This window comes from Lysinibacillus sp. UBA6686, from assembly GCF_002455205.1.
GTDB lineage: Bacteria > Bacillota > Bacilli > Bacillales_A > Planococcaceae > Lysinibacillus > Lysinibacillus pakistanensis.
The window spans coordinates 499-104123 of the sequence record NZ_DKJS01000073.1 but is presented as its reverse complement, the minus strand read 5'-3'; the positions used below and the strand labels follow the sequence as shown (position 1 = coordinate 104123).

The 103625-nt window shown below is 36.3% G+C and carries 106 protein-coding genes, 4 pseudogenes and 1 riboswitch; of the genes and pseudogenes, 80 read left to right on the top strand and 30 right to left on the bottom strand.

Features of this window, described 5'->3' with window-relative positions:
- Positions 1-116: 116 nt before the first annotated feature.
- The 3 genes from B2R82_RS19480 to B2R82_RS19470 all read left to right on the top strand — a co-directional run bounded on the left by B2R82_RS19480 (position 117) and on the right by B2R82_RS19470 (position 2167).
- Positions 117-635, top strand: coding sequence for an RNA polymerase sigma factor (locus B2R82_RS19480; RefSeq protein WP_286926521.1), 519 nt, complete (start codon positions 117-119; stop codon positions 633-635).
- Positions 628-1548 carry a hypothetical protein gene (locus B2R82_RS19475; protein ID WP_286926520.1) on the top strand — a complete coding sequence of 307 codons (921 nt, stop codon included), beginning with the start codon at positions 628-630 and terminating at the stop codon, positions 1546-1548. The genes B2R82_RS19480 and B2R82_RS19475 overlap by 8 nt, the downstream gene beginning before the upstream one ends.
- Before the next feature lie 85 nt (positions 1549-1633).
- The gene (locus B2R82_RS19470) at positions 1634-2167 is read left to right on the top strand and encodes a DUF1572 family protein (RefSeq protein WP_286926519.1); all 534 of its coding nucleotides are present in this window, start codon (positions 1634-1636) and stop codon (positions 2165-2167) included.
- A 39-nt stretch (positions 2168-2206) separates the two neighbouring features.
- Here B2R82_RS19470 and B2R82_RS19465 read toward each other — a convergent pair whose 3' ends face one another.
- Positions 2207-2761: a delta-aminolevulinic acid dehydratase gene (locus B2R82_RS19465; RefSeq protein ID WP_286926518.1), complete on the bottom strand. Its 555-nt coding sequence runs from the start codon at positions 2759-2761 to the stop codon at positions 2207-2209.
- 371 nt (positions 2762-3132) lie between these two features.
- Here B2R82_RS19465 and B2R82_RS19460 point away from each other — a divergent pair, with 371 nt between their 5' ends.
- Positions 3133-4812, top strand: coding sequence for a methyl-accepting chemotaxis protein (locus B2R82_RS19460; protein WP_286926517.1), 1680 nt, complete (start codon positions 3133-3135; stop codon positions 4810-4812).
- A gap of 350 nt (positions 4813-5162) precedes the next feature.
- Positions 5163-7124: a methyl-accepting chemotaxis protein gene (locus tag B2R82_RS19455; protein WP_286926516.1), complete on the top strand. Its 1962-nt coding sequence runs from the start codon at positions 5163-5165 to the stop codon at positions 7122-7124.
- Between the two features lie 132 nt (positions 7125-7256).
- On the opposite strand, the gene B2R82_RS19450 is transcribed toward B2R82_RS19455, so the two are convergent.
- Complete coding sequence (locus tag B2R82_RS19450; protein WP_286926515.1) at positions 7257-8651, bottom strand: alanine/glycine:cation symporter family protein; 1395 nt, start codon at positions 8649-8651, stop codon at positions 7257-7259.
- 238 nt (positions 8652-8889) lie between these two features.
- Between B2R82_RS19450 and B2R82_RS19445 the strand changes: the two genes are divergently transcribed.
- The 14 genes from B2R82_RS19445 to B2R82_RS19380 all read left to right on the top strand — a co-directional run bounded on the left by B2R82_RS19445 (position 8890) and on the right by B2R82_RS19380 (position 22070).
- Entirely contained in the window at positions 8890-9033 is a 144-nt protein-coding gene (locus B2R82_RS19445; protein WP_286926514.1) for a hypothetical protein, read from the top strand.
- Between the two features lie 208 nt (positions 9034-9241).
- Positions 9242-9940, top strand: coding sequence for an aspartate/glutamate racemase family protein (locus B2R82_RS19440; RefSeq protein WP_286926513.1), 699 nt, complete (start codon positions 9242-9244; stop codon positions 9938-9940).
- A 2-nt stretch (positions 9941-9942) separates the two neighbouring features.
- Entirely contained in the window at positions 9943-10995 is a 1053-nt protein-coding gene (locus tag B2R82_RS19435; protein ID WP_286926512.1) for a P1 family peptidase, read from the top strand.
- Positions 10996-11262: 267 nt separating this feature from the next.
- Positions 11263-12006 (top strand): M15 family metallopeptidase, encoded by a 744-nt coding sequence (locus tag B2R82_RS19430; RefSeq protein WP_286926511.1) that lies wholly within the window; start codon positions 11263-11265, stop codon positions 12004-12006.
- A complete protein-coding gene (locus B2R82_RS19425; protein ID WP_286926510.1) occupies positions 12003-12797 on the top strand; it encodes a M55 family metallopeptidase in 795 nt (264 codons plus the stop codon). Before B2R82_RS19430 ends, B2R82_RS19425 begins: the two co-directional genes overlap by 4 nt.
- A 278-nt stretch (positions 12798-13075) precedes the next feature.
- Entirely contained in the window at positions 13076-14899 is a 1824-nt protein-coding gene (locus B2R82_RS19420) for a peptide ABC transporter substrate-binding protein (protein WP_313373177.1), read from the top strand.
- Between the two features lie 90 nt (positions 14900-14989).
- Positions 14990-15934: an ABC transporter permease gene (locus tag B2R82_RS19415; RefSeq protein ID WP_286926508.1), complete on the top strand. Its 945-nt coding sequence runs from the start codon at positions 14990-14992 to the stop codon at positions 15932-15934.
- Positions 15934-16908 (top strand): ABC transporter permease, encoded by a 975-nt coding sequence (locus B2R82_RS19410; RefSeq protein WP_286926507.1) that lies wholly within the window; start codon positions 15934-15936, stop codon positions 16906-16908. Before B2R82_RS19415 ends, B2R82_RS19410 begins: the two co-directional genes overlap by 1 nt.
- Positions 16909-16920: 12 nt before the next feature.
- Positions 16921-17976 (top strand): ABC transporter ATP-binding protein, encoded by a 1056-nt coding sequence (locus B2R82_RS19405; RefSeq protein WP_376781226.1) that lies wholly within the window; start codon positions 16921-16923, stop codon positions 17974-17976.
- Complete coding sequence (locus tag B2R82_RS19400) at positions 17966-18913, top strand: ATP-binding cassette domain-containing protein (protein WP_286926505.1); 948 nt, start codon at positions 17966-17968, stop codon at positions 18911-18913. Before B2R82_RS19405 ends, B2R82_RS19400 begins: the two co-directional genes overlap by 11 nt.
- Positions 18910-19842, top strand: coding sequence for a S66 peptidase family protein (locus tag B2R82_RS19395; protein ID WP_286926504.1), 933 nt, complete (start codon positions 18910-18912; stop codon positions 19840-19842). The genes B2R82_RS19400 and B2R82_RS19395 overlap by 4 nt, the downstream gene beginning before the upstream one ends.
- A 9-nt stretch (positions 19843-19851) precedes the next feature.
- Complete coding sequence (locus tag B2R82_RS19390; RefSeq protein WP_286926503.1) at positions 19852-20628, top strand: serine hydrolase; 777 nt, start codon at positions 19852-19854, stop codon at positions 20626-20628.
- 4 nt (positions 20629-20632) lie between these two features.
- A complete protein-coding gene (locus B2R82_RS19385) occupies positions 20633-21448 on the top strand; it encodes a C40 family peptidase (protein ID WP_286926501.1) in 816 nt (271 codons plus the stop codon).
- A 325-nt stretch (positions 21449-21773) separates the two neighbouring features.
- A complete protein-coding gene (locus B2R82_RS19380) occupies positions 21774-22070 on the top strand; it encodes a hypothetical protein (protein ID WP_286926499.1) in 297 nt (98 codons plus the stop codon).
- A gap of 104 nt (positions 22071-22174) precedes the next feature.
- Here B2R82_RS19380 and B2R82_RS19375 read toward each other — a convergent pair whose 3' ends face one another.
- Positions 22175-22933: a glucosaminidase domain-containing protein gene (locus tag B2R82_RS19375; protein WP_286926497.1), complete on the bottom strand. Its 759-nt coding sequence runs from the start codon at positions 22931-22933 to the stop codon at positions 22175-22177.
- A 317-nt stretch (positions 22934-23250) separates the two neighbouring features.
- Between B2R82_RS19375 and B2R82_RS19370 the strand changes: the two genes are divergently transcribed.
- The 4 genes from B2R82_RS19370 to B2R82_RS19355 all read left to right on the top strand — a co-directional run bounded on the left by B2R82_RS19370 (position 23251) and on the right by B2R82_RS19355 (position 24894).
- Positions 23251-23889 (top strand): DUF2975 domain-containing protein, encoded by a 639-nt coding sequence (locus B2R82_RS19370; protein ID WP_286926495.1) that lies wholly within the window; start codon positions 23251-23253, stop codon positions 23887-23889.
- An 11-nt stretch (positions 23890-23900) separates the two neighbouring features.
- A complete protein-coding gene (locus tag B2R82_RS19365) occupies positions 23901-24116 on the top strand; it encodes a helix-turn-helix domain-containing protein (protein WP_283871906.1) in 216 nt (71 codons plus the stop codon).
- Between the two features lie 102 nt (positions 24117-24218).
- Complete coding sequence (locus B2R82_RS19360; protein WP_286926494.1) at positions 24219-24545, top strand: DMT family transporter; 327 nt, start codon at positions 24219-24221, stop codon at positions 24543-24545.
- Between the two features lie 13 nt (positions 24546-24558).
- Positions 24559-24894: a DMT family transporter gene (locus B2R82_RS19355; RefSeq protein ID WP_286926492.1), complete on the top strand. Its 336-nt coding sequence runs from the start codon at positions 24559-24561 to the stop codon at positions 24892-24894.
- Positions 24895-24935: 41 nt separating this feature from the next.
- Here B2R82_RS19355 and B2R82_RS19350 read toward each other — a convergent pair whose 3' ends face one another.
- Genes B2R82_RS19350 through B2R82_RS19340 form a run of 3 tightly spaced genes read right to left on the bottom strand, consistent with a single transcriptional unit; the run spans position 24936 to position 26830 of the window.
- Positions 24936-25298, bottom strand: coding sequence for a hypothetical protein (locus B2R82_RS19350; protein ID WP_286926490.1), 363 nt, complete (start codon positions 25296-25298; stop codon positions 24936-24938).
- Positions 25299-25311: 13 nt separating this feature from the next.
- A complete protein-coding gene (locus B2R82_RS19345) occupies positions 25312-26334 on the bottom strand; it encodes an anti sigma factor C-terminal domain-containing protein (RefSeq protein WP_286926488.1) in 1023 nt (340 codons plus the stop codon).
- Complete coding sequence (locus B2R82_RS19340) at positions 26312-26830, bottom strand: RNA polymerase sigma factor (protein ID WP_286926486.1); 519 nt, start codon at positions 26828-26830, stop codon at positions 26312-26314. The genes B2R82_RS19345 and B2R82_RS19340 overlap by 23 nt, the downstream gene beginning before the upstream one ends.
- 310 nt (positions 26831-27140) lie before the next feature.
- On the opposite strand from B2R82_RS19340, the gene B2R82_RS19335 reads away from it, so the two are divergent.
- Both B2R82_RS19335 and B2R82_RS19330 read left to right on the top strand, forming a co-directional pair.
- Positions 27141-27572, top strand: coding sequence for a hypothetical protein (locus B2R82_RS19335; RefSeq protein WP_286926485.1), 432 nt, complete (start codon positions 27141-27143; stop codon positions 27570-27572).
- A gap of 69 nt (positions 27573-27641) precedes the next feature.
- Positions 27642-29843: a YheC/YheD family protein gene (locus B2R82_RS19330; protein ID WP_286926484.1), complete on the top strand. Its 2202-nt coding sequence runs from the start codon at positions 27642-27644 to the stop codon at positions 29841-29843.
- Positions 29844-29930: 87 nt separating this feature from the next.
- Here the strand turns inward: B2R82_RS19330 and B2R82_RS19325 are convergent, their stop codons facing one another.
- Positions 29931-31136 carry an ATP-grasp domain-containing protein gene (locus B2R82_RS19325; protein ID WP_286926523.1) on the bottom strand — a complete coding sequence of 402 codons (1206 nt, stop codon included), beginning with the start codon at positions 31134-31136 and terminating at the stop codon, positions 29931-29933.
- A 148-nt stretch (positions 31137-31284) separates the two neighbouring features.
- Here B2R82_RS19325 and B2R82_RS19320 point away from each other — a divergent pair, with 148 nt between their 5' ends.
- Both B2R82_RS19320 and B2R82_RS19315 read left to right on the top strand, forming a co-directional pair.
- Positions 31285-32679, top strand: coding sequence for a Mur ligase family protein (locus tag B2R82_RS19320; protein ID WP_286926483.1), 1395 nt, complete (start codon positions 31285-31287; stop codon positions 32677-32679).
- Between the two features lie 94 nt (positions 32680-32773).
- Positions 32774-34159 carry a UDP-N-acetylmuramoyl-tripeptide--D-alanyl-D-alanine ligase gene (locus B2R82_RS19315; protein ID WP_286926482.1) on the top strand — a complete coding sequence of 462 codons (1386 nt, stop codon included), beginning with the start codon at positions 32774-32776 and terminating at the stop codon, positions 34157-34159.
- A 534-nt stretch (positions 34160-34693) separates the two neighbouring features.
- Here the strand turns inward: B2R82_RS19315 and B2R82_RS19310 are convergent.
- The 5 genes and pseudogenes from B2R82_RS19310 to B2R82_RS19290 form a co-directional block, all read right to left on the bottom strand.
- Positions 34694-35632, bottom strand: a complete 939-nt coding sequence (locus tag B2R82_RS19310) for an NlpC/P60 family protein (RefSeq protein ID WP_286926481.1) — start codon at positions 35630-35632, stop codon at positions 34694-34696.
- Between the two features lie 343 nt (positions 35633-35975).
- Positions 35976-36071 (bottom strand): annotated as a pseudogene (locus B2R82_RS19305) (glyoxalase); the annotation flags it as partial.
- A gap of 7 nt (positions 36072-36078) precedes the next feature.
- On the bottom strand, positions 36079-36471 hold the full coding sequence (locus tag B2R82_RS19300; protein ID WP_286926480.1) for a DUF5367 domain-containing protein: 393 nt from the start codon (positions 36469-36471) through the stop codon (positions 36079-36081).
- A 19-nt stretch (positions 36472-36490) separates the two neighbouring features.
- The gene (locus B2R82_RS19295; protein WP_286926479.1) at positions 36491-37063 is read right to left on the bottom strand and encodes a TetR/AcrR family transcriptional regulator; all 573 of its coding nucleotides are present in this window, start codon (positions 37061-37063) and stop codon (positions 36491-36493) included.
- Positions 37064-37264: 201 nt separating this feature from the next.
- Positions 37265-38051, bottom strand: a pseudogene (locus B2R82_RS19290) (cation diffusion facilitator family transporter); the annotation flags it as partial.
- Positions 38052-38258: 207 nt separating this feature from the next.
- Here B2R82_RS19290 and B2R82_RS19285 point away from each other — a divergent pair.
- Together B2R82_RS19285 and B2R82_RS19280 are read left to right on the top strand one after the other, a co-directional pair.
- Positions 38259-38633, top strand: a complete 375-nt coding sequence (locus tag B2R82_RS19285; protein WP_286926478.1) for a hypothetical protein — start codon at positions 38259-38261, stop codon at positions 38631-38633.
- Between the two features lie 355 nt (positions 38634-38988).
- On the top strand, positions 38989-39282 hold the full coding sequence (locus tag B2R82_RS19280) for a hypothetical protein (RefSeq protein WP_286926477.1): 294 nt from the start codon (positions 38989-38991) through the stop codon (positions 39280-39282).
- A 452-nt stretch (positions 39283-39734) separates the two neighbouring features.
- Here B2R82_RS19280 and B2R82_RS19275 read toward each other — a convergent pair whose 3' ends face one another.
- From B2R82_RS19275 to B2R82_RS19260, 4 genes are all read right to left on the bottom strand, one after another.
- Positions 39735-40316: a TetR/AcrR family transcriptional regulator gene (locus tag B2R82_RS19275; protein WP_286926476.1), complete on the bottom strand. Its 582-nt coding sequence runs from the start codon at positions 40314-40316 to the stop codon at positions 39735-39737.
- 7 nt (positions 40317-40323) lie between these two features.
- Positions 40324-41046, bottom strand: coding sequence for an MBL fold metallo-hydrolase (locus B2R82_RS19270; protein WP_286926475.1), 723 nt, complete (start codon positions 41044-41046; stop codon positions 40324-40326).
- Positions 41047-41430: 384 nt separating this feature from the next.
- Positions 41431-41610, bottom strand: a complete 180-nt coding sequence (locus B2R82_RS19265; RefSeq protein WP_286926474.1) for a hypothetical protein — start codon at positions 41608-41610, stop codon at positions 41431-41433.
- Positions 41611-41936: 326 nt separating this feature from the next.
- On the bottom strand, positions 41937-42482 hold the full coding sequence (locus B2R82_RS19260; RefSeq protein ID WP_286926473.1) for a hypothetical protein: 546 nt from the start codon (positions 42480-42482) through the stop codon (positions 41937-41939).
- 313 nt (positions 42483-42795) lie between these two features.
- Between B2R82_RS19260 and B2R82_RS19255 the strand changes: the two genes are divergently transcribed.
- The 3 genes from B2R82_RS19255 to B2R82_RS19245 all read left to right on the top strand — a co-directional run bounded on the left by B2R82_RS19255 (position 42796) and on the right by B2R82_RS19245 (position 45114).
- Positions 42796-43533, top strand: a complete 738-nt coding sequence (locus tag B2R82_RS19255) for a hypothetical protein (RefSeq protein WP_286926472.1) — start codon at positions 42796-42798, stop codon at positions 43531-43533.
- 383 nt (positions 43534-43916) lie between these two features.
- Entirely contained in the window at positions 43917-44207 is a 291-nt protein-coding gene (locus B2R82_RS19250) for a hypothetical protein (RefSeq protein ID WP_286926471.1), read from the top strand.
- A 424-nt stretch (positions 44208-44631) separates the two neighbouring features.
- Positions 44632-45114, top strand: a complete 483-nt coding sequence (locus tag B2R82_RS19245; RefSeq protein ID WP_286926470.1) for a hypothetical protein — start codon at positions 44632-44634, stop codon at positions 45112-45114.
- Positions 45115-45216: 102 nt separating this feature from the next.
- On the opposite strand, the gene B2R82_RS19240 is transcribed toward B2R82_RS19245, so the two are convergent.
- Positions 45217-45324, bottom strand: coding sequence for an SHOCT domain-containing protein (locus B2R82_RS19240; RefSeq protein WP_286926469.1), 108 nt, complete (start codon positions 45322-45324; stop codon positions 45217-45219).
- A gap of 209 nt (positions 45325-45533) precedes the next feature.
- Positions 45534-45725, top strand: a riboswitch (cobalamin riboswitch).
- 30 nt (positions 45726-45755) lie between these two features.
- Here B2R82_RS19240 and B2R82_RS19235 point away from each other — a divergent pair.
- From B2R82_RS19235 to B2R82_RS19210, 6 genes are all read left to right on the top strand, one after another.
- Positions 45756-45878, top strand: a complete 123-nt coding sequence (locus B2R82_RS19235; RefSeq protein WP_283871931.1) for a hypothetical protein — start codon at positions 45756-45758, stop codon at positions 45876-45878.
- 61 nt (positions 45879-45939) lie between these two features.
- On the top strand, positions 45940-46116 hold the full coding sequence (locus B2R82_RS19230) for a hypothetical protein (RefSeq protein WP_283871933.1): 177 nt from the start codon (positions 45940-45942) through the stop codon (positions 46114-46116).
- Positions 46117-46292: 176 nt separating this feature from the next.
- Positions 46293-47654, top strand: coding sequence for a PepSY-associated TM helix domain-containing protein (locus tag B2R82_RS19225; protein ID WP_286926468.1), 1362 nt, complete (start codon positions 46293-46295; stop codon positions 47652-47654).
- A gap of 169 nt (positions 47655-47823) precedes the next feature.
- Positions 47824-49302 carry a sensor histidine kinase gene (locus B2R82_RS19220; RefSeq protein WP_286926467.1) on the top strand — a complete coding sequence of 493 codons (1479 nt, stop codon included), beginning with the start codon at positions 47824-47826 and terminating at the stop codon, positions 49300-49302.
- Positions 49280-49966, top strand: a complete 687-nt coding sequence (locus B2R82_RS19215) for a response regulator transcription factor (RefSeq protein ID WP_286926466.1) — start codon at positions 49280-49282, stop codon at positions 49964-49966. The genes B2R82_RS19220 and B2R82_RS19215 overlap by 23 nt, the downstream gene beginning before the upstream one ends.
- 146 nt (positions 49967-50112) lie before the next feature.
- Positions 50113-50814: an ankyrin repeat domain-containing protein gene (locus tag B2R82_RS19210; RefSeq protein WP_286926522.1), complete on the top strand. Its 702-nt coding sequence runs from the start codon at positions 50113-50115 to the stop codon at positions 50812-50814.
- A 125-nt stretch (positions 50815-50939) separates the two neighbouring features.
- Here B2R82_RS19210 and B2R82_RS19205 read toward each other — a convergent pair whose 3' ends face one another.
- From B2R82_RS19205 to B2R82_RS19190, 4 genes are all read right to left on the bottom strand, one after another.
- Positions 50940-51545: a response regulator transcription factor gene (locus tag B2R82_RS19205; protein WP_286926465.1), complete on the bottom strand. Its 606-nt coding sequence runs from the start codon at positions 51543-51545 to the stop codon at positions 50940-50942.
- Complete coding sequence (locus tag B2R82_RS24115) at positions 51542-52168, bottom strand: sensor histidine kinase (RefSeq protein WP_376781227.1); 627 nt, start codon at positions 52166-52168, stop codon at positions 51542-51544. The genes B2R82_RS19205 and B2R82_RS24115 overlap by 4 nt, the downstream gene beginning before the upstream one ends.
- Positions 52169-52667: 499 nt before the next feature.
- Positions 52668-53798 carry a DUF418 domain-containing protein gene (locus tag B2R82_RS19195; protein ID WP_286926463.1) on the bottom strand — a complete coding sequence of 377 codons (1131 nt, stop codon included), beginning with the start codon at positions 53796-53798 and terminating at the stop codon, positions 52668-52670.
- A 153-nt stretch (positions 53799-53951) separates the two neighbouring features.
- The gene (locus B2R82_RS19190; protein ID WP_286926462.1) at positions 53952-54614 is read right to left on the bottom strand and encodes a class I SAM-dependent methyltransferase; all 663 of its coding nucleotides are present in this window, start codon (positions 54612-54614) and stop codon (positions 53952-53954) included.
- 243 nt (positions 54615-54857) lie between these two features.
- Here B2R82_RS19190 and B2R82_RS19185 point away from each other — a divergent pair, with 243 nt between their 5' ends.
- From B2R82_RS19185 to B2R82_RS19125, 12 genes are all read left to right on the top strand, one after another.
- Positions 54858-55100 carry a hypothetical protein gene (locus B2R82_RS19185; protein ID WP_286926461.1) on the top strand — a complete coding sequence of 81 codons (243 nt, stop codon included), beginning with the start codon at positions 54858-54860 and terminating at the stop codon, positions 55098-55100.
- 624 nt (positions 55101-55724) lie between these two features.
- Entirely contained in the window at positions 55725-56513 is a 789-nt protein-coding gene (locus tag B2R82_RS19175; RefSeq protein ID WP_286926460.1) for an ABC transporter ATP-binding protein, read from the top strand.
- A 13-nt stretch (positions 56514-56526) separates the two neighbouring features.
- Positions 56527-57453: an iron-hydroxamate ABC transporter substrate-binding protein gene (locus B2R82_RS19170; RefSeq protein ID WP_286926459.1), complete on the top strand. Its 927-nt coding sequence runs from the start codon at positions 56527-56529 to the stop codon at positions 57451-57453.
- A 23-nt stretch (positions 57454-57476) separates the two neighbouring features.
- Positions 57477-58478, top strand: coding sequence for a FecCD family ABC transporter permease (locus B2R82_RS19165; RefSeq protein ID WP_286926458.1), 1002 nt, complete (start codon positions 57477-57479; stop codon positions 58476-58478).
- Positions 58471-59478 (top strand): FecCD family ABC transporter permease, encoded by a 1008-nt coding sequence (locus tag B2R82_RS19160; RefSeq protein WP_286926457.1) that lies wholly within the window; start codon positions 58471-58473, stop codon positions 59476-59478. Before B2R82_RS19165 ends, B2R82_RS19160 begins: the two co-directional genes overlap by 8 nt.
- A 176-nt stretch (positions 59479-59654) precedes the next feature.
- The gene (locus B2R82_RS19155) at positions 59655-60599 is read left to right on the top strand and encodes a nuclease-related domain-containing protein (protein ID WP_286926456.1); all 945 of its coding nucleotides are present in this window, start codon (positions 59655-59657) and stop codon (positions 60597-60599) included.
- A 26-nt stretch (positions 60600-60625) separates the two neighbouring features.
- Positions 60626-60886 carry a hypothetical protein gene (locus B2R82_RS19150; RefSeq protein ID WP_286926455.1) on the top strand — a complete coding sequence of 87 codons (261 nt, stop codon included), beginning with the start codon at positions 60626-60628 and terminating at the stop codon, positions 60884-60886.
- Positions 60887-61090: 204 nt separating this feature from the next.
- Complete coding sequence (locus B2R82_RS19145) at positions 61091-61510, top strand: MarR family winged helix-turn-helix transcriptional regulator (protein ID WP_286926454.1); 420 nt, start codon at positions 61091-61093, stop codon at positions 61508-61510.
- Between the two features lie 11 nt (positions 61511-61521).
- Entirely contained in the window at positions 61522-62721 is a 1200-nt protein-coding gene (locus tag B2R82_RS19140) for an MFS transporter (protein ID WP_286926453.1), read from the top strand.
- Between the two features lie 164 nt (positions 62722-62885).
- On the top strand, positions 62886-63755 hold the full coding sequence (gene efeO / locus B2R82_RS19135) for an iron uptake system protein EfeO (RefSeq protein ID WP_286926452.1): 870 nt from the start codon (positions 62886-62888) through the stop codon (positions 63753-63755).
- Between the two features lie 6 nt (positions 63756-63761).
- On the top strand, positions 63762-65021 hold the full coding sequence (gene efeB / locus B2R82_RS19130) for an iron uptake transporter deferrochelatase/peroxidase subunit (RefSeq protein ID WP_283871964.1): 1260 nt from the start codon (positions 63762-63764) through the stop codon (positions 65019-65021).
- On the top strand, positions 64996-66711 hold the full coding sequence (locus B2R82_RS19125; RefSeq protein ID WP_286926451.1) for an FTR1 family iron permease: 1716 nt from the start codon (positions 64996-64998) through the stop codon (positions 66709-66711). Before efeB ends, B2R82_RS19125 begins: the two co-directional genes overlap by 26 nt.
- Before the next feature lie 46 nt (positions 66712-66757).
- Here the strand turns inward: B2R82_RS19125 and B2R82_RS19120 are convergent, their stop codons facing one another.
- Positions 66758-67624, bottom strand: a complete 867-nt coding sequence (locus B2R82_RS19120; RefSeq protein WP_286926449.1) for a pentapeptide repeat-containing protein — start codon at positions 67622-67624, stop codon at positions 66758-66760.
- A 244-nt stretch (positions 67625-67868) separates the two neighbouring features.
- A complete protein-coding gene (locus tag B2R82_RS19115; RefSeq protein WP_286926447.1) occupies positions 67869-68465 on the bottom strand; it encodes a TetR/AcrR family transcriptional regulator in 597 nt (198 codons plus the stop codon).
- Positions 68466-68646: 181 nt separating this feature from the next.
- Between B2R82_RS19115 and B2R82_RS19110 the strand changes: the two genes are divergently transcribed.
- The 3 genes from B2R82_RS19110 (at position 68647) to B2R82_RS19100 (ending at position 70841) form a co-directional block, all read left to right on the top strand.
- Positions 68647-69216 (top strand): hypothetical protein, encoded by a 570-nt coding sequence (locus B2R82_RS19110; RefSeq protein WP_286926445.1) that lies wholly within the window; start codon positions 68647-68649, stop codon positions 69214-69216.
- Positions 69213-69851: a GNAT family N-acetyltransferase gene (locus B2R82_RS19105; RefSeq protein WP_286926444.1), complete on the top strand. Its 639-nt coding sequence runs from the start codon at positions 69213-69215 to the stop codon at positions 69849-69851. Before B2R82_RS19110 ends, B2R82_RS19105 begins: the two co-directional genes overlap by 4 nt.
- 633 nt (positions 69852-70484) lie before the next feature.
- Positions 70485-70841: a PucR family transcriptional regulator ligand-binding domain-containing protein gene (locus tag B2R82_RS19100; protein ID WP_286926442.1), complete on the top strand. Its 357-nt coding sequence runs from the start codon at positions 70485-70487 to the stop codon at positions 70839-70841.
- On the opposite strand, the pseudogene B2R82_RS19095 reads toward B2R82_RS19100, so the two are convergent.
- Positions 70795-70935, bottom strand: a pseudogene (locus B2R82_RS19095) (Arm DNA-binding domain-containing protein); the annotation flags it as partial. The gene B2R82_RS19100 and the pseudogene B2R82_RS19095 sit on opposite strands and share 47 nt — an antisense overlap.
- Positions 70936-71350: 415 nt before the next feature.
- Here B2R82_RS19095 and B2R82_RS19090 point away from each other — a divergent pair.
- From B2R82_RS19090 to B2R82_RS19045, 10 genes and pseudogenes are all read left to right on the top strand, one after another.
- Complete coding sequence (locus B2R82_RS19090; protein ID WP_286926441.1) at positions 71351-72505, top strand: hypothetical protein; 1155 nt, start codon at positions 71351-71353, stop codon at positions 72503-72505.
- A gap of 427 nt (positions 72506-72932) precedes the next feature.
- The gene (locus tag B2R82_RS19085; RefSeq protein WP_286926440.1) at positions 72933-74390 is read left to right on the top strand and encodes an MBOAT family O-acyltransferase; all 1458 of its coding nucleotides are present in this window, start codon (positions 72933-72935) and stop codon (positions 74388-74390) included.
- Positions 74391-74408: 18 nt separating this feature from the next.
- Positions 74409-75446, top strand: coding sequence for a hypothetical protein (locus tag B2R82_RS19080; RefSeq protein ID WP_286926439.1), 1038 nt, complete (start codon positions 74409-74411; stop codon positions 75444-75446).
- A gap of 244 nt (positions 75447-75690) precedes the next feature.
- Positions 75691-75849, top strand: coding sequence for a hypothetical protein (locus B2R82_RS19075; protein WP_286926438.1), 159 nt, complete (start codon positions 75691-75693; stop codon positions 75847-75849).
- 35 nt (positions 75850-75884) lie between these two features.
- A pseudogene (locus B2R82_RS19070) lies at positions 75885-76141 on the top strand (hydantoinase/oxoprolinase family protein); the annotation flags it as partial.
- A gap of 114 nt (positions 76142-76255) precedes the next feature.
- A complete protein-coding gene (locus B2R82_RS19065; RefSeq protein WP_286926437.1) occupies positions 76256-77032 on the top strand; it encodes a hypothetical protein in 777 nt (258 codons plus the stop codon).
- Positions 77029-77385, top strand: a complete 357-nt coding sequence (locus B2R82_RS19060; protein ID WP_286926436.1) for a GntR family transcriptional regulator — start codon at positions 77029-77031, stop codon at positions 77383-77385. The genes B2R82_RS19065 and B2R82_RS19060 overlap by 4 nt, the downstream gene beginning before the upstream one ends.
- 10 nt (positions 77386-77395) lie before the next feature.
- The gene (locus B2R82_RS19055) at positions 77396-78091 is read left to right on the top strand and encodes an ABC transporter ATP-binding protein (RefSeq protein ID WP_286926435.1); all 696 of its coding nucleotides are present in this window, start codon (positions 77396-77398) and stop codon (positions 78089-78091) included.
- Positions 78092-78096: 5 nt separating this feature from the next.
- Positions 78097-79020: an ABC transporter ATP-binding protein gene (locus B2R82_RS19050; RefSeq protein WP_286926434.1), complete on the top strand. Its 924-nt coding sequence runs from the start codon at positions 78097-78099 to the stop codon at positions 79018-79020.
- Positions 78998-79936, top strand: coding sequence for an ABC transporter permease (locus tag B2R82_RS19045; RefSeq protein ID WP_286926433.1), 939 nt, complete (start codon positions 78998-79000; stop codon positions 79934-79936). The genes B2R82_RS19050 and B2R82_RS19045 overlap by 23 nt, the downstream gene beginning before the upstream one ends.
- A 45-nt stretch (positions 79937-79981) precedes the next feature.
- Here B2R82_RS19045 and B2R82_RS19040 read toward each other — a convergent pair whose 3' ends face one another.
- On the bottom strand, positions 79982-80755 hold the full coding sequence (locus tag B2R82_RS19040; RefSeq protein ID WP_286926432.1) for a sporulation protein: 774 nt from the start codon (positions 80753-80755) through the stop codon (positions 79982-79984).
- Positions 80756-80866: 111 nt separating this feature from the next.
- Between B2R82_RS19040 and B2R82_RS19035 the strand changes: the two genes are divergently transcribed.
- Both B2R82_RS19035 and B2R82_RS19030 read left to right on the top strand, forming a co-directional pair.
- Entirely contained in the window at positions 80867-81730 is an 864-nt protein-coding gene (locus B2R82_RS19035) for a LysR family transcriptional regulator (RefSeq protein WP_286926431.1), read from the top strand.
- A 628-nt stretch (positions 81731-82358) separates the two neighbouring features.
- Complete coding sequence (locus B2R82_RS19030) at positions 82359-83096, top strand: sulfite exporter TauE/SafE family protein (protein WP_286926430.1); 738 nt, start codon at positions 82359-82361, stop codon at positions 83094-83096.
- Positions 83097-83282: 186 nt separating this feature from the next.
- Here the strand turns inward: B2R82_RS19030 and B2R82_RS19025 are convergent, their stop codons facing one another.
- The gene (locus B2R82_RS19025) at positions 83283-84041 is read right to left on the bottom strand and encodes a class I SAM-dependent methyltransferase (RefSeq protein ID WP_286926429.1); all 759 of its coding nucleotides are present in this window, start codon (positions 84039-84041) and stop codon (positions 83283-83285) included.
- A gap of 296 nt (positions 84042-84337) precedes the next feature.
- On the opposite strand from B2R82_RS19025, the gene ytaF reads away from it, so the two are divergent.
- The 3 genes from ytaF (at position 84338) to B2R82_RS19010 (ending at position 86678) form a co-directional block, all read left to right on the top strand.
- A complete protein-coding gene (gene ytaF / locus B2R82_RS19020) occupies positions 84338-84958 on the top strand; it encodes a sporulation membrane protein YtaF (RefSeq protein ID WP_286926428.1) in 621 nt (206 codons plus the stop codon).
- A 94-nt stretch (positions 84959-85052) separates the two neighbouring features.
- Complete coding sequence (locus tag B2R82_RS19015; protein ID WP_286926427.1) at positions 85053-85697, top strand: helix-turn-helix domain-containing protein; 645 nt, start codon at positions 85053-85055, stop codon at positions 85695-85697.
- Between the two features lie 30 nt (positions 85698-85727).
- Positions 85728-86678, top strand: coding sequence for an LCP family protein (locus B2R82_RS19010; protein ID WP_286926426.1), 951 nt, complete (start codon positions 85728-85730; stop codon positions 86676-86678).
- 104 nt (positions 86679-86782) lie between these two features.
- On the opposite strand, the gene nhaC is transcribed toward B2R82_RS19010, so the two are convergent.
- Both nhaC and B2R82_RS19000 read right to left on the bottom strand, forming a co-directional pair.
- The gene (gene nhaC, locus B2R82_RS19005) at positions 86783-88165 is read right to left on the bottom strand and encodes a Na+/H+ antiporter NhaC (RefSeq protein WP_286926425.1); all 1383 of its coding nucleotides are present in this window, start codon (positions 88163-88165) and stop codon (positions 86783-86785) included.
- A gap of 149 nt (positions 88166-88314) precedes the next feature.
- Entirely contained in the window at positions 88315-89079 is a 765-nt protein-coding gene (locus B2R82_RS19000; RefSeq protein ID WP_286926424.1) for a sulfite exporter TauE/SafE family protein, read from the bottom strand.
- Between the two features lie 387 nt (positions 89080-89466).
- On the opposite strand from B2R82_RS19000, the gene B2R82_RS18995 reads away from it, so the two are divergent.
- From B2R82_RS18995 to B2R82_RS18970, 6 genes are all read left to right on the top strand, one after another.
- A complete protein-coding gene (locus B2R82_RS18995) occupies positions 89467-90087 on the top strand; it encodes a DUF47 domain-containing protein (RefSeq protein WP_286926423.1) in 621 nt (206 codons plus the stop codon).
- Positions 90088-90102: 15 nt separating this feature from the next.
- Positions 90103-91119, top strand: a complete 1017-nt coding sequence (locus B2R82_RS18990) for an inorganic phosphate transporter (protein ID WP_286926422.1) — start codon at positions 90103-90105, stop codon at positions 91117-91119.
- Positions 91120-91363: 244 nt separating this feature from the next.
- Positions 91364-92062 (top strand): response regulator transcription factor, encoded by a 699-nt coding sequence (locus B2R82_RS18985; RefSeq protein ID WP_286926421.1) that lies wholly within the window; start codon positions 91364-91366, stop codon positions 92060-92062.
- Entirely contained in the window at positions 92059-93504 is a 1446-nt protein-coding gene (locus tag B2R82_RS18980) for a HAMP domain-containing sensor histidine kinase (RefSeq protein WP_286926420.1), read from the top strand. Before B2R82_RS18985 ends, B2R82_RS18980 begins: the two co-directional genes overlap by 4 nt.
- Positions 93504-94559 carry a LolA family protein gene (locus tag B2R82_RS18975; protein WP_422655562.1) on the top strand — a complete coding sequence of 352 codons (1056 nt, stop codon included), beginning with the start codon at positions 93504-93506 and terminating at the stop codon, positions 94557-94559. Before B2R82_RS18980 ends, B2R82_RS18975 begins: the two co-directional genes overlap by 1 nt.
- A gap of 10 nt (positions 94560-94569) precedes the next feature.
- Positions 94570-94791, top strand: coding sequence for a hypothetical protein (locus tag B2R82_RS18970; RefSeq protein WP_054771675.1), 222 nt, complete (start codon positions 94570-94572; stop codon positions 94789-94791).
- A gap of 450 nt (positions 94792-95241) precedes the next feature.
- On the opposite strand, the gene B2R82_RS18965 is transcribed toward B2R82_RS18970, so the two are convergent.
- Together B2R82_RS18965 and B2R82_RS18960 are read right to left on the bottom strand one after the other, a co-directional pair.
- Positions 95242-95595, bottom strand: coding sequence for a DUF4260 family protein (locus tag B2R82_RS18965; RefSeq protein WP_286926418.1), 354 nt, complete (start codon positions 95593-95595; stop codon positions 95242-95244).
- On the bottom strand, positions 95582-96022 hold the full coding sequence (locus B2R82_RS18960; protein WP_286926417.1) for a MerR family transcriptional regulator: 441 nt from the start codon (positions 96020-96022) through the stop codon (positions 95582-95584). The genes B2R82_RS18965 and B2R82_RS18960 overlap by 14 nt, the downstream gene beginning before the upstream one ends.
- 115 nt (positions 96023-96137) lie before the next feature.
- Between B2R82_RS18960 and B2R82_RS18955 the strand changes: the two genes are divergently transcribed.
- The 6 genes from B2R82_RS18955 to B2R82_RS18930 all read left to right on the top strand — a co-directional run bounded on the left by B2R82_RS18955 (position 96138) and on the right by B2R82_RS18930 (position 103555).
- A complete protein-coding gene (locus B2R82_RS18955) occupies positions 96138-96644 on the top strand; it encodes a sigma-70 family RNA polymerase sigma factor (protein ID WP_283872017.1) in 507 nt (168 codons plus the stop codon).
- Positions 96637-97842, top strand: a complete 1206-nt coding sequence (locus tag B2R82_RS18950) for a hypothetical protein (protein WP_286926416.1) — start codon at positions 96637-96639, stop codon at positions 97840-97842. Before B2R82_RS18955 ends, B2R82_RS18950 begins: the two co-directional genes overlap by 8 nt.
- 244 nt (positions 97843-98086) lie before the next feature.
- Positions 98087-99532 (top strand): tetratricopeptide repeat-containing diguanylate cyclase, encoded by a 1446-nt coding sequence (locus tag B2R82_RS18945; protein ID WP_286926415.1) that lies wholly within the window; start codon positions 98087-98089, stop codon positions 99530-99532.
- A 241-nt stretch (positions 99533-99773) separates the two neighbouring features.
- A complete protein-coding gene (locus B2R82_RS18940; protein WP_286926414.1) occupies positions 99774-100418 on the top strand; it encodes a TetR/AcrR family transcriptional regulator in 645 nt (214 codons plus the stop codon).
- 53 nt (positions 100419-100471) lie between these two features.
- On the top strand, positions 100472-102793 hold the full coding sequence (locus tag B2R82_RS18935) for an ABC transporter permease (RefSeq protein ID WP_286926413.1): 2322 nt from the start codon (positions 100472-100474) through the stop codon (positions 102791-102793).
- A 3-nt stretch (positions 102794-102796) separates the two neighbouring features.
- Positions 102797-103555, top strand: coding sequence for an ABC transporter ATP-binding protein (locus B2R82_RS18930; protein ID WP_286926412.1), 759 nt, complete (start codon positions 102797-102799; stop codon positions 103553-103555).
- Positions 103556-103625 lie beyond the last annotated feature (70 nt).

The following is a 103625-nucleotide window of genomic DNA, read 5'->3' as shown; positions in this document are numbered from 1 at the left end:
CATTTAGTTTTTCAACACTATGGAAACCGTCTCTCCATGAAGAGACGGTTTTTTTATGGTAGAAAATAATCTTTTATAGATTGAGCTTCGTTTATAGTATATAGGAGGGGAAAATATTGCCTTATATAGAAAATTTGGAACAACTTATGGAACAACATACAGAGCGATTATTCCGAATTGCTTACTATTATACAAAGGATTTACAAATAGCAGAGGATATTGTACAAGATGTATTTATTAAATTCTATCATCATCAAAAACATTATGAGGAGAGGGGAGAGATAAAAGCTTACTTAGCACGAATGACTATTAATAGAAGTAAGGATTACTTAAAGAGCTGGGCATTTCGAAAAATTGTATTGCAGCATAAACTGTTTTCAAAGCAAAAAACCGTTATAAAAGATGCACTTATTCAACGTGATGAACAAACAATTTTAGATGAAGCTATTTTAAGATTACCGATAAAGCAGCGGGAGCCTATTGTATATTTTTATTTAGAGGACATGCCTATAAAGGAAATTGCTGAATTACTGGGAATTCCAGAGGGAACCGTCAAATCTCGTTTGAAAAAGGGGAAGCAATTATTAAAGAGGGATCTTCAGGATATTGAATGGGAGGTACTTTACAATGAATAAACATACTTTAAAAGTGTTAACAGATATATCAGAACGAAAAGAAACGATTATTGAACAGGTGAAATTGAAAATAAAGCAGGAACAGCCACTGCAAAGGCGACGACATTGGCCAAATAGAGTCATTACCCTGACTATTACTTGTGCTATTTTATTTTTTATCGCCTCACAGCTAACTAAGCCAGAAAACAAACTACAAGCGACCATAGATACTACAACTTTAGCCTCTTTATTTGATACAAAGGTGAAGGGAACTGATATAACATATAGTCAACATTTCCAAATTGCGGATCATCTCAATGCTCGCAAAAACCTTGAATTTTATCATCCACTTAAAGGTTATGAAGCCATGCAAGAGGTAGCCGCTGCTATGGGAAATGTAATTCATCCGATTGAACCTGGGAAATTACCTTTTAAGGCTAATATCCAGGAGGTTTATGCAGTCACTTCAGAAATGGCAGATGGACGTTTGCAGACGCAGCTACAATTTTCATACTTACAAAAATCATTAGACGGTAATGATCAGCAATTTGCTATTTTCTCGGTTACGAATGTAGAACGTAATCCATTGACAAGCTTTTATGTTAACGAAGATACAAGCGATTTATTGGGCAATAAAATTAAAAACGAAGGTATGATAGGTAATAGTCCACTATTCCATCAAATTGTTCCAACTGAAGGAGGTGCGTTGACGTATCACTATTATCATTTTGATGTAAAAAATAATAAGGTTAGTCTTGCTTCGACAACAGCCAATGAGCTTTACACCTATCATAATGGTTATGTTTTTCATATCGCCTATCTAGTCAATTCAAATGAAGAGGCTATGCAAAAGAAAATGATTGGGTTGGTAAAGGAATTTATACTCGGTCATAATGATAACGCTACTTTCCCTGTGTTAAATAATATAAAATAAAGATAACATCAATTATTAGGGAGCTTCCTTGATTGCTGGATGTCTCACAAAATTTGACGTATCATTTGAAGAAGGGGGAATATTTATGAACTTCGAACAAATCTATTTAGATGTAATTAGTAAAAGGTTTAAAAATCTCAAAGAGCAAGGTGACAAAACACTATCACAGTTAAATCATGAACAATTCCATTGGACTATTAATGAAGAGTCCAATAGCATTGCCGTTATAGTCAAGCATATTAGCGGCAACATGATATCCCGATGGACGGATTTTTTAACAACGGATGGTGAGAAAGCAACGAGAAATCGGGATGATGAATTTATAGACAGTTTTACTACTACAGAAGAAATTTTAACAACTTGGGAAAAAGGATGGCAAGTTTTTTTGGATGCCATCGAGCAATTAACAGAAGCTGACTTAGAAAAATTTATTACAATCAGGGGAGAACAGCATTCGGTGATTGATGCGATTGAAAGACAAATGTCACATTACGCTCAGCATGTGGGACAAATTATTTACATTGCGAAACAAGTAACTGGCTCACAATGGCAAACATTAAGTATTCCAAGAGGGCAATCTCAGAATTTTACAGATGCGATGGTAAAAAAGCATCAATAAAGAAAATCGTAGCTGTTTTTAGCTACGATTTTTTGAATTTTATGAAAAATATAGCTGATACATAGAGGTTTCTGTATCTATAGCTTTGGCGATTTCATATGCCTCCTGCTGTGTTTTTCCATGCGCTATAATTTCATACATAAAACTAATTAAAAACATTAAATTTGCATTGCCATCTATGTAATCATCTGGTCCTAAATAGGAGTGACAGCCGCTTTCTAAAAAGGCAGAAGCTAATTGCTTTTCACCTAGTGAACAGCCAGAGGCAATCACCTTTACACCATGAAGTTGACAATATTGTAGTACCTCTTGTGAACTAAAAAATGCCCCTCTTGGTTCATTTAATTCATAAACCTCCTCCCCTAGCTCAGGCATAATAAAGCGCCCCTCATCACCATGAAAATTAAGAATTAAATAATCCAATTTTTGATCAAGATCCTGACCTGATAGTACATCTATCAAATCATTGGGTCTTCCAATCAAATGAAACGTCACTCTTGCACCAAATGACTCCAAGACAGATCTTAAAGCAATGGATTCGATATCACAATTTGGACCAACTACTATGCTCACATATAATTCTGGTTTACTCATATAAATGACCTCCTTTATCTTATCGCAGTAATTTAACTGTACCAAAAACGAAGGGTCAGGTACAAGATCACCACTACAAATGGAAGATCAACTGCCCGTAAAGCACCGCTGATTGTAGGTACTTTACCGTTAGTATAAGTCATTCTATCTAGTTAAGGGAAATAAAAACATTAAAATATAAATAAGGGAGAATTGAATGGAAAAGGCAATATTTATTAAACATAGAAAAGTCAAGAAATTTTAAAATGTGTTTATTTATTGTAAAAAATTAGTTTTATATGAAGATTTTCGTTTTACTTCATCTAGGATAATAGTTATAGATAGGCTATACTCAAGAGAGTTTATGACAATAGCAGAATAGAGGGAGCTTTATGAAGATAACGGTAGAAAGAAAATTGCAGTTTGCTTTTGGGCTAGTGTTGATTTTTTTATTATTAATTACAGGTATTTCCATGTACTATTTAAATGATAACCGACACACCCTTAAAGAGATTCAAGAAAAAACAGAACTTATCGATTTATATCAGGATATTTCCTTTCAAACAGTTCGAGCAAATGCAGCTATAAGAGGTTATATGCTGTATGGAAAGGAAGAAATGCTTAACAATCATCTTGAAATTCGAGATACCTTACATAAGTCCATTCGTCGTATTGAAGAACTTGGCTATAAAAATGCAGATTTTGATCAGTTTTTAAAGCAATTAGATGAGTGGGAAAAGCCAATTGATGAAAAAATAGTGCCACTGTTTCAAAATGGTGAGCCTCAACAAGCACAGCAGCTTGCATTACCAATATTAGGAGAGGGCTCGCAAAAATTAGTTGTCTTTGGTAAAACAATGGCAACAGCGCAGCAAAAGGATATGCAGTCTCTTATAGAGGTAACAAGGCAAAGTGGAGACAGAAGTGGTAAAGAAATTGCAGTATTGGCAATTATCTCACTGCTTATCAGTATTATTATTGCCACTGTATTTGGCAGAAGAGTTGCAAAAAATATTCAACAAACTGTTGTGGAAATGGATAAGTTTTCAAATGGTGATTTGCAAACGCACCTTCAATTTAAAACAAAGGATGAGTTTGCTCAACTGGCGAATTCCTTTAATATGATGTCAGAAAAGCTAAGACATACGATGAAGCAAGTTGGACAATCCTCTGAACAAGTAGCAGCAACCTCTGAGCAGCTTACAGCAAGCAGTATGGAGGTAACGCAGGCAACTGAGGTGGTGACAGAATCCATTCAAGATATTGCACAAGGGATTGAACAGCAGGACACTCTTACGAGGGATGTTCGAAATTTATCCTCACATATCTTGAAAAAAATGAACGAGATTTCAACAAGTATTGATAATATGAATAATGCCACAGTGGAAACGAAAAACATGGCAAGTTCAGGGCGTTCCTCAGTTCGGGATGTTAGTGAACAAATGAATGAGATTTCAGATAATACGGCAGAACTAAGCACTCGCGTTAATGATTTAGATGAAAATACGGCAGCGATTGCTTCAGCAGTAAATGTTATCAAAAATATCGCCACGCAAACGAATTTATTAGCAATCAATGCCTCGATAGAAGCCGCACGAAGCGGTGAGCATGGTAAGGGCTTTGCAGTAGTTGCCGAAGAGGTTCGAAAATTAGCAGATGAATCGAATTTAGCTGCTATAGATATTGAAAAGGTTGTTGCGCAAATTACGGAAAGCACTCGAATTATCGAGGAAGACATGGTCAACAGTAATGAGTCTGTAACGGTTGGTCGGGACAAAGTGAATGTGGCAAGAGATAATTTCCTAGCAATTGATGAGGCTATAAATGATGTACAGGCACAAACACAGGCTGTCATGGCAGCTATACGAGCAATTTATCTAGATATTGAAAAACTAGTGAAAGAAATCGACTATATTAGCGAGGTATCCATAAAATCAAGTGGCAATGTGCAAAGTGTGGCTGCTTCATCTGAGGAACAAAACGCAGCGATGGAAGAAGTTGCAGCCGCCTCCTCCCATTTGGCTAAAATGGCAATTGACCTACAAGAATCCATTCAGTCATTTAAATATTAATATTCATTATTGACACGTAAGCGTATTCGATCTAGCAATCGAATACGCTTAAATTTGTTATATCGAGAAGAAATCTAAATTTATCGATTAATTTTGAGCATTTATCGAAAGTTTTATATGATTTATCGAGAAGCCTTAAATGTTAGAAATATTTAAAAAATGAAAATGAGGTTAGAAAATAGTTATTTCGTCCGATAAAAGCTTGGGGTGAATTGAAAAGGAAGGGAAGGTTGAACAGGGGAGGGAAGCGGCATTCTTTTTGTGTCTAAAGTGCCAATAAGCATATAGCGTACAAACACATCTCTAGAACAAACTTTTATAGCTAACGAAGACAAAAGGAGAACTGTTGCATGAAACAATTTTTTGGAAGCTTTAAGGGCAAGCTTTATACTTTATTTGCTCTTATATTACTTATCCCAGTCATTTCTGTTGGGAGTCTGTCCTACCTTTCGGCTAAAAATTCTATAGAACAAGAAATTTTGTTTAGTGCAAATGAAAGCGTAGAAATTTTAAATAAACTTATTGATAAAACGATTAGTGAAAAAATAAATGATGTAAGTATATTCAGTAAAGAAATAGATGCCACGCAGTATGAGGAATCAAAAAAGACCGTACTCGCAAAATTTCAACAATATACAAAGCTTCATCCAGATGTTTTAAGTATTTATGTTGGAACAGATAAAGGTGAATTTTTACAAGAGCCTAGAATAAATGCGGAAGATTATAACCCATTGGAAAGAGATTGGTACAAGAAAGCAAAATCACTTAAGAGTGACACGGTAATTACTAATCCTTATATTGATGCAGGGACCGGAGAAATGGTTGTAACAATTGCCAGACAGGTAGAGGATCAGTCTGCAGTAGTCGCTGTTGATATAAAATTAACGGACCTTCAAAAAATCTCAGACTCCATTAGCATCGGTAAAAATGGCTATCCTTCCATTTTCGGTGACAATAATATGGTAATTGCTCATCCTACCTTAGAAGCGGGCGGAGAATTAAAAGAGAGCTTCCTTGATAAATTATACGACAGCACATCTGGGACATACGAATATGTCTTTAATGGCGATAATCGTATTATGTTTTTTACAACTAATGAGCTGACCAATTGGAAAATTACTGGCACAATTTTTGCGAAGGAAATAGATGAATCTGCTTCAACGATCTTATCTCATACACTTCTGGTATTAGGCGCAGCTATTGTAATCAGCTCCATTGTTTTCTATTTTGTTATGAAGGCTGTGATTAAACCGATTAGAGCATTAAAGGATAGTGCTGTAACGATTAGTAAGGGTGATTTAACAGAAAAAGTCGTGGTAACCTCTAAGGATGAAATTGGGCAGCTAGGTCAAGCCTTTAATGATATGCAAGGTAGTTTACGTGCACTTATCCAAAAAATTGAGCAAAATGCTGAGGAAGTGGCATCTTCAGCCGAAGAGCTAACTGCCAATGCGAATCAAACAAGTATCGCAACGGAGAAGGTTGCCATATCCATTCAGGATGTTGCATCAAGTGCTGATACACAAACAACGAGTGCCAATAAGAACGCACAATCGCTTCATGAGCTTTCAAAGGCAATTCTTCATATTGCTGAAATCTCTTCTAGTGTGACAGATCTCTCCCAACACGCTACGCATCAAGCAGATGAAGGTGGAAAGGCAGTCCAAAATACAAAGGATCAAATGCAATCAATCCATGTATCGGTGACAGAATCCAACCAGAAAATCCAAACTTTACATGAACGCTCACAGCAAATAACATCGATTCTAGATGTCATTACGGGCATTGCGGATCAAACTAACTTATTAGCTTTAAATGCTGCCATTGAAGCAGCGAGAGCAGGGGAGCATGGGAAAGGGTTTGCCGTTGTTGCTGATGAAGTAAGGAAGCTAGCTGAGCAGTCTCAGACATCAGCCAAGCAAATTTTTGAGCTTATTCATAGTATTCAGCTAGAGACTGAACAATCTGTTAATATTATGGCGAAAGTTTCAGAGGATGTTCAAAATGGTTTAAAGGTATCTGATGAAGCTATTACTAAATTCCAAGTGATCTTCACAAGCATGAATGATATTATGCCAAAAATGAATGAGGTTTCTTCTGCCTCTGAGCAAATGTCAGCAAGCGTGCAAGAAGTAACAGCTATTACAGAGGACTTGGCCTTCTCTGCACAGAGTAATGCAAGTGCATCTGAGGATGTAGCTGCCTCTACTGAGGAACAATTGGCTTCAATGGAAGAAATCAATGCATCTGCACAGGCTTTAGCACATATGGCAGATGAATTAAAACAGTTAATTAGTCAATTTAACTATTAACTTCAAAAACGCCATTTCATTATAGTAGGACACTGAAAAAGTCGATTTGCCACAAAAAATGTGCTGCAAATCGACTTTTTTAGTTTTTATGTCTATCAATGCCCTCCATTTAAAGATTGGCGTTTTGAGGTATTAGCGATCTTCGTCCCAACAATCTGTATTTTTCAATGCTGGAATTGATTTTGCATAAAATACTGGATTATTGCCTGTATTACGTTGAGTTGTAAAATCGTCTAAAATAAGAAAGGCAATTTTTCCAAGAATCATAATAATCGTTATATTAATGAATGCCATTAATCCCATAAATAAATCTGCTAAATTCCATACTAGCTGAACTTGTGCAACGGAACCAAACATGACCATTGCCAGCACTAACGTACGATAGCCAAACATCCATCCTTTATGGGCATTCATAAATTCAATATTGGATTCTCCATAATAGTAGTTACCAACAATCGAGCTAAAGGCAAAGAAGATAATGGCAATAGCAATAAAGTAAGGTGCCCATTCACCTACATGGACAGCAAGTGAGTTTTGCGTAAGGATAATGCCATTGCTTTCTCCTTTGTCATATAAGCCCGCTAAAATAATGATAAATGCGGTTGCTGTACAAATCATAATCGTATCAAAAAAGACACCTAAGCTCTGTACAAGCCCTTGTTTAGCTGGATGTGAGGTATTAGCTGTAGCCGCTGCATTAGGCACACTCCCCATTCCAGCCTCATTAGAAAACAAACCACGACGTACACCTTGCATAATGGCGATACCAATTGCTCCTCCAGCAGCCTCCTGAAGTCCAAAAGCTTGTGTGAAAATAAGCTTGAAAACGGCAGGGATTTCAGATAAGTTTGTGACAACCACATAGAGTGCGACAAATAAATAGAAAATAGCCATAACGGGTACAAGGACCTGTGTCACTTTTACAATTCTTTGAACCCCACCAAAAATTATCAAGGCTGTTAATACGACTAATATAACGCCAATAATCCAAGGTCTTATACCAAACGCTTCACCTACAGAGGTTGCAATTGTATTAGACTGTACAGCATTAAAAATAAAGCCAAAGCTTAATGTTAGCAGAATACTAAAAATAATCCCAAGCTTGCGTTGTCCTAACGCCTTCTCCATATAATAAGCTGGTCCACCACGAAATGTTTCGCCATCCTTCACCTTGTATACCTGAGCTAAAGTACTTTCAATAAAGGCAGTTGCCATCCCTAATATAGCAATGATCCACATCCAAAATACTGCACCTGGTCCACCTACACCAATTGCTAAAGCAACACCAGTAATATTACCTGTCCCTACACGCGAGGCTGCGCTTATCGTAAAGGCTTGGAATGGCGAAACTCCTGATTCCCCTTCTCTTTTTTCAACAATTAAGCGGAACATTTCTGGGAAAAGTCTAATTTGTACAAATTTTGTGCCGAATGAAAAATATAATCCTGCTACTAATAATAGTATGATAAGAATATAGGTCCATAATATTGAGTTCGTGTTATTGACAATAGTAGATATCCATTCCATCAGCTTTCCTCCTTTCACAATACGTTTTAGTCTACACTTATTTTTTATTAAAAATCAACTTTTTGAAAATAATGAATTATGGTAATATTATGGTGTTAAAATCGATATTTATAGCCTATCTTAACAGATAAGGGTTGTGGGAGCGTTTACTTTCTGAAGTCAAAATAACATCAAAATATGATGGGAATATCGATGCAAGAGTAAAGAAAAAGATATTATGTTAAAAGGAGGAGAGAGGATGGCATTCTATTTTCAACTTTACTGGCATTTTTTACTGATGATTATGGTGATAATCATTTTGGCAGGATTAATCACTTTTCTCTTTCCACGTATTCCATCTGTATTAGTTCGGGCTTTTAGCGGCCTAATTGGTTTGATTTAATCACGTTTAATTGAAATGGAACAGGCTTATTTATTAGTATCAATCTATTGACCACAATTCTTCCAATTTTATTAATTAGGTATTTGCAATATTTGAAAAGAACGGCTGAAGAAATGGAGAAATGCAATAGACGAAGCGAATCCTCATAAGTGGAAAATACCTTTTTGAGATTAAATTAATATATAATGGTAGAAAAGGAGAAAAGTAAATGAAGACAATTGGACTGGTTGGTGGCATGAGTTGGGAATCTTCTTTGGAGTATTATCGACTACTTAATGAAGAGGTAAAAAAGCTGTTAGGAGGTTTACATTCGGCAAAGTGTATATTGTATAGTGTAGATTTTCAGGAAATTGAACATTTTCAAGCAAGGGGGGAATGGGACAAGGCTGGTGAGGTGCTTGCTGAAGCTGCCTATTCTTTGGAGAATGCAGGCGCAAGTTTTATTGTTATATGCACCAATACTATGCATAAGGTGGTGGATAGCATTCAGCAGAGGGTTAAGATTCCCATTTTACATATAGCTGATGCAACAGCCCATAAAATAGTAGAGACGGGTTTACAAAAAATAGCTCTTCTCGGGACAAAGTATACGATGGAGCAGGATTTCTATAAGAATAGAGTGGAAACCTTCGGAATTACTGTACTTGTTCCACAGGCGGAGGAGAGAGTAGAGGTCAATCGAATCATTTATGATGAATTGTGTTTAGGGGAAATTAAGCCCTCTTCTAAACATTATTATTTACAAGTAATTGATAGCCTTGTAAAGTCTGGTGCGCAAGGAGTTATTCTTGGTTGTACAGAGATAGGGTTGCTAATCAAGCAGAATGATATAAATATTCCTGTTTTTGATACAACGATGATACATGCCCATGCTGCTGTCATGAAAGCTATTCAAAAGGGGGAATAAAATTGCCAGGTAAAATTCGGGATAGAGGCATTTCAATTGGGACGCTGCCCGTTGGCGAAAAAAATTGCATTACAGATGTAGCAGACGTATGTGTGGGGCATATGACAATTGATGAAGCATTAACGCAAGATGGCGCATATGCATGTACAGGTGTAACCGCCATTTTACCGCATAAGGGTAATTTATTTCAGCAAAAGGTTACAGGAGCAAGCTACGTCTTAAATGGTTTTGGAAAAACAACGGGACTAATACAGGTAAATGAGCTGGGGGTTATTGAAGCACCTATTATGCTCACCAATACTTTCGGTGTTCCGACTGTTACACAGGGAGCATTGCAATATATGCTTGACATGAATCATGATATTGGGCAAACAACAGGAACGATTAATATTATCGTGGGCGAATGTAATGATAGTTATTTAAATTCAATACGTGCCTGTTCAGTAACACCGGAGCATGCTATAGAAGCGATTCGCATTGCAACAAATGATGTTGCACAGGAAGGAGCAATTGGGGCCGGTAAAGGAATGATGTGTTTTGGCTATAAAGGAGGAATAGGCTCCTCTTCTCGCATTGTCCACTATGAGACAATCACCTATACCATAGGCTGTATGGTGCTTAGTAATTTTGGGCAAAGCACAGAATTTTTAGCGCAACGTTATGTTGGGACTTCTGTATCTCCTCAATCGACTATACCTCCAACAGATGGCTCCATTATCATTGTACTGGCAACGGATGCCCCACTTAGTAGTCGTCAATTAACACGTATTATCAAACGCTGTGGTATCGGACTTGGTCGAACAGGAAGCCATTTTTCCCATGGAAGTGGTGATATTGTTATTGGCTTTACCACAGCACATTGTATTCCTCATATATCAAATCAACTTGTGGAGACACGCACACAGCTTCGCGAGGATCATCCTATTATGAATCAGCTATTTAAGGCAGCGGCAGAGGCAACAGAGGAAGCCATTTTGAATTCCTTATCACAGGCAATAACTACAGTAGGCAGAGATGGGCATAAAGTAGAAGCCTACCCATTTTTTGAAAAGTAGTAGCTCATAAAAGTTATTGAGTCATGAAAATGGTTCAATAGCTTTTTTTATTTTTTCAGTTATTATCAACACTCGCTACGAATAAACTCCATAAAAAAGTGAAAAAGAATAAATTTCGACTATTAGCAGTCATTTATGTCGTCCATTGTTTGATGATTAGAAAATAACTATTATTATGTATTTATTCACTATTTATCTAGTCAACGGCATATAGGTAAAGAAACTGAATTATCTGAAAAATATTTATTTTTTTGCTTGATTGGAGTGATGCATATTAAGAAAAGCGTTTTTCATCCGATTACAGCTAATAACGCTTCATTTCATTCCTCGGAAATTGCTGTGGGTGAAAGCTTTGAGCCGCTAATTAAAATCGAAGGACAGCATCCTAGAATTTTTACCAAGCCCATTTACCATCAACAAAAGATACCTAATAGCTTACAGGTGATCTACGTACGTGAAGGTGTCTATGAGCGATTAAAAGAAGCGCTTTCGATATTGCCAAAAATATATAGTTTAGTGTTATATGATGGCTATCGTCCCTTTCAAGTACAGCAGTATTTGTTTACACATTTTGCACAGGAGATTGCACAACGATTTCCGCAATTGACTGCACAAGAAATTGACTGTGAAACACGAAGATATGTTGCATTTCCAAGCCTTGATTGCGCTCATCTTGTTCCCCATTTAACAGGGGGTGCTGTCGATATCACATTGGGGGATATAAATGGTCATGCATTGAATCTTGGCACAGCTTTTGATGAAATCAGTGCAAAATCCGCGACACGTTATTTTGAACTTTTTCCAAATGAGAATCCCAAAGCCTGCACCTATAGAAGGCTTCTCTATAATTGCATGACTATGGCGGGCTTTACCAACTACTCAGAGGAATGGTGGCATTATGATTACAACAATATTGCTTGGGCTAGGAGAGTTCAAGCACAGTCAGCGAGTTACGGAGCAGTGCAGGCAGTTATTCATAATCATTATGTAAAGGAGTTTAATTTTATATGAAGGTTTATATAAGCGCAGATATTGAAGGAATTACGGGGACTACAGTATGGAGTGAAACGGAACTAAATGCCCCAGATTATCAGTTTTTCCAAAAACAGATGACCCTGGAGGTAGAAGCTGCGATTGAAGGGGCAATTGCTGGCGGAGCTACTGAAATATTATTAAAGGATGCACATGATTCAGCTCGAAATTTAGACATTTCAAATCTACCCATTCATTGCAAGATTATTCGTGGATGGACCTATGACCCAATGTGTATGGTCGCAGGATTAGATAAAACGTTTGATCGAGCCATTTTTATTGGCTATCACAGTAAAGGGGGAAGTGAGCGCAATCCTTTGGCCCATACACTCTGTGTGTTTGCAGATGTCAAAATTAACGGGGAGTATGCCAGCGAATTTCTCATTAATACGTATGCAGCAGCATTACATGGGGTTCCAGTTTCATTTGTTAGCGGGGATGTTGGGCTAACAGAAGAAATTCAGACCATAAATGAAAACATTGTCACTTTTGCCACGAAAGAAGGAATCGGTAATGCAACGATTAGTGTCAGTCCTAAATTGGCCATTCAGGAAACAAAGAGACTAGTGGAGGAGGCTATGAAAGTTCCACGTAAATCCTTACAAGTATCCTTACCTGAACACTTTAAAATAGAAATTATTTATCGTGACCATACACGCGCATATCGCAATTCCTTTTACCCTAATGCTACATTTAAGCCACATAATACAGTGGAATTTATCACAGATGATTTTTATGAAGTGCTTCGAATTTTACAGTTCCTAACATAAGCAAATTTATAGAGAGGGGAATAAATTCTGGCAATTTGTCGAGCAATTGGACACGCTCTTCTTGCCAATTAGGCAAGCAACCGTTTTTAACATCGGGGCAAATATCAAATTATCCAAGATTATCAACAATAAAATAATGTGATTCAGATGAACATTCAGGTCCTATTTCGAGCAGTTTTATCGCTCCATTTTAACGGCTTGCCTCTAACGTGAAGGTGGGGTGAATCTAACTGCTTATTTTATGCGAGACAAAAAAGAAACTAAGGGGGATGCCTATGATGAAAAGGTATTGGTGGCTTTTCGTATGTCTTGTCGCATTGCTTTGTGCAGCCTGTAGTGATGATTCTTCGAGTGAAAAAAAATCAGAGTATCGCGTTGTCTATTCAGGGGAAATAAAAACGTTAAATTATTTAAAAACCTCTGAAACCAATGAGTTTGCGGTGGCAGCGAACTTAGTCGATGGATTAATTGAATATGATAAATATGGTGTCGTACAGCCTGGCCTAGCGAAGGAATGGTCTTCCAATGATGATGCCACGGTATGGACATTTAAGCTTCGTGAAGATGCAAAGTGGATTACTCATGATGGGAAGGAATATTCGAATGTTGTTGCTCAGGATTTTGTAGATGGCTTACATTATGTACTGGACGCAAAGAATGAATCGTCAACAGCGTGGATTGCTACGGTTGTTAAAAATGGGGAAGCCTTCTATAACGGTGAGTTAACGGATTTTAAGCAGGTTGGCATAAAGGCAACAGATGAACATACAGTAGAATATACTTTAGAAACACCTACTCCTTATTTTCTTTCTATGTTGAATTATGTTTGTTTCTTCCCAGTAAACGGAAAATTTATTGAGGAAAAAGGGGATAGCTTTGGAACAACACGTGAAAATTTCCTGTATAACGGATCCTATATTTTAGACAAATTTGAACCGCAAAATGAGCGTGTACTTGTAAAAAATGAATTGTATTGGGATAAGGACAATGTGCTTATTGATCGTATACGCTATAAATACAATAAAGAAGCGGCTACGGTTGCACCTGAATTATTTTTACGAGGGGAAATCGACTCCGCAAGTATTCCAACGTCCATTATTGATGAATGGTTCAAAGATGATAAGAAAAAATCACAAGTTCGTCAAACGCAAAATAACTTCTATACGTACTTCTATGCACTAAACTTCAATCCTCAATTTGATGCAGAGTATGAGCCTGACAACTGGAAGGTCGCAGTCAACAACAAGGATTTCCGTAAGTCCTTATTCCATGCTCTTGATCGGGTTTCTGCCATGTTAACTTTAGAACCATATAATCCAAAAGATTTGCTTAGCAATACAATTACACCTAAAAATTTTGTTGATGTAGATGGTCTCGATTATACGCAACTAGCACCGTTAGCGGATATTGCGAATCAGGATTCCTTTAAAAAAGAGCAGGCATTGGCATACAAGGAAAAAGCAATAACTGCACTTGAAGGAAAGGCGACATTCCCTGTAAAAGTGTTAATGCCATATAATGCTGGTAGTCCAGATTGGGCTAATCGTTCTCAAGTGGTGGAACAGCAAATTGAGAAATTATTAGGAACAGACTATATCGATATTATTGTAGAGGCAGGACCATCCACAGGCTTCTTATCAGAAGTTCGTCGCCCTGGTAAATTTGCATTACTAGAAGCCAACTGGGGACCTGATTATGCTGATCCATCAACGTATACGGACCCATTTACTGTAGATGGAACTTACAATAAACCAGAATTAGCGGAAGGCTATACAGAAGCTAATGGTAAATCAAACTATCAAAACCTAGTGGACGAAGCAAAATCGGCAATCGATACAGCAAAACGATATGAATTGTTTGCGAAGGCTGAGGCTTTCCTTATTGATGAAGCATTTGTCATTCCTTATTCAGTAGGAGGAAGCGGCTATGTTGCCTCTAAATTAAATCCTTTCGAGGCTCAATATTCCCCATTTGGAGTGACAGCAGAGAAATTTAAGGGACAACAGCTTTTAGATAAACCAATGAGCAATGATGAATTTAAAGAAGCGCTAGCAAAGTGGGAGCAGGAACGTGCGAATGCCTTAGCAAAAGCAGCACAGTAGGATCAACGTTGGGCGTAGTGTTAACAAGGAGATTCCGAATAAAAAATATCGGCATCTCCTTTCATCTTTCTGAAAAAGGAGGATAATTCCATGCTGTGGTATATAGGGAAGCGACTCTTACAATCTGTGATTACTCTTTTTATCATCCTAACAATTGTTTTTTCATTATTACGATTAATGCCAGAGGAAGGCTATTTAGGAGCAGCAGCTGATAAAATGTCGCCTGCGCAACAAGAAATATATTTAACAAATTTAGGATTACGTGATCCTTTATTGGTCCAACTAGGTAACTTTTACAGTAAATTGTTTCAAGGAGATTTGGGGAAATCTGTTACCTACAGGACAGATGTACCAGTCGTTACAATTATTGCAGATAAAATTATGTATTCCTTGGCTTTCGGTTTAGGGGCTGTTGTGTTATCTCTAATGCTTGGTGTTCCACTTGGTATTTTAATGGCTCAAATGAAAGGGCGTTGGCTGGATCGATTGGGGACTGGCTATATAGTGATTGTCGTCGCAGTACCAGCTGCTGTTTACTATTTAGTTATTCAAATGTATATTACGGAAATTTTTCATTTGCCAATGCTTTTTGATGTGTATAAGCCCATTACCTGGATTTTACCACTTGCTTCAATGGCATTAGCACCAACTGCCTCCTATGCCATGTGGATGCGACGTTATATGGTGGATGAATTAAACAAGGATTATATTAAGCTAGCACGAGCAAAAGGCATGAAAGAGCGGACATTAATGTTTAAACATGTTTTACGAAATGCCTTTATACCTATGGCACAATATTTACCTGCAACGATTCTTTTTACCATTACCGGCTCCATTTATATTGAGTCTTTGTACTCTATTCCTGGAATGGGTGGCTTACTCGTTGATGCGATACAGCGCCAAGATAACACCATTGTACAGGGCTTAGTCCTTGTTTTTTCTTCACTTGGGATTATTGGATTGATTTTAGGGGATATTGCCATGGCACTTGTTGATCCACGGATTAAATGGGGGAAAGGGGAGAGTGTACGCTAATGGGGATGTATTCAGAGGAAATTAATAATATTTCTCATAGATCACGTGAAGCATTATTTGAATTTGCAGTAACGGATGAGCGTCAGGCAGAAGAAACAGCCTACTCAAACTATTCCTATTGGCGTTCAACCTGGAAATCCTTTTTAAAAAATCGAATCGCCATCTTTTTGTTAGTCGGCGTGCTAATGATCGTAACCTTCACAATTCTTCAACCGTATCTACCAGCGCAAAAATCTCCTACTGAAATTTATTTAGATGAACAAACAGGTCTACAGGCACGGAATATTGCTCCAAATACTGAATTTTGGTTTGGGACAAACTCCATTGGACAGGATTTATGGTCTCGTATTTGGGCAGGGACAAGGACCTCTTTATTGATTGGCTGCGTCGTAGCCATCGTAGAAGCTATTATCGGAATAACAATCGGTACACTTTGGGGCTTTTCGCGTAAATTGGAGTTACCAATTACACAACTATACAACATCGTTGATAATATTCCGACAACCATTGTGTTGATTTTAATGTCTTATATTTTACGTCCTAGTGTTTCCACCATTATTATTGCGATGTGTATTACGGGCTGGGTTGAAATGGCGAGGTTTATTCGCAATCAAATTGTCATTTTGCGTGATCGTGAATATAACTTAGCGTCAAAATGTTTAGGGACACCAGATTATCGCATTATTTTAAAAAACCTATTACCTTATCTGATTTCAGTCATAATGCTACGCATGAGTCTGGCAATTCCATTTGCTATAGGTGCTGAGGTTTTTTTAACCTACATTGGATTAGGCCTACCAATTAGTGAGCCATCCTTAGGGAATTTAATTAATGAAGGACGGGTGCTAATGATGTCTCCAGAATTACGATATCAGCTTATATTTCCGAGTATCGTTTTAAGTGTGATTACAATTGCATTTTATATTATAGGAAATTCATTTGCAGATGCAGCAGACCCCAAAAATCACGTATAAAGGATGAGGATATTGACACAAGCACTATCTTGTATTTTAACTATTCAAAACCTAGTGATTAAATTTTCGCTTCGTGGCAGGGTGTTAACAGCCATTCGTAATATCTCTCTTGATTTGTATAAGGGTGAAAGTATGGCAATAGTGGGTGAATCGGGTTCGGGAAAATCGGTGCTAATGAAATCAATCATGGGCTTGCTTGATAAAAATGGTTACATTGATCAGGGTCAGATTATGTACAATAACCGAGATTTGACACAATTTAACACTGAGCGGGAGTGGTTAGCTATTCGAGGAAAAGAAGTGGCGATGGTGACTCAGGACCCAATGACATCATTAAATCCGCTGAAAACGATTGGCAAGCAAATTAAGGAATGCGTAATTTTACATCAGTCCCTAAAGGGTAAAGCGGCATATATAGAAACCTTGAAATTATTAAAGGATGTTGGCATTCACGATGTGGAAAAACGTTTCAGGCAATATCCACATGAATTTTCAGGTGGAATGCGTCAACGAATAGTCATCGCTATTGCATTAGCTTGTAAACCGAAAATATTAATTTGCGATGAACCGACAACAGCCCTAGACGTTACAATACAAGCGCAAATTTTACAGCTTTTAAAGCATCTCCAACAAAAATATGAGCTAACAACCGTCTACATCACGCATGATTTAGGTGTCGTTGCTAAGGTAGCCGATCGTATTGCCGTTATGTATGCAGGAGATATTATCGAAATTGGTAAGACACATGAAATTTTCTTTAATGCTAAGCATCCCTATACATGGGCACTCATTTCCTCATTACCACAGCTAGGTTCAAAGGGCGAGCAGCTTTATTCCATTAAGGGCACACCGCCAAATCTGTTCCAAGATATTAAAGGAGATGCCTTTGCGCCACGCAATCCATACGCGTTAAAGATTGATTTTGTGGAACGTCCTCCATTTTTTCAAGTAAGTGATACACATTATGCCCGTACATGGCTGTTAGATCCTCTTGCTCCTAAAGTACAACCTCCTGAAGCACTGCAGGCATTTTTTGAAGAAGGGAGACGATATGCACATGAGTCATAAGGAGATTCTAGTTGAGGTTAAAAATTTAAAGATAGCTTTTGGTAAGGGTAAGCATAAATTTATGGCAATTAATGATGTTAGCTTTACTATTTTTAAAGGTGAAATATTTGGCTTAGTGGGAGAATCAGGCTCAGGGAAAACTACAATTGGTCGAGCTATTATGCGTATCAATGATGTGGCTGAGGGTCAGATCATTTATCGTGGTCGGAACATTCATGGCAAGATTGCGAAAAGCTGGGATCGGGAAATTACCCAGAAAATCCAAATGATTTTTCAAGACCCTATGGCATCCCTTAATGAACGGGCTAAGGTTGATTATATTATCTCTGAGGGATTACTCAATACCAAAAACTACAACAATGATGTGGATCGCCAACAAAAGGTGCGGGCTGCACTTTTAAATGTAGGATTATTACCAGAGTTTTCAAGTCGCTTTCCACATGAATTTTCAGGAGGTCAACGTCAGCGTATAGGCATTGCACGAGCTTTAGTAATGGAGCCGGAATTTATTATTGCAGATGAACCCATTTCAGCCTTAGATGTCTCTATTCGTGCACAAGTTTTAAATTTATTAGCAAACCTACAGCAGCAAAAAAATTTAACCTACTTATTTATTGCACATGATTTGTCAGTAGTCCGCTTTATTACGGACAGAACAGCAGTCATTTATAAGGGAAGAATCGTTGAGCTAGCAGAAACAGAGCGGCTTTTTTCTAATCCTATTCATCCCTATACGCGAGCATTGCTATCAGCCGTACCAGAGCCTAATCCCTATAAGGAGCGTAATAAAATCGTAGACATCTATGATCCAGCACAGCATTGCTATGATAGAAATCCTCCATCATTTAAAGAAGTAGAAGAAGGGCATTTTGTCTTGGCAAATGAGGAGGAAATGGCAAAATACCAAGCATCACTACAAATGGAGGTACACAAATGATATTTCCAAAAGCTTTAAAAATAGGGGATACAGTTGGTCTTATTAGCGCTTCAGGTGCCACTCCACCTGACAAATTAAAGCCAGCAATTGAAAGTGTTGAAAAGCTTGGATTAAAGGTGGTTGTTGGAGAAACATGTCAGGCAAGGCACGGTTATTTAGCGGGAACTGATCAACTTCGTGCGTCTGATGTTAATCAAATGTTTAATGATTCAACGATTGATGGTATCTTCTGTATTCGTGGAGGTTATGGGGCTACAAAAATTCTACCACTTTTAGATTTCGATGTAATAAGAGCCAATCCAAAAGTCTTTGCTGGTTATAGCGATGTTACAGCTTTACACATTGCCATTAATCAGAAATGTGGCTTTGTGACCTATCATACGCCTATGCCATCAACGGAATTTATTCAGCAGGATATGGATGAATATACATGGGATTCTTTTAAACAACAGGTGATGGCAACAACTTGTCATGATTACCAGCTAAAAAATCCACCTAGTTGCAGTATGACAACGCTTGCTGCTGGTCAAGCAACGGGACAGCTAATTGGAGGAAATCTAACACTAGTAACAGCTTCACTTGGCACCCCATATGAAATAGATACTAAGAATAAAATATTATTTTTAGAGGATATTGATGAAACTGAACATCGGGTAGATCGAATGCTCACACAGCTTAAATTAGCGGGCAAGCTTGATGAGGCTGCGGGCATTTTATTAGGAGCTTGGACTAATTGTGGGCCAGATAACCCGAAGCATCCGGAGCATAGTTTAACGTTACAGACTATTTTTCAAGAGATTTTAGTGCCACTAAAAAAGCCCATTCTAATGGATTTAACGTGTGGTCACTGTTTACCAACAATGTCTTTACCTCTTGGTAGCACCATCTCTTTGAATACAGAAAACCAACAAATAAGAGTTATTGAGTAGGTATATTATATGGTACGTGCTATTCAAAGAATGCTTGAAGAAGCTCCATATAACGTACATTTATTTGTCAAAGACCCAAATACAAATCACTATTTCATACAGGAGAAGCTACATGCGGTTTTTTCCAGCGCCAGTTTAATTAAAGTGCCTATTTTACTTGGGGTGTTGACATATTTAGAACGCTACCATCAAGATGTCCATCAAGAGATTAGAATAGCACCAGAAGAATGGGTTGACTATAGTGTTATCAGTGAACAGCGTATTGAAAGAAGTACTATCTATGAGCTACTGGTGTGGATGATTATTACAAGTGATAATGCAGCTACCAATGTCCTGATTGACTTTATCGGAATGGAATTCCTCAACCATTATTTTCGACAAATTGGTCTTAGGCAAACAAAATTGCAAAGGAAGATGATGGACTTCGAAAAGCTAGAAAGAGGAATTGACAATCTTACTTCAGCAAATGATATGGCTCATCTTTTTACACGAATTTATCAACAAGATCTGCTACCTAAACAATTTAGTAAGTTGACAATCGATATCTTAAGTCGCCAACGTGTCCATGAATCACTAAAACGTTATTTAGTAGATGATGTGAAAATGGCTCATAAAACAGGTGGTCTTGAAACAGTCGAGCATGATGTTGGCATTGTTTACAATGGCTCAAATGATTATCTGATAGGCGTTTTTATAACTGAGGTAACCAACAATGAGTATGCAAAACAGCTTATCGGTCGGATATCAAAAAGTGCGTATAAGCATTTGGTGAAGCGAAAGGGGTGACCAAATGAATGCTATTGTGACGGCAATGATTGCAAATTTACATGCCATGCCACAGGAAGAATCCGAACTGGTCGACGAGGTACTTAATGGCATGCCTGTAAAGATTATTGCTAACATAGATGCTAATTGGGTACGTATACAGACAGCCTATCGATATGAAGGATTTTGCCAAAAAAAATATTTAATTATGGATGAGGAAAAAACAAACACTTGGCTACAAGAAGCCAATCATTTCATTATTCAAAGCTTTGCAGATATTTTACAATATCCGCAAATTCAAAGTAGCAAAATAATGACGCTAGTAAAAGGCTCAATTGTACGATTTTTAGCAAGTAAGGGGGACGATTCGGAGTGGGTGTCTGTACAAATAGCATCTGGTGAAATAGGATATACACGAAGAAAATGGCTTCAACCAAAAGATGCTGAAAATAGATTATTAGATTCGCAATTCCGAGAAAATGTTGTGCAAACAGCACTAAGCTATTTAAATGCTCCCTACCGTTGGGGAGGTAAATCTCCTTTAGGCATTGATTGTTCTGGGCTTTGTTCAATGGTCTATATGCTACATGGCGTACTGATTTACCGAGATGCTAAAATTGTTGATGGTTTTCCGATTAAACAAATACCCTTCGAGCATCTGCAAAAGGGTGATCTATTATATTTTCCAGGACATATGGCCTTATATATGGGTGATAGCCTTTATATTCATTCTTCACTTGGAGGGAGTGAGGTAAGTATAAATAGTTTGGATAGTAAACATCCACTTTATCGCAAAGACCTAGCTACAAGACTTACGGCTGTGGGAAGCTTACTTCTTTAATTATAGTTTAAAGTGAATTGGAGCAATTGTTTATCTCCAATCATTTCGAGAATACCTTTGTTGAGCAAGATGCTTCTGTATACAAACAGAGTGCATCTTTTTTGTTTTCTTAAAATTATGGAGTGATGAAAAAATGGGCACTATATGATTTAATAGATGCAATCGTCATAGGTGAAATGGGGACGGAAAAACCATGCAATTCCTTACGGGTAAATAGCAGATAAAATCGATGTATATCCTCAATGAATGGTTAATAATAGATAGTTAGCATGGGATTATTTTATGCTATAATAAATCAAAAGTAAAAGGACCAGGAGGGGATGTATTGGACACTAATTTAAAAGAATTATTGCGTACTGTTTTAAGGGAAGAGTTAGCACCGATTAATCAACGATTAGATGGCATGGATAAACGATTTGACGGTATTGAGCAGCGATTAGATAAAATTGAAAGTGATGTACAGGAACTAAAAGCTGGACAAGCTGAGCTTCAGAAAAACATTGTTGAAAATTTAGGGAATTTCACTGAAAAAATTGCTCATCAAGTAGAGGATAGGACGGGTGCATTAAATAAACGTGTTTTTGAAGTTGAGACAGTGATTCAAAGATTGACGAATCAGTAATTAAATGAATGTTAGTAGTTTAGATTATTGCTATAGATGTTTGTATAAGAAGAGTTTAAAAATCTCCATGCCACAAAGGGGTGTCCCAAAGTAGCATGGAGATTTTAATATTGAAAAATATTTAATTCTTGACCTGCTTCGATTTTATCAGATCGGAGCTGATTCCATTGTTTAAGGGATGTTACTTTCACCTTATGTGCCTCGGCAATATGCGTAAGAGAATCACCGTCAGCCACAGTAATTGTTTTTTTATTTTTTACAGGACTATCATATTGCTCTAGGTCATATTTTGCAATGACTGTATTGAGTTTTTCATTGTATTTAGAATCTGTTGCATAAGAACCTGTTAAGAATTTAGTGGCATCTGTATAGGATTTCGTGTTGCTTTTGAATACTCCTGCATAGAAATCTTTATTCCAGGAAACACCGTTACGCAGTAATCTTACATAGTCTTCCATGGATTCTTCATAGGAAGGATATTTGCGAAATTCAGCCATCACAGTTGTCATGTTCCCTGAACCATCGTCCTCAGATGTTTCAAGTGTTACTGAGTTATTTTGGTAACGACCTTTCATTCCAAATAAATTATTATTTGGTGCAGTGCTAAGTCCACTTTGACCATGCTCACTTTCTAAAATGGCTTGTGCAATCATAACGGATGCGTATAAATCATTTTCAGCTCCAAGTTTTCGTGCAGTTTCCGCAATGGAGCCAATAAATTCTTCCACGCTTGGACGATCATCCACAACTTCAGGAATTGTAGTTTCACGCGTATTAAACAGCTGCGTTACCATAAAAAATGAAATACAGATAACAATAGTAGCAATCATTAGACCTTTGAAGAAATTTATGATGTATTTCATAGTTTCATTGATGTTGGTAGATTACAACATCTCCCTCCTTTCTATCAAAGTTTAGCTATCTCTAATTATTGCAAAGAGTGCAAAAGAAATAAAGAGATGTTTAGTTGAATAGATTCCGTCATTAATAGAACGTCACTAACTTCAATTAGTTCCTAGCTATACCTACCGTTGAATTTCCATCAATAAAAAATTCAAGCTGGAAATGAAATATACTTTATTATCAAGCTTTTAATAATTAATTAACGATAAACATTAAATAATTATTGTAAAAGATAAAATGAAATGTATAATAAAAGATAAGAAAGGGGATGCTTGATATGGAGCAGACAATCCAAAGTAAGGAATTTCGATTGTTAACTAAAGGATTACGCACAATTTTCACCATTTTAATGGTTCTGATGATTTTTGCGCTAACAATGATAGGTGTTCTTTTGGTAGCAGTATTTATAGTGACGGAAAAGGAAGTCCATAATATACTTGTACATGGGCAGATCGCCGCCTCTATTCACTTTGGAGGCTTGAAAATCGAATTAGCCAATCAAGTAGCCAATGATTTTCATTTCTCTAAATGGAATGTCTTGAAATTATTATTTACTGCTACAATATACATAGCACTATTATTATTTATCGTTGTGCAAGTTAGAAATGTGTTAAGCAACTTAAGCAAAGGAATTATTTTTTCAGGAACGAATAGTAGAAAAATGGAATGGATTGCTTATGCTATTGTTTTTTTAAGCTTAACAGTTGGAGCATTCCGTACGTATGTAACCTATACCATTTTTGAACAATTTAAATTAGCAGAATTGCTAGTCGATACGGGATTAATCAAAGGGGTAGCCTACCAATTTACGGGGGTTAATTGGACTCTTTTACTATGTGGATTAGTCATTTGGACGATTGCCCGTGTATTCCGATATGGAGCGTTTTTACAAGATGAATATGATGCAACAGCTTAGGAAGTGAAAAAATGACAATAATTATTCGATTAGATCGAATGCTTGCTGATCGAAAAATGCAGCTAAGTGAGCTAGCAGAAAAAGTAGATGTGTCAATTGTCAATCTATCCAATTTAAAAACAGGAAAGGTTCGTGCCGTGCGTTTCTCTACATTAAATGCAATCTGTAAGGCATTGGGGTGTCAGCCAGGAGATATTCTAGAATATGTAGAGGATGAAGAATCATAGAGACCTTAAGAGTAGAATGCTCCCAGGGTCTCTTTATTTATGAATAAATATTATATAATGGATGCTATCTTTGAAACAGTGGGTTAGGAGGGACAATCAAACATGAAGGCTTTTGGTTTTCTATTTATTTCAATCATCTCAGAGGTTTTTGCCAGCTCAATGTTAAAACAAACAGATGGCTTTAAACGTATACTACCGTCTATCGGTGTCGTAGTTGGATATGGTACAGCTTTTTATTTTCTTTCCCTAACATTGCAATCCTTAGCCATTGGTACTGCATATGCGATATGGGCTGGAGTGGGAACGGCACTAACAGCCATTATTGGTGTGATCTTTTATAAGGAATTAATGAATCGAAAAAAACTTTATGGAATTTTATTTATTATTATTGGTGTAATTGTTCTCAACCTTGCAGGTGGCGGACATTAAGGAGGAGTAACAATTGAGAGGTTATCTGTTTTTAACGTTATCCATTATTAGTGAGGTATTTGCGACAACAATGCTTAAGCTTTCAGAGGGGTTTACCATTTTAGGTCCATCAATAGCGGTTGGATTCGGATATGGGCTTTCGTTTTTCTCATTATCCCTGTGCTTGAAAACATTACCACTGAGTCTAGCATATGCGATATGGTCTGGAGTAGGAACTGCACTTACCGTAATTGTGGGTATCGTTATATGGGGAGATTTATTTAATCTATATTCAGCTATTGGAATAGTCCTGATTATTGGCGGTGTCATTCTACTAAATCATGGAGATCAACAACATACAACACCATAGAGTCTCAACAAGAAAACGCCCAAATGAATGGACGTTTTTTTTTATTTGGAAGAATCTTTAAACTTATAAAAATTAATAGAGAATATAACGGTTAATAATAGGATGACATAGCTAGTTGGAATAACGCTATAAAATCTGTGAATATTTTCAATAGATTGATCAAATATCACCTGACTACAATAGAAGATGGGCGCGAATAATACAATTGAAAAAACGGTATGGTAAAGGCCTATTGTTTTACGAGAGTTAGGAAGCACAGCATGTACAATAAGCAGTGCTAATAGATGCATGATTACAAAGACAGCTGCCATTTGTATGAATCGACTTGGTAGCTGATGCTGAATAATAAAATAGGGAAATACTATTGAAAAGAAAAGTATAAATAGATAACTAAACATTCTCATTACCTGTACCTCCTTAGTATGGTAGAATAACGCCTACACTTATATGGTGTACAACATCATTTTCTAAATAGGGCAGGATGCTTTCAATTGTACCCGTTAAGACAGCACCACTAACCTTTAAGGAATGTTCATCTGCGTTACCAATAGTATTTTTTAAAATCTCGGCATCGTATACTTTTTCATGGTATGGAAAACTTAATCCTGTTGCATCTTCGCCTCTTTCTTTTATTCTCTCTTTTAAAATAGCAAGTCCTTCTTGTTCATCATTACCATATGTAGCTACTTCATCTAAAAAATTTTGCGCGGACTGAAACGGTTGATCTTTTAAGATGTGAAAGCCATATGCTGAATCACCATTTACTAAACCATAATTTCGGGGTATGAAAGTAGGCATTTCTTTTTTCATTTCTTCTGCCTCTTCTTTTTCTTCCTCTATAGATTCAAGCAGCCCATTTTGAATAATCCATGCCCATTGTGCAGTAGGAAATTGTTTAATCATCTCTTCAAACGTTACTTCTTGTGTAAAGGAAACAGCAACCTCTACATTGTAGAAGGGTGGTAAAGTTTTTAAATAAGACAGGTCGTTTTCAATTTTTGGTTCTGTGTAAGGATAAAATTGGAATACTCGATAACTATTATTGTATCCATTTAGATTACTATTATTTTCAACATATGCTTTTGTTCCTAAAATTGTATAAAAATGCTCAATGGTACCCCATTTAATTTGGTGACCATTAATATCCTTAAATTGATTGGATTTTGTCGTACCTGCTAAGAAAAAATAATTGTAGTTAGTATTAATTGTTTGGATATTAGCGCCTGTAAATAGGCTATCTGTATAATCCTGCAAAGTTTGCTTATCCATTTCCTTATACATAAAATATTGTCCCATGGCAATTAGTCCCCATAATAAGAGTACAATACTTATAAAAACACTTATTGAAATGATAATGATTCTTTTTACTGACTTTCGTTTGGCATTTTTCACTAAATGTTGAAATGATTCATCGTTATTAATAATTGATATTTTCTCCATAATCACCAGTCCTTTCGAAAACTTCACTAAATTTTTTCCGTGCTCGGGCAAGCTGAGTTTTAATGCTTTTATCTGTCGTTTGAAAAAGAATAGCGATTTCATTTAATGTTAATTCAGCGCTATATTTTAATAATAATAACTCCATTTCTTTAGGCTGAAGCATGCTTAATGTTTGTTGAATGGTAGTCTGAGCTTCTTTTTGTAGTACGTATGATTCAGGTGTTTGTTCATCTAATAAATCCTGCAAGTTAAACGTGAGTACATAGTTGTTCGCATGCTTTTTCTTTCGTAAGGCATCGTAAAATTTGTTAATTGCTACACGATATAGCCATGCTTCCGCATAATTTGCATCAATCCCGTCTATGTATTTGATGAATTGATAAGCTGTCTCCTGCAATATATCCTCAGCATCCTGCTTATTAGCACCCATTTTGAGCAGCGTAAAGTATACTGCTTTTAATTTTTCATGTAATTGAATACCAAATTCCTCATTCATATCAACCCTCCTAATTAGATAACGATTCAATTGGAAAAAGGTAAACAACAATGTAAAAATTTATTTATGCTTTGAACAATAAGATATAACAACAGTGTAATGCTATGGCACGATATTACTTATTTAGTGATCCATTTTTTGTTAGAGCTTCAAGTGTTTTTTAAAATATTCTAAAATTAGGAAGTTCGAGTTTACATGACGAAAAAAGTCGTCATATTCCTTCATTCTACATATGATATCGAGAGGGGTTGAATCATTTGTTATAGCTTCAACAGATGACTCAATAAGTCGCGGGAGGGGCTGGAGAAAATTGAAACATGAAAAAAGAAGAAATCATTTTCTATGTGAAGCACTAAACGACATTAAGGTTCTACAGGATATCATGAAGGATTTTCATTCTAAATACTTTGGTCAGTTGCTTGTGAAAATTGTTGGAAGTGATACGATTCCCTTCTTTCTCATAACACATAATGGCTCACATTTACGATTAATGGATACTGTTAATCAGTTTGAAACAGAGTATTTCCGTATAGAGGGTGTTGATATCGAGCGTTGTCGGGGGACGGTTTCACTGCTACGAGCCTATGATTATGAAGGAAAAGATACAAATTTAATAGCTGATGTTGTGAGGTTAGAAAGAACATCCACTGAAAAATCCATTGAATTTAGTGGTATATCTGCAATCCAATTATTAAAACCTGACATGCTAAAAGGGAAATTCATCATTGAACCAAAATGGTAATAAAAACTACTAAATCATTTGCATTGGCAGAATTGATTAGAGAGAGAATCATATGAAAGGGAGAGATACATGACAATTATCGGAATGTTGCATCATCGACTTGACCCAACAACCGTTATTAAGTCATATGCATATGCAGCCGTTGCAAAAGCGGAAGGGGCTCAATTTTTTTATTTTACACCAAAAAGCATAGATTTTAACAAACGATCCATAAGAGGAAAGGTATATGAAAATGGTGAATGGCTCGAAAAAATAATGCCTTTCCCAGATGTAGTTTATAATGCAGGTAGTCCAGAAAAATTATCAGTTTCAAAGGAAATTATTGATAAATTAAAAGATGAAATCCCATTTACAACGCATTCTATAGGGAATAAATGGAACGTAATGAAGCGTCTTAAGGAAGCAAAGGAATTTGATAAATATTTAATACCAACAGAAGTTGTAAAAAATGCTGAGTTATTTCATAAATTTTTTACTTACTATAAAAAAGTCGTATTTAAGCCGATAGACGGTCGCAAGGGAAAAGGCATTTATTTTATAACGAAAGCAGGTAGTACGAATTTTGAGGTAAGAAAGGATAGTGAAAAGCGATTATATTCCAAGCACCAGCTTGATGAATTAATTAAAGGGCAACTTGCTACAGGAACCTTTATCATGCAGCCATATATCCAATCTAAAACGAAGGCAGGTCAGGTTTATGATTTCCGTCTTCACGTCCAAAAAAATGGCGAGGGTAAATGGGTTATCACTACTATTTATCCGAGAATTGCCCCTGCTGGTTCGATTATTCCGAATATCAATAATGGAGGATTTACGAATTATTTAGATCCTTTCTTGGAGCAGGAATTCAAGGAAGAGGCCTTTGATATTCGACGTATGCTAGAGCATTTCTCCTTAACATTAGCTCAACACCTAGATGAAATTCAGATGGTGCAATTTGGAGAGGTGATTGATGAAATTGGGATTGATGTGGGCTTAGATGAGCAACAAAAAATTTGGATGTATGAAGTAAACTGGCGACCAGGTTGTCCTCCTGCTTTTTATTTAGAACTAGATGTTGTGATTAATTCTATTCGCTATGCAATGTATCTTGCGAAAAACCAAAAACAAGTGAAAAAAGGAATTAGTCAACAAAAACCACAACAAAAACTACAACAAAAATCACAACCACACCCACACCCAAAAGAGCAGCAGAAACCAATTATTGCTATTACAGGAAGTGCTGGGAAGACAACATCTAAAGCTTTTCTAGGCTCAATATTGTCAAGAAAATGGAAAATTTTCGAGTCGAAAGATTATTGGAATACGACTGAGCATACAAAAAAACATGCTGAGGAAATTAACGCTTCTCATGAGGCGGTAGTGCTTGAGTATGGAATGGCTTACCCAGGTATCATTACGAATCACTGTAGTATTATTCAACCGAATATTAGTATTATTACAAATATTGGGTTAGCACACGTTGGTAATTTTGATGGAGATATTAAGGGTGTGGCAAGGGCAAAATCTGAATTAATTCATGGAATGGATCAAAGTGGTTTATTAATCTTGAATAAAGATGATGATAACTCTAAGTTTTTAGAAACACAGCAATTTAAAGGGAAAATTATAACGGTTGGTATTCATCGTCCCGCAGATTATAAAGCCTATGATATTCAATATAAGGATGTTGGTATGACCTTTAAAATAAAGCTTCAGGGACAGGAAATAACAATGTATATTCCTATTTTAGGAGAACATCATGTTTATAATGCTTTGAATGCCATCGCAGTTGCGGATACTTTAGGGTTTAGTCCAGTTGACATTCAAGCAGGGCTGAATTTCAAAAAACCGCCTAGAAGGCTTACGATTTATAATTGTCGTGATAATATTACTGTTATTGATGATACAGTTCATTCTCATCCTCAGGGTGTGCGTGCGGCGATTGACGTACTGACAAATATAGCGAAGAAACGTAAAATTGCCATCATTGGTCAAATGCGGGAATTAGGGGATTTGCGAGAAGAGGAGTATCGTAAGTTGGGTGAATATGTTTATGAGCAGGATATAGATCTTTTTATCACATATGGCTTTAGAACGGAGGAAATGGGCGCCGCTGCAAGGGCAATAGGGATGGACCCAGCGAAAGTTTATCATTTTCTAAATAAAGATGAGCTCCATGCACTGTTAGAGAAAATAATCGAACCACATGACACCATTTTAGTTAAGGGTGCTAGTAAAACGAATATGTTTGAGACAGTTAAATTTTTAGATGACACTTATAAGGCGTAAAAAAACCCGAGTAATTGTCTAATTATAAAAGGACAATTACTCGGGATATTTTTAAAGCAGTGGGGGATATATGTACCCCCACCTTTTTTATGCGACCTTTAAGATGAATTTTATTTCCTTGGCTGCATTGACAGCATTTTGTTTAGCCTCAGCCAATGTAGTGCCCTCTGCAATGACATATGCGTAGCGATGGCCCATGGATAGAGGAGGGGTTAGCAATGTTCCTCTTCTAGGTTTCACATAGACATCTACCACACCTGGTGATTTAGATGCCCTGGTTCTACCAATAACTCTCTCTAAAATCCCTTTACTTTCGACAATGACATATTTTGTGTAGACAAATTTTTTATGTCTTGGCTGAATATTTGGAGGCTCCCCTAATAATAGTTTTAATGTTTCTTCCACTAAATTAAAGCCAAATGCTGCAAAAATCATATTATTCATAGCGCCACCGGAAATTCTCGGATTAATCTCAATAAGCTTCCAGCCGTTTTTTGTTAAACGAAGCTCTAAATGCAGCGCACCATTTTCAATGTTAAATGTTTTAACAATGGATTGAAGTACTTCTTCAAGACCAACTTGTATATCTGATGGAGCTTTTACAAGAACCCCATAGCCTGTAATGATAAAACGTTTACCTTTTGTAATTTCTTGCTCTACAATACCGATCACATGAGGCTTTCGCTTATAGACAATTGCCTCTACTAAATATTGAGGACCATCAATATATTCTTCAATCATAATAGTTTCTCCTAAATTCTTACTTCGAAGATAACGGAGATGATCGTTTAGTTGACTTGAATCTTTGGCTAATAAAACATCTTTTGAGCCCGTTGACTTTGGAGATTTGACAATCAGTGGGAATTCTAGGTTTGTCGGAACGGATTCATGTGGTTTGATAAGAAAAAACTTTGGCGAATAGGATTGATTTTTTAAATAATTTCTAGTTTTTTCCTTATTTTCCATCATTTCAATGGCAGTTGATGATGTATAGTTATCACAAAATTCATCACATAAGATGGAAGCAATATGGACATAGGGATCGACAAAGCTAACAATCGTTTTTATTTCTAATCCTGATTTTGTTAATTTATAAATTTCATCCTTCATGTCTTCTATTTTTGACGTATCAATAAGAATCATTTTATGGATATCTGGATAGGCTCTTCTCTGCTGTAATTGCTTTTCATTGTTTGTAAAAAGTACTGTAAAAAAGCCCATTTTTTCTGCTGCTCTCGTTGCTTCACGACTGGACCCAGATTTGTTTGTACCGATAAATATAATCGTTTTCAGGTATATCACTCCTTTTAGTGGTACTGAGATACTTAATCACAATTATATATATGCGAAGAAATAGTTTTCCTCTAGTTATGTATCTTGTCTACATCCAAGCAACTTTTATGACCAGACATATACTAGTTAGGAAAGGAGGGAAATTGATATGAAGCCTCTTACGGTGAAGAACTTAACAGTGATAACTGCAGGCAATTTAGTGCAAGGATCCGAGGAAACATTGATTCAGCACGGGGCTTATCGACTAAAGCAAGTGAAAAAAACTAATACGGCTCTTTTTACGAGTAAACGTATTGTTAATTGGAAAAGTCTTGAACCACTTTATCCACTAGTGTTAGTTACAGATTGGTCATACAGTCATAATGAAATTCCTAGGCAAATCATTACTATAAAAGTAACAAATGCAGATGAAGCTTACTGGAAATTTGTAAACTTTTATCGAGATCAATTTAATATTCCGGTAGTAGCCATTACAGGTACTTCTGGTAAAACCACAACAAAAGAGATGATCAAACATATACTTTCAGCAGAGAAAAAAGTATCTGCAACAACTCTTAGCAGTAATTCTAGGACAGCATCTTTACAATATTTACTAAGCATTGATGAGGAAACAGAGGCGGCTGTTTTTGAGACTGCTGTTGGCTCACCTGGAGATGTAACAAAGGCAGGAAAATATTTCAAACCGACAATCGGCATTATTACGAATATTGGGGCACACCATTTAAATTATTGTAAAACATTGGAGGGCTATATCCAGGCAAAGGGAGAAATGCTAGATATTATTCATCCAAAGGGCACATTAATTATTAATGCTGAGGATAAGAACACCAAAAAAATAGATTTTTCAAGATTTCATGGCAACATTATTAAAATAGGAAAGCATAAATCCTGTGATTTTAGAGCTATCAATATTCGCTATCATAATAATGGAATGCTATTTACTATTATTCATAACAACAAGAGCTTTGAGGTATTCGTACCAGGGTTTGGTGAACATCAAGTATATAATGCATTAGAAGCCATTGCAGCTGTTTATGAAATAGGTATAACCATTCCAATGGCAGCAAAACAACTACAATCCTTTCGGCATCTGAATAAGCAGCTTCAGTTATTTGAAGGCATCAATGATTCCATGCTTTTAGATGATACTTGGAGTATAACAACCACTTCGTTGGAGGCAGCTTTAAAAGTTTTACAGACGCTTGGAAAGGACAAGAAGAAAATTGCAGTCATTGGAACAATTACCGATTTAGGCTCATGGGGATATATCATTCATGAGCAGGCAGGAGAATTGATTCATCAAATTGGTGTAGATGTTCTAGTTACTATCGGAGAGCATGCACGAATTATGGCAGATCATGCTGTTGACTTAGGGTTAAGTTCACCAGTTTATACATTTAAAAATAGTTTGCTCGCCTATAAACTATTACAAGATATAGTGGACGAAAATACGATTCTTCTTGTTAAAGGAGATATGTATAGTAAGCAGGTTTCTAATTTAGCAACAGATCTAAAAAGAAAGAAAGGATTACCACCTGAATAGTTTGGTTATCAATTCATTACAATATTTTAATAAAATTTGTTTTCACTTCTCGCTAGCTTAGCGATGTATTTCAAAGAAAGGGGGCAAAGTAAATTTGCAACAAATAAAAGTAAAAAACCTAAGGAAGGTATTGCAAGGGGATTTATTGTGCGGTTCTGAACAATGGTCTGTCAAGCAGGCAATTTATTATAACCGGCATGATTTGACTCAAAGTCATACGCTCATGTTTGTAAGTAGGGGAGATACTATCAACTGGCAGGAGATAGATCGCAAAGGTCCGGCACTAGTTATTTCAGATAAATCGTCAGCAGAATTAAAAAATGCATTAGCCAATACAACTGTTATCCAAGTGAAAAGCATTGGGCAGGCATATTGGACATTTATTGACTATTATCGAAATCTATTTCAAATACCAGTGGTTGCTTTGACAGGGACCTGTGGAAAAACAACAACAAAAGAAATGATTAAGCATATTGCTAGTCGAGAATGGAATGTTCAAGCATCTGTTAGCAGTAAAAATGAACCTCGTCAATCCTTACCGTATTTAACGGGAATCGATAAGTCAACAGAAGCAGCCATATTTGAATTAGGTTTAGGAAATACAGGAAATATTAAACATCAATGTATGATCTATCAGCCAACTATTGGTATTATTACAAATATTGGTGTACATCATCTTGATGGATGTGGAAATCTTGAAGGCTATATAAAAGCAAAGGCGGAAATTTTAGAGGGTATTTCAGAAGGTGGCACATTAATTATTAATGCAGATGATGAAAACACCAAAAAAATTCCCTTGCATACTTTCAAAGGGAAAATTATTACCGTTGGTGTACATGAACAGGCAGACTATAAAGCCACAACCATTCAATTTATGAAAAATGGCATGAAGTTTGTACTGCAGGTGTCAGGTGCAAAGTATAATGTATTTGTCCCTGGCTATGGAGAACACCAAGTATACAATGCCTTATCGGCTATCGCTGCGGCAAAGGAAATGGGATTATCGTTCAATACAGCCATCGCTGGTTTGAGAACATTTAAACCAATGGCCAGACATCTAGAATTTTCAACGGGCATGGGAGAAAGTACAATAGTAGATGATACATGGACCAATAATCCAACTTCTGTTGAAGCAGCCTTAAAAGTATTAGATACAATAGGAAAAGGAAAGAAAGTCATTCTTATTTTAGGAGATATTAAACGATTAGGTAGGTTTGAGGAAAAGTATCATCGAGAAATTGGTTCGATGGTTGCCAAACGAGATGTTCATACGCTTATTACCATTGGCAATCGAGCAGAGCATATCGCAAAGCAAGCGATAAAGGAAGGATCGAAGGCAGATATTCATATATTTAAGGATGTCGCAGGTGTTTTGGATCTACTAAAATCGCAGCTTGATTCTGAAACGATTGTATTAATAAAGGGACCAATGTCAAGCCGATCCATGATAGAGTTTGCCAATCAATTGAAAGAAAAATAAAAAGCTAGAAGAAATTTTGTATCAAAACGAAGCCTAAGCAATAAATAGGATTGTAGCCTCAATATCTTCTGTGCGAAAGAGAATCGACAGTGATGCCGACTCGTTGTTGCTAATCTTTCGCACAGATAACTTGCCATTGGACGTGAAATTTATCTCTTCGTTCCACTGGCGTTGGAAGCGGGTCAACACTCGCTCATAGCAATTATTCATATGACAAACTATGCCACAGCTAATTTCTACTTATGTCCTTGACCAATCATTCTATTATGTACAGATGATCTTCTATCTAACATAAATACGAATCAATTGTGCACATATTCTCATCAATTCAGCAAGCCCTCCCCTAAAACAAAGATTTTCTTATGTATTCGACAAAAATTTCACCTTCAAATATTACCTCAATCATGTTTTTTAACGCTTAAAAAAAGAAGTACCCTCATGGAGGAATACTTCTTTATAAAATTATTCTATAATATGCAACTAAAGAAGATTATAAGCTTTTGTCATAGTCTTTCACTCAAATTGAATTTGTTGTTAATTTGAAAGAACACGTTTAGCCGTAATATAATGCTTATCATAATAATCAACGAACATTACTCTAGTAATAATTCCATTTGAATTAGGAATCATAATACGATAATCTCCTGCATATATGCCTACCATTGAAGGTGTTTGAGATCCCGGGGTACTATTAAAGAATACTAAATCACCTTTCTTTAAATTTGCACGTGAAACCGTAGTTCCTAATTTCATTTGCTCTTTTAAATTGGTCGTACCAAGTTTTACACCACTTTTACGATAAACATACTCGACAAATCCAGGGCCAGTAAAACGGAGACTTTTTTCATTAATCGTTGAACTCATCGTCACTTTATCTTTATAGCTATAAGCATTTTCGACAACTTTATCACCCTTTGTTGCAGGGTTAGCGGAAAGTAGGGTAGGTAATACTCTGCGGGCTGTTACATAATTCTCTGTATAATAGGGTTTGCTGCTTAAATCTGAAATTACGATGTTCTGTTTAGAATCAGCCATGTGAATGATTTTATTATTCCCAATATACATCCCTACATGATCAGGATCTGTACCAGTTTTTTTACTTTTAAAGAATAATAAATCACCCTTTTGTAGTTGATTTTTAGCTACATATGTTCCTTGCTTCATCATATAATCTTCATTGTACGTTGCAAGATCGACACCATTTTTCTCAAAAATGTACATCAAAAATGAAGCGCAGGAAAACTTATATGGATATGTAGGCTTGTATACCGTATTGCTGTATGTTGCCTTTCCAATTAAACTTTTACCAGTTTGAATTAGTTGCTCTGCCTTTGCAGCAACAGCCTGTTGATTGTTGAGATTATTAATAGTAGCAGCTTCGACCTCTATTGGCAGAACAGCTGGCTGTACCATTCCTAATGTAGTAAAACCTATTGATAATGCTAATGTAGTGCTTAAAAATCGTTTATTCATGTTGTTAGTTACCTCCTAAAGCTAATGCTAGGATTAATCCTATTTTGGCTCGCCATTGGAATTAATCGTAGCATGAAAAAGCAAGTCTTCTTCGAGGTAAATGTTACCACGCATTGCTGGAAATTGTCCTAATAGCTTGATATAAAAGGCTTCATCGCCTGAGTTTACAGTTTCATTACAATTGTTTCAATAGGATGTATTAATCTTCATTCAGCAATTGTTTTTTGTATCGAAAGCATAGCTACAGCAACAATTACGCCAATGCGAAGTTGATTTTAATTTAGCATCAATTGAAATGTACCAATATAGAAAGCAGCCAATTGTAAACTGGCTGCTCGAAAGGTTATAATTGTTGAATCATTTCCACACGATTACCGAAGGGATCTCTAAATTCAAAGCGCTCAAAATTTGGGATTGGAATGGATTCAATTATTTCTATGGGGTATTTAATAAACCCTTTTAAATTGGAGTAGAAAGGGATTTTTTGCACATCCAGTAAGGATAATCAAAGCGTATGCCCATAGCAGCCACGAGGCAAAAAAGCGATCCATGTCTGCTGATAAATTGGTGAATATTTTATCAAAATATAGTAGCACAATAGCATCTATTAGCATACCAGGCAGTGCAATATAAATGGCTGCTTGTAATCTTCTTATGCCTGTGCAATTTTTTATTGAATAAATAGGGATTGTCACCGTCCAAATTACCGGAACGACAAATAGATATGTACACATAATAATTAAAGGGTGCTCAAGCGTAAAAAAGAATTGACCTGTGAGCCTAAAAACCGTGCTTGCTGCTAGCCAAATAAAAAATCCCCAGAGCAAAAAGAATGGCATTGTTTTACCTCCTGAAAAATTATTTTCCTAGCTGATAAAGTGTAACGATAATTTTTTCAAGTTCTTCATAAAACTGATCGATCGGAAAGTCCTCTAGCACCATGACCTGTAAAGCCAAACCATCCATTAGCGCATTAAAGAAAATGCTCCAACTCTCCAACGAGACACCTTCTATTGGTGACTTTTCCCATAGTTTTGACATAGCCTTGAATAGACTTTCATTTTCAGATTTTAAGATATCAGCAATTTGCTGTTTTATGGAGGGATTATTAAAGCCGATAACAATCAAGGTAAAAAATAGTTTATGATAAAATACATTATTTTCGTAACGGCCCTTAGCTGATTGAAGTGCAATTTGAATAAATTCTTTGCTTACTACTGAAAGCTCACTCCAGGAATCCTCACAAATGCTTTGAATAATTTCAAGTAAAATTTGTTCTTTCGTTTTAAAATGATAATAAATGGTGCCTTGTGTCACACCAGCTCGCTCTGCAACAGCCTTCAATGTGAATTTTTCAATACCATTGTTGACTAAACATTGCTTGGCTGCTGTTAATAGCTCTGCTTTTGCTATACCAGTTGGTTTTGCCATTAAAATTCCTCCTAGCTTAATTAGTTAGTTGGATAACTAACTATAAAATATCAAAAAATTTATTGATTGACAAGTGGAAAGAACATTAAAAGTGACGGATAGGTTCGCCAAAATGACAGTTAAATCTACACATTTTGGATTGTCATTGTATTGGGCAAGGGCAATGAGTGCATCTGTCCTTTTCTCATGATAGCTTGCATTTTGAAAGGTATTACATAGATCATGAACTGTTTCAATGCTATTTTGCGATTCTACTACTAAATGAAAATCGATATACTTCTCAGCACATGAGCGCCTTGTTCTGAAATCGTGATACTCGATATATTCATCTTTAAATGATTCAATTATTTACTTAATTTCTTCTTCTTTTGATAAACTTGCATCTAATAGTGGAGGAAATGCTTCTTTCATCATTTTGAAAGCTTCCATCATAATATAAAATGCTAGTACTATACTGATAATTAGGTCTAAAATATACCAACCAGTTAAATGAACAATTAATAAACTTAAGGCAACTCCTAACGAGGTATAAACATCTGTAAGTAAATGGAGTGCATTCGACTTTATTGCTACAGAGTTAGTATTCTTAACTGTTCTGTACACAATTCTTGAGATAAAAATATTAACTAATGCACCAAAAAATATGACAAGTATTCCTAGTAGTGGAAGTTTAATAGGTGTGGGTGTAATAATTTTATGAACACATTCGTAAATAATCCAAGTACCTGCAACAAAAATTAAAAGTGTTTCAATTGTCCCTGAAATATTTTCAACCTTACCATGTCCATTGGGGTGTTCTTTATCTGCTGGTTTATTTGAAATTCATATAGAGAAAAATGCAATTAAAAGAGGCTAGTAAGTCAAGAAATGAGTGGATTGCCTCCGATAAAATGGCAACCGAACCTGTAAAAAGTCCAACTATGATTTTTAGAATAACCACAAGAGAATTGCTAAAAACTGATAAAAAAGCAACCTTTGATGAATGCATAATAATTCACTTCCAATAAAATATAAACTTATGATGACAGGTCAATATCGTGTAGGTCTATGGCAAGGTTTTTGCCTACATACTAGTAAATTAGGGAGTGGAAAAAGAGTTGCACAAAGAAAATATAAAAAGCCACTCATTTTGAGTGACTTATCCCATGATAAGAGCAGCAATTGTTGGAAAACCTAAATCATCTTTATCATTAAAATGACTGTAAATCATCTAATGATTTTAAATATTCAAAATGGTCTCATACCTGGGAAAAACGGAGTTCCGACTGGGAAAAATGGGTTCCCAAAAAACGGACTCTCAATCTCAATTGGGAAAAACTCGATCTCCGATGGAAAAAACGGGCTTACACCCGGAAAGAATTGTCTTCCGACTGGAGAAAACGGGCTCATACCTGGAAAGAATTGTCTTCCGACTGGAGAAAACGGGCTCGCACCTGGAAAGAATTGTCTTCCAACTGGAGAAAACGGACTCATACCTGGAAAAAATGGTCTCATACCTGGGGAAAATTGGCGTCCTTCGTTAAAACGCATTGGATTTACCATTTTTTTAAACTCCCTTCAATTGATATAGTATAGGCTATGTACAATTAATGAAGTGACTTAGACTAAGACACAAGTTGTTCGCAAATTGCTCCCTTTACAGATACTCTTCAATTGGCATCTGAAACAAATATTATTATCTTAATGGATTGTTATGTAAATCAAAAATGTATACAATTTCGGTGTGATTTAAAAATTCTTATGTGTAGTGCTTTATAAATCATCTGTGGATGGTAAAGCACACAGAGAGCGTCCAGTGCCTTTCTATAACTGGTTAGAGTATCGAGATACACAATAATAACCCAAAAAATGTTCAGTATAGTATTAGCCTGATTCCCAATACTAAACCTGTTTCAAAAATATTTAGCATAAGGAGGCTTTTGTTAATGAGATTTCTTACATGGGGTGTAATTGGAGCTGTTATTTTGGGTGTAGCTAGAGGAATGCAAAATGGTAATCTTCAACAGTTCACAAAAAATATTTCGAATAAATTAAATCTGCAGAATGCTCAACAAATGATGCAGCCAATACAACAAATGGCACAACCATTGCAACAAATGACTCAGCCTTTGCAACAAGCGAAGCAACCTCAACAGCAAACAAACCAATCGTCACAACAAATGACTCAGCCATTACAAGCTGTAGCTAATAATTTAACTGGTAATTCATCAAAATCATAAGTAAGAATAAACAATTGCTATGAATGAGGGGACTGATAGAAAAAGGTTTATTCATCAGAATGTATTCATAGCAATTGCTCTACATATTTTAGTATTACTCGTTGGGAATAATTTAGACAATAGATTATAATAGGTGGTCTCTTTGTTATAAATTTTATTAGTTTTGTTGCCTGATCTGCCATCAAATTTACTAACAAAATTAATGGAAGTTTTAAAGTACCATCAAAATTCATTTCTGAGTTGTGGATTATTGCTAATAAGATGAGCATCAAACATATCAATTATTTCAAGGAACCTATCAGCTTCCCTAAAAACATGGTCTGCTCCATTTTTGGAAAATGGCTGCCATTGATTTAGCGACAAAAACCCTTCGTCAGCAGTTACAACAAGCTGCATTGCAATTAAAAACTTGACTTCCTTGCGAGGTCAAGTTTTTCCATTCACAAAGTTATTTATTTGCCCTCATTAAGCGTAACGGCATGAATGCCCTCAATAAAGGTATTTAATAAGATTGAAAAGCTTTTATTGATATCAAGGGGCATACCAAATCCTCCCATCTGTTCAATGGAGGTGAATCCATGTAGAATACTTCGTAATCCTCTGACCATATGAATCGCCATTTCTTCTTGCAAATTATAGGCATCTAGCACTTGAAGGACAAGTTGTACAACAGATCTTTGGGCCTGCTGTAATTCTTGATCTTTAGCATCAGGAAAGCGAGTGCTAGCATCATATAATCCGGGATGCTCTCGAACAAATTGAATATATGCTTTACTAATTGCACGAATGGCATCATCACCTGAACGTCCAACTGCAGCTTGAAGCATATATTCATTAAGTTTTTTTACTCCTTGAATGGCTAACTTCTGCCTCAATTCATGTAATCCATCAAGATGGTTATACAAGGAAGGCGGTCGCACGTCCAATTTTTCTGCTAATAGTCCGATTGAAAGTTGGTCCAAGCCTTGTTCATCTACTATTTCTACTGCCTTTTGTAAAATAATCGATAAATCTAACTTTATACGACGAGACATTTTATTTTCATCTCCTATTTTGTTTGTAAAGACTTCTTTCTGCTTCTGCTATTGCTATTTTTAAAAGTCTCTGTGGTTGTTCCAACATCTTTCCATGTCCCACAGCAAGTAAGCCTGGATTAAAATCACTTAATTTTCGTGCACTTTCAAGAGCAGTGCTTTTATCCCATGTAGCTAGGGCAGGGAACGGAAAAAATGGATTCATCATACCCGATACTACTAGCTTTCCTCTAGTTATAAGCGCATCTCCAGCAATTAAACTTCTATTACGTGTGTCGTATAGAGTGATGGAACCAGGTGTATGACCCGGTGTTGCAATTACTTCTAAGGAGCCAACACGATCACCTTCCTCCAGTAATAAATCTGGTTTGGTTTTAATACTTTTTGGAAGGCCACCTCGAATGGGTGTGTTTTTTTCATTTGGAAGTAAGGTATTATTTCCCTCTAATAGAAGCGCATCTCTGGAAGAAATAAATACCTGACTAGTTGGTAGTAATTCTTTTAATGTATCTAGTGCTCCTATATGATCACTATGTGCATGGGTAATGATAATTCTTGTAATCGGTTTTCCGATTTTTTTAGCTGCATTGATTATACTTTTTGCACTATAAGGCAGTGCTGTATCTATAAGGGTAAGCTCGCTTTCTTCTTCTACAAAATAACAATTAACAGGAAATATTCTTGGCATAAATGACAATTGAAACACCGTACCAATATTCGTAACTTTCATTTTGACAATACCTCCTCCAAAAACTAATAGCATTTCAATTTTAACTAATCATATTAGTTTTTGCAATATTTCACCTTTAAAGAAAAAGAAAACAAATCAACCCCTAAGTTTTATTTGCAATTAAGTACGAAATTTTAATTTCCATATTAAATTAAAAGAAATAGTGTGCAAGTAACGCTACTGACACTATTAGAGAATATTAAAATCTATTGGAGGTGTTTTTTGTTTTTTTGTGGGTAATGAGATCCTATTAGAAGTCTTTAATATGGGGCGCTATTTTTGCTTGCTGAGTGAGATAGTAGTATGACTGCATATTATGTCATATTTTTAATCCACATAAAGATAGCTGGAGAATACCATTCATTTTCTCCAGCTACTTTTTTGTTAAGCCGCTTTCTTGCTGCTTTTCTTTTTATCTTTTTTGTTAGCCACTTTCTTTTGTACTTTTTTCTCAGCTTTTTTCTTCGCTAATTTTTTTTCAAGTTTCTTTTTGTCAGCCTTTTTCTTTGCTTTTTTCTCAGCTACAGCTTCTTCATTTTTGTTTTTCTTCATTTTTTTTGCCATGTTTAATGCACTCCTCTTATTTGTATTGACTCCTTGTAAAAAGATGTCTATATACATAGGGTATATTAAACATAAATGGAATGCAAATATATTTAATGTAAAATATTTACAATCAACTGTTTTTATGTATAGTTTATGAGATTTTTAATGATAAAACGTCCAAAATAGTAAAATTTCGGACGCTTTTTTCTTGTATGCAATCACATGCAAGCTATTCAGCAAGACGTAATTAATAAAGTTTAAATTTGAAATAGATGACGAGTAAGTTAAGTAGCTCTATACATTAGGTAAAACGGGGCTTCTTTGATTAATTTATAAAAAATAGTTCATTCTTCATCTCCAAAAAGATTCAAATTATACTTTTCTGATAGAGATTTAATATGATCCCATGATTTATCTAGTTCACGTAAAGTATTTTCATACTCTTCTTTAGCATTTTGTATAGGAACTTGATTAATTGTATCGACTAAATTGGTAGTTGAAGTGTAATGATAGAGTTTTTTGGTTTTAAAATCATCTATCGCATCATAGACTTCTTTTTCCTCTGGCGAGCTTATTTTAGGATTGAAATCAATTTTAATATCTGAATAATTTGTTGCATCTTCATAGAATACTAGCTGTTGGGCAAGAGTTTCTTTTATTTCATCACTAGAATTTAGAAATGAGTGAGATTGTGACTTATGTAAATTAATCAAACTAATAATATTATTCTCTTCTATGTTTTTATATTCCCATTCTACTTGAATATAGTCTTTTAAATCAGCAATAAATTGATCATCAAAACCTGTATCATTTTCTTTACTACAAGCAGATAAAACTAAGATAATGAGTAAACAAATTAATAGTAGTATTCTGATTTTATTACATTTCATATGTATTCCTCCCGAAACATGTATTTCCACATATGGTAACATAGTCTTAAAATCAAAAAAAGTTTGTTTTTAACTTCTTTCAGTGAAGTCTCACACCTCAATAGGCATTTGTAAATTACCTTATTGAGCTAAAGGGGAGCTTTAGTTTTTAATTTGAAATAATAATAGAAATGGGAACAAGGAAATATAATTAAATTCCGAGAGTATGAGATTATATTACTTTTGTTAGATTTTTTAACATTCGTTGGTAGAACATTTGATTACAGTATATAATACTAAGATTATGTTTTTTTAAAATACGAGGGGGAGAATAATGAGGAAATTTTTTATTGTGTTACTAGCAGCATTTGTATTTGCAGTAGTAAATCCAACAAAATCAGAAGCAAAAGTGATGTATGATGGAGCAGAGGTTGTAAAAGATCAAACAGGAAAAATGACCTTTAAAAAAGACATCAAGGTATACAAAAAAAATTCGGATGGTACGTTTGATTCGTTAGTGGTAAAGCGAAATAACTTCTTTAAAACGTATGATATTGAAAAATATGATGGCAAAACATTTTACCAGATGGGGCAATATCGGGTACAAGCAACAGATTTGGTAGTTTTCAAAGAAGTACCAATAAAAATTCGTTCATCTTTCTATAACAATCCAACTTATATCATTATTAATCGTGATGGTATTTATGGTGCCGGATCTTATGGAACGTGGTTCAAAGGAAGCGATGGGAATATTTCTATTACAAATAATGGACAACTACTTTCATATTGCTCTGGCGGTGAGTGTTTTCAGTATCCTGGTACAGACATTAAAATCGCTGAGACAATGTCGAGAAAAAGAGATGTATTTTTTGAGTTAACAAAAGATGCAGGTGGGAAAAGTACTCCATTAAATGGAGCTAAATCTGAAACAATGCATAAAAAGGGGAGTATTGTAATTTCATGGGGTGAGGAAATTAATGGCTATCTATTTGTAGGCGTGGATGTAAATAACGCTCACGGTGCGAATGTTTGGATTCCGGTGAATTCATTAAAGCCAGTTGGAGATAAGTGATAGATTATGAATTATATAGCTTTCTTATTTATTTGATAAGGGGGCTATTTTTATGGTTAGTTGACATGCGAATAGGATGTTTGTCGATGTGTAGGGCTTGAGGTAGAGAGTAGAATATCTGCAAGGAGTAATGTGAGATACCAGTTTAGTCAATAAGCAATTTATAGCAGTTAATAAGTCTACACATAAAGTATGAGGTACCAAAATTATTTTATGCATAAGGAGTAAATATTTTGAATACATGAAGCAACAATTTTTAATGGGGATGATGTTACCTTTAGAGTATCAACAATTAATAACCCAAAAAATGTGCAGTATAGTATTAGCCTGATTCCCAATACTATATCTGTTTCAAAAATATTTAGCATAAGGAGGCTTTTGTAATGAGATTTCTTACATGGGGTGTAATTGGAGCTGTTATTTTGGGTGTAGCTAGAGGAATGCAAAATGGTAATCTTCAACAGTTCATAAAAAATATTTCGAATAAATTAAATCTGCAGAATGCTCAACAAATGATGCAGCCAATACAACAAATGGCACAACCATTGCAACAAATGACTCAGCCTTTGCAACAAGCGAAGCAACCTCAACATCAAACAAACCAATCGTCACAACAAATGAATCAGCCATTACAAGCTGTAGCTAATAATTTAACTGGTAATTCAAAAAAATAAGTAGGAATAAACAATTGCTATGAATGAGGGGACTGATTGAAAAAGGTTTATTCATCAGAATGTATTCATAGCAATTGACTTTACATATTTTAGTTTTTACTCGTTAGGAATAATTTAGACAATAAATTATTTTAATTTTCGGTTCAAGGAATCGGACCATGATTTAATTGTAGACCGTATGCTTCCATAAAAAATATGTAATTGTTATTTATTATCTATGAAGGACATATGATGTTACAATACTAAATCGAGTAGGGGATTGCACGCAAGCTGGTATTACTTTGGGTGGCGATTGGTTAGGTAACATTGACCGGCCACACTTTGAAGTTACTATCATGGAAGATGCTAACAGGTTATAAAGCAATTGTTGCACTTAATTTGACAAATCATCATACTATTAAATTAGAAAGAAGGAGATTTACTTATGGCAGTATTAAAAGACTACTCTAGTAAACCAAATTGCGAAGTTGAAATAAATTTAAAATTAGTCAATGATTCAAGTGTGAAATTCTATATTTATTTTAGAGCGGGTCGAGATTTTCCCGAGGTACATAAGGAAATTGCCTGTTTAAAGGAAGATTTTTTCAAATTGTTAGAAGATTTGAAACTTCTTGATAGTATTCATTTGAGTATTTTAGAGCCTAAAGATCCAGGATTGAGTATTTACCATATCCCTCATTATGGAAATTATTTTTATCCCCAGCACGGTTTTCTTCAAATTCCTGAACATGAAAGAATTGAATCGGAGACTCGTTATAAATTAATTTTTGTATTAGATGCAAATGAAAAGTATCATTTTGGCCCAAGAGAATGTGGTCCTGCATTTTGTCTAATAGTAAAAATGGAACAAATAATTGAATTTGTAGAAAGTTTAAAGTCAGAGGTAAATAATATTTATAGTCCTTAAGCAAGAAAATTTATTTAGTTACATACAAAAGACCAGCAAATCTTATTTAGGCGAGCTGGCCTTTTTTAGTTGTAATGAAAAAAGCCACTAATTTTGAGTGACCTAGATTTCTAACAATTGCTTTTTCTTCGCGTCAAATTCGTCTTGTGTTAAAATTCCTGCATCTAATAAATCCTTTAATTCGCGGATTTCGTCTGCAACATCGTACATATCCTTTTCTTTTGGGCTACAGTTGGTGCAGAGGAAGTTTCCTTTTGTATTGCCTTAAAATTTTCAATAGCTTTCTTAATTTCAACAGCAACATGCATTGGTACATTATCGATTACAGCTTTGTTTCCAATAGATATGATATCTATAGATATTAGTAATCTATCTGGATTGTGACTATGCATACAAACCTTTATGGTATAATAATAAAAACGGAATAATAAGATAGAGGTACAAATCGGAATTTTTGATTTGTTTAAAAGGGAAGTTCGGTGGGAATCCGACGCTGTCCCGCAACTGTAAATGGGAGCGCCTTTCAATGGACCACTGTTACGTATTGTAATGGGAAGGTGAAAGGTGTGATGAACATAAGCCAGGAGACCTGCCTTTATCTAGTACAACCAAAAAACCTACGAGGATAGGGGGTGTTGAGTGTGACTAGAGAAATTCTCCTGCATGCTCATAGTACGATGATTGCAAAACAGGTAGCTTCTATGTTTAATAGAAAGCTTTTTTCACCATGGCAATCACTGTATTATGTCGTGTATTTGTCATAGTAGACATCTTTCTGATGAGGGAAGATGTTTTTTTATGTAAAAAATTAAAGGAGTGGTCCACATGAATCCACAAGTCGTTGAATACTATGAAAGCTTATTAAAATTTGAAATTATGCAAGAGCCTTATGCTGCAAAACCACTAAAGGAGCTTGTTGAACAATATCTTGGACATGATGGCGCACATGAGCAGTCAATTTTAGCTGCATATGCCAATGTTATGAAAGAATTAGTAGGATAGATTATTTTTTAGGCTACCTCGCAGGTGCTTGAGGTAGCTATTTTGTTGGTGTAAATAATAATAATACCAATTGGAATACACTTGTTTGTCATAAAACCGCCTTTAGTACTTCATTCATATTTCACTTTTTACTTATATAATTAATCTGCTATAAATAGAGAGATAGGAGATTAATTATGAAAAATTTACTTTATACAAGATTTTGGCGGCTGCATTTTTTCGCAGCACTTTTTATTACGCCATTGCTTCTATCACTAACATTGAGTGGAATTGGTTATCTTTTTTTCACAGATGTTGAGAATCAGTTATATGATGATTACTTCTTTGGCAAAAGTCATAAAGAAGAGATCTTAACAATTGATGAAGCCGTAGAAAAAGCGGAAGCGGCATTTGCAGGATATTCTACTACTAAAGTGATTATGTTAGAAGAACCATATAATACTCGTTTAACATTATCAAATGGGAAAGAAGAGAAATACGTATTTTTAGATGACAATAATCAAATGGTTGGCAGTCAGGATGCTAATTATACATTTTCAAATATTATGAGAAATACGCATAGCTCCCTATTTATTGGTGGTACATTTGTCAATTATTTAGTAGAACTAGCGGCATGCTGGACGATCTTTTTATTACTGTCAGGACTTTATATGACCTTTAAAGGGAATTTATTGAAAAAGCGCAAGTCTGAAAATAAACGGCAAAAAAGTAAAAGATACCATGCGCTTGTTGGGACATTCATTACGATTCCAATGGTGATGTTCATTTCTACAGGGCTTTTATGGTCTGCCTTTCAAGGTTCGATACTTGCTGATATAGCGTCAGAAAGCCCAACTTTCGGTTACCCATTATTACAGCAAAAGCCACCAACTTCTGATGTGTCTGAAATTCCATGGGCAACCCGTCAATTAGAAGCACCAACATCTGAGGGTGAACATGCTCAGCATCATGGTGGAGGCGCTGTCCGTTATACAAACGACAACCAAATTTCGATCGCTAATCTTGAAAAAGAAATCACTGCCATGAATATCGCCAAGCCTTTTTCGATTATTTATCCTTCAAACGCTGAGGGCGTCTATACAGTAGCAAAGGCTAGTAACTCTGGTGTAACAGGTCTCGATGTCAAGCCTACAGAAGAAGCAACTATGTATTTTGATCAATATAGCGGCAAGTTTATTGATCAAGTTAACTACGAGGATTATGGTATGTTGGCTAAGTTCTTTACATGGGGAATTCCTTTACATGAAGGTCACTTGTTCGGATGGCCAAATAAGTTATTAAACCTTGTTGTCTGTCTAGCCTTTTTAGCAGTGATTGCGTGGGGAATTCGCACTTGGGTTTTACGGAAGAAAAAAGGGGAGCTATCTGCGCCACCACAAATTTCTCATAAAATTTCAATACCTTTCGTTAGTTTCCTCATACTTTTAGGAATTTTAATGCCATTGTTTGGTGCCTCATTGATAGCTGTGGTGTTGATTGAATTCATTATCTTAGGCTGGCAAACAAAGAAGAAATTATGGGCAGAAGAGGTTAAATAAAAATAATATCGATACGGCATTGCAGTGAATGTGCCGTATCTTTTTTTCGTTAGAAAGCGGAATACTATATTATTGATGAATTGTTTATAGATTTTTCAGCATGTTTTTATAAAGTTTTAAGATTTGTATGATACATTGCTAATAGTTTCAGCATATTGGGGGAATGCATATGTCTATTAAAACAAGGTTTTTGCTATCTTATGTAGGGGTAATTATTATTGCTATCACGCTTTTATTAGCATCGGTTTTTCTTTTTTCCTTTGCGATAACAGGTGATGTCAAAGCAATTGAGCATTTTTACAAAAAATCCTATGTACAAAAGCCTTTAACAACGGTAGAAGAAAATGCTTTTCTAGATTTAAAATTACTGGCAAAAAATAATCCCCTCCAGCTATTAGACATAGAACAGCTACAAAAAATAAATGCACCATCCATTGAAACCGTTGTGCGAAAAGATCATCAAATTATTTATGCATCACAGAAAGATCATGAAAAATTATTGCTCAAAAGTTTACCAGGTTTTGAAGCAACCAATATTAATTCACGCGACACAATTATGATTAATCAAGCATTTTATACGTACGTTAAGTTCGATTTTTATTTTCCTGACAAATCAGAGGGTAGTATTTTTGTTTTGAGAGAGGTTAGTTCCCATGCGGAATTAACACGAGAGCTTTTACCTATTCTTCTAGGTATTTTATTTCTATTATTTATGATGATTATCGGCTTATTAAATTATCTAGTATCTAGAAGTATCATCAATCCAATTTCAGCTTTAAGGGAGGGTGCTGAGCGGATTAAATCAGGGGACTTAGATTTTGAAATTACTTCTCGCTCGAATGATGAAATTGGTCAGCTCAATCGATCATTTGAGGAAATGAGAGTAAAGCTAAAGGAATCCGTCAAACTTCAGCTTCAATATGAAGAAAATCGCAAAGAATTATTATCAAACATCTCGCATGATTTAAAAACGCCCATGACCTCAATTATTGGCTATGTAGAAGGGATTAAAGATGGCGTGGCAAATACAGAGGAGAAAATGGATAAATATTTAACAACCATCTATACGAAGGCAAAGGATATGGATGTATTAATTGATGAGCTCTTCTTATTTTCTAAATTAGACTTAAAGAAGATTCCTTTTCAAATGGAAAGTGTGAATCTTCATCAATATATGCACGATTATGTAGAGGATGCTAGCTTTGACTTTATTGCAAGAGACATTCATATTCAATATATATCATGGGGTTTAGCTCTTTTTGCCATGGCTGATCGGGATAAATTAAGACGAGTACTGTCGAATTTATTAAGCAATAGTGAAAAATATATGGATAAACCATACAAGCAAATTATTATTTCCCTGCATGAGCAAGTAGATGATGCAATTATACAAGTAACAGACAATGGTATGGGCATAGAACCTACAGCTTTACCGTATATTTTTGATCGTTTTTATCGTGCGGAGCCCTCTCGAAATTCGCAAACAGGAGGTAGTGGTTTAGGGTTGGCTATTGCGAAACAAATCGTGCTTGAAATGGGTGGCGATATTTGGGCGAAGAGCGAATTAACTAAGGGGACTAGCATATTCATTTCACTGAAAAAGGCTGAGGAGAGGGTGAGAGAAAATGAAAAAAATACTGCTAATTGAAGATGAAGTGAGCATTGCGGAGCTCCAACGTGATTATTTAGAGATCAATGATTTTACTGTAGACATACAGCATAATGGAGAGGATGGGCTGAAGCAGGCAATACAGGGTGATTATGATTTAATAATTTTGGATATTATGCTTCCAGGGATGAATGGCTTTGAAATTTGTAAACAGATTCGTGCAGTGAACAACATCCCAATATTATTTGTTTCAGCCAAAAAAGAGGATATTGATAAAATTCGTGGCCTTGGTCTAGGTGCAGATGATTATATTACAAAGCCATTTAGTCCAAGTGAACTTGTCGCTAGGGTCAAGGCACATTTATCAAGATACGAGCGTCTAGCCACAAACCAGCAAACGAACCATATGATGTCCATCCATGGCATTACAATCGATACATCTGCCAGAAAGGTCTTCGTGAATGGCGAAGAAATTTCCTTTACCACAAAGGAATTTGATTTGCTCGTGTTTTTTGTCAAACATCCAAATCAAGTATTAAGTAAAGAGCAGCTATATGAAAGGAACTGGGGCTATGAATCGGCTGCGGATGTTTCCACAGTCACGGTGCATATCCGAAAGCTTCGTGAAAAAATTGAACATGATCCAGCTCAGCCAAAATTTTTGGAAACTGTGTGGGGGGCAGGATACCGCTTAAATGTTTAAAAGAGAATATCTGGTTGTGATAGAAGGGACTTTTATAAGTTTTTATCTTTTCATTGAGGTTAATGGATTATTTAACATTACCACTTACGCTAAAGAAAGTATGGCGACATCCTAACAGAGAGGGTGGTGTATGACAGTTGAAGAAAATGCAGGCAGTCATCATAGCTTTAACATTTATACTTCAAGGATGTGCCTCAAATGATACTGAGGCTATAAAGCTTGATAAAGGAGGAAATGAGGAGATGGCTACAGATTTGACTAGTCAATTGTTTCAAGCAGTAGAAAAAGGGGAATTGGTCGCGCTCCAAAATGCTTTGGATCAAAAGGTGTATATCAATGCTCAGGATTCAAAAAAAAGAACAGCATTAATGATTGCCACGTACAATCAGGATGTGGAAGCAGTAAAATTATTGATTGATGCAGGTGCCAATGTCAATATTCAGGATGATTTACTAAATACGCCTTTTCTATATGCAGGTGCGGAAGGTTATCTGGATATATTAAAACTCACGATTCAAGCAGGCGCAGATCCTACCATTGTAAATCGCTACGGAGGAACGGCATTAATTCCGGCAGCAGAGCATGGTCATGTCGAGGTCATAGAGGAACTATTGAACGATACGACTATTAATGTCAACCATGTGAATCTTTTGGGATGGACTGCATTGATGGAGGCAATTGTTCTAAATAATGGAAACCCAATACAGCAAACGGTAGTTCAATTATTAATTGACCATGGTGCCGATGTGAATATACCAGATAATGATAATGTGACACCATTACAGCATGCGAAAAAGCAAGGATTCAAAGAGATTGAAAATATCCTTATTGAAGCAGGTGCTGAATAAAGGGATATAGGCTTCTTTGGTATTGACGGTGACAAAGGCAAATGTACCACCTAGGCTATAGCAACATGTGAGGAAAGGTAATTACAAATAGGTAAAATCTCGTCACAACGTGGCGAGATTTTTTATTATAGCCAGCCTTTCTCACTAGCAACTTGAGCAGCTTGCTGTCTAGATTCAACTTGAAGCTTTTGAATAGAGGTCGATAAGTAATTGCGAATAGTACCTTTTGTTAAGAATAATTGTTTACTGATTTCTTGAGTGGTCAAGCCTTCCTTCACCAGCTGTAAAACGGCAATTTCTCGCTCATTCAAAGGATTGTGCTCCTTCATAAATAAGGTAGCGGCTAAATCCTTACTAACAACCTTTTCACCCTGCATAATTTTTCGAATAGTAGCAATTAAATAATCTATCGGTTCATCCTTCAGTAGATAGCCGTGCACCTCACAATCCATTGCTTTTTGTAAATAGCCAGGACGTGCAAACGTTGTGACAATCATCACTTTACAGGGTAAATGAGCCTCTTTAATTTTTTCAGCAAGCTCTAATCCTGATAGATTAGGCATTTCAATATCTACTAAGCAAACATCAGGTAGCTCCTGTTGGATGTAGTCCCATGCTTTTTGCCCATCTGAAACTTCAGCTATTACCTCAATATCTGGTTCAAATGACAAAAGCGATGTTAAGGCACCCCGTAACATTTGTTGGTCCTCTGCTAGTAAAACACGTATCATGTTGGAGGCTCCTTTCCATCTTGAATTGGTATGCTGAATAACACCCTCGTACCTGTTGGTGTATTCCCTTCAAACATGGCATCACCTTGAAGAGCATACATTCTTTCTTTCATCGAGTTGATGCCATTACCAAGTCCTTTTTGTTGTATGCCAATCCCGTCGTCTTTGATAATAAGCCTATATTGGCCATTTTGACATTGTATCGTAATTTGGCAGTTTTTTGCCTTGCTATGTTTGAGCATATTGGTAGTAGCTTCTCGTACACATAAAGCTAGCATCGTTTCCTCTACACTTGAAAGAACAATTTTAGGGCAGTAATTGTTTATAGTTGTAGTAATATTAGCACTTTGTAGAAGCTGCTGGCAGTGAAGTAGTTCCGTATGTAACGAAACAAAATTCATATCAGATACTAGCTCACGTACTTGTTTTAAGGCTGTACGTGTTGTAGCTAATATATCATTTAGTTCTTGTTTAACGCTTGTAGGATCTCGATCAATAAGTTTTGTTGTAAGTTCTGTTTTAACTTTAATCATCGTTAGGGTATGACCAATCGTGTCATGAAGATCTCTAGCAATACGCTGTCTTTCCTCTTGTTGAACGAGCTGGGTATTGACATCAGCCAATTCGGATTGTAGATTTTTCGACTTTTCTACATAATAAATGAGAACAGGGAATACCAATTGAATAATCATCATGGGTGCTAGTACCTGTGATTCAATGGGTAATAGGGAATCTGTGGTCATCCTTATGACGACTAAAAACATGACTGCAATGCCTAGCATACCACAAGCGATATGCCATTTAGATTTAGCTCTTCCTAATAAATCTGCAAATGTAAATCCGAAGATAAGCATGAAGATGTCCTCGTAAATACCCAAGATGCTAATAACAACGAATCCTACAAGTGACGCAAGAAGCATCTTCCAATCCTGATACCATAAAGCGAAATAGAAAGCACCTAAGTACAAGCCTAAGACAGCTATTTTTGCCGGGAAGGGGAGCGCTGAATCTGACCATAACACCATTGTTATCAGGACAATCAAGGATACGGTATCGATGATTAAATAATGCTTTACTTGCTCTCTGGGATAAATTTTTATTGCTTACACCGTCCTTTGTTGCTTAATGCTTTGTCATGGCTTGAATGGTTTTTTTTCGAATCCACTCCAACGGGCCTATAAGAAACTGCTGCTGCCAAAATGATGCTAGAACTAGTTGAAGGCAAGATAGAGCTAGCCAAATGCTAATAATAAGAATGCTATTTAATTGTCCTCCAAGCCCAAGCCCCCATCCATAAAAAATAATAGACGCAAGTACGTTTTGTAGGACATAACAGCTCAAAGACATTTTGCCAACATCTGCAAAGCGGTGCCAAAGCCAATCTAGCCTCTTATATTCTACCAGCTTACCAAAAATTCCAATATAGCCAATCGATAAAATCGGCGCACATAAATAACGAACAGGAAAATCAAAAAGTCCTCCAGGAATAAAAATAAGAAGATTTAAAGGGATACCAATGAATACACCGATTTTGAAGAGCTTTTGTCGAGCCTGACGACCTTTGTCTGTCGATGAAAAAACCTCATTACGCATAAACTTTACACCTAGTATAAATAAAAAGACATTCATAGGGATAATAAAAATAGCTTCCGTGCGATAAAACAAAAAGTTTGTCAGGCGATGCTGTACTTGAGCTAGCCATGTGCCATTTTCATATAGTGCAGCGACTGACTCCATGCCATTGAAGGAAACCATTGCCCCTTGTAATGAGCTTATAAAAATAAGCATAATCAAGAGGATGTGAAAGCTACCAAAAAGATAGAACGCCCATGTCATTGCTTTGTCGCCTAATCTTATAATAAAGGCAACGATGAAAGCTGTTACAGCATAGCTCATTAGAATATCATATTCCATGACAAGGGTGTAATGGAGTAGCCCTTCCAAACCTAAAAAAATAATTGTCCAAAGGTACATGCCAGGCCAAGTATTTCCTTTTCGTAACGCTTGCTGATATTTTAATTGTAAGCCTACGCCAAACATAATTGTTAACAGCCCAAGCAGCTTACCATTGACTAAAAATAATACTAACATTCGTAAAAAATCATTCAAGGACCACCAACCACTATAGTTACTTGTTGTGATATACGATAGATCGCCAAGATAGGCAAAAATCCAGATGTTTGTGCCAAGAGTTCCTAAAACGGCGAAGCCTCTTAACATATCGATAAAGGGGAGTCTTTGTTGTGTTTGCATATGTTCCATCACTCTTTCTTTGTTTTCTTACATTAATGATAAGAAAGGGCAGAGAGAAAACCTATTCACAGCAGTCAAAGGATTTTTATGACACCTGTCATAAAGTGATGAAACAATAAAACCAGCAACGCTTTGGGTGCTGGCGAAATGCAATTATTTTGTACAGGAGTAAATACGATAGTCCAAAATTTTTTCGTATTTAACGCTCATGGCGATATGTTGATCCATTTTATCATATAGCGCTGATTCAATATCTTTGGAGAAATTAAATTCAGGCTTTGATGAGATAGATTTATTTTTTTGTATGCGAATATTATGGAAACCAGCCTGCTGCAATAAGACTACCCAATCCTTTTTCATCAGGAGAGCATCAAATCCGTAAAATTGTTGGATGTCTTCTACTTGTTGAGAGGGCAGTAATTCTGGAATGGTGAATTCAATGGCAATGAAGCGTCCACCTCGCTTCAATAAACGATAAATCTCCTGTAATGCACGTTGTTGATCTACAAAAGCAAGAACTGATTCAGCGAGTATCAAGTCAAATGACTCATTTGGTAATGTAGTTTGCACAATAGAGCCTTGAATGATGTTAACAGGCAAACGTGTTTTTTTCATTCTGTGACGAGCTTTCTCTATCATGATGGGATTGATATCTATTCCCGTTACATTGGCTTGAAAGTGAGTAGCCAAATAGGCAGCCGTTTGCCCTGTACCACACCCGACATCTAAAATATGTGAAGTCTGTTGAATGCTCTCTGCTTTAAATAGTTCCTTCGATAGATTAATGCCACCAGGGTGTGCGCCCCCAACCCCCAATTTAGCTAAAAATTCGAGATAAGTAGAACCTTGAATAAAAACCACCTTCTTTTTTCATATAGTATGAGAAAGAAACTAGTATGGTTCCTTCAAAATATCATGCTGTAGGGCCAAACACTAGAGTTCCATATTTTTTTGGTTTAGACAAAAATATAATATTTTTAGCTACTTCTTCAAAAGTCTAATTTAGAAATGGCATAAGCGCATATACTAGTTAGAAGCTTTCTGATAGGGGGTGAATCAATGCCATATTTTCAGCCGAATTTTAGAAGAGGACCATATCAGCCAAGCAATAGACAATATTTTGAACCTCCTTTTCGAGGTAGAATGATGCAACCTTCCTACTTTCCAAACCAACAATATCAACCTTCTAGATTAGGAAATTTGCCAAATCATTTAAATACGATTATGGGGCATGCTGGCACGATTACGAATGGAGTAAATATGTTAAGGCAGATGGGAGCATTTTTAAGTTTATTTAGATAAAAGGAAGAAACCCTCTTAAGAAAATTTCCTACTTGAGAGGGTTTCTATTATGGATGAATGGACTGGGAGGAAGTTGTTTATCGATAATGGAGCGGTTTTTTCTATAAATAGTTTATAGTATGAGAGGACACTAAACCATGGCGATAGGCAATCAGGCAAGGCTCATTGCTCCCATCTCAATAATGTCCTTATTTACAAAACATTAATAGGATTGGACAGAGTAATATAAATTCGACATTTCGCATTTTTTCAATTGTTATTTTTTGAGGGCTAATGATGTCCCCTCCAACAGCTAAAAGCATCGTTTGGGTTGAATGTCTTGCTCGAACAGGGGGGTGCACACTAGCTTTTCGGGATAAAGTAATTCACCGAGCTGTGATTGACTTTCAATTGCAATCCACGTATTCCACTATAAAAGGCGCTATACAAGCCAGTAGGACCTTCACCTATAATCGGTGCATCATCAACATGTTGCATTTTTATTGCCATTTTCTTAATCAATAGTAAAAAAGTAATTGACAAAATCTTATCAGAAAACTAGACTAATTCTAGTGATAATGATTATCATTTTTAACTGTGCCTATCATAGCATGGAATGAAGTAAAAAGAAAGAGAGGGTCCAAATTGCGTTTAGAAGTTGAATCGATTCGTGTTGGCTATGAAAATAAAACGATTGTGCATGGCTTATCGTTACAAATTCCAGATGGCAAAATCACAACGATCATTGGTTCCAATGGCTGTGGGAAATCCACCTTATTAAAGGCCATTACACGTATTTTAAAGCATGAGAGTGGACAGGTCATACTCGATGGTCAAAATATTTCCAAGATGAAAACGAAAGATTTAGCAAAAGAACTGGCCATCTTACCACAAAGTCCAGAAAGTGCACATGGTTTAACAGTGGAAGAGCTTGTATCCTACGGTCGATTTCCCTATCAAAAGGGCTTTGGCAATTTATCACAAAAGGATAAAGATGTTATTGACTGGGCTTTACAGGTGACAAAAACCGAAGACTTCCGCGTGCAATCTGTAGATGCTTTATCAGGTGGACAGCGTCAACGAGTATGGATTGCGATGGCATTAGCTCAAGAAACTGACATCATCTTTTTAGATGAGCCGACAACGTATTTAGATATGGCACATCAATTAGAGGTTTTAGAGCTGCTTTACAGGCTGAATGAAGAACAAGGGCGCACGATTGTCATGGTACTCCATGACCTAAATCAAGCGGCACGTTTCTCTGATTATATTGTGGCACTGTCACAAGGGGAGCTTGTAAAGTTTGGAACAGCTGAGGAAGTTATGGTTCCAGAAGTATTAAAAAAAGTGTTTAATATTGATGCGGTTATTGGCCAAGATCCACGAACAAACAAACCAATGTGCATTACATATAACTTATTACAAACAGTATAAGAGGAGAATGACAATGAAAAAGTGGTTATTACCAATGTTTATGATGCTCGTACTAGTCCTTGCGGCGTGCGGCAATAAAGAAGAGAAAACTGAAAAGGCTGATGAAGGCTCAAAAGAAGCAACTTCAGCAGAAACAATCACATATCAATCTGAGGCAGGTCCTATTGAAGTTCCAGCAAACCCAAAACGTGTAGTCGTGTTATCTTCTTTTGTAGGGGATTTATTACAGCTAGATGTGAATGTTGTTGGTGTGGATGCATGGGCAGCCAAAAATCCAAACTTCGAAGATGCCATTAAAGATGCAGTCGTTGTTGAAAACACAGATATTGAAAAAATTCTTGAGTTAGAGCCAGATTTAATCATTGGCTTAAATGGTATTGAAAATGCTGATAAATTATCCGAAATTGCACCGACTGTATTATTTACGTATGGAAAAGTGGATTATTTACAGCAATTTATTGAAATTGGAAAAGCAGTGAACAAAGAAAAAGAAGCAACAGCATGGGTAAAAGATTTTAAACCACGTGCAGCAGAAGCTGGTAAAAAAATCAAAGAAAAAATTGGTGAAGATGCGACTGTAACAGTGGCAGAAAACTTTAATAAACAATTTTATATTTATGGCGATAACTGGGGTCGTGGAACAGAGATTTTATATCAAGAAATGGGCTTGAAAATGCCTGAGAAAGTAAAAGAAACTGCTTTAGAGCCGGGATACTATGCTATTTCTCAAGAAGTTTTAGGGGACTATGCAGGTGACTATGTGATTTTCAGTATGTTCCAAGACCAAGATAATTCTTTTACAGATGCAACATGGTTTAAAGATTTAAAAGCGGTGAAAAATGGTCACTTATTTGAAGTGAATGCGAATGCCTTTTATTTCAATGACCCGATTACATTAGAACATCAACTGAAGTTCTTTGAAGAGAAATTTTTACAATAATTAGTAGAGAGTAGCGAAGGCAAATGACAAAGTTTCGACAGTTTCCATTTTGGCTTCAGGTATTACTTGCATTGTTCGTATTAATCGGCACGGCTGGTATCTCGCTGTGCCTAGGTGCAGCGAATACGAGCATTCAGGATGTTTATCAAGCAATTGTCGGACAAAGTGGTGGCAAGCATTACACGATTTTACGTGAAATTCGATTTCCTCGTATCATTGCTGCTATTTTTGTTGGCAGTGCACTGGCAGTGGCGGGGGCGATTATGCAGGGGGTTACACGAAATCCATTAGCTGATCCGGGGCTACTTGGTTTAACAGCAGGGGCAAATGCTGCCCTTGCTTTAACGATGGCATTTATCCCGAAATTCTCCTATTATACATTAATTTTAGCTTGCTTTATTGGAGCTGGCATTGGCATGATGATCGTTTATGGGATTGGTGCTTCTACCAAGAAAGGCTTCTCTCCATTGAGGCTTGTTTTAGCAGGTGCGGCAGTGACTGCTTTATTACAAGCGATCGCTGAAGGAACAGGCATCTTATTTCAAATTTCCAAGGATGTATCGATGTGGACAAGTGGTGGCTTTATTGGCACAACATGGCAGGCCTTATTGATCGTCCCTGTGATTGTCCTTGGGCTATTACTGTCATTTGCTTTTAGTCGTCAATTAACGATTTTAAGCTTAAATGAAGAAGTAGCGGTCGGTATTGGGCAAAATACAACATTGATTAAAGGAATCATGATGTTTGTTGTTGTCATTCTGGCAGGCTCTGCAGTGGCACTCGTTGGGAATCTAGCATTTGTTGGCTTAATGGTGCCGCATATTGTTCGTGTGTTTGTAGGGACAGACTACCGTTTTGTATTACCGATGAGCGCCATTGTTGGTGGTTGGTTTATGGTGACGGCTGATTTTGCAGGGCGCATGATTAATGCACCATTTGAGACGCCAGTCGTAGCGATTATCTCAATTCTTGGTCTTCCATTCTTCCTATTATTAGTGCGGAAGGGAGGACGACAATTTGTTTAAAGAAGGTCGCAAAAAACAACGAAAATGGTTTTTTACTTGGTTTGTAGTAACGCTATTGATTTTTGTTATGGGTATTTCATTAGGACCAGCTTCTATTTCTATAGATCGCATTATCCCAACTTTGCTGGGGGATGGTAGTTTTAAAGAGTCCTTTGTATTATTATCCGTGCGATTACCAAGAATGTTTGTACTGACAGCGGCAGGAATGGCATTAGCATTAGCGGGAGCTGTCCTGCAGGGGGTTACACGCAATGATTTAGCAGACCCCGGCATGATTGGGATCAGTTCAGGAGCAGGTGTTGGGATTACTGTCTTTTATCTATTAGTAAACGGTGATCTTCCTCACTTTGCTTACGTTTTACCAGTGGTGGGCTTTTGTAGTGCTTTATTGACAGCGCTTTGCATATATTTCTTCTCTTATCAACGTAATAAAGGGGTGCACCCTATTCAATTTATTTTAATAGGGGTAGGTGTAGCCTCTGCCTTATCTGGGGTTATGATGGTATTAATTTCCTCAGCAGAGCGGAGTGATGTACAATTTATTGCGCAATGGCTAGCAGGCAACGTTTGGGGAACGGATTGGCCATTTTTCTGGGCTTTAGTGCCTTGGCTTGTGCTTGGTATTCCTTATATTTTCTATAAATCCAATGTCTTAAATGTCTTAGCCATGACAGAGCAAACAGCGGTTGGTCTAGGTATGAATATTGGCCGCGAACGATTACGCTTATTAATTGTAGCCGTGGCACTAGCAGCAGCCGCAGTTTCTGTAACAGGTGGTATAGCTTTTATTGGTTTAATGGCCCCGCATATTGCAAAGCAACTAGTCGGTCCACGCTATCAGTTCTTTTTACCATTGACATTGTTTATTGGAGCGAGCTTGCTGATGCTAGCTGATACAATTGGACGTGTTGCGCTTACGACAGCAACCGTTCCTGCTGGAATTGTTGTTGCTTTTATCGGCGCACCATACTTTTTGTATTTATTAAGGAAGAATGTATGAGCCTGTAGATAGAAAGCAGAAAGGTAATAGCAAACAATAGTGAATGCGTAAATAATTGTACTTTTTATCTAAAAAAAATAATGAAATATTTATTTTATGATCTTTGTATTTTAAGTTTTTGGGAACCTCATTTGTGGAGGTTCTTTTTTTGTATAATCATGGTAGGAGGTGTAAAAATGATTTTATTAGCACGTCAAACTTCGGAGTTACAGAAAATACTAGAGGTAATTGTAAGGAGACTGCCTAGAACCTACAATGAGTACTTCAATTATTATGAGCATTTACGACGCATCCAGGCAGGTTTCGCTGGCGAACTGCGCGTTGATGAAGAATGGCAGGAATTAGATTTACCATCCCCTCATTTTATTCTCCATGATTTTCAAGTGATAAATCACGCCGGTTCTACTCACCAAATGGATACCATTTTTCTCTGTCCTCACTTTTTACTCATCCTAGAAATTAAAAATATCACAGGAATCCTCTCCTATGATGCATCCTTCGCTCAATTTATACGGACAACAGCAGATGGCACTATGGAAGGAATGTCTGACCCATTTCAGCAACTTGAGCGGCATGTGGCATGGATGAAAAGGCTGATCCAACAAGAACGCCTTAGCTTACCCATTCTACATGCTGTAGTGTTGGCAACGAAGAATGGTATCTTGACAGAAGATTTTAGGGGTCAACCTATATTTCATGTGACGGGATTACGCTCCCAAATGCAAAAATGGTTAGAGCTGCATCCCAGCGTAAAGAAAAGAGAAGATTTGTTTCGATTTGCCAACCTTCTCTTGACTATGCACACAAGGGTTAAAAGAGAGATTAATGTACCTCTCAGGGATATTGTGAAAGGAGTGTTATGTACAAATTGTGTGGATGGTCAGCCATTAAGGTATCACTACAAAAAATGGCTTTGCCCAAGATGTGGATTAGTGGATCGTGATGCTTTGATTAGGACGCTTGAGGACTACCGATTATTAGTTGGCACAAAGCTAACAAATAAAAGCTTTTGCGAGTTCTTTGCCATCGATTCTCCAAACCTGGCATACAAGTTGTTGCAGCAACTACCTCTGAAAGCGGAGGGGATAAAAAGGCATAGAAAGTATTGGATTATGGAGTAGGCGTTTGCAGTTTTAGGAGGATAGAGATGGATAGCGTGTGGGAAGTGATGGTTAGAAGGTTAAAAGTGGGGGAAACGCATAAGTTGTTGGATAGCGCGAGAAAAGTGAAGGATAGAAGTTTAAAAGTAGCGGATAGACCGCGCAAAGAGAGGGATAGAACGTTTAAAGTGGGGGGAATGCATAAGTTTTTGGATAGCGCGAGGGAAGTGAAGGATAGAAGTTTAAAAGTAGCTGATAGACCGCGCAAAGAGAAGGATAGAAGGTTAAAAGTGGGGGGGAATGCATAAGTTTTTGGATAGCGTGTGAGAAGTGAGGGATAGAAGTTTAAAAGTAGCGGATAGACCGCGCAAAGTGGGGGATAGAACGTTAAAAGTGGCGGAACCGCACAAGTAATTGCTCATTTACCTGATACTCCAACAGGCACTACTAGACAAATAAATATTTTAGGTATATAGTTAGCTAGGCTAACTAATAGTGAAGGAAGTGATTTTATGACGGTGGAACAGGAATTCTTCAATCAATACCGTTTAATGTATAGGCCGTTTATCAATCAGTTGAATGTTCAACTTGAAACATATCAATTATATAGCTCGCAATGGGCAGTACTTCGTTTCTTAAATGATAGAGGTCCTCATTCATTTGTAGATATTGCCAATTTCATGTCTATAGAGAAGCCGAGTGTAACGAAGCTTGTCCATAAACTTGTGGAGCTGGGCTATGTAGAAACGGTAGTGGGTAAGGATAAGCGTGAAAAGCTTGTTCACCTATCGACGTATGGAGAAGAGCTTGTGCAGGAGATAAAGTCGCAGCTGAGCCCTTTTTTTGAGCAGGCACTTGCAGGTGTACCCCAGCAAGATATTGAAATTGCCACACAGGTTTTAGCAAGAATTTGTATGAATATTAATCAATAGGAGAGAGCAATGTGGAAGCAACAAGACATAAACTTTGGACAAAGGACTTTTTAATCGTCTCCCTTATCAATTTTACGATTACCTTAATTTTTTATTTATTAATGGTGACGATTGCAGCCTATGCGGTGGAGCAATTCCATGCCACAACAAGTACTGCAGGGTTAGTATCAAGTATTTTTATTATCGGTACATTATTTGGGCGCCTTGGTACAGGTCGTATAATTGGTGACTGGGGTAGTAAAAAAACATTGTTTTGCGGATTATTACTATTTATGCTGTCAACAATATCCTATTTTATAGCAGGAAATCTTCCTTTATTAATGCTGAATCGTTTAGTACAAGGAATTGCACTTGGTGTAGCAAGTACAGCAACTGGAACAATTATTGCACAAATATTACCGACTGAACGACGTGGTGAAGGAATTGGCTATTACAGTTTAAGTGCTATTTTAGCCACTGCCATTGGTCCATTTATTGGGATTCTTTTAACACAGTTGTTTGAGGATTATCGTATGATTTTTGCTGTTGACTCGGTTTTAGCGATTATTTGTTTTTTTATGTATTTCATGGTAACAGTGCCATTCATACCTAAGAAAGCAACAGAAGCAACAGTGAAAGCTGGCTTTAAGGTTTCAAACTTTATTGAGATGCGCGCATTACCAATTGCGTTTGTAGCGCTTGTTATTGGTTTTGCCTACTCTGGTGTAATGTCCTTTATGACGTTTTACGCAAAAGAGCTTGATTTGGTGACAGCAGGAAGCTATTTCTTTATTATCTATGCCGTTGTGATTTTGGCGACTCGTCCATTTACAGGTAAATTATTAGATGCTAGAGGAGCAAATATTATTATTTATCCCTGTCTAGTGATTTTTGCGATAGGAATGTATGCCTTTAGCTCAGCCACAACTACAATAGCTTTTTTAATCGCTGCTGCTTGTATTGGTATTGGCTATGGAAACTTCAATTCTGTAGCACAAGCAATAGCCATTAAGGTAACACCCAATGAACGTTTAGGACTTGCGACATCTACATACTTTATTTTGTATGATTTAGGCTTAGGTGTTGGTCCATATTTCTTAGGGTTCTTTGTTCCTTCAACGGGCTACAGTACAATTTTTTTCGCAATGATATTTGTTATATTATTGTCAATTGTGCTTTATTATTTCTTATATGGAAAATATGAAAACTTGAAACAAGCAAAAATTTCATAGATTAGAATCATTATATTGTAGAAAAAACGTCTTTTTTCTAGTTGTGTATAAAATTCAACTACAAAATGACGTTTTTTTCTTTAAATAAAAATACTTCTTGCAATCAAATATGATAATCATTATCATTCTCAATATAAACTAATTCGGAAGTAGGTATTTTTTGCATGAAGAAAACATCGTTATTGTCAGTATTAGTTGCAGGGGGTATTATTATGACCGGCTGTGGCAGTACGGATGAAGCAAAAAAAGAAGAAAAGCCAAAGACAGAACAAGCAGAGACGGCAAAAGAAGAAGTGGATTTATCTGCAGAACTATCAACCTATCAAAAGTTTGCTTTAGAGCAGATGGATCAATTCCTACTGGAAACGGAAAAATTTGTTAATTTATTTAAAGCGGGTGACATAGATGGGGCGAAAGCAGCTTATGCACCAGCACGTATGTATTTCGAGCGTTCTGAGCCAATCGCAGAAAGCTTTGGTGACCTTGACCCACGAATCGACGGTCGTTTAGCCGATATTCAAGAAGAAGGTAAAGGTGAGGAAGAATGGACGGGCTATCATAAGCTTGAACATGCACTATGGGTAGAAAATAAAACAGCAGGCTTTGAAGCAATTGCAGATCAATTATTAGCAGATGCAAAGGAATTACATGCATTAGTTCAAACAGTTGAAGTGACACCAGATTTAATGATCACTGGTGCTGTTGATTTATTAAATGAGGTTTCAACATCAAAAATCTCTGGTGAAGAAGAAATCTACTCTCATACTGACCTTTATGACTTTAAGGCTAATATCGAAGGCGCAGAAAAAATCTTTGAAATTCTACGTCCTAAATTAGAGGCGAAAGACAAAGAGCTAGTAGCAACATTAGATGAAAAATTCAAAGCGGTGGATGACTTATTAGCACAGCATGCAACAGCTGATGGTGGCTTTGTTTCCTATGAGGAGTTAACGGAGGAAAATACAAAGGCACTTGCGGCAGCTGTTAATCAACTTGGTGAACCATTAAGTCAAATGGGCATTATTTTGGAGTGATATATAATGACAGCGTCAAACGATGAAAAATGGATCGATAAAAAAATATCTAGACGTGAAATGTTAAAACTTACAGGTATTGGTGTTGCAGGTGCGGCAATCGGTGCCTCTGGCTTAGGTGGTGTTATGAAAGTAATGGGCTATGATGTCTTTGAGCCTGTTGCAGACAGCACTACTGTTAGCAATAAAGTAAAATTCTACGGAAAGCATCAATCGGGCATCACTACTCCTGTTCAAACTAATATTTATTTTGCTTCTTTGGATGTTTTATTTACATCTAAGAAAGACCTTCAAGAGTTGTTCAAACTATGGACACCTCTTGTTGTACGTTTAATGAATGGTGAATTAATGGTTGATTTAACAACGAATACTAGAGTTCCAACAGGCGATACTGGGGAAGCGGATGGCTTAGATGCTTCCAATTTATCCATTACAATCGGTGCAGGCCCCTCTTTGTTTGAGAAGCTTGGTATCCAGCATCTGAAGCCAGCGGAGTTAAAGGATTTACCACATTTCCCGAAAGATCAGCTACAAAAAGAATTTACGGGTGGAGATCTTTGTATTCAGGCCTGTGCAGATGACCCACAGGTGGCATTCCATGCAGTACGTAATTTAGTTCGTGCAGCATCTGGTAAGGTAGAAATTAAATGGTCTCAAGCAGGCTTTAACTCGTTTCCTGCTGGTGGAGGAACGCCACGAAATCTCTTTGCATTTAAGGATGGCACTGTGAATCCAGCGATTACAGATGAGAAAGATCTAAATGAGGTTGTTTGGGTTGATAAAGGCTGGCTACAAGGTGGCTCTTATTTAATTGCACGTAAAGTACAAATGCATCTTGAAACATGGGATCGTACATCTTTAAAGGATCAGGAAGCAACATTTGGGCGCTATCGTGATAGTGGTGCTCCGTTTGGAAAAACAAAGGAATTTGATGATTTCGATGTCGAGGCAAAGGATAGTAAGGGTGAATATATTATGCCAGATACATCGCATGTACATTTGGCACGGAAATCAGGTGCCCGTATTTTACGTCGCTCTTATTCTTATGCATCAGGTGTTATGTCAAATACTGGTGCACATGATGCAGGGTTAATATTCATTTCCTTTCAAAAAGACCCAGCACAATTTACAGCCATTCAAAATAGTTTAGGACGAATGGATAAAATGAATGAATACATTACCCATCGAGGCAGTGCTGTGTTTGCATGCTTCCCTGGTGTACAAAAGGGGAGTTATTTAGGTGAAGCACTTTTTAACGCGCTGTAGTTTAATTATTTGTTTAATCCTGTCATTAGCTGTACCAGTGCAAGCTGCGCAATCCTATAGTCATTTATATATTGCGATTAGTGATGCACTGATGAATACGAAGCAGGATAATGAAACTGAGGCAAAGCAGGCACTTGAACAATTTGCCACAGACTGGGCTGAGGTCACTTCAGAGCAAAAAGAGGCAAAGGCAAAGGTTGATGAGATTCTTTTGCAAGCAACGGAAGCAACTTCAAAAAATGAACGTTTGGAGGCACTTTCTGCACTGTCACATGCACTACGAAACTTAGAAAAGCTTGAAAATCCTGTAGACGAAGCGGCACAGCGTGTAGAGTTTGGACAAAAGATGAAGCCAATCATAGCAGACTTTGAAAAAGCTTTAGCCAGTGGGGACATTCAGGCTATAGATGAAGCCTACAAGGATTTTAATATAAAATGGAATAAAAGTGAGCGACCAGTACGTGAGCAAAGTATTGCGATGTATGGGCAAATTGAAACACAAATGGCATTTCTGCGTATCTCTATTTCTGCTGAAGAGCCTGATATTAATCTAATGCAGTCTCAATTTGCAGATTTAAAGCAAACGATAAATGATTTTGTGTCAGGCAAAGAAACAGCGGAAGTAGTAGAAGGAGAATTTTCTTTGGCTACATTAATTGCTTATATTGATGAAGCTAATGATTTCATTGAAGCTGGGGATTTTAAGGCAGCTTCTGAGAAAATTCGTGAATTTATTACAGTCTGGCCAAGTATTGAAATAGAAATCTCAACAAGAAATGGAAGTCTTTATACAAAAATTGAAAGTGATATGCCCATTATTGCAAGTGATTTATTAAAATCCTCTGTTGATAAAGAAGCCATTACAAAAAAGTTAGAAAATTTCCGTACCGAAATCGAGCTTATTCAAGGTGATTCGGATTATACAATATGGGATGCAGCACTAATATTACTTCGCGAAGGACTTGAGGCGCTACTGATTATCTTGGCCTTGGTATCATTCCTAGATAAATCAGGACAAAAGAAGATGCGCAAATGGATTTATGTTGGAGCATTTGTTGGTATCCTGTTGTCTGCTGTAGCGGCAATCCTAATGTCAACTATTCTGAACTCAGCAACTATTGATACAAATCGGGAATTAATGGAAGGCTATGTAGGCTTACTTGCTGCGGCTATGATGATCGGTGTCGGAATCTGGTTGCATAGTAAATCAAGTGTTGCAAGCTGGAATCGCTACATTTCTAAACAAATAGGTAGCGCTATTTCCAGTGGCTCTGTCCTTGCCATGGCAACCATTAGCTTCTTATCCGTTTTCCGTGAAGGCGCAGAAACTCTTGTATTTTATGCAGGGATTGCTCCAAAAATGGAAACCTCACAATTTGTGCTAGGAATTGTGGTAGCTCTTCTTATTTTGGCAATCTTTGCTCTTGTATTATTTAAAGCAAGTGGAAAAATTCCGATTCATAAATTCTTCGCCGTGGCAACTGTGTTAATTTATGTATTGGCCTTTAAAATTATTGGTGTCAGTCTGCATACGCTCCAATTAAGAGATACTGTATCAACAACAATTGTAGATGGCTTGCCTGTGGTTAGCATCATAGGATTCTATCCTACGATTGAAACCATGCTTGGACAAGCAATTTTACTGTTACTAGTTGTAGCAACAATTATTTATAAAAAGAAACAAAAATAAATAGTAGGGTAGATGAAGGAATACTCGTTCATCTACCTTTTTCTTATTAATGAAGCCAATGAGTAGGATGTTTTAAGTGAGAAGGCAATTTTGTCTGCTTATCTCCCTGGGCAGAATTAATCTGCATTTGAGTTAAAAACATAGCTGTAGAAAGGTCAGCTCCTCGTAAATTAGCATCTCGTAAATCAGCACCGATAAAATCGACTACTCGTAGATCAGCCTGCTGAAGATTAGCTGCAATTAGGTAAGCTCCTCTTAGATCTATAGCACGTAAATCCTTGCCCTTTAAATTTTTGCCCATCCAATCAACCCCTTGATAGCTATACTTTCGAGACGTTTTTCCACCGGCTGTTTTAATAAAGCGTTGACGAATTTCCGTACTTGTTTCTAGCAATAACATATTAACGGGCATTCTAAAATTAGGAATATCAATTGTTAATAAGGTTGCTGCATCTAATTCCGTAGCAAATTGAAGTTTTTCTAATTGTTCAAGTAACCTATTATATAACTGAGGATCAACCGTATAGGATAATGCCTCTGCAATATAAGCAATCATCTCAAATAATTGCTCCATAATTGGAAACACTTGGAACATTGTGTCAGCATGTGTAGGATACTGGCGCCAATCCTGTCCACGAAAGGTTGTTTGCGAAACCTTTTGCCCTGCCCCTAAGCAATCAAAAACGGTACATCCCTTCAACCCCTTGTCCCTAAGATTGCCATGAATTTGGCAGCTAAAGTCAGTTTGTAAGTTTTGACAGGGGATACCAGCAGGTTTATTCATCGCAAAATCGCTGGAAGCAACAATATTTAAAGCTGTGCAGCATAATCCAAAGCAGCTTTGGCAGTCAGCCTGTAAACTTTCACGTATCTGTTTTCCTATTGAGTAATCTAATTTTTTTAATTTGACCATTTTTGATTTCCTCTCTTAACATATAAACTCTTACTTTTAATTTTATCACTTATATTTGTGAGAGATTTAAGATTCAACTTCATGGACAGGTTTCTTTTACTGATAGATGTTTATCATTCCCTCATAAAATTTTTAAATAATTTTTGATTTTCCATGTATATGGAAAGGAAAAGAAGTCGAGAAATTCTAGATCAGGGATTTTTTTAAATATTATCAGAACATCATATTCGATTTCTCAGGTCTTTTAGCTTTGTGCTTGCCCAGCTAAACCATAGAAGAACAACTCAATCAATTGATCAATTCCAATCTCATTTGTTTCATGGTTTGTCTTATTCCATCGCTTACCTAGTTCATTTTTAAACATTGAGAAGTATAACATCACATTTTCCTCGGTTTGATTCTGATGTATAAACCCTGATTGTTTGCCCAATGCGACATATTTCATAAAAAATTCCACGACTTTCTGCTCTGTATAAGTCTCAAGTAAATGCTTAAATCCACCAACTTCGGAAGGTGGCTCTTTTTGAAGCTCATTGGATAAAATATGCAAATTGGTAGCCTCCAACAGCATGATTTCCCTAGTTTTCTCTAGAAAAGAACGCTCTGATTTTAAAATGGCTTCATACTGCTGAAGTTGCTTATCCACCCAATGAATCAACATATCCGCATAAAGCTGTTCTTTTGTTCCGAAATAATTATATATCGTAGCAGGTGACACATTCGCCATTTGGGCAATCTCATTTACACTCACTTTTTGGAAACCATGTTGTAAAAACAATTGAAATGAAACATTGTAAATTTGTTCGATTTTTTTCTGTTTACGTCGTTCAAAGCCGTTCATTTTCTCACCTCATATGTAGTGTATCTTTAATTTTATAGTAAATCAATAAAATCACTACAAAACTATTGCGCTAATGGTTTTGAGGAATTATAATAATTTTGTAGTGAATTAGTATAAATACTATAAAATATGAGTGCATTATTTTATGCTTTTGCACTCAGAGTGATGGGAGTGTATCAATGTGAAACAAATTTCTATTCCTTCATTTTTGCATGATGTTTTTGGTGAGAAACAAACTGTAGGATCAATTTTGACAATTTTGCTTTTTGGTGCGTTTCTAACTACCTTACTCTGTCTGGTGTTCCCTGAGTTTATCACTAATCTTCCCCTGTGGCGGAGTGCATTAGCTCTATTGCTTATTTTTGATATTTTTTCAGGCTGCATCGCCAATTTTACTTCCTCAACGAGTAATTTCTATGCGAATCGTAGAAAAAATCGCATAATTTTTATTATGATCCATTTCCATAACATAATCATTGCTTTGCTTTTGCAAATAGATTTATGGAGTACCGTAGTTGTCTGGGCCTATACAATTGTTGGGGCCTTTATTGTCAATGCTTTTATTAAAAGAGACTCCCAACTTTTTATTGCAGGCTTCCTCCTGTCTTTAGGTCTTGGAGTCCTTCCGATACTTGAAGAAATGCAGCCGTATATGTTGACCATCAATTCATTATTCATGCTAAAAGTGCTATTCAGCTTTGCTGTGGATCATTATCGCAAAGAACACTATAAAATGAGGGAGAATTTATGAACAATTCACTAAAAATATTACGATTAACAAAAGCTGACAAATCGTCATTTGTCACACTAATGAGCCAAGCATTCGCACAGGATCCTTTATTTCTACATGTTTTTGGCAATTCACTTCACAATAATGAGGCAAGTAGCCGTGTTGAGGTATTTGTCTCGTTCATGTTTGACAAAAGTTTTTTACTTAATGAAGAGCTATGGGGTGTATTTGAAAATGAAAGGTTGCTTGGCACTTACATTGTTGAGACACCAAGTAGTAGTAAGTTTCAAAAAGTTTTGGGTGGTCTACTTGTGCTAGGTAAGCTATTTTCACTTTTAATACAGTTACCCTTTAAAACACTGGGTCTGCTTAATACTTATATGCGTGTTACTAGGGCATCTGCTCCTCTTTACCCACATCACTATCTCATCATGATTGGTGTTACACCTGAAGCGCAGGGGGAGGGCATAGGGAAAGCACTACTACATCACCTACTCGCAAATGTACGAGCTGATTCGGAATCACAAGGAGTTGCTCTTGATACAGAAAACAAAGGAAATGTGGATTTGTATCGAAGATTTGGGTTTGAATTGAACAAGGAGATTAGCTTTGATGAACTACCTGTTTATTGCATGAATTATAAAAAGGAATGCTAAGATAAAAGGTGAGCATTTAGCATTCTGATTGATGTATACTACATACTATTAAAAATATGGTATTCATCTTCATAAGGGTTTTTTTAGCATTCAAAATATTTTATTAACATCAGGAGCGACAGCAACAAATATTAATTGTAACAACAGTGAAACGTTAGCTGCAATTATGAATCGTTACTAAAATTTGTTCTTGATTAAAGAGAGCTTTAGAATGAAAGCATATGGAGGGGCAATGCTTTTGTAGATCTGTCTTAGCAGTGCGGAATTAGGTATATCTAAGACCTTGCAGAAGCGTAAAATGGGCGAAGGAGGCAGCTCAGCCCCTACCCATGTGGGGATTGTACAGTCAAGTACATATTTTAGTGAGAAGCTACAATTATAAATATAAAAATAAACAGAAGTAGTGGTGAAGAAAAATGGGGTAACGGTAAAAGATCTACTACAATTGCCATCGTTTAGAGGAGCAGAGGTTTTAACTGGTAAAAATAACCTAAATCGAACGGTTTCGTCTTTATCAGTATTGGAAGTTTCAAATGTAGTTTTTTTTCAAGGATTATTCAATCAGTAGTACAAGAAGAGTGGTATGCGGAGGAGCTTTTAATCAGCTCTTTTTATTCAATTAGGGATAGTGTCGTGCAACAATGTGAAACGATTCAGCACTTACATGATCTTGGGGAATTAGGTCTAATTTTATATTATGTTGGGATTGTTTTACCTGAAATCCCAGAGAAGGTGCTGCAGTTAGCAGATGCCCAGGATTTTATCATTATTTGCATGCCTAAAAATGATTATTCTCTTCGTTATAAAGAGGTAATCTATAAAGTCATGGACGCAATCGTTCATAATCAGATAGTGAATGATCATTTTGTAAAGGAAACATTAGAAAAGGTGTCCTTACTACCAGAGCATTTACAGAGTATAGAATACCCTCAAAATGTTATCCTATATGTTTTGTTTCACCGCGCAGCGTTGCAGCCTTTACTTCCATGAGCGCTTTCAATGCTGCTTTTTCTATTTTAAAGCCGCTTTTTTTCTTCTTCCAACGCTTTCCGGTAGAATCATAATACTTATGCCGAAACATCCATTTAGTCATAGGTGGCCGTCCCTTCACTTTTTCTTGCAGGCCTTCTATCCTTCCTACAAAAATTGAAATGAATAGAGTATGTCTGTTTTGTTACTTTTCTACGTAATCCAACTTCTCCAATTTCTTTATAGGCACGTACCCAACGCTTTATTTCCGAATGATTTGGTATGTCATGTTTTTTCGCTAACCTAAAGGACCTTTCATATGTTCACACCACATTTATTTTGAATTCTTCACTGTATTTCGCCATATAAAAAACACCCCTAAAGTTAGATTTTTGACTTAGGGGTGCAGGACCGGATGATTTTTTTTAGTTTTCTTTTTTATTTTTTAATTTTAAATGAACGTTTTCATATGGTAAATGGGTCTAATTATTGTAAAACAAATACTTTTCGATAGGAGAATTGAGTTAACAATGAAAAAAACTATTAAAAAAACTTGGATGATTGCTTCAGCACTTACTATAGGAATGGCTGTTCTAACGCCACTTCAAGCAGGAGCTGCATCAGCAGAAAAAACAATTGAAGCTTCAGTTCAAAAGGAACAACAAATTAAAGGGACTATTAAAGATATCTTTCCCTATTATGGAATGAACCTTAAAGGACAAGATGGTAAAAATTATTTTATTAGTTTCAGTAATTTTTCTACTGAACAACTAGAAAAAATGAGCTTAGTAGAAGGACAAGAAATCTCTGTAGAAGGCAATGTTGTAGAAAATCATAATGACTTCAATACATTTGAAGCTTATAAGAAAGACCTACCTAAAGAGGTAACAAAAGAAGATTTAACAACATTAGAAAAGTTGTTTAATGAAATGAAGAAGATAGAAAAAGAAACAAATGAAGGTGATTATTCAGTTGAAGAGATAGAAAAGAAACTCGAGAAATGGGATAAAATTTATGACGAAATGTATAAAATTAAAAAGCCATATATATTGGCTAATTGGCAGCCACAATCATTTGATGAATTTATAGAAGAAGAATACGGATTTAATGAAAGTAACATAGTAATTAAAGAAAACGATAAAAAACAGCTTAAAGCTATTTATGAAGAATGGGTAAAGCTTGAAAAAAGCGGTGATGAAGAAAAAGCTAACGAAAAATATGAAGAGTTTGATAAAATCCTTAAACCATATTTGGATGAGCTATATCCACCACAAACTTTTGAAGAAACTTTAGATGGCCTAGAGTCAGAAATTCCTGCTGAAACTTTAGCAAAACTAAAAACAATCTTTGAGAATGCTCGAGAAGCAGATAAAGATGGAAATAAAGAATTGTCTGATAAGCTATGGAATGAATTCGATGAAATCCTTGGTCAATTCTATAATCCCCCAACATTTGAAGAATATATGGCTGACTTTAATTTCGAGGTTAGTGAAACAGACAGCAAGCAATTAAAACAGCTTTATGAAGAAGCCAGAGCACTTAATAAAAAAGAGGAGCTTGATAAAGAAGAAGGCAAATGGGAAGAATTTCACAAAATTTTAGAACCGTATTTTACAGCAAATAAAAAAATTCTAATCTCAGCTTCTAAAGTAACGATAAACGGCCAAGAATATCTACCTCAATAGGTAATGGAATTTGGGGTTGTTCCAAAAGTCATTGAAAATGATTTAGGGATATTCCTTTCTTATCTCCGCACAATATACCCTCTTTTACTTGGCCATTTGTACTTCTTTTTAACAACAGTTTTATTAACATCTGGGAAGGTTTATCTTAGATAAACCTTCCCTTTAAGGAAAATCAGCTATAACTAATTCCAATTGTATGGTTAATATATACAGGGATCCATAATTTTGTTCTTGTTAAACGTATGTCGTGTTTTAGCTTGATTGTAGGGGCTGGACGACTATTTTGGGTGCAGTTCAAAGCGTTAAAGATGAGACCCTTGAAGCGCTAGCGAACGCCCTTAGGTAAGCGCCTCGGAATTAACCATAAATTGTGGTGAGGAGTCTTAAATTTTGAATATAAAGGAATGGCTATTAGGGAAGTGGTGCAATGCTTTTTAATTCCTTTGAATTTATTTTCTTGTTTTTACCTATAACATTTATTGTCTATTTTTTATTAAACCGTTTCAGGAACCAGCAAATTGCAATTTATTGGTTGGTACTGAGCTCTTTGCTTTTTTACGGCTATTTTAAGTTAACTTATTTAATAATCATCACGATCTCAATAGTTGTGAACTTTGCTTTAAGTCGGGTGATTAATAATACCAATAGTCGTTCGAGAAAAACGTATATGATTATTGGCGTCATCTTCAATATTATCATTCTCGGTTACTATAAATATACCGATTTCTTTATTGATAATATTAATAGTTTATTTGGTACAAATTTTGCACTGTTGCACTTATTGCTACCATTAGGACTTAGTTTTATTACATTCCAACAGATTGCTTTTATTGTTGATAGTTATCGTGATGGAACAGCTCATTATAAATTTAGTCATTATGCGCTGTTCATTTTGTTTTTCCCACAGTTAATTGCAGGACCAATTGTTCAGCATGATGAAATGCTTCCGCAGTATGATACGAAGGGAAATCGTAAAATTATTCATGAATATGTTGCACGAGGTTTATTTATTTTTGCAATTGGTTTAGTCAAGAAGGTTGTTATTGCTGATACGGTTGGCGTATGGGCGAATGAAGGCTTTGCCAATTATAGTAACTTAAGTTTTATAGAAGCTTGGATTACCTCATTATCGTATACAGTGCAACTTTATTATGATTTTAGTGGATATTCTGATATGGCGATCGGTTTAGCATTATTATTTAATATTAAACTGCCAGTAAATTTCTACTCTCCTTATAAAGCACGTAATATTCAGGAGTTTTGGAAAAAGTGGCATATGACGTTGAACCGGTTTTTAACTACATATGTATATTTTCCATTAGGTGGTAGTCATAAAGGGGCATATAGAACCTATATTAATATATTAATTATTTTCTTCATCAGTGGATTTTGGCATGGTGCAGGATGGAATTTTATTTTATGGGGACTTCTTCATGGCTTTGCGTCTGTTGTTGTGAGACTTTTTAGTAGAACGGGCATTAAGCTTCCATATTTATTTTCGTGGTTTATGACTTTCCAATTTGTTAATATCACTTGGGTATATTTCCGTTCAACAAGTATTGAGCAAGCGAATACTATTGTAGCCAAAATGTTTACGCCAAACATGGCATCTATATCTAATTTCTTTACGGAGCCGTACACTAATTTTGTTCAAATGGAAGCCTTTAATATTTTGGGACTATCATTCAGTAATCCAATAGTGATTGTTGTAGGACTCTTAATTACACTTGTTATTGCATTTACGGCATTAAATTCTATTCAATTAATGGATAAGATGAAATTTAATTGGGGAGCAATCGTTTATACGCAATTTATGATTGCACTAGTACTAGTATCGATTTACTATATGCAAAAAAATAGTATATTTTTATATTTTAATTTCTAAATATAGGTGTGAATGAACTTGGATCCTAAAAAATGGTTAATAAAATTATTTGCCGCATCTTTCATAGTAACAGGATTACCTGTTTACGGAATTATAAGTTTTAATTATTATATTGACCCTCTTTGGAATTACACACATGCGAATGACTTTAACGACTATCAGCTTGGCTTTGATGAAAGACAATTAAAAACTAATTATATGAATAGCCATGATTTTAACTATGATAGTTTGTTAATTGGAACGAGCAGGATTACGTATCTTGATGAGAGGGCTTTTACAAAAGAAAAAGTTTATAATTATTCAATGAGCGGTCTGCATATTAAAGAATATTTACCTTACATGAAATATGCTGAAAAGAAAAACAGAAAGCCGTTTAAGAGAATTTTTATTGAGTTATATTTTGATTCAGCGAATGCTGGAAAACCTAATAAATCGAATCCGCCGCAAACTTATATCGAGACGGCGGAGGCACCTTTTTATGCAATAAAGTCCTTATTTTCAGCAAGCACCATGCATTATGCTCTTTTTAATTATGATATTTCAAAAGCAAATCATTACGATGGTGCTCGCAGTTACACACGAAATAATATTGCACAAACTACGTATTCAAATGATGATATGGAGCAGGGGTGGCAAAAATTCCAGAAGAATTTTAAAGCAGAGACAGCCAAGCCTTTTATGTACGATATCGACTATCGAAAAAGGCTTCAAGCTATAAAAGATGCATTCCCAAATACAGAACTAGTGGTCTTTACAGAAGTAATGCCTGCGAAACGGCTTCAGACAATTTTGCATAATGAAAATCGTTACGAGGCTTATAGTAGATGGATGAATGATATGGTAGATGTGTTTGGTACCGTGTACAGCTTCCATGGTGTGAATGAAGTAACGACGAATGTGAACAACTTTTTCGACTGGTTGCATTACTATCCAAATGTTGGGGATTTAATCATTAAAGCTTTAGAGAACAGGGAAGAACGATCAACTATTATGCAGATTGTAGATCAAGGGAATCTTGATGAGTACCTTAAAAATGTCTTGGTAGATATAAAGTGAAACTTAAATCAGTGGAGATTTTCTTCATACCCACTGATTATTAGCTTTCACCAATCAGACGTTTACGGGCAGTTAATCTCCCAACTAAGAGGGAAGTAACGAATTGGAAAAAGGGCTAAAGGTTAAGCTCTAGTAGATTTTTCTGTTTTTATAATGCTTTGAAGAATTTAGCTTAACATGACGTGGTTAAAAATGGAATTTTTCAATTCCATTTTTTTACTTAAGAAAAATAGGAGTTTAACAAATGCGTAGTTACTTATTTTACTTTTTATTACTACTAATAATTTTTATATTAATGGTGGATACTTGGGGCGAAGGCAATAAAACTATTATGTATGGAATTGCGGTTATTAGTATTGTTAGTTTAATAATTATAAAATCAACAGAAAAGAATAAAAAATAAAGATTTCAAACATACAGATTTTAGTAAAAATAATAGAAATATCTACTATTCTTGAGCAGGCTATCGATAAAATGAAAACTTCATCTCAAGGTTCAACTTGTCTTAGTTGGAGGAGGCAGTGTAATTGTGCCGAATACTATTCGTGGAGTTTCCAATATTGTTGAAACAGGCGATTTTAGCAGGCGCACTTTCAGAAACAATTCAATTAGTGGAAGTGGAAGAAACACCACTTGCCTATTATCCTGAAAATGCGACTAGATTAAAGGTTGAGGTAGTGGGAAAAATGAAATAAAGCAAAGGGAAGGATCTTTGATAAACAGATTCTTCCCTTTGCTTTTTAGTGCTTGCAATTCAAAAAGTCATAGTGTAATATTTGACTAGTACACTATGACGCGAGGTGTTTACGTTGAAAAGTTTCGTTGGGCAATTTAAAAAAGAATGGGTGCTCTTTCGGGCATGGTTATATGTGGGAATCTTTTTAGGAATCTTAATATCCATAGTTATTCCTTATTTAATAGAACGATATGGTGATGGATTTTCAGAGGAAAATCAACTTCAATTTGCTTTTACATTTTTAGTCCTTGCTTTAGGAGGTTTTTATTCTGTATTGCAATTTGTGGCTAGCTTACGATTGGATTTAAGAAGTAAAGAAATATGGCTACACTCAACAAGCTCCATTCGGCAGCTTATAGGTGTAAAAATTGTTTTTTCCTTAACAGGATACACAATGTTTAATATTCTTTTTACAGGTATTGCAATCTATTCATTAAGAGCTGCCTTTATAGCCAGCTTTGGACAGGTATTGCTATTGCTAGTATTCGTGGTAGCCATTATTGCATTGTTTCAATTAATGCTATTTGTAAGTATTCTTCTATTTTTGGCATTTTATCTGCAAATGAAGTACTTCATCGGTCGTTTTGCTATCGTCCTTATGATGGGAGCCTTTTTTGGATGCATCTATCTATGGTTTAGATTTACTGAAAGTATAATATACGTTAAAATTTTCCAACATATGGGTGTCTCGTTAAGCTGGCTTGAACAGTATTTGCCAAAATTCAAATTGCCTTCAATGGGTATTAGACTTGGCACATTGTATGTAGTGGAGGAACTAGCCCTTACCATTTTGTTCGCATTGCTATTTATCATTGCTACAAAGTGGCTGGAAAAGGTGGTTTTACGATGACACTTGATTTTTCACGTGATAAACCAATCTATAGCCAGCTTGTTGATCGCATTTGTGGAGATGTTTTAAAAGGGAAGTTAGCGCTTGGGGACCGACTTCCTTCTGTTCGAGAGTATGCAGTAGAGACTGGGGTTAATGTCAATACAGTGCAACGTGTATATAAGGAGTTAGAGGCAATGAATATAACGGAAACTAAAAGAGGGCAGGGTACATTTATCACAACGAATGAAGAGCGAATTGTTCTGTTGAGAGAAGCTATAAAAAATCAATTAGCAGATAATTTTTTATCCTCTATTGAAGCACTTGGGTTTTCAAAGGAAGAGATGCTAATTGTTTTGCAAAATAAATCGTGAGGTGAGATAAATGCTACAACTTTCAAATGTTTCTTTTCGTTATATGAAAAAAACAATACTGCAAGACGTGTCTTATTCTTTACCAATTGGACAGATTATTGGCCTAGTTGGAGAAAATGGTAGTGGAAAGTCAACACTTTTAAAGGTATTGGCTGGCTTGTTACTTCCATCAAGCGGTGAGGTTTTACTGAATGGTAACCCAGTTACACGTAGAAGTGCCAATCAGATTGCCTACTTACCAGATACGGATTTATTTTACGATTTTTATACTGGAGAGCAGCTATTTCAGTACTATGCCTCTCAATTCGAGGATTTCTCATATGATAAGGCCTGTATCGTTGCAGAGTTTTTGCAGGTCGATAACAAAATGAGATTAAGTCAGCTATCAAAAGGAAACCGTGGTCGTATGAAGATGGCTGCAACACTTGGGCGAGAGGTCCCGTTTTATTTAATGGATGAGCCGTTTGCTGGGCTTGATCCAATTGTTCGTGAGCAACTCATTAAAGGGCTCATTCAATTTACCGATATGGAACATCAAACAATTCTTTTATCCACCCATGAGCTATATGAGGTAGAGCCGATTTTAGATCAAATCATTTTATTACAAAATGGCTCGATTATTGCACATGAGGAACTTGAAAGGATTCGAGATCTGACGAATAAGGATGCTGTGCAATGGATGAAGGCCTACTATAAGAAAGGATGAAACCAATGACAACACAACCAATTGTTCAATTGCAAAATTTATCAAAAATCATTCGTGGTAAACAATTAATTTCGCAATTGAATATCGATTTATATCCAGGGCAAATTACTGGATTTTTAGGACCAAATGGTGCAGGAAAAACGACGACTATTCGTATGATGACAGGGCTTATGCATCCGACGGAAGGGAAAGTTATCATTGATGGACTTTCACTTCAGGAGAATTATGAGGAGGCAATTAGTAAGGTTGGCGTAATTGTAGAGAACCCTGAAATGTATAAATTTATGACAGGCTATAAAAACTTATTGCATTTTGCAAGAATGCATAAAAATGTAACAAAGGATCGTATTCAAGAGGTAGTGAACCAAGTGGGTCTTGAGAAACGTATTCATGAGAAAGTTTCTACATATTCCCTTGGGATGCGTCAACGTTTAGGATTAGCACAGGCATTGCTTCATCGGCCTAAGTTTTTAATTTTAGATGAGCCAACAAATGGTCTTGATCCAGCAGGTATTCGTGAATTTCGTATGTATCTACGGAAAATAGCGACTGAGGATGGCGTCTCTGTTTTTGTTTCTAGTCACCTATTATCTGAAATTGAATTAATGTGTGATCGGGTGGCTGTCATTCAAAGTGGTAAATTAATTGATATTCGTGATATTCATAGTGATAATTCTTCATTTTATTATATTGAGGCTACTCCTAACGAACAAGCTGTATCGCTTCTTCAAAAGCTTGATATCAATTTTGTTTCAGAAAATAGCGGCTACGTGGTTGAAATACAAAAAGAAGATATTCCATCCTTTATTACAAATTTTGTTAATGAAGGAATTCAATTATTCGCTGTTCAACCACATCAAAAAACGTTAGAGGACCAATTCTTAGAAATGACAGGAGGTGGCCAAATTGCTGAAGCTAATTCAAAATGAATGGATGAAATTGTGGTATAAAAAAGGGACTTGGGCAATGGTCGCATTAATAATCCTCTTTATTATTGGACCTGGTATTATGTTGAAATACTATGATACAAAAAATTCAGAGGATATTTCATGGAAAGAAACTGAACAACAGACCATTAACAACTATAAAGAAATGTTAGCAGGAGACGATCTTACTCCGGCAGATAAAACATATTTCGAAGAGCAAATTGCGATATCTGAGTATCGTTTAACGCATGATGTACCGTCTCAAAATGGGGGAAGTCTTGCGAGCTTTATGTCATTTACAAGTAATATGCTCACGTTAGTAACATTATTTACAGTAATTACAGCAGCGAGTATTGTATCGAGTGAATTCTCAACCGGTACTATTAAAATGCTGTTAACTCGTCCAATGTCGCGTGCAAAAATATTAACCTCCAAATTAATTACAACTTTTATATTTGGTTTGTTTTTATTTGTGATTAATGTCGTAGTAAGTGCCATAGTAGGATTCTTATTATTCGGCAATGGTACGGGTGTCGAGTTAGAGATGGTCAATGGACAAATAGCCGAAAAAGCGGTATGGGGTGACTTGGGGTATCATTATTTACTATCTGGCGGTGACTTTGTGATGTCAACGTTATTTGCCTTTTTAGTAGGTTCAGTTTTCCGCTCAAGTTCTTTAGCGATTGGTTTAACGATGTTCTTGTCGTTTACAGGTGGAATGATTGTAATGTTCTTAAGTCGGTATGAAATTGTCAAATATATTTGGCTGACGCATTCTAATTTAACGCAATATGAATCAGGAAATCCAGTGACAGAAGGTATCACAATGCCATTCTCACTTACTGTCCTGGCGATTTATGCTGTTATTTTCCTTGTAATCAGCTATACGTCCTTTATGAAACGAGATGTGACAGCATAAATAAAACACGGTATGATGTTCATTTTCATACCGTGTTTTTCTATTTTATCCTTTTAAGTGCTTGGCAATAATTTGCTGTAGTTTCGTTTCAATCATTGGTAAATCATGCTTGGTAATTGTGGTTCTGACATAGCTTTCATCCATATCAAGAGCTTCCGCGAAAAAGCTGCCAATGCCTCTAACTTTACGGTCTATTTGCAGCAATATTTCTGCCGAATGATTAGATTGTGATAGAAAAACAATTTCTAGCTCATCTAAATGATTTCGATATTGTCCTGTCGGCACAAATTCAAATTCTTGAATAAATGGATAGTAGCCACGCAATCGAGCTGGTGCCTGTTCACATTCTGCTTCACGTAAACGAAAACCAAGTGCACTTATAGCATCTAGGATATGTGTAGCAAGCTCTGTTGGTTGGACACGAATGTAATCCTTGTCACTTGGATCCACTGCGTTTTTAATATCAAGTCCTGTTTGTATCCATACTTGGGTTTTGCCTGCTGTTATTGGTGTTTCGAATGGTAATGTAAGTGAAATAGGGAAGGTCTTCCTCTCGCCTGCTGCAATAATAAATGGCTCTGATACTTTAATTTTTTGTAGAGCAGCTACTTCCGTATATTTATTGTCATTTGCTTCTCGAATATAGGTCGTATTGATCGATAAATAAATTGTATCGACTTGCTGTTCAACCTGCCCACCACGTACTATAATCTCGCCACGCATAATTTCACCAGCTCTGTATGTAGTTTTCTCTAATCGTGTATCAACCGTTGCAGAGCCTACCCCAATACTTGCAAGTACATTGTTAAAAAACGACATCTGTATTCCTCCAATTGACATTAATAATTATACATACGCACATTTTTTGAAAAGGTTTCAAGATATAAAAAGTTTTCGTTATAATGTATGAAAAACAAACGGGGTGTCAGGATGGAAACAGAATGGATAAGAACATTTCTAATTGCTGCCAGAACAGAAAATTTCCGAGAAACAGCTGAACTACGATTTATTACACAATCTACAGTATCAAAGCATATACAGCATCTTGAAAAGGAATTACAAACAACATTATTTGATAGACAGAGGAAGCAAGTGAAACTAAATCGTTTTGGGGCTTACTTTTTTCAACAGGCAGAAAAAATGATCATGACTGTTGATGAAGCAATACACAATATGGAATCCTTTTTGCATGGTTATACATCCCATTTAACGATCGGGGTTGCACCTCAAATTGCCAATTCTACTTTACCTGCCATCATCCAAACATTTCAACAGCAGAAACCTTTCATCCAAATTTCGATTGAGCTATTAAAGTCAAATGAAATAGGAGAGGCGGTTTATACAGGGGAGGTAGATATTGGTTTATCAAAACTAACATCAACTCGAGAGCTTCATACTGTCCTCCTCGCACAGGAATCACTTCAATTAATTGCTCCAATAGCAAAAAAAGAGGCAGATGCACTTACGCTTTTGCAGCAGGAAATGATTTTAACACATGAATATGCACCTTATTGGCAAGACATCCAGCAAGTATTACAACAATTTAAACGCTATAAAAGCATGCATATAAATCAAACCGAAGTTATTAAAAATTTTGTAAAGCATGGACTTGGCATTGCCTTTTTGCCAAGAAGTGTTATCGAGGATCAACAGAATTTATTACATAGCTATTCCATACAAGAATTTTCTCATATTATGTCCAATAGCTACTTTCTAGCAAAATATTTATCTTCAGATATTGACAGCTTTTTAGCAGTTTGTCACCTAATTTACGCTGATTTAGTTTGTGATTAGAAGTACTAGTTATAAAACTGTGGTTAAAGTGTCTCAGTTAAAAACAGGAATCTGCATCAATTATTCATATTTACTATATATACTGGTGGTATGTAATCCGCATAAAACAAATAGGAATACAATTTCTTCCATCTAGCCGTATACAATTCAGGAAGGGTCCTATCAGGTGTCATCAAGCATTATACAGTTCCAGGAGACAGGTGTTCCTGAAAAGTGCATGGGTTCAGGGAAGAACCGCAGTCAGGTATAGTGGGTATAGTGGAAAAACGCTCGGTCCCAAGGTAGAACTGCTCAGGTGTTCCCAAAAAGGGCTCGGTTCCAAGGTAGAACCGCTCAGGTAAAGCCGAAAAATGCTCGGGTCCAAGATAGAATCGCTCAGGTAAAGCCGAAAAACGCTCAGGTCCAAGGTAGAATCGCTCAGGTAAAGCCGAAAAACGCTCAGGTCCAAGGTAGAATCGCTCAGGTACAGCGGAAAAGCGCTCGGTCCCAAGAGAGAACCGCTCAGGTGTTCCCAAAAAACGCTCAGGTCCAAGGTAGAACCACTCAGGCAAAGCCGAAAAACGCTCAGATCCCAGAAATATTTGGGCAAATGAACATTCTTATCAATAATATAGTAGGTGTTTTATAAATGTATAATTTGATGTCAGAAATAAGCCAAATCATGAGCAATCCTATAACAGAATTTTTAAATACCTATGAGCATGCTCCATTTATAATTGCGATTTTACTTGGTTTAATAGGTGCTTTAGCTCCTTGTCAATTAACAGGTAATATGAGCGCTATCACCTTTTATGGGAATCGTACTATTCAAATGAAAAGTAATTGGCAGGAAATCGTGTTTTTTATAATAGGAAAGGTTATTGTGTTTAGTTTTTTGGGCTTTTTCGCTTGGATATTTGGTCAATCCTTTGAAACGAAAATGACTATGTATTTTCCAGTTTTTCGCCGGGCAATTGGTCCAATTATGCTAATAACGGGCCTTGTGCTTATTGGCATTTTTAAATTAAAATTTCTGAATCAAATTTCTTTACTTATTCCAACAGTGTTAAAAGAAGGGAAAATTGGTTCACTGCTAATGGGCGCTAGTTTTTCCTTAGCCTTTTGCCCAACAATGTTCGTACTTTTCTTTGTATGGCTAATGCCAACGGTTGCCTCAACTTCGTATGGCTTAGTGCTACCAGCAATTTTTGGTGTCGCAACCTCTGTGCCGCTTTTGATCATGATGGCACTGATTCATTTCTTTTATGAAAAACGCGTCATTATGCATTTTAGCATGAAAATGGGGAAAGTCATTCAAAATGTGGCAGGTGTTATTTTAATCCTAATAGGTGTGACAGATACCATTACATACTGGGCATTATACTGAAGGAAGCTGCCAAACTGTTATTTTATTAGCATTTGATGCAGGATTTTTGAATTTTATCTTGTACCTCAATTTCCTATCGACCAACAGACTACTTCAGCTCATCACTAAAAGGTCGATTCTTCATTAATGTATTTTAAATAGATAAAAGAACGTATTGGATTATATACGTTCTTTTATAATTTTTTATTACTTTTTGATCGCAACAAAGCGTAGTCGACAATAATCAGCAACCCATTGTTGGTTCTGATAATAGTTAGGTTTTAATAGCTGCTCACATTTTATATAGATTTGCTCTTTCTCTTTTTCCGTTAAATGCTGAAGGATGTTCTGACTAAACATCACTAACCAATTACGAAGCCCGTCCTCTCCCTGAAGAGGGGTTGGTCGCTCATATAATGTAATCATAGCAACGGTAAAGCCGGCTTTCTCTAATTTAGATTGATATTCTTCTAAAGTCGGGAAATACCATGGGAAATATTCTTCCTGATATGGTAGTTGCATTTCCTCCATACTTTTTTTGAGTGCCCATACTATAGAGGCGATATTACCATCTCCACCCATTTCAGCAACAAAGCGGCCTCCTTGCTTTAGGGAATGATAAATATTTTCAATAACTTGATCTGCCTGCTTCATCCAATGAAGGGCTGCGTTTGAGAAGACAGCATCAAATTGATTCTTAATAAAGAATGTTGTAGCATCCACAGCTTGAAACTGGATGTTAGGATATTTTTGCTGTGCTGCAATTATCATGTCCTGAGAGGCATCAATTCCTTGAACGATGGCACCATGAGTTGCAATTTCGCGTGCTAAATCTCCTGTCCCACAACCAATATCCACAATCATTTCATTTTTCTGTGGTCTAAGTAGGTCCACTAAGCTTTCTCCAAATTTTGAAACAAAGTCATGCTTTTGATCGTATAAATTGGCATTCCATTTTGTTATCATTTCACTTCATCTCCTTTATTTGAGCATAACAAAGAGCTTAATTGAATAGAAATTCTAGAAAATAGCAATTTTGATTCCACTTTGGAATAAAGAGGAGACATGGAAATACAAAAAATTGTAACATCAATTGATTAGACTGTGTCAAAGTTTGGCTAGTGACCAGAATATCTAAGTTGAACCCCCTTTTTGGAACAGTATTGATTATTCCATTGTATGATCGTTGATTTTTTGTCAACATTTAAGCAACATTTGTCAACGTGAATAATATGATATAAAAAAATAAGGGATGTGGTTTAGTGAAATGGTTAATTATTTTGGCTTTTACTTTTTCATCCAGTATCGATAATTTAGGTGTAGGCCTTTCCTATGGGGTTCGAAAAATAAATGTTGCATTTGGTAAAAATTTATTAATTGCGATTATTTGTTTTCTTATGAGTATGGGAGGCATTACGTTTGGCGTTTGGCTCTCAACCATTCTTCCAGGTATGCTTCCTGTTATCATAGGTGCATTGCTTTTATTTATTATTGGAATTCGAATTATTCTTTTGGCAAAACCACAGAATGAAATGGATAGTAACAATGAAATGCAGCCTAAAAATGTTCAAGATATTTTAAGAAATCCCGAGGAAGCCCATTTCAAAAAGTCTGGTGAGATTGGCTGGGGAGAATCTGTACTGCTCGGTGTTGCCTTATCGGCGAATGCATTAACAAATGGTGTAGGTGCCGGTTTACTGGGTCTTTCTCCTCTTATCATTTCGATAACTGCTGCTCTTGGAAGTTTTATTACGGTTTGGATGGGGGTCAAATTAGGAAGTAAAGTAGCTGATGTTCGAGTCGGTACATTTACTGTAGGGCAATTTGGAACCATAATTAGCGGTGTGATTTTATTAATAATTGCATTTCTAGCTTTCTTTTAACGAATGTGTTGACAAAATGTCAACGTAATAATACACTTCTTGAGAATGGTATATTGTAAAATCACAGTAGAAAAGGCAAGGAGGTAAATTGGAAATGACTGAGACAAGAAACAATAATAATCTTGGCTTATTGCTTAAAGAATTCTTGAAAGAACGTTCATTATCTATGCGAAAGTTTAGTGAACTTACTGGTATTGATACCGCTACAATTTCACGGATAATAAATAATAAGAGAAACGCAACCCCACAGCATTTAGAAAAATTTGCTGACTGCCTTGGAGTTCCTTTAATTACTCTTTTTGAAGCTGCTGGATACCCCATTGAACAAAGACAGGAGAAATCTGAATCGGATATTCATACATCTGTTGACGCAATACAGGCTCTTCTTAAGTCTTCTAATGTTTATGATAATGAATTTTCGGTGGCACAGGTTGAACAGAAGCTAGAGAGCTATGGACTATTTGCGCAAACAGAGGAAGGGAAAAATACGATTGTTAAAGATTTTGATGAGAAAATTAAGAATGTAGGAAGCGTAGGTCCTTTTATAAACAAATTAAAAGAATTATATGAAAGATTCTTATCAGGGAAAGGTACACTTTTTGAACTTACCATAATTGGAAGTACATTATTATATTTTATTATTCCTGTAGATGTTTTACCAGATTATCTATTTCCAATTGGTTATTTAGATGATGCAATAGCTGTTCAACTAACTACAAAGACATTACTAAAAAAATAATATAGAGATAAATGATAGGTGGATTTAGTTATGAGAAGAAGTAAAAAGAGACGTAAATGGCTAAGAAATTTATTCTTAGCATTCGCATTAGTAATCGCAGCAGGGATTGTTTATTGGGTTTACCAATACAATAGTGGATTAGCAATGGCAGACGATGGTCCTTATAAATATGACGGAAAGACATTTGACCCATTCGAAGGTGCAGATGTTCAAGTTGGTCAGATAAATGTGCTATTAATAGGAAGTGATGCAAGAGATGAGGATGGTAGATCGGATACATTAATGATTGCACATTATGATCAAACAACCAATAATGTTAAGCTTATTTCTATTATGCGGGATACGTATGTCGAAATTCCAGATTACGGAATGAATAAAATAAATGCTGCCTTTGCTTTTGGAGGTCCTGAACTTGTAAGGAAAACAATTAAGCAAAATTTTGATCTTGATGTTAATTACTACGCTGTAGTGGATTTTAAGGGATTCCCTAAGATTATTGATCTTTTAGCACCTGATGGGATTGAGGTTGATATTCCATATGAAATGTCTCATGGAATTGGCATGACATTAAAGCCTGGAGAACAAATTTTACATGGTAATGAGCTTTTAGGCTATGTACGATTCCGCCACGATCGTCTAAGTGATTTTGGACGGGTGGAACGTCAGCAAGAAGTTTTGACTAAGGTAAAAGAACAAATCGGTGTTTCAAGCTTAATGAATTTACCAAAAATACTTGGCGTTGTAGATTCCTACATCGATACAAATGTTGAAAATAAAACAATTCTTACAATTGGAAAAGGGATCGTAAAAGGAGAATCTAAAGGTTTGGACACTTTACGCATTCCTATTGCAGGCTCTTTTGAAGATAAGCGTGTAAATGTAGGTGAAGTTTTAGATATTGATTTAGATAAAAACAAAGGTGCATTACAAGAATTTTTATCATCAGGGGACAATGATACGACTTATGTGGTTTCATCATAAGAGAATCCCTTGAACACAGAATTTCAACTTTTATAGAACAATACCTATGAACAGATCATGAAAGAATTTAAAGGTAGCTGATGAATTTGCATCAGCTACCTATCTTATTTTTCAAGCTTTGTTAATGTTTTTCCACTCCATCCAAAAATGATGGTTAAAATAGGACCTAGTAAACAGAAGAAGGTGAAGGGGAGATAAGTTACTGTAGATATATCAAGGACACTAGCAATGAATATGCCACAAACACTCCAAGGGACGAGTGGATTGACAACTGTACCAGCATCCTCCATTACACGGGAAAGGTTTTTGGGTGCAAGCCCGACCTTTGCAAACTGTGCTTTAAATGCCTCACCTGTCAATAAGATGGAAAGGTACTGTTCACCGATTAGTGTATTGATACCTACTCCTGTAATGGCAGCACCTGTGATCACGGAACCAGCGCTTCTAAAGATGTTCTCAACCTTTGCTAGAATACTTTGAATAATACCTAAAGTGAATAATAGTCCGCCCATTGTCAATGCTAGTAACACTAAGGCAATAGTTGATAGCATACTGCTCATACCACCTCGTGTCAGCAATGCGTCTACTTCTTTATTACCAGTTTGAGAGACATAGCCTTCAAAAAGCATTTTGAATATAGTAGAAAGAGCAATTGGTTCTTGTATGTAGGAAAGACCTACACCGAGAATCGAAACGACTGCAAGCGTAATTAGTGCAGGCGCCTTATAAAAAGTCATTATTATAAGTACAGCAATTGGCAATAGTGTATACCAATGAATAAGTCCTGTTCCAAGTAATCCTTGTTTAAATTGCTCTACTGTATCAAATGATGTGTCTGTACCTGATGGGGATAAAATAGCATATAAAACTATGGAAATAATGAAAGCAGGAATCGTTGTCCAGCCCATATTTTTAATATGCTCGAAAAGGTCCACGCCAACTGTACCAGAGGCAAGATTAGTTGTATCTGAAAGGGGAGACATTTTATCACCAAAGAAAGCCCCTGAAACAATTGCACCAGCTGTTATGGCTAAGGAGATGTCCATTGCACCAGCAATACCCATAAATGCCACGCCGACTGTGGCAACGGTTGTTAATGAGCTTCCGACAGATATGCCGACAATGCTACAAATTAAAAAGACTATTGCAAAGAAAAAGCTAGGTGAAACGGTTAAAAAGCCATAATAGATAAGTGTAGGAATAGTGCCACCCATCATCCAGCTTGAAATTAAAATACCGATAAAGAAGAAGATGAAAACAGCTCCTAGCCCTGCACTTGCACCCGCAATCATCCCGCCTTCAAGCTCGTGAAAAGGAACTTTTTTAAGTAATCCATAGGCAATTAAAAGTGAAATAACCAAAAATATAGGGATATGGGGAGTTGCTTTTAAATACCCAATACTAAATGCCATCATAGCGATAATGAAAAGTATGATGAAGCCTGCCTCAATAAATCGAGGGTTACTCTTCGCTTCAATTCGAAACATGCTAATCCTCCTAGTAATTACTTCTTCGCTTCAATGCGGTGAAGCCCAAAAGAATTATAGCACGCTAATTAATTTTGTCAATTGACGGAAAATTGCTATATAAATAGAATGTTAATTTTTACCTCTAAAACACCTTTAATCGTATCACTTTATTGAATAAAATAATCCCAAGCATTTTTAAGGATTAATGTACATGTCATGATAATGAAAATAAAGCGCATCATTTTTGTCCCGCGTTTCAGTGCAAATTTTGAACCTAAGATGGCCCCAAAAATCATGACAAACCCAACAGGTAGTCCGTATAAAAAATTAACTTCTCCTAACAGTAAAAACATAATAAGTGCTGCTAAATTTGACATGAAATTAAACGCTTTTGCATTGCCTGCAGCCTGTAAGAAATCATTTCCCATCATTAATAAAATAAAAATAAAAAATGAACCCGTTCCAGGTCCAAAGAAACCATCATAAAAGCCAATGACCGCAAAAGCACCGATGAAAGCGATTTTTTTAGTGGCTGTTAATATTCTCTCCTCAGGCTGCTGTCCCCAATCTTTTTTGAAAATTGTATAAGTGGTCACAAGGACGAGCATAACAATCATTAAGGGCTTTAAAATGGTAGGAGATACAAGATGTACTGTATAGGCTCCAATTAAAGAGCCGATGAAGATGAAAGGGATGATCTTTCCGATTTTTTTTAAGTCTACCTTGCCAGCTCGTAAAAAAGTTAACATGCTTGTGCCATTGCTGATTGTATTGGCAAGTTTGTTTGTAGCGATAGCAGTACTGGGTGGCAGCCCAACAGCCATAAATGCAGGCAAGGAAATTAATCCTCCCCCACCAACAATCGCATTTAAAAAGGATGCGATAAAGCCAAGTACTAATAATATGGCAAGTGACAGTAAATCGATGTCCATATGTATGATTCACATCCTTCTTGTATTGTACTTATAAGAGTACTTTGAATTATTTGAAATAACAATGAAATTTCAAAATTCTATGTAAATAACGTTTACAATTCCTTAACAATTGACTGCTCAGAAAAATAGAAAGAAAAAAAGTTTTTTCAAGTATTTTTCTAAAAATAAAAGAAAAAACGGTAATATTTAAAGAAAAAACGGGTATTTTTATTATTCGATTTCCAACGTTTTCAACTTGGAAAAGAGCTTGAAATGAATTGTGGCAATTTTAATATTACATTTTTGTAAATTCAACTCGTTTATGTTTAAAAATATGTAGAATTGTGTAAAAGTTTTGTTATGATGATTGCAGAAATCGACAATTTATTCAACAGGAGGAACATCATGTTCAACTCAAACAAGCAAGATCCATTTTTTAAGGCATTATTGAATATCTCAAAAAATATCAATGAAGGTATTTACTTTGCACATAATGCACGTATTCAAGATATAGATGCGCTAAAAGAAATTGCAGATACTATGAAGCAATATGAAACAAGTGGCGATAAATTAATTCATGAGCTTATTGTGATGCTAAATAAATCATTTATGACACCTATTGAACGTGAAGACATTTTAGCACTTGCTAATAAATTGGATGATGTAATAGATGGCATGGAGGGCTGTATTGCTCATTTTAATATGTATAATTTAACAGAAGTAACAGAGCCGATGCGTCAATTCCTCACATATATTGCAAAAAGTACAGATGAAATGGTACAAGCGATGGAGCTTTTAAATAGTAAGAAACTTGTTGAAATGCGTAAACATGCTATTCAAATTAAGGACTATGAGCGTGAATGCGATGAAATTTTCCGTTCTTCCATGAAGCAATTATTTATTCAAGAAAAAGATCCAATGCGTATCATCGTGTTTAAAGATATCTATGAGCAATTTGAAGATATAGCAGATAGCTGTCAAACAGTAGCAAACACAATTGAGACAATAATTATGCGCAACGCGTAAGATGGAGTGTAGGAAATGGATACAATATTACTAATAACAATATTAGTCGTTTTATTCGCACTTGTGTTCGATTTTATTAACGGCTTCCATGATACAGCCAACGCGATTGCAACTTCTGTATCAACAAGGGCTTTAAAGCCGCGGACAGCAGTATATATGGCTGCGGTAATGAACTTCGTTGGAGCAATTACTTTTGTTGGGGTTGCCAAAGCACTCACAAAAGATATTGTGGACCCGTTTAGCTTAAATGCCTATGATGGTGATATTACTGGCTCTGTTGTGATTTTAGCAGCCTTATTATCTGCTATTACGTGGAATTTGCTAACATGGTATTTTGGCATTCCATCGAGTTCTTCTCATACATTAATTGGATCTGTTGCAGGAGCAGCGATTGCTGCAGCAGGATTTGATGTTTTGAACTATGCAGGCTTTATTAAAATTATTCAAGCACTTATTTTTTCACCATTGCTTGCGTTTGCAGCAGGTTTCTTGATGATGACCTTATTAAAAGTACTCTTTAAGGATATGAATCTATATCGCACGAATAAAGGTTTTCGAACAATGCAAATTGGTACTGCCGCTCTACAATCATTTACACATGGTACAAACGATGCCCAAAAGGCGATGGGAATTATTACGCTCGCTTTAATTGCGGGTGGTTTGCATCAGGGCGATGATATTCCTTTCTGGGTACGTTTCGCAGCGGCATGTGCAATGGGTCTTGGTACTTCTGTAGGTGGTTATAAAATCATCAAAACAGTTGGTGGAAAGATTATGAAAATTCGTCCAGTGAATGGTGTGGCAGCAGATTTAGCTTCTGCATCGATTATCTTTGGGGCGACATTAATTCATTTACCCGTATCAACAACACATGTGATTTCTTCATCTATCATGGGAGTTGGAACAGCACATCGTGTAAAGGGTGTAAAATGGGGCATGGCACGTAAAATCGTGACAACATGGGTCATCACAATGCCGATTTCTGCGGTGATGGCTGGAGCTATTTACTTTATCTTAAGTTTATTTTTCTAATAAGAATGAGAGAATGCACAATTTGGGTGCATTCTTTTTTTGTTTTGATTGGATGGATAGAACCATTAAAGTGACGGATAGAAACTTCAAATTGATGGATAGAGAGATGAAACTGACGGATAGAAAGCTAAAGTATTGTACCCTTGTGGAAACGTGAAAATCGATTTATGGTAATTATAAAGAAAGTATAAAGTTTAAAAAGTTAAGCCATTTACATAGTAAGGTTATTACAGGAGGAAAACAGATGAGAGAAAAGCTATTACTAATTGAGGATGATACGGCGATTGGACGTATTGTAAAGGATACGCTTGAGCAGGAGGGCTATCAAATTACTTGGGCAACTACAGGGCTTGAGGGAATTGCTGATTTTCAAAGTGATTCATTCGATTTAGTGCTCGTTGACTGGATGTTACCTGAAATGGATGGGCTTACGGTGTGCCAAAATATTCGCTGGGAAAGCGAAGTGCCTATTTTAATGATGAGTGCGCGTAACGAAGAGGCAGATAAGGTGGAAGGCTTGCAGGGAGCTGATGATTATATTGCAAAGCCCTTTAGCTTAGAGGAATTAAAAGCACGGGTTGCCTCACATCTACGTCGCTGGAAACGTTATAACAAAAAAGAGGTAGTGGAGGATATAAATACCTTTTCTCATGGTTTGAAAATTGATTGGCAAACAGAAACAGCGTGTCTCCATAATGAGGAATTGACATTGACACAAAAGGAGTTTGCCCTGCTCAAGCTGCTTGCCAAAAATCCAGGTCAAACCTTTTCAAAGGAGGAACTTTATCAGCATATTTGGCAACAAGCGAGTGTAGATGAGACGCATACTGTGACGGTCCATGTTAAGGAATTGCGTGAAAAGCTTAAAGATCCAGTAAAAACGCCTCATTATATTCAAACAGTATGGGGTAAGGGGTATCGCTTTATTGGTGAACCATTATGAAAATTAAAACTTGGCTACTCATTACCTTCTTCCTCGTAATGATTTTACCAGTCACAGGTGCATATAGCCTTTATGTATGGATTAACGGCTATTATCAAGATAAAAACTTTACTGAGTATTTTGAAAAGTGGACAGAGTTGAATCATATTAAATCTGTGCTCAATAACTCGAAGTACTATAAAAAAAATGCTGATATGAAAGATGTAGCAGCATTAACAAATGATCAGCTTGCGATAACACTTTACTCGAAAACAGGCATTGTTTTGTATTCCTCAAATCCAATAACTTCGGGATTTGCTGCAAAAGAACAAATGTTTAAAGATTTATACGAATTAAAACAAAAGTATAACGCCTTTACGTATAAAGAACCTGTTTATCAAAAAGGAGAACTGCTCGGTATTTATGAAATTCATTTAGTAAGAACGGACTGGGTACAAGGTGTACAGAATCGCTCTTGGTTTGTCCTAGCTGGCTCAATAGTACTGTTTCTTCTAATATACGTGGCAGCTATGTTGCTACTGCATCAAAAATTAAATCGTCCGCTAAAAGAACTAATGAGACAAATGCGTGCCTTTGCTAAGGGAGAGCAGGTGACATCAGACTTAGGGATTAGAAAAGATGAAATCGGTGAACTTGCGCAAGCCTTTCTTACGATGCAGAACGAAATTGAACGGGCACGCACTCACTTAAAAACTGAACAACAGCAGAAGGAGCTTATGATAGCTAGTATTTCACATGATTTAAAAACACCACTTACCTCCATTCAGGCATATGCAGAGTCTTTGCAAAATAAAACCCTATCAGAAAAGCAGCAGTATGAATATCGAGAGATTATTTTAACAAAGGCTGACATGATGAAGCATATGTTGGAGGATTTGATGATGTATACATTACTTCAATCTTCAAGCTATGATTTAGAACTAGTGACGGTTGATGGGGCAGAGTTTTTTGAGATGGTCTTGTCAGATTACGAACCACTTTGTGAGGATCAGGGCTTTACGCTTGATGTTCATTGTCAAGTAGATGGTCAATATGCTGTGCATCCTAAGCAGCTTCAGCGGGTAATCGATAATTTAATGAGTAATGCCTGGCGCTATGGGAAAGTAGGGACCACAATAGGTTTAGCAGCCGTAAATGCTGAGAAGTGTCCTACATGGTGCTTTGATTTTGTAAAATCTGTCCTAACAAAGCAGGAAGGGTGCTATGTGATTGTACAAAATAGCGGTCAAGGGATTAATAAAGAGGAGATTGAGAAATTATTTGAGCCAATGTACCAGGCAGATACGGCACGAACAAAGGCAGGAGACCGTGGTACAGGGCTTGGCTTAAATATTGCGAAACAAATCATAGAAAAACACGGTGGAACAATTGAGCTTGTATCAAAAGAAGGCTTTGGAACAGCTGTACTATGCTGGATTCCGCCATTTAAAGGAGAGAATTGATGATGAATTGGAAAAAAACTTTACGTGCAGCAGGTTTAGTTGCCGCACTAACATTTAGCTTAGTAGGTTGTAATACGGAGGCATCGTATTCACCACAGGAAATTATTGATCAAGCGTTACAGGAAACGAAAGAACCACTTACTTTTTACGGCGAATTTACAATGGATTTGGGCGAGGCAGGTGGAACAGCTCATGTCAAGGAGTGGTCTAAGGAGGGTAAACGACGTATTGATATGACAACTGAAAATGGAGAACATGTCATTTCTATCAATAACGGTTCTGAAATTATGATGTATGATGTTGTTGAAAAAACAGCACAGAAGATGAAATATACAGAGGGTGACTTGGACAGTCTACAATCACCGAGAGATCAGGCGAAANNGGTGAAGGATACACATGATGTGAAGATTGCCAGCGAAGAGAAAATTGCAGGTAGAGATACGTACAAAGTGGTAGCAAAAGTAAAAAAGGAAGATACACTAACTGGTGACATGGAAGTATGGATTGATAAAAAAACATGGCTACCATTAAAAACCGTAACAAATAGTGCAGGAAGTAAATTGACTGTGGAGTATACCAAAATTGATGTTAATGCGAAAATCGATGACACGCAATTTACAGTGGATGTTCCAGATGATGTTGAAATAGAAGAAATAACGACACAGGAACCTGAGGCAGTAACACTAGATGTAGTGAAAGAGCAGCTTGGTGAATTTCTAATGATCCCAGAAGAAAATGGTATTGCATTAACGACAATTCAGGATATGAAGGTGGAGGAACGTCCAGAGTTTTCATTTGATTATCAGAAAGATGAACAGCCTGCTTTCTCAGTTTCAGTGTTTAAAATGACAGAAAGTTATACGGAGTTTGGTGGCATTCAAGATGAGAAACCGATTGAGGTGCGTGGGCAGCAAGGTACCTACATGGAGTTAGGCGAATTTTTAACGATTAGCTGGCAGGAAAATGGCTACCAATACAATATCATTAGAGAAAATCCAGAGCTAACAAAAGAAGACTTAGTCGCCTATGCCAATCAAATGACCATCAATAAATGAGGTGAAAGGTATGAAGCGCAATGAGTGTATAAAATGTCTCGCATTGTTCTTATTTAGCACAGTTTTTTTATATGGTGTAGGTGAAACATATGATGTGTCATGGCTGCAATTTCATTTCTTTGGTGACTTCAATGAGGAGGGGTTTTATTTCAGCTTTAGCTCTCTCCTGCCTGTATTGGGTGGCATATTAATTGTAGCCTTATATGAAACGCTGTTTAAGCGATTTATTTAATAAATTTTGAAAATCCATTCTGTTATAGAGTGGATTTTTATTTTAATGTAAAAGGTAAAAATCGCTTGGGAGGATTGTGAATGCTTTACATCCTAGTGATAGTGTTTTTACGATGTTTGCAAAGCCGAGGTTCCAAAAAATTAAATTGTTTAGGTGGGGGATATATTTACCATGCGATATCCAGAAGAAAAAATAGCTTTCCTAGGTATTTAGCGATGCTACAATCTTGTCGCTTTTTATCCATTTTCATGCAAGTGCAGCATATGAATATCCATACAATAGTATCGCTAGGGGAATTTTACCATGCTAATCTTAAAAAGGTTTACATGTACTGTCAAAAAGGCTAAAAAATCCACGTTTTTTAAAGTGGATTTTTTATTTTCTTTCAGCAAATGTTTTTTGTTTGGAAAGCAAAGCGGCAGCTTCAATTATGCCAAGGTGAAATTGATTTTAAGCTATTTGCTGTAAATGTGTTTTCTTAAAGCCTTCATCATATTTTAAGCCATAGCCAAGCGCACGATCTAAAAAGATATGGGCTAGCCAAATAATCGATGCCATTAGAGGTAGTGTAGACATCATGCCAAAGCCAATCATCATTAGAATAGTTGGCAATATTAAGCTATGACCTAAATTGTAAAATAAAGCCCCAACTTTAGTGTTGACAGTATAGCCGAGCATACTAAGATCAGGAAGCAATAAAAATAAGAAAAAATAGAATAGTGAAAAGTCAAACTGCCAATAGAAAAATAGACTGATTAAAAATGCTAGTAAATATTCAAGAGAAATGATTCTACGTAGTTTCATAATGACCACGACCTTCCTGTAATTTTTTATACAAATCTTCAATGAGCGAGGCGATTACCACTTGATTTTCTGCATACTTTCCATCAGCCATCAAGGTCTTCGCAAGCTGTAAGGATTGGAGTGCTTGCTGATAAAACAATAATTGCTGTTCAATATGAGCGATTTTTGTAGAGAATAACTGTACGGTTTCTTGATTGCAAGATTCAGAAACAGGCTTTTGTTCAAGCATGAGTAATTGCTTGATTTCTTGTAATGTAAAGCCAAGCTGTCTTAATACTAGGATTAATTTAATCGTATTTTCACAAGTATCATCATACACACGATAGCCATTGTCTAGTTTATGTGGATACAGTAGCCCTTCCTTCTCGTAGTAGCGCACTGTATCGGTTGTTAATTGATATTTCTCAGCAAATTGTTTAATTTTCATCTAACTACCTCCTGAATTTATCCTAACATTGGAGTGCACTCCAAGGTCAAGAAAATATTAATAAGAAAGTGAAACGGTCATTAATTGGCAGTCGTTTATAGTGTAAGAGGGGGAGGTGAACGGCATACTTGAAAAAATAATCGATGAACATGCAGAGCATTTACTTCGTCTCGCCTATTTCTACGTGAAAAATAGGCATGTTGCAGAGGACATTGTACAGGAGACCTTTATCAAATTTTCACAGCATGACTATGAGGAGCGTGGGCAGCTTCGAGCATATTTATCCACATTAACCATTAATAAAAGTAAGGATTATTTAAAAAGCTGGCATTATAAAAAACTAATTTTTCAGGAAAAGATTCTTCCAGTGCAGGCAAAAAAACAGCGCGATGAGCTGATTGAAGCGGAGGAAAGATCACATATAGGGGCAGCTATCTTAAAACTACCGTTATCCTATAGAGAGCCCATCATTCTGTACTATTATGAAGAAATGAAGATTGCTGAAATAGCACAGGTTCTAGGGATTGTAGAAAATACTGTGAAAACAAGGCTGAAAAGGGCAAGGGAAGCCCTGAAGCCACATTTAAAGCAGGAAGAATGGGAGGTGCTTGGGCATGAATGAATGGCAAAAGGAATTAGTAAAGGTAGCCGGTGAAATGTCAACGAGTAAGGAGCGTATCAAAAAACGCATCCTAAGACAGCAGCCTACCAAACAAAAAAAGCCCATTCGTTTCGCACTATTAACTTCAGTTGTGACTTTATGCTTAGCAGGATTTGTGATGGTGCAGCTGTTAAATAAGGATACGCAGCAGGCAACACAGATGTTTAACGAGAAGCAGTTTGAGCACTTTGAACATGTTGTATATTTGATGTGGCCAGAACAAGGTGAGGAATTTTCTAAGAGAGAGGCCTATCAAAAATATGAGCAGCTAGTTGCCTATTATTATTTTGCAAAATCATTAGGCATAACATCTACTAAGGAAGAGTTAGAGGCGGAAAAAAAGGTACGCTATGACGAGCTTGTCATGCTACAAGATTCTCCTCAATATGTGGAGCTTTTTCAGGGGCTAGGGATAAAACAATATTTTAAGACGTATATTGAGCCCATGATACCGTTTTATGCAGCGAGAAAAGAGATGAATGCATTTTATGAAAAAAAATATCCAACCTTAGCTAGAGCAGCCGATCAAATCGCTGCAAGGGACGCCCTTCGTTATTTTCAAACCCATTTTGCTGAACAATCAATAGCGTTTCAGGAAAAAATGGGCATCGTCAATCATACACACTCACAAGGCTCTATTTACGTAGGAACAGTCATTAAAATAGAGGATAATGCTTTTTTATTTGTGGAGGGTGCCATTCCTGAGGATCTGACAAAGCTGTCGGAGGAACAAATTATGAAGAAATATAATAATGCAACATGGTATCCAATCTTGGATGATTCTCCTGTTAAGGTAGGAGATTACATTTCATTAGAATCACCAGGAAGTATGTCATACGAAGAAAATGGTGTAGAGGTTACAAATGGCTTTTTAAACAGTATTGAATGGATTGAGCCTACTGTAACGAAGAAGCTTACTATTCAAAATGAACAGGAAATCATTCAATTTTTCCAGCAAACAGATTGGCAGCCGCCAGATAATTATAAAAAGATGAATCATCCTCCAGCGTATTCTTTTATGCTAGAGGGAGTAAGAGTTGATGTTTGGTTCAGCTATGGCCAAACACTTTATCTTCAAAAAGTGGAATCTGGTACTATCCATCTTAATCAGAAAAGATCGGAGCAATTAAAGGCAATATTAGGTTTACAGGAATCGTAGCAAGTCTCTAAAACGAGGCTTGTTTTTTTATTGGCAGAAAATTATAGTTTTGTGTACTGATATCATTAGTAGGCTCAAAGGATTTTATTTAGGTTAAATAATTTTTAGGAGGATATATTCAGTTTGATTTTTATTTGGGTTAAATTACTCATTAATTTGAAAATAAATGAGTCCAAAGAATTGTAATATTTTATTAAGCGGGGTAGTATTAAAGGTGTAAGGGGTTAAAATGAGGAGGGGCGGTATGAATACACAGGAGTTTGAAGAACTATGGATTTCGCTAAATGAATTATATAATGCGAATCGCTTTTTAGAATATATCGAATTAAGTAGTGCCGCAATCGAAAGTGCTATTATGATAGAGATGTATGATAAAGCAATCCTTTTATTACGGTATCGCTGTGCCAGCTATTTTCAAACAGGTGATTTGCAGATTTCCATCAGTGTGCTTGAGCAATATCGTGAATTAACCTTTCAATACGGCAATGACATTGATGTAATTCACTATTATATTTTAGCGGCCATTTATTGGGGAACATTTGGTCATTTAAAAAAATCTGAGGAGCTTATGCTAAAGGGACTTAAAATTGCTGAACGCATTCAACATGTAGAAAGCATGGGAAAAATTTATAATAATCTAAGTGATTTAGAAATTGCCTTAGGAAGCTATCAAACAGCAAAAGAATTCGCATTAAAGAGTTTATATTATGCAAATGCTTTTGAGACAAAGCATGATAATCCATATACAGGAATTATCCATCCTAAAATAAACTTAGCCGTTGCGCAAATTTGGCTAGAAGAATTTGAAAAAGCACATGAAGTCTTACAAGAGCTACTCGCGACTATTCAGAAACCTCCGTATTCCAAAGTTCAGTTGGAGATTATGAATGCCAATGCTTTACTTTATGAAAAACAGGGTCGTATTGGAGAGGCCATCGATTTATATCAAAAATCAAAGCACTATGCCCTCCAAAATAATGATCTTGCTTTGCTACAATCCATTTACGATTCTTTAGTGAAGCTAATTGAGGAACAGGGGAATAAGGTAATATTGTGTGCGATTCAGAAGGAATATATTAATATTTTGCTAGAAATTCAACGGGAAAATTATACACATGTGTTATTTGAAATGGAGTATAATGACGAGAAAAAGCAACTAGAAAAATCCTCTTATATTGACCCATTAACGAATATCTATAATCGACGTTATTTTGATGAGAACGCAGAAAAGATGGTGCAGAAAGCTGCAACTAAAAAACAGCAATTAGCATTAATGATGGTTGATCTAGATCATTTTAAAGCCATTAATGATAGGAATGGTCATTTGTTTGGTGATGATGCATTAACGATTACAGCTACTACATTAAAGGAATTTTTCCAACCCTTTGAATCAATCGTTGCACGTTTTGGAGGAGATGAGTTTATTGTTCTTAGTCAAATAAAGGTTGGGGAATCTGCCCAAACATTGGCGGAAAATCTCTATAAAAAATTAGCATCTTTATCTTTAGTCATAAAAGATGAAGCGATTCATTTAGCGTTTAGTATTGGTGTGAGCACAAATAACAAGGGACAGGTAACAAAAGTCGATGAGCTTATTCATCAGGCTGATTCCGCCCTCTATGCCTCAAAACGCAATGGTCGCAATCAAATTACTGTTTTTAAACAACATATTGATATTGGAAATGATTGATAAAAATAAGGTGTTTTTTTGAAAGCTTGAATGTAAGCGCTGTCTATAAAGTTAAAATCTGTTTGTTTTCACGGGTTACACGCTGAGAGCTTACAGATTTTTTTATTGTCTAAATGCAATGAAACGCCTTTTTAAAAATTGTTTTCTAATTTCTCTAAAGAAGATATTGCCAATGAAATCAGTTGTATGCTACTATGAAATTAAATAGACAGACAGTCGGTCTATTGAAAGGGGTTATTTCATGAGAACGATAAAAAAAGCACAAGAACGTAGAAATGAAATTCTTGATGCAGCAGAGGAGCTATTTAACCAGAAGGGCTTTGATGGTACTAGTACAAACGATATTCTTGAGAAGGTCGGAATTGCACGAGGAACACTGTATTATCACTTTAAGTCAAAAGAGGATATTATGGACGCATTAATTGATCGAATGACAGACACGATTTTAGAGGCGGCAAAAGAAATTGGCGCCAATAAAAGTATTCCAGTTAATGAGCGAATGATTCGAGTTGTAATGGCTTTGAATATTAGCGGGGGAAACGGTAAGGAAATCATGGAGCATATACACAAACCTCAGAATGCGTTGATGCACCAAAAAATTCAAAAAATCATTCTCAACAATGTGCCATCTATTCTGGCGGATATCATTCGTGAAGGCATTGAGCAGGGATTATTTAACACACAATATCCGTACGAATGCATGGAAATGATAGTGGCCTATACGAATACGGTTTTTGATGATGATATGGTTCATTTAACAGATGAAGAACGCACTTCACGAATAGTGGCGTTAGTATTCAATGTAGAAAGACTGCTGGGTGTTGAAAATGGAAGTCTCATGTATATGATGAGGATGTTTGCCAATGGAAATGAAAACAGTGAATAATAGTTTCTTTTGCGCAGGGCATTCTTCTGTAAATCAAATAAAAGAGGTGACATATGTATTACAGAATTATCCGTAATGATATGGCAAAAAGCAAGTTAATATCATTGACTACAATCATATTTGTGACTGCTGCGGCATTGCTTGTTTCCCTTTCAGCCATATTAATGGTGAATCTTTCAGGTGCGATAGATACGCTTATGAAGCAATCGAAAACGCCGCATTTCCTGCAAATGCATTCAGGCGATATTAATTCTGATCGATTGGAGAACTTCGCTAACAATAATAGCAATGTCGAAGAATTTCAGGTGCTTGAATTTCTTAATGTAGATGGAGCACATATCGTTATTGACGGAAAATCGCTTGTAGGCAATGTTCAGGACAATGGCTTCACGACCCAAAGTGAAAAATTTGATTATCTCCTGGATCTTGACGGACAGGTGATAAAGGTTGCAGATGGAGAGATATATGTGCCAGTAGGCTATATGAAGGATGGAACGGCAAACATTGGGGATACGATTGTTCTAGACAATAAGAAGAAATTCATCGTTGCAGGATTTCTTCGTGATTCACAGATGAATTCGTTACTGGCCTCATCAAAGAGGTTTTTGGTGAGTGAGCATGATTATACAGCAATTAAGAGTTTCGGAAGTACAGAATATTTAATTGAGTTTAGATTAAAGGATATGTCTGAGATAGGCACCTTTGAAACGGCATACACTTCCGCAGGGCTTGAAGCAAATGGTCCAACAATTACATATCCACTTTTCAAAATGTTGAATGCCATTTCTGATGGTCTAATGATAGCAGTCATACTTCTAATAAGTGTTCTTGTCGTAACCATCACATTTATGTGTATACGATTTACGCTTCTTGCAAAAATTGAGGATGATTACCGAGAAATAGGCGTTATGAAAGCCATAGGGCTACGTGCTTCAGATATTAAAAAGATTTATCTCGCAAAATACGCAGTGATTGCAGCAGTTGGTTGTTTACTTGGATTTGCTCTGACCTTTATTTTCAAGGGTATGCTTCTTGAAAACATAAGGCTTTATATGGGAGTGAATGAAAATAGATTTTTGGCTTTATTAGTTGGAGTAATTGGCGTATTTCTTGTGTTTTTTGTAATGATAGCCTATGTGAGTTATGTACTGAGACGTTTTCGAAAAATCTCTGCAGTGGAGGCTCTACGTTTTGGTTTTTCACATGGAAAATCCTCTGGCGCAAAGGGCTTTTATCTGAGCAAAAATAGACTACTAAATACGAATCTATTTTTAGGGATAAAGGATGTGCTTTCTAGAAAAAGTCTTTACATGACTATGCTTGCGGTACTTATAATGTCAACATTCATCATCATCGTTCCACAAAATCTATACAATACGATTTCCTCTAAAAGCTTCATCACCTATATGGGAGTAGGGAGCAGTGATTTGCGTATTGATATTCAGCAGACAGACAATATTCCGAAAAAAGCTGCGGAAATTGTAGCAGCATTGGCCGAGGACAGCGCAATTTCTACATATGCTGTGCTTTCGACCAAAACTTTCAATGTGAAGACAACCAATGGCTCTGAGGAAAGTATAAAAATTGAGCTTGGTGACCACTCGATTTTCCCGCTTAGGTATGCAGAAGGGAAGGCACCTGTTTCACAAGATGAAATTGCGCTGTCAGTCATGAACGCTGAGGAATTAGGAAAAAAAGTTGGAGATCACATGACACTGTTAGTCGATGGGAAGGAGAGAAACCTCAACGTATCTGGAACCTATTCAGATATTACGAACGGTGGTAAAACCGCAAAGGCGGCTTTCACTAACATACAGGCAGATACGATGTGGAGTGTTATTTATATTGAGCTTAATGATAAAACATTGATTGATGCGAAAATCTCTGAGTATACAGAAAGCTTTCAATTTGCAAAGATTTCGGGCATTGACGATTATATTAAACAGACGTTTGGTTCAACAATAGGCTCTATTGGAAAGGCGTCCTCTTTGTCAGTTATCATAGCCTTAATTTTATCGATCTTAGTGACATTCTTATTTATGAAAATGCTGATTGCAAAAGACAGATACTCGATCGCTATTATGAAGTCTTTGGGCTTTACAAATACGGATATAACCATCCAATATGTGGCCCGTTCATTATTTGTTCTCATTGTAGGTATTGTCCTAGGAACACTTTTAGCTAATACGCTTGGTGAGCTACTTGCAAGTGCAGTCATTGCTTCATTTGGAGCATCATCGTTTACATTCGTTGTCAATCCACTTTCTGCCTATGTATTATGTCCATTGGTGATGGGGTGTACTGTCCTAGTAGCAACGGTTATCAGTACAGCTAGCGCAGGTCAGATAAAAATAACTGATAATATAAAGGAGTAGACTATGCAGAAGATTATTATTGCTGAAAAGATCATGAAATCTTTTAGTGTCGGGAATGAAAGACATCCTGTTCTTAAGGATGTTTCTGTTGACATAAATGAGGGTGAATTCGTTTCAATCATGGGACCATCAGGGTCAGGAAAATCAACATTGTTGTATGCACTAAGCGGTATGGATTATATTGATAGCGGGAAGGTTACCTTTAATGGCAGTGATTTATCAGTATTTAATGACAAGGAGCTTGCTGACATACGTAGAACAAAAATGGGTTTTATTTTTCAGCAGCCAACTTTGCTCAAAAATTTAAATATTCTAGATAATATTATTCTACCTTCCATGCGAGATAATCGAAAAAACGGTGAGGATATTATCAAACAAGCTAAAGCTATAATGACAAGAGTTGGAATTGCAGAATTGGAAAAACGTGATATTACACAGGTTTCAGGCGGGCAGCTTCAAAGAGCAGGCATATGCCGTGCGCTAATGAGTAATCCAACCATCATCTTCGGTGATGAACCAACAGGGGCTCTTAACTCCAAATCTGCACAGGAAATCATGAACATTATTTCTGAAATAAATGCAGAAGGAACTGCTGTTATGCTTGTGACGCATGACCCAAAGGTTGCTGCTAGAACAGAGCGAATCCTGTTTATGCGTGATGGAATGATTGTGAGTGAGATGCACCTAGAAAAGTTCACTAACACAAATATGGATGATAGAACGAATAAAGTGACAGCAAAAATGCGAGAAATAGGAATCTAATTATTTTATTAGACCCTCAAATGTGACGAACCCGTAATGAATCATTACGGGTTCATAGTGTTGAAAAACT

What these genes read in the sequence shown, in the direction of transcription:
- B2R82_RS19475 (WP_286926520.1), top strand. Translation starts at nt 628, where the DNA reads ATGAATAAACATACTTTAAAAGTGTTAACAGATATATCAGAACGAAAA.
- B2R82_RS19470 (WP_286926519.1), top strand. Translation starts at nt 1,634, where the DNA reads ATGAACTTCGAACAAATCTATTTAGATGTAATTAGTAAAAGGTTTAAA.
- B2R82_RS19465 (WP_286926518.1), bottom strand. Translation starts at nt 2,761, where the DNA reads ATGAGTAAACCAGAATTATATGTGAGCATAGTAGTTGGTCCAAATTGT.
- B2R82_RS19460 (WP_286926517.1), top strand. Translation starts at nt 3,133, where the DNA reads ATGAAGATAACGGTAGAAAGAAAATTGCAGTTTGCTTTTGGGCTAGTG.
- B2R82_RS19455 (WP_286926516.1), top strand. Translation starts at nt 5,163, where the DNA reads ATGAAACAATTTTTTGGAAGCTTTAAGGGCAAGCTTTATACTTTATTT.
- B2R82_RS19450 (WP_286926515.1), bottom strand. Translation starts at nt 8,651, where the DNA reads ATGGAATGGATATCTACTATTGTCAATAACACGAACTCAATATTATGG.
- B2R82_RS19445 (WP_286926514.1), top strand. Translation starts at nt 8,890, where the DNA reads ATGGCATTCTATTTTCAACTTTACTGGCATTTTTTACTGATGATTATG.
- B2R82_RS19440 (WP_286926513.1), top strand. Translation starts at nt 9,242, where the DNA reads ATGAAGACAATTGGACTGGTTGGTGGCATGAGTTGGGAATCTTCTTTG.
- B2R82_RS19430 (WP_286926511.1), top strand. Translation starts at nt 11,263, where the DNA reads ATGCATATTAAGAAAAGCGTTTTTCATCCGATTACAGCTAATAACGCT.
- B2R82_RS19425 (WP_286926510.1), top strand. Translation starts at nt 12,003, where the DNA reads ATGAAGGTTTATATAAGCGCAGATATTGAAGGAATTACGGGGACTACA.
- B2R82_RS19420 (WP_313373177.1), top strand. Translation starts at nt 13,076, where the DNA reads ATGAAAAGGTATTGGTGGCTTTTCGTATGTCTTGTCGCATTGCTTTGT.
- B2R82_RS19415 (WP_286926508.1), top strand. Translation starts at nt 14,990, where the DNA reads ATGCTGTGGTATATAGGGAAGCGACTCTTACAATCTGTGATTACTCTT.
- B2R82_RS19410 (WP_286926507.1), top strand. Translation starts at nt 15,934, where the DNA reads ATGGGGATGTATTCAGAGGAAATTAATAATATTTCTCATAGATCACGT.
- B2R82_RS19400 (WP_286926505.1), top strand. Translation starts at nt 17,966, where the DNA reads ATGAGTCATAAGGAGATTCTAGTTGAGGTTAAAAATTTAAAGATAGCT.
- B2R82_RS19395 (WP_286926504.1), top strand. Translation starts at nt 18,910, where the DNA reads ATGATATTTCCAAAAGCTTTAAAAATAGGGGATACAGTTGGTCTTATT.
- B2R82_RS19390 (WP_286926503.1), top strand. Translation starts at nt 19,852, where the DNA reads ATGGTACGTGCTATTCAAAGAATGCTTGAAGAAGCTCCATATAACGTA.
- B2R82_RS19385 (WP_286926501.1), top strand. Translation starts at nt 20,633, where the DNA reads ATGAATGCTATTGTGACGGCAATGATTGCAAATTTACATGCCATGCCA.
- B2R82_RS19375 (WP_286926497.1), bottom strand. Translation starts at nt 22,933, where the DNA reads ATGAAATACATCATAAATTTCTTCAAAGGTCTAATGATTGCTACTATT.
- B2R82_RS19370 (WP_286926495.1), top strand. Translation starts at nt 23,251, where the DNA reads ATGGAGCAGACAATCCAAAGTAAGGAATTTCGATTGTTAACTAAAGGA.
- B2R82_RS19365 (WP_283871906.1), top strand. Translation starts at nt 23,901, where the DNA reads ATGACAATAATTATTCGATTAGATCGAATGCTTGCTGATCGAAAAATG.
- B2R82_RS19360 (WP_286926494.1), top strand. Translation starts at nt 24,219, where the DNA reads ATGAAGGCTTTTGGTTTTCTATTTATTTCAATCATCTCAGAGGTTTTT.
- B2R82_RS19350 (WP_286926490.1), bottom strand. Translation starts at nt 25,298, where the DNA reads ATGAGAATGTTTAGTTATCTATTTATACTTTTCTTTTCAATAGTATTT.
- B2R82_RS19345 (WP_286926488.1), bottom strand. Translation starts at nt 26,334, where the DNA reads ATGGAGAAAATATCAATTATTAATAACGATGAATCATTTCAACATTTA.
- B2R82_RS19340 (WP_286926486.1), bottom strand. Translation starts at nt 26,830, where the DNA reads ATGAATGAGGAATTTGGTATTCAATTACATGAAAAATTAAAAGCAGTA.
- B2R82_RS19330 (WP_286926484.1), top strand. Translation starts at nt 27,642, where the DNA reads ATGACAATTATCGGAATGTTGCATCATCGACTTGACCCAACAACCGTT.
- B2R82_RS19320 (WP_286926483.1), top strand. Translation starts at nt 31,285, where the DNA reads ATGAAGCCTCTTACGGTGAAGAACTTAACAGTGATAACTGCAGGCAAT.
- B2R82_RS19310 (WP_286926481.1), bottom strand. Translation starts at nt 35,632, where the DNA reads ATGAATAAACGATTTTTAAGCACTACATTAGCATTATCAATAGGTTTT.
- B2R82_RS19300 (WP_286926480.1), bottom strand. Translation starts at nt 36,471, where the DNA reads ATGCCATTCTTTTTGCTCTGGGGATTTTTTATTTGGCTAGCAGCAAGC.
- B2R82_RS19295 (WP_286926479.1), bottom strand. Translation starts at nt 37,063, where the DNA reads ATGGCAAAACCAACTGGTATAGCAAAAGCAGAGCTATTAACAGCAGCC.
- B2R82_RS19285 (WP_286926478.1), top strand. Translation starts at nt 38,259, where the DNA reads ATGACTGTAAATCATCTAATGATTTTAAATATTCAAAATGGTCTCATA.
- B2R82_RS19280 (WP_286926477.1), top strand. Translation starts at nt 38,989, where the DNA reads ATGAGATTTCTTACATGGGGTGTAATTGGAGCTGTTATTTTGGGTGTA.
- B2R82_RS19275 (WP_286926476.1), bottom strand. Translation starts at nt 40,316, where the DNA reads ATGTCTCGTCGTATAAAGTTAGATTTATCGATTATTTTACAAAAGGCA.
- B2R82_RS19270 (WP_286926475.1), bottom strand. Translation starts at nt 41,046, where the DNA reads ATGAAAGTTACGAATATTGGTACGGTGTTTCAATTGTCATTTATGCCA.
- B2R82_RS19265 (WP_286926474.1), bottom strand. Translation starts at nt 41,610, where the DNA reads ATGGCAAAAAAAATGAAGAAAAACAAAAATGAAGAAGCTGTAGCTGAG.
- B2R82_RS19260 (WP_286926473.1), bottom strand. Translation starts at nt 42,482, where the DNA reads ATGAAATGTAATAAAATCAGAATACTACTATTAATTTGTTTACTCATT.
- B2R82_RS19255 (WP_286926472.1), top strand. Translation starts at nt 42,796, where the DNA reads ATGAGGAAATTTTTTATTGTGTTACTAGCAGCATTTGTATTTGCAGTA.
- B2R82_RS19250 (WP_286926471.1), top strand. Translation starts at nt 43,917, where the DNA reads ATGAGATTTCTTACATGGGGTGTAATTGGAGCTGTTATTTTGGGTGTA.
- B2R82_RS19245 (WP_286926470.1), top strand. Translation starts at nt 44,632, where the DNA reads ATGGCAGTATTAAAAGACTACTCTAGTAAACCAAATTGCGAAGTTGAA.
- B2R82_RS19240 (WP_286926469.1), bottom strand. Translation starts at nt 45,324, where the DNA reads ATGTACGATGTTGCAGACGAAATCCGCGAATTAAAGGATTTATTAGAT.
- B2R82_RS19230 (WP_283871933.1), top strand. Translation starts at nt 45,940, where the DNA reads ATGAATCCACAAGTCGTTGAATACTATGAAAGCTTATTAAAATTTGAA.
- B2R82_RS19225 (WP_286926468.1), top strand. Translation starts at nt 46,293, where the DNA reads ATGAAAAATTTACTTTATACAAGATTTTGGCGGCTGCATTTTTTCGCA.
- B2R82_RS19220 (WP_286926467.1), top strand. Translation starts at nt 47,824, where the DNA reads ATGTCTATTAAAACAAGGTTTTTGCTATCTTATGTAGGGGTAATTATT.
- B2R82_RS19215 (WP_286926466.1), top strand. Translation starts at nt 49,280, where the DNA reads ATGAAAAAAATACTGCTAATTGAAGATGAAGTGAGCATTGCGGAGCTC.
- B2R82_RS19210 (WP_286926522.1), top strand. Translation starts at nt 50,113, where the DNA reads ATGCAGGCAGTCATCATAGCTTTAACATTTATACTTCAAGGATGTGCC.
- B2R82_RS19205 (WP_286926465.1), bottom strand. Translation starts at nt 51,545, where the DNA reads ATGATACGTGTTTTACTAGCAGAGGACCAACAAATGTTACGGGGTGCC.
- B2R82_RS19195 (WP_286926463.1), bottom strand. Translation starts at nt 53,798, where the DNA reads ATGCAAACACAACAAAGACTCCCCTTTATCGATATGTTAAGAGGCTTC.
- B2R82_RS19185 (WP_286926461.1), top strand. Translation starts at nt 54,858, where the DNA reads ATGCCATATTTTCAGCCGAATTTTAGAAGAGGACCATATCAGCCAAGC.
- B2R82_RS19170 (WP_286926459.1), top strand. Translation starts at nt 56,527, where the DNA reads ATGAAAAAGTGGTTATTACCAATGTTTATGATGCTCGTACTAGTCCTT.
- B2R82_RS19165 (WP_286926458.1), top strand. Translation starts at nt 57,477, where the DNA reads ATGACAAAGTTTCGACAGTTTCCATTTTGGCTTCAGGTATTACTTGCA.
- B2R82_RS19155 (WP_286926456.1), top strand. Translation starts at nt 59,655, where the DNA reads ATGATTTTATTAGCACGTCAAACTTCGGAGTTACAGAAAATACTAGAG.
- B2R82_RS19150 (WP_286926455.1), top strand. Translation starts at nt 60,626, where the DNA reads ATGGATAGCGTGTGGGAAGTGATGGTTAGAAGGTTAAAAGTGGGGGAA.
- B2R82_RS19145 (WP_286926454.1), top strand. Translation starts at nt 61,091, where the DNA reads ATGACGGTGGAACAGGAATTCTTCAATCAATACCGTTTAATGTATAGG.
- efeO (WP_286926452.1), top strand. Translation starts at nt 62,886, where the DNA reads ATGAAGAAAACATCGTTATTGTCAGTATTAGTTGCAGGGGGTATTATT.
- efeB (WP_283871964.1), top strand. Translation starts at nt 63,762, where the DNA reads ATGACAGCGTCAAACGATGAAAAATGGATCGATAAAAAAATATCTAGA.
- B2R82_RS19120 (WP_286926449.1), bottom strand. Translation starts at nt 67,624, where the DNA reads ATGGTCAAATTAAAAAAATTAGATTACTCAATAGGAAAACAGATACGT.
- B2R82_RS19115 (WP_286926447.1), bottom strand. Translation starts at nt 68,465, where the DNA reads ATGAACGGCTTTGAACGACGTAAACAGAAAAAAATCGAACAAATTTAC.
- B2R82_RS19105 (WP_286926444.1), top strand. Translation starts at nt 69,213, where the DNA reads ATGAACAATTCACTAAAAATATTACGATTAACAAAAGCTGACAAATCG.
- B2R82_RS19090 (WP_286926441.1), top strand. Translation starts at nt 71,351, where the DNA reads ATGAAAAAAACTATTAAAAAAACTTGGATGATTGCTTCAGCACTTACT.
- B2R82_RS19085 (WP_286926440.1), top strand. Translation starts at nt 72,933, where the DNA reads ATGCTTTTTAATTCCTTTGAATTTATTTTCTTGTTTTTACCTATAACA.
- B2R82_RS19075 (WP_286926438.1), top strand. Translation starts at nt 75,691, where the DNA reads ATGCGTAGTTACTTATTTTACTTTTTATTACTACTAATAATTTTTATA.
- B2R82_RS19060 (WP_286926436.1), top strand. Translation starts at nt 77,029, where the DNA reads ATGACACTTGATTTTTCACGTGATAAACCAATCTATAGCCAGCTTGTT.
- B2R82_RS19055 (WP_286926435.1), top strand. Translation starts at nt 77,396, where the DNA reads ATGCTACAACTTTCAAATGTTTCTTTTCGTTATATGAAAAAAACAATA.
- B2R82_RS19050 (WP_286926434.1), top strand. Translation starts at nt 78,097, where the DNA reads ATGACAACACAACCAATTGTTCAATTGCAAAATTTATCAAAAATCATT.
- B2R82_RS19040 (WP_286926432.1), bottom strand. Translation starts at nt 80,755, where the DNA reads ATGTCGTTTTTTAACAATGTACTTGCAAGTATTGGGGTAGGCTCTGCA.
- B2R82_RS19035 (WP_286926431.1), top strand. Translation starts at nt 80,867, where the DNA reads ATGGAAACAGAATGGATAAGAACATTTCTAATTGCTGCCAGAACAGAA.
- B2R82_RS19030 (WP_286926430.1), top strand. Translation starts at nt 82,359, where the DNA reads ATGTATAATTTGATGTCAGAAATAAGCCAAATCATGAGCAATCCTATA.
- B2R82_RS19025 (WP_286926429.1), bottom strand. Translation starts at nt 84,041, where the DNA reads ATGATAACAAAATGGAATGCCAATTTATACGATCAAAAGCATGACTTT.
- B2R82_RS19015 (WP_286926427.1), top strand. Translation starts at nt 85,053, where the DNA reads ATGACTGAGACAAGAAACAATAATAATCTTGGCTTATTGCTTAAAGAA.
- B2R82_RS19010 (WP_286926426.1), top strand. Translation starts at nt 85,728, where the DNA reads ATGAGAAGAAGTAAAAAGAGACGTAAATGGCTAAGAAATTTATTCTTA.
- nhaC (WP_286926425.1), bottom strand. Translation starts at nt 88,165, where the DNA reads ATGTTTCGAATTGAAGCGAAGAGTAACCCTCGATTTATTGAGGCAGGC.
- B2R82_RS19000 (WP_286926424.1), bottom strand. Translation starts at nt 89,079, where the DNA reads ATGGACATCGATTTACTGTCACTTGCCATATTATTAGTACTTGGCTTT.
- B2R82_RS18995 (WP_286926423.1), top strand. Translation starts at nt 89,467, where the DNA reads ATGTTCAACTCAAACAAGCAAGATCCATTTTTTAAGGCATTATTGAAT.
- B2R82_RS18990 (WP_286926422.1), top strand. Translation starts at nt 90,103, where the DNA reads ATGGATACAATATTACTAATAACAATATTAGTCGTTTTATTCGCACTT.
- B2R82_RS18985 (WP_286926421.1), top strand. Translation starts at nt 91,364, where the DNA reads ATGAGAGAAAAGCTATTACTAATTGAGGATGATACGGCGATTGGACGT.
- B2R82_RS18980 (WP_286926420.1), top strand. Translation starts at nt 92,059, where the DNA reads ATGAAAATTAAAACTTGGCTACTCATTACCTTCTTCCTCGTAATGATT.
- B2R82_RS18970 (WP_054771675.1), top strand. Translation starts at nt 94,570, where the DNA reads ATGAAGCGCAATGAGTGTATAAAATGTCTCGCATTGTTCTTATTTAGC.
- B2R82_RS18965 (WP_286926418.1), bottom strand. Translation starts at nt 95,595, where the DNA reads ATGAAACTACGTAGAATCATTTCTCTTGAATATTTACTAGCATTTTTA.
- B2R82_RS18960 (WP_286926417.1), bottom strand. Translation starts at nt 96,022, where the DNA reads ATGAAAATTAAACAATTTGCTGAGAAATATCAATTAACAACCGATACA.
- B2R82_RS18950 (WP_286926416.1), top strand. Translation starts at nt 96,637, where the DNA reads ATGAATGAATGGCAAAAGGAATTAGTAAAGGTAGCCGGTGAAATGTCA.
- B2R82_RS18945 (WP_286926415.1), top strand. Translation starts at nt 98,087, where the DNA reads ATGAATACACAGGAGTTTGAAGAACTATGGATTTCGCTAAATGAATTA.
- B2R82_RS18940 (WP_286926414.1), top strand. Translation starts at nt 99,774, where the DNA reads ATGAGAACGATAAAAAAAGCACAAGAACGTAGAAATGAAATTCTTGAT.
- B2R82_RS18935 (WP_286926413.1), top strand. Translation starts at nt 100,472, where the DNA reads ATGTATTACAGAATTATCCGTAATGATATGGCAAAAAGCAAGTTAATA.
- B2R82_RS18930 (WP_286926412.1), top strand. Translation starts at nt 102,797, where the DNA reads ATGCAGAAGATTATTATTGCTGAAAAGATCATGAAATCTTTTAGTGTC.